At 58.1% G+C, this 115,343-nt stretch carries 105 protein-coding genes and 1 other RNA gene (2 of these 106 cut by a window edge); 29 read left to right on the forward strand and 77 right to left on the reverse strand.

The window, feature by feature from the left end; genetic code table 11:
- The 11 genes from RBB47_RS05805 to RBB47_RS05855 form a co-directional block, all read right to left on the reverse strand.
- Positions 1 to 372, reverse strand: the start of a protein-coding gene (locus RBB47_RS05805; RefSeq protein WP_305984807.1) for an SDR family oxidoreductase. Its footprint begins 387 nt before the window's first position; the window shows 372 of its 759 coding nt (coding positions 1–372); its start codon is at positions 370 to 372; the stop codon falls past the left edge of the window.
- 28 nt (positions 373 to 400) lie between these two features.
- The gene (locus RBB47_RS05810; protein ID WP_305984808.1) at positions 401 to 808 is read right to left on the reverse strand and encodes a hypothetical protein; all 408 of its coding nucleotides are present in this window, start codon (positions 806 to 808) and stop codon (positions 401 to 403) included.
- 15 nt (positions 809 to 823) lie between these two features.
- Positions 824 to 1,438, reverse strand: coding sequence for a LysE family translocator (locus RBB47_RS05815; protein ID WP_305984809.1), 615 nt, complete (start codon positions 1,436 to 1,438; stop codon positions 824 to 826).
- Between the two features lie 40 nt (positions 1,439 to 1,478).
- On the reverse strand, positions 1,479 to 2,996 hold the full coding sequence (odhB, locus tag RBB47_RS05820) for a 2-oxoglutarate dehydrogenase complex dihydrolipoyllysine-residue succinyltransferase (protein ID WP_305984810.1): 1,518 nt from the start codon (positions 2,994 to 2,996) through the stop codon (positions 1,479 to 1,481).
- A gap of 62 nt (positions 2,997 to 3,058) precedes the next feature.
- Complete coding sequence (locus RBB47_RS05825) at positions 3,059 to 6,046, reverse strand: 2-oxoglutarate dehydrogenase E1 component (protein WP_305984811.1); 2,988 nt, start codon at positions 6,044 to 6,046, stop codon at positions 3,059 to 3,061.
- A 200-nt stretch (positions 6,047 to 6,246) separates the two neighbouring features.
- Positions 6,247 to 7,152 carry a succinate--CoA ligase subunit alpha gene (sucD, locus tag RBB47_RS05830; protein ID WP_305984812.1) on the reverse strand — a complete coding sequence of 302 codons (906 nt, stop codon included), beginning with the start codon at positions 7,150 to 7,152 and terminating at the stop codon, positions 6,247 to 6,249.
- Positions 7,153 to 8,352 (reverse strand): ADP-forming succinate--CoA ligase subunit beta, encoded by a 1,200-nt coding sequence (gene sucC / locus RBB47_RS05835; RefSeq protein WP_305984813.1) that lies wholly within the window; start codon positions 8,350 to 8,352, stop codon positions 7,153 to 7,155. It lies immediately after the preceding gene.
- Positions 8,353 to 8,432: 80 nt separating this feature from the next.
- Positions 8,433 to 9,395: a malate dehydrogenase gene (mdh, locus tag RBB47_RS05840; RefSeq protein ID WP_305984814.1), complete on the reverse strand. Its 963-nt coding sequence runs from the start codon at positions 9,393 to 9,395 to the stop codon at positions 8,433 to 8,435.
- 173 nt (positions 9,396 to 9,568) lie between these two features.
- A complete protein-coding gene (gene zapE, locus RBB47_RS05845) occupies positions 9,569 to 10,726 on the reverse strand; it encodes a cell division protein ZapE (protein WP_305985006.1) in 1,158 nt (385 codons plus the stop codon).
- Between the two features lie 354 nt (positions 10,727 to 11,080).
- Entirely contained in the window at positions 11,081 to 11,866 is a 786-nt protein-coding gene (locus RBB47_RS05850; protein ID WP_305984815.1) for a hypothetical protein, read from the reverse strand.
- A gap of 74 nt (positions 11,867 to 11,940) precedes the next feature.
- Positions 11,941 to 12,465 carry a protease inhibitor Inh/omp19 family protein gene (locus tag RBB47_RS05855; RefSeq protein WP_305984816.1) on the reverse strand — a complete coding sequence of 175 codons (525 nt, stop codon included), beginning with the start codon at positions 12,463 to 12,465 and terminating at the stop codon, positions 11,941 to 11,943.
- 520 nt (positions 12,466 to 12,985) lie between these two features.
- Between RBB47_RS05855 and RBB47_RS05860 the strand changes: the two genes are divergently transcribed.
- The 4 genes from RBB47_RS05860 (at position 12,986) to RBB47_RS05875 (ending at position 17,096) form a co-directional block, all read left to right on the forward strand.
- Positions 12,986 to 13,363 (forward strand): MAPEG family protein, encoded by a 378-nt coding sequence (locus RBB47_RS05860; protein ID WP_305984817.1) that lies wholly within the window; start codon positions 12,986 to 12,988, stop codon positions 13,361 to 13,363.
- 107 nt (positions 13,364 to 13,470) lie between these two features.
- Entirely contained in the window at positions 13,471 to 14,364 is an 894-nt protein-coding gene (locus RBB47_RS05865) for a GNAT family N-acetyltransferase (protein ID WP_305984818.1), read from the forward strand.
- A gap of 117 nt (positions 14,365 to 14,481) precedes the next feature.
- Complete coding sequence (gene recQ, locus RBB47_RS05870) at positions 14,482 to 16,371, forward strand: DNA helicase RecQ (RefSeq protein ID WP_305984819.1); 1,890 nt, start codon at positions 14,482 to 14,484, stop codon at positions 16,369 to 16,371.
- An 80-nt stretch (positions 16,372 to 16,451) separates the two neighbouring features.
- On the forward strand, positions 16,452 to 17,096 hold the full coding sequence (locus tag RBB47_RS05875; RefSeq protein ID WP_305984820.1) for an outer membrane protein: 645 nt from the start codon (positions 16,452 to 16,454) through the stop codon (positions 17,094 to 17,096).
- A 95-nt stretch (positions 17,097 to 17,191) separates the two neighbouring features.
- On the opposite strand, the gene msrA is transcribed toward RBB47_RS05875, so the two are convergent.
- The 10 genes from msrA to sdhC form a co-directional block, all read right to left on the reverse strand.
- Positions 17,192 to 17,836: a peptide-methionine (S)-S-oxide reductase MsrA gene (gene msrA / locus RBB47_RS05880; protein ID WP_305984821.1), complete on the reverse strand. Its 645-nt coding sequence runs from the start codon at positions 17,834 to 17,836 to the stop codon at positions 17,192 to 17,194.
- 224 nt (positions 17,837 to 18,060) lie between these two features.
- A complete protein-coding gene (locus RBB47_RS05885) occupies positions 18,061 to 18,438 on the reverse strand; it encodes a VOC family protein (protein WP_305984822.1) in 378 nt (125 codons plus the stop codon).
- 284 nt (positions 18,439 to 18,722) lie between these two features.
- Complete coding sequence (creD, locus tag RBB47_RS05890; protein ID WP_305984823.1) at positions 18,723 to 20,165, reverse strand: cell envelope integrity protein CreD; 1,443 nt, start codon at positions 20,163 to 20,165, stop codon at positions 18,723 to 18,725.
- A 191-nt stretch (positions 20,166 to 20,356) separates the two neighbouring features.
- On the reverse strand, positions 20,357 to 21,379 hold the full coding sequence (locus tag RBB47_RS05895; protein WP_305984824.1) for a cytochrome-c peroxidase: 1,023 nt from the start codon (positions 21,377 to 21,379) through the stop codon (positions 20,357 to 20,359).
- 25 nt (positions 21,380 to 21,404) lie between these two features.
- Positions 21,405 to 22,445: a hypothetical protein gene (locus tag RBB47_RS05900; RefSeq protein ID WP_305984825.1), complete on the reverse strand. Its 1,041-nt coding sequence runs from the start codon at positions 22,443 to 22,445 to the stop codon at positions 21,405 to 21,407.
- A 280-nt stretch (positions 22,446 to 22,725) separates the two neighbouring features.
- The gene (locus RBB47_RS05905) at positions 22,726 to 23,508 is read right to left on the reverse strand and encodes a succinate dehydrogenase iron-sulfur subunit (RefSeq protein WP_305984826.1); all 783 of its coding nucleotides are present in this window, start codon (positions 23,506 to 23,508) and stop codon (positions 22,726 to 22,728) included.
- A 68-nt stretch (positions 23,509 to 23,576) separates the two neighbouring features.
- Positions 23,577 to 24,422 carry an FkbM family methyltransferase gene (locus RBB47_RS05910; protein ID WP_305984827.1) on the reverse strand — a complete coding sequence of 282 codons (846 nt, stop codon included), beginning with the start codon at positions 24,420 to 24,422 and terminating at the stop codon, positions 23,577 to 23,579.
- Positions 24,423 to 24,434: 12 nt separating this feature from the next.
- A complete protein-coding gene (sdhA, locus tag RBB47_RS05915; RefSeq protein WP_305984828.1) occupies positions 24,435 to 26,261 on the reverse strand; it encodes a succinate dehydrogenase flavoprotein subunit in 1,827 nt (608 codons plus the stop codon).
- 5 nt (positions 26,262 to 26,266) lie between these two features.
- Positions 26,267 to 26,650 (reverse strand): succinate dehydrogenase, hydrophobic membrane anchor protein, encoded by a 384-nt coding sequence (gene sdhD, locus RBB47_RS05920; protein ID WP_305984829.1) that lies wholly within the window; start codon positions 26,648 to 26,650, stop codon positions 26,267 to 26,269.
- A gap of 10 nt (positions 26,651 to 26,660) precedes the next feature.
- Positions 26,661 to 27,059, reverse strand: coding sequence for a succinate dehydrogenase, cytochrome b556 subunit (sdhC, locus tag RBB47_RS05925; RefSeq protein ID WP_305984830.1), 399 nt, complete (start codon positions 27,057 to 27,059; stop codon positions 26,661 to 26,663).
- 295 nt (positions 27,060 to 27,354) lie between these two features.
- On the opposite strand from sdhC, the gene RBB47_RS05930 reads away from it, so the two are divergent.
- The gene (locus RBB47_RS05930) at positions 27,355 to 28,065 is read left to right on the forward strand and encodes an MIP family channel protein (protein ID WP_305984831.1); all 711 of its coding nucleotides are present in this window, start codon (positions 27,355 to 27,357) and stop codon (positions 28,063 to 28,065) included.
- 53 nt (positions 28,066 to 28,118) lie between these two features.
- Here the strand turns inward: RBB47_RS05930 and RBB47_RS05935 are convergent, their stop codons facing one another.
- The 10 genes from RBB47_RS05935 to ffs form a co-directional block, all read right to left on the reverse strand.
- Positions 28,119 to 29,024: a glutaminase gene (locus tag RBB47_RS05935; protein ID WP_305984832.1), complete on the reverse strand. Its 906-nt coding sequence runs from the start codon at positions 29,022 to 29,024 to the stop codon at positions 28,119 to 28,121.
- 54 nt (positions 29,025 to 29,078) lie between these two features.
- On the reverse strand, positions 29,079 to 29,777 hold the full coding sequence (locus RBB47_RS05940; protein ID WP_305984833.1) for a sulfate transporter family protein: 699 nt from the start codon (positions 29,775 to 29,777) through the stop codon (positions 29,079 to 29,081).
- 79 nt (positions 29,778 to 29,856) lie between these two features.
- A complete protein-coding gene (locus RBB47_RS30990; RefSeq protein WP_371932746.1) occupies positions 29,857 to 30,366 on the reverse strand; it encodes an Imm8 family immunity protein in 510 nt (169 codons plus the stop codon).
- Entirely contained in the window at positions 30,266 to 30,874 is a 609-nt protein-coding gene (gene recR, locus RBB47_RS05945) for a recombination mediator RecR (RefSeq protein WP_305984834.1), read from the reverse strand. Before recR ends, RBB47_RS30990 begins: the two co-directional genes overlap by 101 nt.
- A 200-nt stretch (positions 30,875 to 31,074) precedes the next feature.
- A complete protein-coding gene (locus tag RBB47_RS05950; protein ID WP_305984835.1) occupies positions 31,075 to 31,395 on the reverse strand; it encodes a YbaB/EbfC family nucleoid-associated protein in 321 nt (106 codons plus the stop codon).
- Between the two features lie 134 nt (positions 31,396 to 31,529).
- Positions 31,530 to 31,778, reverse strand: a complete 249-nt coding sequence (locus RBB47_RS05955; RefSeq protein ID WP_305984836.1) for a hypothetical protein — start codon at positions 31,776 to 31,778, stop codon at positions 31,530 to 31,532.
- Positions 31,762 to 33,639: a DNA polymerase III subunit gamma/tau gene (locus RBB47_RS05960; protein ID WP_305985007.1), complete on the reverse strand. Its 1,878-nt coding sequence runs from the start codon at positions 33,637 to 33,639 to the stop codon at positions 31,762 to 31,764. Before RBB47_RS05960 ends, RBB47_RS05955 begins: the two co-directional genes overlap by 17 nt.
- Positions 33,640 to 33,757: 118 nt before the next feature.
- Positions 33,758 to 34,186 (reverse strand): hypothetical protein, encoded by a 429-nt coding sequence (locus tag RBB47_RS05965; protein WP_305984837.1) that lies wholly within the window; start codon positions 34,184 to 34,186, stop codon positions 33,758 to 33,760.
- Complete coding sequence (locus RBB47_RS05970; protein ID WP_305984838.1) at positions 34,176 to 34,433, reverse strand: hypothetical protein; 258 nt, start codon at positions 34,431 to 34,433, stop codon at positions 34,176 to 34,178. The genes RBB47_RS05965 and RBB47_RS05970 overlap by 11 nt, the downstream gene beginning before the upstream one ends.
- A 130-nt stretch (positions 34,434 to 34,563) precedes the next feature.
- Positions 34,564 to 34,661: signal recognition particle sRNA small type (gene ffs, locus RBB47_RS05975), an RNA gene on the reverse strand.
- Between the two features lie 132 nt (positions 34,662 to 34,793).
- Here ffs and RBB47_RS05980 point away from each other — a divergent pair.
- From RBB47_RS05980 to RBB47_RS05990, 3 genes are all read left to right on the forward strand, one after another.
- A complete protein-coding gene (locus RBB47_RS05980) occupies positions 34,794 to 35,213 on the forward strand; it encodes an HIT domain-containing protein (RefSeq protein ID WP_305984839.1) in 420 nt (139 codons plus the stop codon).
- Positions 35,214 to 35,559: 346 nt separating this feature from the next.
- Positions 35,560 to 36,504 (forward strand): NAD(+) diphosphatase, encoded by a 945-nt coding sequence (gene nudC / locus RBB47_RS05985; RefSeq protein ID WP_305984840.1) that lies wholly within the window; start codon positions 35,560 to 35,562, stop codon positions 36,502 to 36,504.
- Positions 36,504 to 37,082, forward strand: coding sequence for a histidine phosphatase family protein (locus tag RBB47_RS05990; protein ID WP_305984841.1), 579 nt, complete (start codon positions 36,504 to 36,506; stop codon positions 37,080 to 37,082). Before nudC ends, RBB47_RS05990 begins: the two co-directional genes overlap by 1 nt.
- 187 nt (positions 37,083 to 37,269) lie before the next feature.
- Here the strand turns inward: RBB47_RS05990 and RBB47_RS05995 are convergent, their stop codons facing one another.
- Positions 37,270 to 38,295: a hypothetical protein gene (locus tag RBB47_RS05995; protein ID WP_305984842.1), complete on the reverse strand. Its 1,026-nt coding sequence runs from the start codon at positions 38,293 to 38,295 to the stop codon at positions 37,270 to 37,272.
- 286 nt (positions 38,296 to 38,581) lie between these two features.
- Here RBB47_RS05995 and RBB47_RS06000 point away from each other — a divergent pair, with 286 nt between their 5' ends.
- Together RBB47_RS06000 and RBB47_RS06005 are read left to right on the forward strand one after the other, a co-directional pair.
- The gene (locus RBB47_RS06000; RefSeq protein ID WP_305985008.1) at positions 38,582 to 39,748 is read left to right on the forward strand and encodes a lytic murein transglycosylase; all 1,167 of its coding nucleotides are present in this window, start codon (positions 38,582 to 38,584) and stop codon (positions 39,746 to 39,748) included.
- Between the two features lie 124 nt (positions 39,749 to 39,872).
- On the forward strand, positions 39,873 to 41,900 hold the full coding sequence (locus tag RBB47_RS06005) for a bifunctional diguanylate cyclase/phosphodiesterase (RefSeq protein WP_305984843.1): 2,028 nt from the start codon (positions 39,873 to 39,875) through the stop codon (positions 41,898 to 41,900).
- A gap of 66 nt (positions 41,901 to 41,966) precedes the next feature.
- Here the strand turns inward: RBB47_RS06005 and RBB47_RS06010 are convergent, their stop codons facing one another.
- From RBB47_RS06010 to RBB47_RS06040, 7 genes are all read right to left on the reverse strand, one after another.
- Entirely contained in the window at positions 41,967 to 43,598 is a 1,632-nt protein-coding gene (locus RBB47_RS06010) for an ABC transporter ATP-binding protein (protein ID WP_305984844.1), read from the reverse strand.
- Positions 43,599 to 43,612: 14 nt separating this feature from the next.
- Positions 43,613 to 44,707: an ABC transporter permease gene (locus tag RBB47_RS06015; protein WP_371932750.1), complete on the reverse strand. Its 1,095-nt coding sequence runs from the start codon at positions 44,705 to 44,707 to the stop codon at positions 43,613 to 43,615.
- Between the two features lie 93 nt (positions 44,708 to 44,800).
- On the reverse strand, positions 44,801 to 45,922 hold the full coding sequence (locus tag RBB47_RS06020) for a microcin C ABC transporter permease YejB (protein ID WP_305984846.1): 1,122 nt from the start codon (positions 45,920 to 45,922) through the stop codon (positions 44,801 to 44,803).
- A 65-nt stretch (positions 45,923 to 45,987) separates the two neighbouring features.
- Positions 45,988 to 47,868: an extracellular solute-binding protein gene (locus tag RBB47_RS06025; protein WP_305984847.1), complete on the reverse strand. Its 1,881-nt coding sequence runs from the start codon at positions 47,866 to 47,868 to the stop codon at positions 45,988 to 45,990.
- Positions 47,865 to 49,745 (reverse strand): extracellular solute-binding protein, encoded by a 1,881-nt coding sequence (locus RBB47_RS06030; RefSeq protein WP_371932751.1) that lies wholly within the window; start codon positions 49,743 to 49,745, stop codon positions 47,865 to 47,867. Before RBB47_RS06030 ends, RBB47_RS06025 begins: the two co-directional genes overlap by 4 nt.
- Positions 49,746 to 49,857: 112 nt before the next feature.
- A complete protein-coding gene (locus tag RBB47_RS06035) occupies positions 49,858 to 51,243 on the reverse strand; it encodes a diguanylate cyclase domain-containing protein (RefSeq protein ID WP_305984849.1) in 1,386 nt (461 codons plus the stop codon).
- 224 nt (positions 51,244 to 51,467) lie between these two features.
- The gene (locus RBB47_RS06040) at positions 51,468 to 52,019 is read right to left on the reverse strand and encodes a cytochrome c family protein (protein WP_305984850.1); all 552 of its coding nucleotides are present in this window, start codon (positions 52,017 to 52,019) and stop codon (positions 51,468 to 51,470) included.
- Positions 52,020 to 52,216: 197 nt separating this feature from the next.
- Between RBB47_RS06040 and RBB47_RS06045 the strand changes: the two genes are divergently transcribed.
- Genes RBB47_RS06045 through RBB47_RS06055 form a run of 3 tightly spaced genes read left to right on the forward strand, consistent with a single transcriptional unit; the run spans position 52,217 to position 54,903 of the window.
- Positions 52,217 to 52,951, forward strand: a complete 735-nt coding sequence (locus RBB47_RS06045; protein WP_305984851.1) for a 3-deoxy-manno-octulosonate cytidylyltransferase — start codon at positions 52,217 to 52,219, stop codon at positions 52,949 to 52,951.
- 28 nt (positions 52,952 to 52,979) lie between these two features.
- Positions 52,980 to 53,870 (forward strand): prephenate dehydratase, encoded by an 891-nt coding sequence (locus tag RBB47_RS06050; RefSeq protein ID WP_305984852.1) that lies wholly within the window; start codon positions 52,980 to 52,982, stop codon positions 53,868 to 53,870.
- A 31-nt stretch (positions 53,871 to 53,901) separates the two neighbouring features.
- Complete coding sequence (locus RBB47_RS06055) at positions 53,902 to 54,903, forward strand: adenosine kinase (RefSeq protein ID WP_305984853.1); 1,002 nt, start codon at positions 53,902 to 53,904, stop codon at positions 54,901 to 54,903.
- A 73-nt stretch (positions 54,904 to 54,976) separates the two neighbouring features.
- Here the strand turns inward: RBB47_RS06055 and RBB47_RS06060 are convergent, their stop codons facing one another.
- Entirely contained in the window at positions 54,977 to 55,594 is a 618-nt protein-coding gene (locus RBB47_RS06060) for a 2,3-bisphosphoglycerate-dependent phosphoglycerate mutase (RefSeq protein ID WP_305984854.1), read from the reverse strand.
- Between the two features lie 26 nt (positions 55,595 to 55,620).
- Positions 55,621 to 56,433 carry a 4-hydroxy-tetrahydrodipicolinate reductase gene (gene dapB / locus RBB47_RS06065; protein WP_305984855.1) on the reverse strand — a complete coding sequence of 271 codons (813 nt, stop codon included), beginning with the start codon at positions 56,431 to 56,433 and terminating at the stop codon, positions 55,621 to 55,623.
- Positions 56,434 to 56,868: 435 nt separating this feature from the next.
- Here dapB and RBB47_RS06070 point away from each other — a divergent pair, with 435 nt between their 5' ends.
- Complete coding sequence (locus RBB47_RS06070) at positions 56,869 to 59,625, forward strand: EAL domain-containing protein (RefSeq protein WP_305984856.1); 2,757 nt, start codon at positions 56,869 to 56,871, stop codon at positions 59,623 to 59,625.
- A 76-nt stretch (positions 59,626 to 59,701) separates the two neighbouring features.
- On the opposite strand, the gene pnp is transcribed toward RBB47_RS06070, so the two are convergent.
- From pnp to RBB47_RS06085, 3 genes are all read right to left on the reverse strand, one after another.
- Complete coding sequence (pnp, locus tag RBB47_RS06075; protein WP_305984857.1) at positions 59,702 to 61,828, reverse strand: polyribonucleotide nucleotidyltransferase; 2,127 nt, start codon at positions 61,826 to 61,828, stop codon at positions 59,702 to 59,704.
- Positions 61,829 to 62,151: 323 nt separating this feature from the next.
- Positions 62,152 to 62,421: a 30S ribosomal protein S15 gene (rpsO, locus tag RBB47_RS06080; protein ID WP_207142647.1), complete on the reverse strand. Its 270-nt coding sequence runs from the start codon at positions 62,419 to 62,421 to the stop codon at positions 62,152 to 62,154.
- Positions 62,422 to 62,682: 261 nt separating this feature from the next.
- Positions 62,683 to 63,441, reverse strand: coding sequence for a sulfite exporter TauE/SafE family protein (locus RBB47_RS06085; protein WP_305984858.1), 759 nt, complete (start codon positions 63,439 to 63,441; stop codon positions 62,683 to 62,685).
- A gap of 98 nt (positions 63,442 to 63,539) precedes the next feature.
- Here RBB47_RS06085 and RBB47_RS06090 point away from each other — a divergent pair, with 98 nt between their 5' ends.
- On the forward strand, positions 63,540 to 64,427 hold the full coding sequence (locus RBB47_RS06090; RefSeq protein WP_305984859.1) for a LysR family transcriptional regulator: 888 nt from the start codon (positions 63,540 to 63,542) through the stop codon (positions 64,425 to 64,427).
- 4 nt (positions 64,428 to 64,431) lie between these two features.
- Here the strand turns inward: RBB47_RS06090 and truB are convergent, their stop codons facing one another.
- The 27 genes from truB to dnaK form a co-directional block, all read right to left on the reverse strand.
- Positions 64,432 to 65,376: a tRNA pseudouridine(55) synthase TruB gene (gene truB, locus RBB47_RS06095; RefSeq protein WP_305984860.1), complete on the reverse strand. Its 945-nt coding sequence runs from the start codon at positions 65,374 to 65,376 to the stop codon at positions 64,432 to 64,434.
- A gap of 197 nt (positions 65,377 to 65,573) precedes the next feature.
- Positions 65,574 to 65,987 (reverse strand): 30S ribosome-binding factor RbfA, encoded by a 414-nt coding sequence (gene rbfA / locus RBB47_RS06100; RefSeq protein ID WP_305984861.1) that lies wholly within the window; start codon positions 65,985 to 65,987, stop codon positions 65,574 to 65,576.
- Between the two features lie 104 nt (positions 65,988 to 66,091).
- Positions 66,092 to 68,827: a translation initiation factor IF-2 gene (infB, locus tag RBB47_RS06105; protein WP_305984862.1), complete on the reverse strand. Its 2,736-nt coding sequence runs from the start codon at positions 68,825 to 68,827 to the stop codon at positions 66,092 to 66,094.
- A gap of 29 nt (positions 68,828 to 68,856) precedes the next feature.
- The gene (locus RBB47_RS06110) at positions 68,857 to 69,492 is read right to left on the reverse strand and encodes an RNA-binding protein (protein WP_305984863.1); all 636 of its coding nucleotides are present in this window, start codon (positions 69,490 to 69,492) and stop codon (positions 68,857 to 68,859) included.
- Between the two features lie 90 nt (positions 69,493 to 69,582).
- The gene (nusA, locus tag RBB47_RS06115; RefSeq protein ID WP_305984864.1) at positions 69,583 to 71,238 is read right to left on the reverse strand and encodes a transcription termination factor NusA; all 1,656 of its coding nucleotides are present in this window, start codon (positions 71,236 to 71,238) and stop codon (positions 69,583 to 69,585) included.
- Between the two features lie 71 nt (positions 71,239 to 71,309).
- Positions 71,310 to 71,903 carry a ribosome maturation factor RimP gene (rimP, locus tag RBB47_RS06120; protein ID WP_305984865.1) on the reverse strand — a complete coding sequence of 198 codons (594 nt, stop codon included), beginning with the start codon at positions 71,901 to 71,903 and terminating at the stop codon, positions 71,310 to 71,312.
- 289 nt (positions 71,904 to 72,192) lie between these two features.
- Positions 72,193 to 72,879, reverse strand: coding sequence for a tRNA (guanosine(46)-N(7))-methyltransferase TrmB (locus tag RBB47_RS06125; protein ID WP_305984866.1), 687 nt, complete (start codon positions 72,877 to 72,879; stop codon positions 72,193 to 72,195).
- Positions 72,880 to 72,966: 87 nt separating this feature from the next.
- Positions 72,967 to 74,139, reverse strand: coding sequence for a methionine adenosyltransferase (gene metK, locus RBB47_RS06130; protein WP_305984867.1), 1,173 nt, complete (start codon positions 74,137 to 74,139; stop codon positions 72,967 to 72,969).
- 112 nt (positions 74,140 to 74,251) lie between these two features.
- Entirely contained in the window at positions 74,252 to 74,656 is a 405-nt protein-coding gene (locus tag RBB47_RS06135; RefSeq protein WP_155192299.1) for a helix-turn-helix domain-containing protein, read from the reverse strand.
- Positions 74,657 to 74,843: 187 nt separating this feature from the next.
- Complete coding sequence (lnt, locus tag RBB47_RS06140; protein ID WP_305984868.1) at positions 74,844 to 76,460, reverse strand: apolipoprotein N-acyltransferase; 1,617 nt, start codon at positions 76,458 to 76,460, stop codon at positions 74,844 to 74,846.
- Positions 76,461 to 76,562: 102 nt separating this feature from the next.
- Positions 76,563 to 77,768, reverse strand: a complete 1,206-nt coding sequence (locus RBB47_RS06145; protein ID WP_371932747.1) for a transporter associated domain-containing protein — start codon at positions 77,766 to 77,768, stop codon at positions 76,563 to 76,565.
- Positions 77,769 to 77,804: 36 nt separating this feature from the next.
- The gene (ybeY, locus tag RBB47_RS06150) at positions 77,805 to 78,320 is read right to left on the reverse strand and encodes an rRNA maturation RNase YbeY (protein ID WP_305984870.1); all 516 of its coding nucleotides are present in this window, start codon (positions 78,318 to 78,320) and stop codon (positions 77,805 to 77,807) included.
- Positions 78,321 to 78,334: 14 nt separating this feature from the next.
- The gene (locus RBB47_RS06155) at positions 78,335 to 79,462 is read right to left on the reverse strand and encodes a PhoH family protein (protein ID WP_305984871.1); all 1,128 of its coding nucleotides are present in this window, start codon (positions 79,460 to 79,462) and stop codon (positions 78,335 to 78,337) included.
- A gap of 12 nt (positions 79,463 to 79,474) precedes the next feature.
- Complete coding sequence (gene miaB / locus RBB47_RS06160; protein ID WP_305984872.1) at positions 79,475 to 80,944, reverse strand: tRNA (N6-isopentenyl adenosine(37)-C2)-methylthiotransferase MiaB; 1,470 nt, start codon at positions 80,942 to 80,944, stop codon at positions 79,475 to 79,477.
- Positions 80,945 to 81,078: 134 nt separating this feature from the next.
- Positions 81,079 to 81,951, reverse strand: coding sequence for a 1-acyl-sn-glycerol-3-phosphate acyltransferase (locus RBB47_RS06165; protein ID WP_305984873.1), 873 nt, complete (start codon positions 81,949 to 81,951; stop codon positions 81,079 to 81,081).
- Positions 81,944 to 82,393 (reverse strand): Fur family transcriptional regulator, encoded by a 450-nt coding sequence (locus RBB47_RS06170; protein WP_305984874.1) that lies wholly within the window; start codon positions 82,391 to 82,393, stop codon positions 81,944 to 81,946. Before RBB47_RS06170 ends, RBB47_RS06165 begins: the two co-directional genes overlap by 8 nt.
- 46 nt (positions 82,394 to 82,439) lie before the next feature.
- Positions 82,440 to 82,928, reverse strand: coding sequence for a ribosomal protein S18-alanine N-acetyltransferase (gene rimI, locus RBB47_RS06175; RefSeq protein WP_305984875.1), 489 nt, complete (start codon positions 82,926 to 82,928; stop codon positions 82,440 to 82,442).
- A complete protein-coding gene (gene tsaB, locus RBB47_RS06180) occupies positions 82,925 to 83,602 on the reverse strand; it encodes a tRNA (adenosine(37)-N6)-threonylcarbamoyltransferase complex dimerization subunit type 1 TsaB (protein WP_305984876.1) in 678 nt (225 codons plus the stop codon). Before tsaB ends, rimI begins: the two co-directional genes overlap by 4 nt.
- Positions 83,603 to 83,800: 198 nt before the next feature.
- Positions 83,801 to 84,358 (reverse strand): NifU family protein, encoded by a 558-nt coding sequence (locus tag RBB47_RS06185; protein ID WP_305984877.1) that lies wholly within the window; start codon positions 84,356 to 84,358, stop codon positions 83,801 to 83,803.
- 188 nt (positions 84,359 to 84,546) lie between these two features.
- Complete coding sequence (locus RBB47_RS06190) at positions 84,547 to 85,041, reverse strand: universal stress protein (protein ID WP_305984878.1); 495 nt, start codon at positions 85,039 to 85,041, stop codon at positions 84,547 to 84,549.
- Positions 85,042 to 85,123: 82 nt separating this feature from the next.
- Entirely contained in the window at positions 85,124 to 86,428 is a 1,305-nt protein-coding gene (gene hslU, locus RBB47_RS06195; RefSeq protein ID WP_305984879.1) for an ATP-dependent protease ATPase subunit HslU, read from the reverse strand.
- 3 nt (positions 86,429 to 86,431) lie between these two features.
- Positions 86,432 to 86,950, reverse strand: a complete 519-nt coding sequence (locus RBB47_RS06200; protein WP_305984880.1) for a GNAT family N-acetyltransferase — start codon at positions 86,948 to 86,950, stop codon at positions 86,432 to 86,434.
- Between the two features lie 6 nt (positions 86,951 to 86,956).
- On the reverse strand, positions 86,957 to 87,517 hold the full coding sequence (hslV, locus tag RBB47_RS06205; protein ID WP_305984881.1) for an ATP-dependent protease subunit HslV: 561 nt from the start codon (positions 87,515 to 87,517) through the stop codon (positions 86,957 to 86,959).
- 144 nt (positions 87,518 to 87,661) lie between these two features.
- A complete protein-coding gene (locus RBB47_RS06210; protein ID WP_305984882.1) occupies positions 87,662 to 88,237 on the reverse strand; it encodes an NADPH-dependent FMN reductase in 576 nt (191 codons plus the stop codon).
- A 114-nt stretch (positions 88,238 to 88,351) separates the two neighbouring features.
- Complete coding sequence (locus RBB47_RS06215) at positions 88,352 to 89,014, reverse strand: class I SAM-dependent methyltransferase (protein ID WP_305984883.1); 663 nt, start codon at positions 89,012 to 89,014, stop codon at positions 88,352 to 88,354.
- An 80-nt stretch (positions 89,015 to 89,094) separates the two neighbouring features.
- On the reverse strand, positions 89,095 to 90,222 hold the full coding sequence (gene dnaJ / locus RBB47_RS06220) for a molecular chaperone DnaJ (protein WP_305984884.1): 1,128 nt from the start codon (positions 90,220 to 90,222) through the stop codon (positions 89,095 to 89,097).
- A gap of 165 nt (positions 90,223 to 90,387) precedes the next feature.
- Positions 90,388 to 92,310, reverse strand: coding sequence for a molecular chaperone DnaK (gene dnaK, locus RBB47_RS06225; protein ID WP_305984885.1), 1,923 nt, complete (start codon positions 92,308 to 92,310; stop codon positions 90,388 to 90,390).
- A 343-nt stretch (positions 92,311 to 92,653) separates the two neighbouring features.
- On the opposite strand from dnaK, the gene RBB47_RS06230 reads away from it, so the two are divergent.
- Both RBB47_RS06230 and RBB47_RS06235 read left to right on the forward strand, forming a co-directional pair.
- A complete protein-coding gene (locus RBB47_RS06230) occupies positions 92,654 to 93,463 on the forward strand; it encodes a hypothetical protein (protein ID WP_305984886.1) in 810 nt (269 codons plus the stop codon).
- Positions 93,464 to 93,485: 22 nt separating this feature from the next.
- A complete protein-coding gene (locus RBB47_RS06235) occupies positions 93,486 to 94,106 on the forward strand; it encodes an alpha-ketoglutarate-dependent dioxygenase AlkB (protein WP_305985009.1) in 621 nt (206 codons plus the stop codon).
- 9 nt (positions 94,107 to 94,115) lie between these two features.
- Here RBB47_RS06235 and ubiB read toward each other — a convergent pair whose 3' ends face one another.
- Positions 94,116 to 95,699, reverse strand: a complete 1,584-nt coding sequence (gene ubiB, locus RBB47_RS06240; protein WP_305984887.1) for a 2-polyprenylphenol 6-hydroxylase — start codon at positions 95,697 to 95,699, stop codon at positions 94,116 to 94,118.
- A 3-nt stretch (positions 95,700 to 95,702) separates the two neighbouring features.
- Positions 95,703 to 96,506: a bifunctional demethylmenaquinone methyltransferase/2-methoxy-6-polyprenyl-1,4-benzoquinol methylase UbiE gene (gene ubiE, locus RBB47_RS06245; RefSeq protein ID WP_371932748.1), complete on the reverse strand. Its 804-nt coding sequence runs from the start codon at positions 96,504 to 96,506 to the stop codon at positions 95,703 to 95,705.
- Between the two features lie 163 nt (positions 96,507 to 96,669).
- On the opposite strand from ubiE, the gene mutM reads away from it, so the two are divergent.
- From mutM to gyrB, 8 genes are all read left to right on the forward strand, one after another.
- Complete coding sequence (gene mutM / locus RBB47_RS06250; protein ID WP_305984888.1) at positions 96,670 to 97,563, forward strand: bifunctional DNA-formamidopyrimidine glycosylase/DNA-(apurinic or apyrimidinic site) lyase; 894 nt, start codon at positions 96,670 to 96,672, stop codon at positions 97,561 to 97,563.
- Positions 97,564 to 97,677: 114 nt separating this feature from the next.
- Entirely contained in the window at positions 97,678 to 98,451 is a 774-nt protein-coding gene (locus RBB47_RS06255; RefSeq protein ID WP_305984889.1) for an enoyl-CoA hydratase, read from the forward strand.
- 176 nt (positions 98,452 to 98,627) lie between these two features.
- Positions 98,628 to 98,894 carry a 30S ribosomal protein S20 gene (rpsT, locus tag RBB47_RS06260; protein WP_305984890.1) on the forward strand — a complete coding sequence of 89 codons (267 nt, stop codon included), beginning with the start codon at positions 98,628 to 98,630 and terminating at the stop codon, positions 98,892 to 98,894.
- A gap of 647 nt (positions 98,895 to 99,541) precedes the next feature.
- Positions 99,542 to 99,982: a rhodanese-like domain-containing protein gene (locus RBB47_RS06265; protein WP_305984891.1), complete on the forward strand. Its 441-nt coding sequence runs from the start codon at positions 99,542 to 99,544 to the stop codon at positions 99,980 to 99,982.
- Positions 99,983 to 100,135: 153 nt separating this feature from the next.
- Positions 100,136 to 101,611: a chromosomal replication initiator protein DnaA gene (gene dnaA / locus RBB47_RS06270; RefSeq protein WP_305984892.1), complete on the forward strand. Its 1,476-nt coding sequence runs from the start codon at positions 100,136 to 100,138 to the stop codon at positions 101,609 to 101,611.
- Between the two features lie 224 nt (positions 101,612 to 101,835).
- Positions 101,836 to 102,954, forward strand: a complete 1,119-nt coding sequence (dnaN, locus tag RBB47_RS06275; RefSeq protein WP_305984893.1) for a DNA polymerase III subunit beta — start codon at positions 101,836 to 101,838, stop codon at positions 102,952 to 102,954.
- A gap of 34 nt (positions 102,955 to 102,988) precedes the next feature.
- Positions 102,989 to 104,137: a DNA replication/repair protein RecF gene (gene recF / locus RBB47_RS06280; protein ID WP_305984894.1), complete on the forward strand. Its 1,149-nt coding sequence runs from the start codon at positions 102,989 to 102,991 to the stop codon at positions 104,135 to 104,137.
- A 132-nt stretch (positions 104,138 to 104,269) separates the two neighbouring features.
- Entirely contained in the window at positions 104,270 to 106,723 is a 2,454-nt protein-coding gene (gene gyrB, locus RBB47_RS06285) for a DNA topoisomerase (ATP-hydrolyzing) subunit B (protein WP_305984895.1), read from the forward strand.
- 67 nt (positions 106,724 to 106,790) lie between these two features.
- Here gyrB and RBB47_RS06290 read toward each other — a convergent pair whose 3' ends face one another.
- From RBB47_RS06290 to RBB47_RS06305, 4 genes are all read right to left on the reverse strand, one after another.
- On the reverse strand, positions 106,791 to 108,275 hold the full coding sequence (locus RBB47_RS06290; protein ID WP_305984896.1) for a tripartite tricarboxylate transporter permease: 1,485 nt from the start codon (positions 108,273 to 108,275) through the stop codon (positions 106,791 to 106,793).
- Positions 108,275 to 108,748, reverse strand: coding sequence for a hypothetical protein (locus tag RBB47_RS06295; protein ID WP_305984897.1), 474 nt, complete (start codon positions 108,746 to 108,748; stop codon positions 108,275 to 108,277). The genes RBB47_RS06290 and RBB47_RS06295 overlap by 1 nt, the downstream gene beginning before the upstream one ends.
- Before the next feature lie 63 nt (positions 108,749 to 108,811).
- Entirely contained in the window at positions 108,812 to 109,774 is a 963-nt protein-coding gene (locus RBB47_RS06300; RefSeq protein WP_305984898.1) for a tripartite tricarboxylate transporter substrate binding protein, read from the reverse strand.
- Between the two features lie 140 nt (positions 109,775 to 109,914).
- Positions 109,915 to 110,865: a LysR family transcriptional regulator gene (locus tag RBB47_RS06305; protein WP_305984899.1), complete on the reverse strand. Its 951-nt coding sequence runs from the start codon at positions 110,863 to 110,865 to the stop codon at positions 109,915 to 109,917.
- 112 nt (positions 110,866 to 110,977) lie between these two features.
- Here RBB47_RS06305 and RBB47_RS06310 point away from each other — a divergent pair, with 112 nt between their 5' ends.
- The 4 genes from RBB47_RS06310 to RBB47_RS06325 all read left to right on the forward strand — a co-directional run.
- Positions 110,978 to 111,928 (forward strand): oxaloacetate decarboxylase, encoded by a 951-nt coding sequence (locus RBB47_RS06310; RefSeq protein ID WP_305984900.1) that lies wholly within the window; start codon positions 110,978 to 110,980, stop codon positions 111,926 to 111,928.
- 3 nt (positions 111,929 to 111,931) lie between these two features.
- A complete protein-coding gene (locus tag RBB47_RS06315) occupies positions 111,932 to 113,164 on the forward strand; it encodes an aconitase X catalytic domain-containing protein (RefSeq protein ID WP_305984901.1) in 1,233 nt (410 codons plus the stop codon).
- Entirely contained in the window at positions 113,164 to 113,577 is a 414-nt protein-coding gene (locus tag RBB47_RS06320) for an aconitase X swivel domain-containing protein (RefSeq protein ID WP_305984902.1), read from the forward strand. The genes RBB47_RS06315 and RBB47_RS06320 overlap by 1 nt, the downstream gene beginning before the upstream one ends.
- A 140-nt stretch (positions 113,578 to 113,717) precedes the next feature.
- A protein-coding gene (locus RBB47_RS06325) for a pitrilysin family protein (RefSeq protein ID WP_305984903.1) crosses the window boundary here: on the forward strand, positions 113,718 to 115,343 show its 5' portion. It continues 42 nt past the right edge of the window; 1,626 of the gene's 1,668 nt are visible here — the first part of the coding sequence; the start codon lies at positions 113,718 to 113,720; its stop codon lies off the right edge, out of view.

Raw genomic sequence — 115,343 nt, forward strand, 5'->3', positions numbered from 1 at the left:
CACGGCCTCGCGTGCGCACAAGAACGAGCCGATGACGTTGATCGTGAAGATCCGGTTGAGGCGCTCAACGCTCATTTCGTCAACACGTTGGGACATGTCGACAACACCCGCATTGTTCACCAGCCCGACTAACGTGCCGAGCTTGTCCGCTTCCTCGAACAGCTTGAGAATGTCGGCTTCCAGGGCCACATCCGCCTGAACGGCGACGGCCTTGCCGCCCTCAGCGGCAATCCGGGAAACGACATCGTCCGCTGCCTGGCTGTTGGAGGCGTAGTTCACGACAACCGTATACCCCAACTGACCCAGTTTCCGGCTTACGCTCGCCCCGATACCGCGGCTCCCGCCAGTCACTATGACAACTTTTTCGGACATGCATTCCCCAAATCAAGCAAGGTTTGAACTAACGGCGCGGCCGGAGCGTTTCAGCGGCCTTTCCGGCTGCCCAGGTTCCCTGGAGCGTCCCGTCCGGTTCGATCGTATAGATCACGGGATCTTGCTGACCCCAGTCGATCACCAGTGTGTTGCCGTTGCGCGAACCCTGTCCGCTGAACGTTTCTCCAGCGATGTTCCAGACCATGTAGACCGTGCCGTCGCGAACCTCGATCCTGGCCACCCCCTCGTAGCGCGAACCGTCCGGGTTTCGGCCGACTGAGTCGTAGGTTCCTTCAATCTGCTGCTGAAGAACCGCGTTCGGAGAGGCTTGAACCGCATCCTTGAACACAAGAGCGGTCGCAAATGCGAACACCACAAAAGCCAAGACAACACTTGTAGTGTGCGCAGCGTGACATCCCTTGGCTGGATTTTTCATGCGGCAGACCTCCGTCTATCGATCAGCAAGCGCCAGCCGAAGGCCGAACCCGGCAAAGGCGGCCGCGATCGTTCTGCGCATCCAGGTCATGACCCTGTCACTCTTGAGGACCCTTTCCCCGACAAGAGATGCAAACAGTCCATAGCCAAGAAACACAACGAACGTCATGGCCATGAAGACGCCTCCGAGCAACAGCATATCCAGTGTCGGATTTGCCGCGGACGGGCTCACGAATTGCGGCAGGAACGCCAGAAAGAAGACACTCAGCTTCGGATTGAGGATGTTGATCAAGAAGCCGGTGCGGGCCGTGGCCAGGAAGCTCCGGCGCGCACCCTTGTCCGCTTTCAGGTCCAGCGGGCCGCTGTCGTTGAGCGTTTTCCATGCCAGATAAAGCAGATAGGCGACACCGGCATACTTGACCGCCTGGAAAATGAGCGCGCTGGTGTGCAACAGCGCCGCGAGACCAACGACAGACGCCAGGATCGCCGGAACGATCCCGAGCGTGCAGCCGAGCGTGGCAGCAACCGATGCCTTGCGCCCCTTGCCGAGCCCGACCGCGACCGTGTAGACGACCCCGGTTCCCGGAACCAGGACCACGATCAGGGCGGTAATCAGAAACTCCAGGCTCATGGTCCGGTCTCCTCGTTAGTCGACGGAAGGCCGCCCGGGATCAAAGGTCCAGAACCAGGCGCTGCGGATCTTCCAGGCTTTCCTTGACCCGTACGAGGAAGGTCACGGCTTCCTTGCCGTCGACGATCCGGTGATCGTAGGAAAGTGCCAGATACATCATCGGACGAATGACAACCTGACCGTTCACGGCCATCGGGCGCTCCTGGATCTTGTGCATTCCCAGGATGCCGGATTGCGGCGCATTCAGGATTGGTGAGGACATCAGCGAGCCATAGACGCCGCCGTTGGAGATGGTGAAGGTGCCGCCTGTCATGTCGGCCATGCCCAGCTTGCCGTCGCGCGCCTTGCGGCCGAGATTGCCGATTTCCTTCTCGACTTCGGCGATGGACATCTGGTCTGCGTCACGCACCACTGGCACCACAAGACCCTTGTCCGTACCAACGGCAACGCCGATGTGACAGAAGTTCTTGTAGATGATGTCGGTGCCGTCGATTTCGGCGTTCACCGCAGGGATCTCTTTCAGCGCATGGGTCACGGCCTTGGTGAAGAAGCCCATGAAGCCGAGCTTGACGCCGTGCTTTTTCTCAAAGAGGTCCTTGTACTGCTTGCGCAGTTCCATGACCGGGCCCATGTCCACTTCGTTGTAAGTGGTGAGCATGGCCGCAGTGTTCTGGGCGTCCTTCAGGCGGCGCGCAATCGTCTGGCGCAGCTTGGTCATGCGCACGCGTTCTTCGCGCACTTCGTCCTCGGCGGCGACCGGACCGCGGGCAACCTGCGCCGCAGCTGGAGCTGATGGGGCAGCTGTCGCGCCGGACGCGATTGCACCGATGACGTCTTCTTTCAGCACCTGGCCGCGTTTTCCGGAACCGGCGACCTGATCAGCCGACAGATTGTTTTCGGCCATCATTTTCTGCGCAGACGGAGCCGGCGGCATGGACGAGCCGGCAGCCGGTGCCGGGGCTGGTGCCGGAGCGCTCGCAGCGGCGGGTGCAGCGCTTGCTGCCGTACCGGACGGGTCGATCTGGCAAAGCAGAACGCCCGGTTCGACCGTTGCACCGGTTTCGGCTGCGATCTTCACGATTGTGCCGCCAACGGGCGCCGGGACTTCCTGGGCTGCCTTGTCGGTTTCCAGTTCCACCAGCGTGTCGTCCGGCTTGACGACATCGCCGACCTTCACGCTCCATTCACCGACTTCGGCTTCGGTGACGGATTCGCCAGCGCTCGGCGTAACTACGTCGACCAACTCTGCCTTGCCTGCAGGAGCTGCTGCTTCCTTGGCAGGAGCCGCTGCTGCGGCTGCCGGTGCAGCAGCTGCCGAGCCCCCTTCCGCGATCTGCCCGAGCAGCGCGCCGACTTCGACCGTGTCCCCTTCCTTCACCACGATGCTTTCAAGCGTTCCGGCTGACGGCGCGGGGACCTCCACCGTGACCTTGTCGGTTTCAAGCTCGACCAGCGGCTCGTCCTGACTGACAGGATCACCCGGCTTCTTGAACCATTGTGCAATAGTAGCCTCGGAAACGGATTCACCCAGTGTGGGCACGCGGATTTCGGTTGCCATGGTCGCCTTCTCTTAAAATTACCCGGCCAATTTTTGAAAGGGGGGCCACGCCCCCCTCATGATTAGTTTCCAAGAGCCTCTTCCAGGAGTGCCTGAAGCGTTGCCAGATGCACCGACATCAGACCGGTCGCAGTCGATGCCATTGCCGAGCGTCCGGCATAGCGCGGACGGCGGTGCTTGGCGTCAATCTGTTCCAGGACCCATTCGATATAGGGCTCGACGAAGAACCAGCTGCCCATGTTCTTGGGCTCTTCCTGGCACCAGACCATTTCAGCCTGCGGGAAGCGCGCCAGCTCCAGCATCAACGCCTTTTTCGGGAACGGGTAGAGCTGTTCCACACGCATCAGGTAGATGTCGTCGATGCCGCGTTTCTCACGCTCCTCAAACAGGTCGAAATAGACCTTGCCCGAACACATCACCACCCGGCGGATCTTGTCATCGGAAACAAGTTTGCCTTCCCCGGTCAGGTTCGAGCCCCAATCGTCCCAAAGCAGACGGTGGAACGTCGTGTCGGGCCCGAGCTCTTCGATCTTCGACACTGCTTTCTTGTGGCGCAGAAGCGACTTCGGCGTCATCAGGATCAGCGGTTTGCGGATGTCACGGCGCAACTGGCGGCGCAGAATGTGGAAGTAGTTCGACGGGGTCGAACAGTTCGCCACCTGCATGTTGTCCTCCGCGCAGAGCTGGAGGTACCGCTCCAGGCGTGCGGAGGAGTGTTCCGGGCCCTGTCCTTCGTACCCATGCGGCAGCAGGCAGACGAGACCGGACATGCGCAGCCACTTGCGTTCACCGGAAGAGATGAACTGGTCGAACAGGACCTGTGCACCATTGGCAAAGTCGCCGAACTGGGCTTCCCACATGGTGAGCGCCCGCGGTTCCGCCAGTGAATATCCGTATTCAAAGCCGAGCACCGCTTCTTCGGAGAGCATCGAGTTGATGACCTCGTAGCGCTGCTGTCCCGAAGCGACGTGGTTGAGCGGAATATAGCGGCTTTCGTTTTCCTGGTCGTACAGCACCGAGTGCCGCTGGGAGAACGTTCCACGTTCGCAGTCCTGACCGGACAGGCGAACCGGGTGTCCCTCTTTGAGCAGCGAGCCGAAGGCGAGCGCTTCAGCGGTCGCCCAATCGATCCCCTCACCCGTTTCGATCATGCGTTCACGATGGTTCATGAAGCGCGCGATGGTGCGGTGAATGTTGAAACCGTCCGGCACATGGGTCAGTGCACGGCCGATTTCCTTGATTTCGGCAAGCGGAAGGCCGGTTTCACCACGGCGGGGATCTTCCTCGTCGGCGGCCCGCTTCATGCCGGCCCACTTGCCGTCCAGCCAGTCGGCCTTGTTCGGCTTGAAGGCCTGTCCGGCATCGAACTCGCCGTCGAGGTGCTTGCGCCAGTCGGCCTTCATCTGGTCGACTTCGTCCTGACTGACGACGCCCTCCTTGATGAGCCGTTCCGAATAGCGCTGCAGCGTCGTCGCGTGCTTGCGGATCTTGCGGTACATGATCGGCTGCGTGAACGCGGGCTCGTCGCCTTCGTTGTGGCCGAAACGGCGATAGCAGATCATGTCGATGACCACCGGACGCTGGAAGGTCTGGCGGAACTCAATCGCGATCTTGGCTGCAAAGACAACCGCCTCCGGGTCATCTGCATTGACATGGAAGATCGGCGCTTCGATCACCTTGGCCATGTCGGACGGATAAGGTGAGGAGCGCGAGAAACGCGGGTTGGTGGTGAAGCCGATCTGGTTGTTGATGATGACATGGAGCGAGCCGCCGGTGCGGTGTCCGCGCAGCGCGGACAGGCCGAAACACTCAGCCACGACGCCCTGGCCGGCAAAGGCGGCATCACCGTGGAGCAGCAGGGGCAACACGGTTCCACGGTCGATCTCCGTGGTTTCAATGAACGTCCCGTCCGCGTTGGCTGAAAGCTGATCCTGCTTGGCGCGTGCCTTGCCGAGAACAACCGGATTGACGATCTCCAGGTGCGATGGATTGGCGGTCAGCGACAGGTGGACGTTGTTGCCGTCAAAGCTCCGGTCCGAGGACGCGCCAAGGTGATATTTCACATCGCCCGAGCCTTCCACGTCGTCGGGGGCGTAGGACCCACCCTTGAATTCGTGGAAAATCGCGCGGTGCGGCTTGGCCATCACCTGGGACAGAACGTTCAGGCGCCCGCGGTGGGCCATGCCAAGAACGATGTCCTTGAGGCCAAGCTGGCCGCCGCGCTTGATGATCTGTTCAAGCGCCGGTATCAGGGCTTCGCCACCGTCCAGGCCGAAGCGCTTGGTGCCGGTGTATTTCACATCGAGGAACTTCTCGAAGCCTTCGGACTCGACGAGCTTGTTCAGGATCGCCTTCTTGCCCGCTGGTGTGAAAGCAACCTGCTTGTCCGGACCTTCAATGCGTTCCTGGATCCAGGCCTTGGCCGCCGGATCCGAGATATGCATGAATTCAACGCCGAGGGTCGAACAATAGGTCCGCTTCAGAATATCCATCATCTCGCGGATGGTGGCGTATTCCAGGCCGAGGACGTGATCGATGAAGATCCTGCGGTCCCAATCGGCTTCTGTGAAGCCGTATGAAGAGGGGTGCAGTTCCTCGTGATCGCCTTTTCCGGCGAGGCCGAGCGGGTCGAGATCGGCGTGCAGGTGGCCGCGCATTCGGTAAGCGCGGATCATCATCAGGGCCCGGACGGAGTCCCGGGTTTCCTGGTGAACCTCGGTGTCGGATACCGGTGCGCCCTTCGCCTCGGCTTTCTTCTTGATCTTTTCGCCAAGTTTTTGCTCGATGGGGCCCCAGTTGCCGTCAAACGCGTTGACGAGATCGCCGTTGGCTTCGATCGGCCAGTCCTTGCGCTTCCACGGAGCCCCGCGCGCTTCCTTCAGAACGGCTTCCTTTTCGTCCTGGAAGGCAGCAAAGAAGTCCCGCCATTCGGCATCGACCGAATTCGGATCCGTCTTGTACTGAGCGTAGAGGTCTTCGATATAGGCTGCGTTGGCGCCGTAAAGCAACGACGTCAGTGCGAATACGTTGTTCGCTTCCTGCCGTGCCATGTCCTTTAGCGGAGGTCTGCTCCGCCCTTTTTGTTATGGCGGGCCGAAAATGGACCCGCGGCCGGTTCCCTACTACGGCCGGTGAACCACCGACCCCTCGAAAAATGGTCACGGCACACTTGGTGCCGCAACCCATCCTTTCACCATGCAGCGGGAAACGTAAACAGTTTCCGTTGCTGTCAGCACATTTTCTTGCGTTTTTAGCCCTTCAACACTTCGAGAAGCGTTTCGCCAAGCTTGGCCGGAGACGGTGAAACCTTGATCCCGGCAGATTCCATGGCCGCAATCTTGTCTTCCGCACCGCCCTTGCCGCCGGAAATAACTGCGCCGGCGTGACCCATCGTGCGGCCCGGAGGCGCCGTGCGGCCTGCGATGAAGCCGGCCGTCGGTTTCGCGCGGCCCTTGGCGGCCTCGTCCTTCAGGAACTGGGCTGCGTCTTCTTCCGCTGATCCGCCGATTTCACCGATCATGATGATGGATTCGGTCTCGTCATCTGCAAGGAACATCTCCAGGACGTCGATGAACTCGGTGCCTTTGACCGGGTCGCCGCCGATGCCGACTGCCGTCGTCTGGCCGAGGCCAGCGTTGGTGGTCTGGAAAACGGCTTCGTAGGTGAGCGTTCCTGAACGCGACACGACACCGACGGAGCCTTTCTTGAAGATGGAGCCCGGCATGATGCCGATCTTGCATTCTTCAGGCGTCAGGATGCCGGGGCAGTTCGGGCCGAGCAGGCGTGAGTTGGACTTGTCCAGCCGCGCCTTGACCTTGACCATGTCAGCCACCGGAATGCCCTCGGTGATGCAGACGATGAACGGGATTTCCGCATCGATCGCCTCGATGATCGCAGCGCCTGCGCCCGCCGGCGGAACGTAGATTACGGATGCGTCCGCGCCGGTTGCTTCCTTGGCTTCGCCAACGGAGGCGAAGATCGGCAGCTGGGCCGCGCCTTCGACGCTGCCCCAGGTTTCGCCACCCTTTTTCGGATGAACCCCGGCAACCATCTTGGTGCCGTAATATTCAAGCGCCTGTTCGGTGTGGAACGTGCCGGTCTTGCCGGTCAGGCCCTGAACGATAATTTTCGTGTCTTTATTGACGAGGATGGACATTTACGCGCCCCCCTTAACGGCTTTCACGATTTTCTGGGCAGCGTCGTCGAGATCATCGGCGGCAATCACGTTGAGACCGCTTTCGTTGATGATCTTCTTGCCGAGTTCCACGTTGGTGCCTTCCAGCCGGACAACGAGCGGAACCTGAAGGCCGACTTCCTTGACAGCCGCAACCACACCTTCTGCGATCACGTCGCAGCGCATGATGCCGCCGAAGATGTTCACCAGGATGCCCTTCACGTTCGGGTCGGACGTGATGATCTTGAACGCAGCCGTGACTTTTTCCTTGGAGGCGCCGCCACCGACATCGAGAAAGTTTGCAGGCTCTGCACCATAGAGCTTGATGATGTCCATGGTTGCCATGGCCAGGCCGGCACCGTTGACCATGCAGCCGATATCACCGTCGAGCGCGACATAGGCAAGATCGTGCTTGGACGCCTCGATTTCCTTGGCATCTTCTTCGGTAACGTCACGCAGTTCCATGATGTCCGGATGACGGAACAGCGCGTTGCCGTCGAAGGAAACCTTGGCGTCCAGAACGCGCAGGTGTCCGTCCTTCATGACGATCAGCGGGTTCACTTCAAGAAGGCTCATGTCCTTTTCAACGAAAGCCTTGTGAAGGATCGGGAAAAGGGTCATGCCGTCGTCCCGCGCCGTGCCGTCCAGCGCCAGCGCATCGCACAGCTTCGCAGCATCGGCTTCGGTCACACCGGTATCCGGATCGATCGGCAAGGTGATGATCTTTTCCGGGGTTTCTTCGGCAACGGCTTCGATGTCCATGCCGCCTTCCGTCGAAACGACAAAAGCGGGGCGCCCGACAGTCCGGTCGACCAGGATGGACAGGTAAAGTTCGCGCTCAATGTCGGCACCGTCTTCGATGTAGAGCCGGTTGACGACCTTGCCCGCAGCGCCGGTCTGTTTTGTCACCAGCGTGTTGCCGAGCATTTCCTTGGCATGCGCTGTCACTTCGTCCAGAGAAAAGGCAAGGCGAACCCCACCCTTGGCGTCGGCAGGCAGTTCCTTGAACTTGCCCTTGCCGCGGCCGCCCGCATGGATCTGGGTCTTGACGACCCAAAGCGGTCCGGGAAGTTGTTTGGCTGCCGCTTCCGCCTCGTCGGCAGAAAAGATCGCCACGCCGTCTGCTACCGGAGCGCCAAAGCCCTTCAGCACCTGTTTGGCCTGGTATTCATGAATGTTCATGTGTTTCCCCCGTTGTCGGAGGACCGTTCCTTCAAGCCGCGAAGGAACGGCCGCTGCTTACCCGAGACAGTCGGCGCTCTTTAAGCGAGCGCCGGCTGGATTTTCTTGCAGGCTTCCACCAGACCGTCGACCGCGCCGACGGACTTTTCGAAATTGGCCTTCTCTTCGCCCTGAAGATCAATCTCGATGATGCGTTCGACGCCATCGGCACCGATCACGACCGGCACACCCACATAGGTGTCCTTCAGGCCGTACTGACCATCGAGAGCCGCCGCACACGGCAGAACGCGCTTCTTGTCTTTCAGGTAGCTTTCAGCCATCGAGATGGCCGAAGAGGCCGGTGCGTAGAAGGCGGAGCCGGTTTTCAGAAGGCTGACGATTTCCGCACCGCCGTCGCGGGTGCGCTGAACGATCTCTTCGAGACGCTCGGCCGTGCACCAGCCCATCTTGACCAGATCCGGCAGCGGAATGCCGGCAACGGTGGAATAACGGGTCAGCGGCACCATGGTGTCGCCATGTCCGCCCAGGACGAACGCAGTGACGTCTTCGACCGAAACGTTGAACTCATCCGCCAGGAAATACCGGAAGCGCGCACTGTCGAGGACGCCTGCCATGCCGACGACCTTGTTCTTCGGCAAGCCGGAGAATTTCTGCAGCGCCCAGACCATTGCGTCGAGCGGGTTGGTGATGCAGATGACGAATGCGTTGGGAGCATGTTTGGAAATGCCCGCGCCAACCTGTTCCATGACCTTCAAGTTGATTTCCAGAAGATCGTCGCGGCTCATGCCGGGCTTACGGGGAACGCCCGCGGTGACGATGACCACGTCGGCACCGTCGATCGCCTCGTAGCTGTTCGCGCCGGCCAGTTTGGCGTCGAAGCGGTCTACCGGGGAGGACTCAGCAAGGTCGAGCGCCTTGCCCTGCGGCACACCTTCCGCGATGTCGAAGAGCACGATGTCTCCCAGTTCCTTCAAACCTGCCAGATGAGCGAGCGTGCCACCGATCTGACCTGAGCCGATCAAGGCAATTTTGTTCCGCGCCATATCGAAAGTTTCCCTTTACGTAAGATGGAACTATGTGCCATCCGCTGATGACTGTGGATGGCACTACCCCCTTTGCCGCCCCTGCGCAAGTTCGCCAAAAGAATATTGCGCTAAAGGTGGCAAAATTTTTCATTTCTTCCCGCCTGCATACCTCCTCTATACGGAATGCAGACCTAAGCGTGTATCGCCAGCCTTTCACCCGCAAGATAGCTTTCCGAACGCATTTCGATCAGCCGGGACGCTGTTCGGTCGAATTCAAAGGCCTCCGTTCCGTCTTCGGAGGCATAAAGATCCTGCGGCTCGGCCTCGGCCGAAATGACCAGCTTGATGCCGTTGTCGTAAAACGTGTCGATCAGATTGATGAACCGCTTGGCCTCGTTCCGGCGGGCCTTCGACATGACCGGTACATGGTCGATAAACACGGTGCTGAAGGCATTGGCAATTCGCAAATAGTCGCTCGCCCCGAGCGGCTGCATGCACAGATCGTCAAAACTGAACCGGGCGGCGCCTGAGGCGACACGGGGCACCGGGATCTTCCGGCCCTTGTTCTCAAGTTCCTCAGAATGCGATTTCATGCCGTGAGTGAGTTTCGTCCAGATCCGGTCCATCTCCGCATCCGCCTGATCTCCAAGCGGTGTCACGTAGACAGGTGCCCCGGCGAGTTTTTCGAGCCGGTAATCTGTCGGCGAATCCAGGTGTAGGACTTCGACCTGCGACTTCAGCATGGTGATGAAGGGCAAGAAAAGTTGGCGGTTCAGACCGTCCTTGTAGAGATTTGACGGCACCACATTCGACGTTGCAACGACGATCACACCCTTTTCGAAGAGCTGCGTGAACAGGCGGCCCAGGATCATGGCATCGGCGATGTCGGTGACGGAGAATTCATCGAACAGCAGAAGCCTGGTTTCGACGGCAATCTGCTTGGCAACCGGAGGAATGGGGTCATCGCCCTTGACCTCGCCGCGCTTGTGCGCCTGGCGGTGCTCGTGGATCCGCTCATGCACGTCAGTCATGAACTCATGAAAATGGACCCTGCGTTTCCGCTTGATGACGGTGACCTCGTAGAAGAGATCCATGAGCATGGTCTTGCCGCGCCCGACACCGCCCCACATGTAGAGCCCTTTAACGGAGGCCCAGAGCTGGTTCTTCTTCTTTGCAAACAGCCAGCCGAGCGAACTCTTCTTGGATGCGAGCCGTGTTTCGGCGAGCCGGGTGTTGAGCAGGTCGAGGTGCCGGACGGCTTCCCGCTGAACAGGATCTTCGGTGATCTCACCGGATGCAATCAGCGCATCGTAGCGGGCGCTCAGTGCGCGGTTGACCGGCAGTTCCATCTTCAAGGGCGCAGCTCCCTCCATGAGGACTCATGGGGCATCACCCCAGGCTGTTAGCACGGCGGAATAAGGTCAATAGGTCGCAGATGCAAGTCAAGTTATGGTTTGAAAATATTACAGTTCATCACAAGCGTTCATTTCAAACGATTGAATGCTAACGATATCAAAACAAATGGTAAATCGAGTTTCCTGTTTAAATAAGTGCAATGCCTCCGGCAGGCTTCGCTAAGAAGCTTCAGGCAATGCCGTCCGATCATCTTCTAGGTTCGAGGCGCTCAAACAAAATCGCCCGCAACCGGCAAGCCGGGTGCGGGCGGAAAAGCACAGCGAGGGGACACTGTGCTGGAGGAAGACCTACCTCAAGAGCAGCGTTGACTTACGGCCGCTCTGAAGCTCCTGCAGGTAAAGCAGTTGGGCGACCAGATAGCATTCGGACTGATCGTCCAGATTGGCCTTGCGGCCCCGGCCGTCTGTCAAAAGCCAGGCATTTCCGGACTTGACGATATCGCACTCAATAGGAGCATTGGTGTCGAAACCCGCTCTTTCGATCAGCTCCGGGCCAAAACGGGAGTCATCCTCCGCATCCATGCCCTTCATCTCCAGCCGGAGGCCACGATAGATTCGGGGTACGGACAATGTCGCAACGATCGCCGTCACCACGCTGTCACCGTCCATCGCCGCAAAGCGCACGACACCACCTTGCGGGGGAATTGAGTTGTTCGAACAGGGCGTATTGTGAACATCACCGAGCGCTGTCCATTCGGAGCGCAGGGTCACGGTCGCCGGCTGGCGAATGGCAGCCATTTCCTTGGCGAGCCGCTTTTCCGCTGCCCGTTTCGGATTTTTGGCCAGCCGCTCTGCAGACAGGGATTTGCCGACTGCTACTGTCCCGCCAATCCGCAACCGCCTGAACACAATGACGTCGCGCATGAGATCGGTTCGCTCGACACGCCAACCAGCGTCCAGCCATGCGTTCTGATGCACCAGACTGCCACCTGAATTCGCCCACCATGTGCGGTGTTCACGTGCGCTTTTTGGGAGGTTCGTTCCGAGGATTTCCTCCACCTCATCCAGCTTGGCAGCCCAGACTACATCTTCAAGACGCGCCAAGTGTTCCCGTAAAGGTTCGTATTTTGACATTTGCACAGCCTTTCCGATTGCTATGCAAATATACACCTATAACGGGCAAAGTCCAGCATAAATAACAAGGGTCTTTAACGGAACAGCGAGATCGGCGAGCCTGTCGAGGTTTGGCCGTTAAACTTCCCGGGTTCGCTGGAATAAAGTTGTGCAACGATCAGGCCGGTGTTGTCCTTCAAAACCACCTGGTTGCCGTTCAGGTCCCACGCGGAGATGCCGGTCAGCGACGGCGTGTTGCAACCTCTGGTATTTGCCCGGTAGCCGCCTTCCCATGTGGTCAGCGTCATGAAAGCCATGCAGTTGTCACCGGCAGAGGCGAGTTTCCAACCGCCCAGAAGATCCGTGCGGCCAACCTGCTGCGCGTTGCTCGGTGCTGCAACGGGGTTGCTGGCAAGATCCGTCGGTCCGCCAGCTACATCCGTCGTCGTGCCGACGGGCGGCGCCGCATTGGGATCGAGCGGATCAAGCGTTCCCGCGCCCACGGGGGTCGTCGGTGTTGCCGGTAATGGTGCAACGTTATTGCCTCCGGATAGCCTCTGGCAACCGGCGACCAGAACCACCAATCCCATAACCAACACCAGTTTTCCCGCGCGCATCATGACGAATCATTCCCTCAACTTCGCCCCATTATTGAAGCATCTCTTAGCCTACAATTTGTCGAAAATCCAAAACGCAACAAAATTGACGGCGTTTTTCCATCAAGTCACATTCCACACAGGACCTTTTCCAGGTGTGATTTCCGGTTCAAGCTGCAGATCTAACGCCAACCGCACAGCCCCGCAGCCCTTCTTGCATGCGCCAACGATCACGTTCGGCGCGTTTACGAGACGCTCCACTCGTCGCGGTCGTCCTAGTTTTCCAAAGTGGCGGCAAAGTGACAGGTGCGGTCTCGTCCAGACAAAAACCTTGCCGGGCCGTTCCGTGGCGACATGAAGACCACACCGGCAGGTGTCGGCTGCGGCAAATTCAACAGAATACCGAACCTTCACCGGCAGGAATGCGTATGACGAATTCCTGATCAGAAACCATAGCCTGGTGCTTCAGACAGTGTCGGCGCCGAAAGCATCATTGAGGAAAATGACCTATATGGTGTGAAGCCAGAAACTGAAGGAACCCAAAATGCCGATTGCGATCTGGTGCATTCTTGTTGCAGCCATTCTTCCCGTCCTGTCCGTCTTTCCTGCAAAACTCAGCAAGGAATTTGACAACGCGAATCCGAGAAATCCCGACTATTGGCGTGACGGGTTTCGCGCACGCGCTCAAGCTGCACAGGCCAACGGGTTTGAAGCCTTTCCGTTTTTTGCCGTTTCCGTGTTCGTCGCCATGAGCCAGGGGGCATCGACATACTGGATCAACCAACTTGCCGTTCTCTTCATCATGCTCAGGCTGATATACATCTTTTGTTACTGGGCCGACCGTGCCACGCCACGCTCTCTCGCATGGACTGCGTCTTTCTTCACAATTGTGGCGCTTTTCACCAGTTCACTATGGAGCTGAACTATCCTTCGGATTGCAAAATTCTTCAGGGAGCATTTGCACCACGCGGCCGATTTCGCTAACGATGCAGGTGAGTAGTACAGGTTACCGATGGGCAGAGGTGCATTGTGCGGACGACAGACCAGACGACAAACACCTTGCCGACGCAGCGTCAGGCAACGTTGCAGCGACAGATTGCAGACCAACATATTGTTGACGCTCTGATCGCTGAACGCGGTAAACTTGTGATGGCGAGCCCCTGGTGGCCCTTCATCCGCCCCTTCGCGTATAAAATACTGCGCTACAGCTCCGCCGTGGAGATGGCGGACACAATTTCCCAGATGGAAGCGGTCGACGTTTTTGCGCATCTGAGCAACCTCTTGCAGCTCGATGTCACGACGGTTGGCCTTGATCGCGTGCCGACTGAGGGCCCGGTGGTGCTGGTCTCGAACCACCCGACGGGCATCGCGGACGGCATCGTGCTCTACGACGCGATCAAGCCCAGGCGCAACGACCTCGCCATTTTCGCCAACCGGGATGCGATCCGCATCAATCCGCGTCTTGCCGAGATGATCATTCCTGTCGAGTGGCGGGCGGACTTCAAGAGCCGTGCGAAGTCCAAGGAAACGATCAAGATCGCCTCTTCCGCCTTCGCAACGGAACGGGTTGTGGTCCTGTTCCCCTCCGGCCGCCTTGCCTATTGGCATCAGGGCAAGCTGACCGAACGGCCATGGATGACGTCCGCACTTGCACTTGCGAGGAAAAACAAGGCCCCGATCATTCCCATGCACATGGGTGGACGCAACTCAGGCCTGTTCTACTTCCTTGCCAGGGTGTCGACCGAGCTGCGCGACATGACCGTTTTCAACGAGCTTCTGAACAAGAAGAACGCCAAGTTCAATGTGCATTTCGGCAAGCCCATCAAGCCCGAAAAACTTCAGGGCGACCTGACCGAACTCACAGAACAGATGCGCGTTCACTGTGCGGAGACGCTGGCGGACGATCCCGACGCCGAATTCTGAGCAGCTTTTGGCTCTCCCGAAAAGTCATCCACAGGCCGGTTTGCTCTGAGGGAGCGAATAAGACATGGTGCGGAAGACGTCACCTAATGGTCCGCATCCCGGGGAAAAAGCCGTCTCATGCCAGTCTCGCCCGCCCTTTCAGCGGATGATTCCAAACTTCTACACCTCAATGATCCGCCTTCGGTGAGTCCGGAGCCAAAACCGCTCGCGGTTCTTCAGAGTGTTTTTGGCTACAGCAGCTTTCGCGGCAAGCAACAGGCCGTCATCGAGACGCTGATCGATGGCCGGGACGCTGTGGTCCTGTTTCCAACCGGGGCCGGCAAATCGCTCTGCTACCAGATACCCGCCTTGTGCCGCAGGGGAGTCGGCATTGTGGTGTCGCCGCTGATCGCTCTTATGAAGGATCAGGTCGGTGCGCTTTGTGCAGCGGGCGTCAAGGCAGCGGCTCTCAATTCAACGCTTCTGCCGGAAGAACAGTCGGCGCTGAAAGATGCGCTGCGCGACGGCGAAATCGATCTTCTTTATGTCACGCCGGAGCGTCTCAGCAACGAGAGTTTCCGCCGGTTTCTGGATACGCTCGATATCGCCCTGTTCGCGATTGACGAAGCGCATTGCGTCAGTCAGTGGGGACACGATTTCCGACCCGAATACATGTCGCTTTCCTGTCTCGCCGAACGCTACCCGGGGGTTCCGAGAGTTGCGCTGACGGCGACAGCGGACCCGCATACGCAAAAGGACATTCTGCACCGGCTTAAGCTGGACGACGCTGAAGTCTTTGCCACAAGTTTCGACCGGCCCAACATCCGCTACGAAATCGTTGAGCGGTCCAACCAGCGCCAGCAACTGCTCGACTTCCTGACCAAGCACAAGGGCGAGAGCGGCATTGTCTATTGCCTGTCGCGGGCGAAGGTGGAAGAGATCGCCGAGTGGCTGAACACCAAGGGCATCAGGGCATTGCCCTATCATGCCGGACTTCCCTCACATCAACGCGCCGCCAACCAGGATGCGTTTCTTCTGGAGGAGGGCCTGTGTCTGGTCGCGACGGTTGCCTTCGGCATGGGGATCGACAAGCCGGATGTGCGCTATGTCGCCCATCTGGACCTGCCCTCCTCCGTTGAAGCCTACTACCAGGAGACCGGCCGGGCCGGGCGGGACGGTGAACCGTCGGAAGCCTTCATGACCTATGGCATGGCGGATCTCGTGCAGCGACGGCGGATGATTGCCGAAGGTGACGCGCCGGACGAGGTCAAGCGCGCGGAAAATGCCAAGCTGAATGCGCTCTTGGGTATCTGCGAGACCTCCGGTTGCCGGAGGCAGGCCCTGCTTGCCCATTTCGGGGAGACCTATCCCAAACCCTGCGGCAACTGCGATACCTGCCTGTCACCGGTTGAAACGTGGGACGGAACAGAAGCTGCCCAGAAACTGATGTCGGCAATCTATCGGACCGGACAACGGTTCGGCACGGGACATGTCGTGGACGTTCTCCTGGGCAAATCAAGCGAGAAGACCGCCCGGTTCGGACATGAGAATCTCTCTGTTTTCGGGATCGGTCAGGACCTGTCCCAAAAGACCTGGCAGTCGATCGCCCGCCAGCTTGTCGCTGCCGGTTTCGTCGACGTGGATCACGCACAATTCGGTGCCCTTGTTTTAACGGACAAGGCACGCCCGGTTCTGCGCGGCGATGAAACGATTGCGTTGCGCCACGACCGGAGCGCCGCGGGATTGAAAAAGACACGCGCATCCCGATCCGCTTCCGTTGCAGATGAACTGGACGAAGAAGGCAAACTGCTGTTCCAGCGCTTGCGGCGGCTGCGAACACAGATTGCGCGGGACCAGAATGTGCCGCCCTATGTGGTTTTTCCCGACGCAACGCTCGCCGGGATTGCGTCTGCCCGTCCGATCAGCCCGGACGCGCTCCTGTCCGTTTCGGGCGTCGGGCAGTCCAAGCTCGAAAAATATGGCGATGCTTTCATCGAGCTGGTCGAAGCGTTCGAGGCCGGCGTATAGGTTTCGTTTACCTTAACCCAATGTTGATGTTTCAGCGTGTACAACCACGTTGTTGTTACCTCAAGTTGGGATTCGAAACCGTGAGAACAGTCCTTTGTTCAGTCGCTTTTTCCCTGGCCTTTCTGACCGCCGGCCAGGCTGCGGACCTTGTTGAGCCCGTTTACGTGGAGACCGGCGACCTCCGGCTGAACAGTTTCGACCGAACCGGGTTCAACGCGGTCCTGTTCGCCGGTGGCGGTTTCCTGACCGGATCGGACAGTCTCGGGTCCGACGCTTTTTTCCGGTCCGGGCAGTTTGGTGGTTCGATCGGATATGATCACCAGTTCAATCAGTTTGTTCTCGGGGCAAGCGTCGAAGGCTCCCTGACGAATTTCAGAGGGATCAGCAGTTCCGGAAACTACCGGCAGAGCTCGGACTGGCTCAGCGCTGCAACAGTCAGGGTTGGCTATGATGTCGGACGGTTCATGCCCTATCTGTCCGCCGGGGTCGGTTTCGGCAACTACGAGATCGAAAACGTGAGCAACGGCTCTTCGGACGAAAACACCCACGTCGGCTATGTCCTGGGTGCAGGTATTGAGGCAAATGTCACGGACCAGATCATCGCGCGGGTTGACTACAAGCACTATGAAATGGGCGAGGAAACCTACACCGTTTCCGGCCTTTCCCCCTTCACCGTCGACGGCAAGGCCGACATGTTCAATCTTGGTGTAGGTTATCGGTTCTAGAGCAGGGAACCGTCGGCACGAATGCTGTGCCCAATTCAAAAGCCCGCTGTGATTACAGCGGGCTTTGGCATTTCAGAGTAACGGAAGCCGGTCGTTCAAGAACCCGCCTTGGGCAATCCTTTGAAAGCTTCGTCGCCCCAAACGGCCTTGACCCTGGCATCACGTCCGCAGCCCTTGCGATAGCCCTTGTAAGCCTCGGCGCGGGTCACGTAGCCAAAGCGGGTCAGGACGCTTTCCTCGCTCTTGTAATATCCCTGGTGATAGTCCTCGGCCGGCCAGAACTCGGCCGCGCCTTCAACAGGGGTGACAACCTTGCCGTCAAGGATCTGGTTCGCCTCTTCAATCTCGGCCTTTGCCGCTTCCGCCTGTGCCTCGTTCAGCGGATAGATCGCGGTCGAGTAGCCAAACCCCCGGTCGCAGAACTGACCGCCCGGGTCGGTGACATCGATCGTGCGCAGGAATATGCCGACCAGATCCCGATAGCTGATCTGGGTTTCGTCAAAATCGACTTCGACCACTTCCCGGTGACCGCCGCGCTCATAGCTCTTGTAGGTCGGATTCTGTGTTGTTCCGCCGGCATAACCGGAAACGACTTCCCTGACGCCTGGTAGCTTTTCCAGATCGGCTTCAACACACCAGAAACAGCCACCGGCAAAAATGGCGGTCTCCGCCTGTGCAGAAACCAGCGGCGTTGCAACAGACATGGCGGCGGCGAGTGTGAGCGGAACCAGGCGCTTCATGGGTAATCCTTCAATCCGTGAATTGGTGATAGAGGTAACGCATTCTGGCAACAAGGCAACTCAACTCGAATTCCATGAGCCGCACAACAACGTGAGCCGACTGTGACCAATCCGTTCCGGGATGATGTTTGAGCGCGCGTTACCGGGCGGCGCGCTGCGGCTTCGCACCGGGAGCTTTGTTCGATGAACCCAATCCATTGCTGCCTGTTTTCTGAAGGAATGACTTAATCATACCAACTCGTCGCCTTGTCCTCAAATCCCGATGACTGCGGGTGAACCACACAAAACCGGTGACCGCTCGTCGCCAGCATGACCGTCCAGCGATCCAGCTTCTTCACGATCGTTGCTCCTAGTTTTTCTAGACGTGCAACTTCCTTGTCCGGGTCGTCGGATTCGATATCAAGATGCACGCGCGGTGCGTGATCGACTGTCTGAAGCAGAATACCGATGTCTCCGTCTCTCCCAAAGAGTCTTCGATACCGGTCGTTCTTCAGGTTTTCTTCTACCTTTCGTCCCAGGGCTGCGGCCCAGAACGCAGCGTGCGCATCAATATCCCCACCTTCGCAATCGATCACGAGATCTCCCAAGCGGCTCTTGTGCATGTCTGCCTCCACTGAAAACTAAGGAACAAACATCGAACAAAATGAGGCGAAGCGCAATCTTTTTTGATGGTGCACCGGATCCCGTTGCCGACCCGGATCAAGCGAATGCGCAGAACCGGAGCCCGCTCGCACGATCTGTTACTTCCGGTGGACTCTGTTTTGAGAGCTCGCTTTCCACACAAACAGAAAAGCGCTGGAAAATGCGCGGACCCCGGGTCGTCCTGCGTACGCCCGGGGTGACCGTTGAGACCAATATCGATTCCGTGCCCAAGAGGCGACACGGATCAGATTGGATCACTTGCCAGTCGCCTTTCCGTCCCGTTCTGTCCGCTCCAGTCGATCCGCTGGGTCACGAACATGGTGATTGCAAGAGCGACAAAGGCGATGACGGAACCGATCAGGAGCGCGTAGTCCTGCTCTCGCATGAGGGCAAAAAGAACCGCAAAGATACCTGCCAGCACGGCCAGCATGACCAGACCCGCCGCCCGGCTCTTGAGGGATGTGCCGACATAGATGGCATTGAGAAGGGTCGCTGAGCCTGCGGCAACCATATAGGCGGTGCCATAGCCAACATGTTCGGCAAAAGCGAGCAGCATGACATAGAAGATGATCAATGCCAGTCCGACCAGCCCGTACTGGATCCAGTGGAACCGCCAGCCGGACCGCATTTCAAGAACAAAGACGGCTAGGAAGGTCAGACTGATGAACCCAACGGCATATTTCAACGATCGGGAAATCGTCTGGTAGAAATTGACCGGTTCCACGAATTTCACACCCAGCAACTTGTCCTGAAGCGGCACGTGCCTTGTTTCCAGAACCTTTGGAATGCCGCGTGCGAGATAGGGGATGGTCCAGGTGGCCTCAAAGCCATTGTCTGAAATTGTCCGCGTTTCCGGCAGGAATGCGCCGGTGAAACCCGGATGAGCCCAGTCGGATTGCAAATCAACCTTGGTGGTTTGACCCGCTGGCGCGATATAGATTGCGGTCGAGCCGTTGAGCTGCAATGGAATGTCGAAGGAAAAGCCATTTCGCCACGAGGTGACCGGAACGCTCGCGTTAATGCCGGACGGACGTATCGCCCGATAGGGGTCGCGGTCGGAGCTCATTGCAAGCGGTCCCAGCCCCGGTTCGAACGGAATGGTCCGCGACCCGTTTAGCCTGAGCGAAATTTCGCTCTTCAGCGCGCGCACGTCCCCAATCCCGAGGACAAGCACCGCCTTGTCTGCGGCAACGTCGATCGTGCCACCGTGTTTCGGCTCGAACATTCCCTCCGGAGGCGTGGAAAACGCGCCGCTCAAGTCCAAACGGCCACGATAGACCGGGAGCGCATAGATAGACTTTTTGCGCTCTTCGACTGCAATGTCGCCAGTCACACCAAGCCGCTGGGGAAACAGCACCGCGGTCCGGCGCACGATTTCGGTTTTGCGCTTGTCGCCGAGGCCGGTGACGAAGGTTTCGGTAAAGGGAATGACCAGATAAGGCCCGTTGATCTCCTGTGTTCCACCCCAGGAGCTTGCGATATCGCGGGCGACTTCATTTGCCCTGTGGGCCCGTTCCTCGACCAGAACCCAGACAAAAATGCTCGGGATCAGCAGCAGCATGGTCAAAATCCCGATCAGGACGAATTTTACCGCCGGAGACCGCAGAAACGTCATCGCCCTGGTTGCCGGGGGCCGTTGCTGCGGGCCCGGTGCATCTGAAATTGATTGGTCCGTCTCATCAGTCATTCGCACAATCCTCTGCAAGGTGGGCGCCCGGAAAACTCGGGTAGCCGGTCAATGGACCGACCTTGTGCGGTTTTCGGGGAGATTGACGGGCGAAACCCGGCAGGGACTTCGGGATTTTTGTGCAGATCCCGTGCACGCAGCCGGAAACCACCGCCTGGCGATCAAGACAAGGTCTTGAGGCAATGGAAGTGTCAGGCTGCCGGGCGTTTTTTTGATGTCAGGGCCTTGAGGAATTCGACGAGCTGGTCGACTTCGGCGTCCGTCAGGTCAAGTTTGCCCGTTTCGTTGAAAAACAGAACGGTCTCTTTCAACGTCTTGAGACGTCCGTCATGCATGTAAGGTCCGGTCAGAGCCACGTTCCGGAGCGACGGCGTCCGGAAGGCGTAAAGGTCGTCTCGGTTCCCTGTGACGCGGTATCTGCCGGTATCGACTTCGGCGTAGGTGTCGGGCTTCGTTTTCCAGTAGCCGGTATCGTGGAATTTTTCATCCGTGAACGGTGCCGACCTTGCGCCGATAAGATGGCAGGCGTTGCATCCCGCCTTGCCGACAAACAATTCGTAGCCGGCGATCTCGTTTTCACTGAGCGACTTTTTCTTGTCCTCGTAAAACCACAGATCAAACCTGTTCGGCCCTGTCACGAGCGTTTTCTGATAGGCAGCAATCGCCTGCGCGATGTTTTGCGGCGACGCAGGTTCACCGAATGCATAGGAGAAGAAGCGGTCGTAGTCGCTCATCTCACGTATGCGTGCTGCCACGGCCTCAAACGAGTCGTTCGCCATCTCGTTCTTGTTGGTCAATGGCTCGACCATCTGCTTTTCGAGCGTATCCGCCCGCCCGTCCCAGAAGAAGGAACGCCTGCTTGCGACATCCAGAACCGTCGGCGCATTTCTTCCGGCGGTTCGCCAGTCCAGGCCGTCCGACACAGCCTTGTTGTTTTCCGTGTAGCCCTGTGCCGGGTCATGGCACGTTCCGCAGGACTTGTCCCCGGCAGCGGACAGTCTTTTGTCGTGAAAGAGTTTCTTGCCGAGATCAATCCGCCCGACCGTTACGGTAGACGCACCCTCATACGCGTCTGCACTGCTGCTCAGATATCCTTCAGCGCGTTTGAATGCCTGCACAGGGTCGTCGGCATATTCTCCAGAGAGCGAGGAGCACCCCACCAGCACTGCGAGACAGAGAAGGAAAGCAACTACCGGATGCCCGCGACACGCCATTTGGAAAAGGGCTCCAGGGTCCGAGCTAGAACTTGCCGACCAGCCGGACGCTGCCGCGTCCACTCAGATAGTTACCCATCCGATAGGTCCCACCGACCGTGCCGGTCAGGGCAATGTTGTCCGAGAGGTTGAGTGATCCGCCGACGTCGGCCGTCGCGTCGAGCCATCTGTCTGTGGCCAGGATGACTTCGGCCGTGCTGCCCAGTCTCGCAAACACTTCCGCCCTGTCCAGCTCATGCACCAGAAGAAGCGAACCGGTGAAATCGCCACGTCCATTGTTGATGCCCGTGTCCTGAACAGCACCGGAGGAATCGGTCACGGTGCCCGGACCGAACAGGCCGAGGAAGGTGTAATCGAGACCATAAGACAGGTAGGTGGACTGGGAGAAATACCAGTTCTGGAAAATGACACCCGAAATCATCACGCCGGTCATATCGACCGAAGAGGTTATCGAGCCGTTCCGTGTCAGGTCGTCTGTGCTGCGCGTTAGCGAGATGTTCCAGGCAACACCGATCTCGCGGGGAAACCTGTAGCCGCCGACAAAGTGCGCTCCGAACTCGGATACTTCGCTGTCCAGCGTCGACCCGTTCAGGCTGCTGTCAATGTCCGAGACCGCATAGGTCGCGCCGAGACCGAGAAAGGCATCGTTTGAAAACAGGTACTCATACCCGAGGTAAGCGAGTGCACCGGTTTCGTCGATGGATGCCGTGTCGCTGTCTGAAGCCGCAATACCGGTGACGTTGAGACGGAAGATGTGGTTGCTGCCGCAATTGATGCGGGTGTTCACGCTGAGTTTCTGACCGTCGGCGCTGCTGCAGCGAGGCATGTCGCGCTGGTCTTCGCCGGCCCATTTGCCGACACGCACGCCGGAATAGCCTTCCTTGAACCACTGCCGCCTATAGTCGTCGAACAGGGCTTCAGCGCCTTCGATATCATTGTGGCGGCGGACGGTGATGTTCCGGTAATTGCCGTAATTCTCCACGATGGGGTCGCCCGCAAGCGCATAATCGGGAGCACCTGCAAAGGTCAAAAACGGTATTACTAAAACAGCACGACAAAGACGCATCCGTGCCCTCCGGCGCTCTCAAGTCAAAAATACGAAGGAATTGTCAACCCCACCGTCTGAATGCCGCTCGCATTACCCTAAGTCAACACCCTTATGGAATGCATACATTCCAAGATTCGCGTGGTGGTTTACCTGCGCAGCAGGATAATTTCAGCTGAACGATCCTGAATATGAAATTGGCGTTCATAATCAGAGTTTTATCGTCTTAAGCATGAATTAACCAAAAAAAACCGCCCAATTGGGCGGTCTTTGACTTTGTTCCGGAAACGTGGCGCGGAAGTCACACCCTGCGTTCGACCATCATCTTCTTGATTTCCGCAATCGCCTTGGCCGGGTTGAGGCCCTTCGGGCAAGCCTGCGAACAGTTCATGATCGTATGACACCGGTAGAGACGGAACGGATCTTCAAGATTGTCCAGACGTTCGCCGGTTGCTTCGTCCCGGCTGTCGATCAGCCAGCGATAGGCCTGCAGCAGGATCGCAGGACCGAGATACCGGTCACCGTTCCACCAGTAGCTCGGGCAGGACGTGGAGCAGCAGGCGCAGAGAATGCACTCGTAAAGACCGTCGAGTTTTACCCTGTCTTCGTGTGACTGGAGCCATTCTTTTTCCGGAGCAGGCGACACGGTTTTCAGCCAGGGCTCAATGGAGCGGTGCTGGGCATAAAAACGCGTCAGGTCCGGGACCAGATCCTTGACAACGGCCATGTGCGGCAGCGGGTAGATCTTGACCACGTCACCGGCGATCTCGTCCATCCCCTTGGTGCAGGCGAGCGTGTTGGTTCCATCGATGTTCATGGCGCAGGAACCACAAATGCCTTCGCGACAGGAGCGGCGGAAGGTCAGCGTCGCATCGATCTTGTTCTTGATGTAGATGAGACCGTCGAGGACCATCGGACCGCAATCGTCGGCATCGATGAAATAGGTATCCACCCGCGGATTGCGGCCATCATCCGGGTTCCAGCGATAGATACGGTATTCACGCAGGTTGGTGGCGCCTTCCGGCTTGTCCCAAACCTTGCCTTCCGTCACCGTGGAGTTCCGGGGAAGCGTCAGCTGAACCATCTCGTTACTGCTCCGCGTTGGGCCCCATATCGCGCCAGATACGCTTTTGGGCCAAAGGTTCCTTTCGCTCAACCCGTGAGCTCAAAGACCATGTTGTCATTCGTGCGCCCAGTCACCTCGTAGCCGCGGCTTGCCAGTTCAGGCAGGCAATCCTCGGACCAGTAGGGCCGGCAATTGGTTTCAAGAAGGATCACACGGGGCCACAAGTGCCTGTCCGCGTGCCGAAGAAAGGGCAGCACCACCCGATCCTCAAACCCTTCCACGTCCACTTTCAGAACATCTATCTGTGAAAGACCCTGCTGGTCGGCAATTGCGGTCAGAGGCCGCACCGCGACATAGGTCGGCGACCAGTCACCGGCCCACTCGCCCGTCGTCAGATCCTTGACGAAGGTCGCGAAACCGCAGTTGCTCGGCTCGTGCCAGAGCGGCAGGGTGTCGTCCTGCGGACCGACCGCCGAGTTCACGACGGTGACATTGTCCAGATCATTGGCCAGGACGTTAAAGCTGAGCTTGTGCGCCGTCTGCGGATTGGCCTCGATTGCAACTACCCGCGCCCCGCGCCGGGCCGCAAAGATCGAATAAGAGCCGATATTGGCACCGACGTCGACAAAGACCGTACCGGTATCAAGGTGGCCTTCCAGGAGTTCGTGCTCCGCACGCTCCGGCAGGCGGCCCTTGGCGAGGATCTTTCGATCGTCGTAATTTTCGCCGGGATAGATCCGGAATTTCAGCCCCTCGGCCTCAAGGTCATAGGGACCCTTGAACACCCTGGCGACAAGAGACCGGATGCGCTTGCGCAGGCTCTTCGACAGATCGTGGCGGTCGGCAAGACGCCAGGCAGCCCGCACCAACCGTTCGGCCGGATAGGTGCCGAACGGGCTTCGTGTGTCCAGGTGTGTGACCGCCTCGCTCAAGAACCGGTCTCCCTAGTAGACCCGCGCTTTCGGCGCGATCTTTTTCGGGTCGATGCCGCCTTCCTCGAAGGTGGTCAGCGGGTCGAGCACGACGGGGCGATAGTCGAGCTTCACATTGCCGTCGTCATCGACCCAGGCGAGCGTGTGCTTGCGCCAGTTCTCGTCGTCACGGCCGGAGAACGGACCGTCCTTGAAGTCCTCACGTGCATGAGCGCCCCGGCTTTCCTTACGGGCTTCGGCGCCATAGACGGTGGTAATCGCGTTCGCCATAAGGTTCTCAAGCTCAAGCGTTTCGACCAGATCGGAGTTCCAGATCAGCGACCGGTCGGACACCTTCAGGTCTTTCATCTCACCCCAGATTTCGGAGAGGCGTTTGCAGCCCGCTTCGAGGCTTTCCTGGGTCCGGAAAACGGCGGCATCTTCCTGCATGGCACGCTGCATCCTGTCGCGCAGGTCTGCGGTCGGGATCGAGCCATTGGCATTCCGCAGCGTGTCGAAGTGATCCATGATCTTGTCGCAGGAGGCTTCGCTCGGAGCCGGAGTCGCCTCTTTCGGGTCCACCACTTCGCCGGCCTTGATCGCCGCAGCACGGCCAAAGACAACCAGGTCGATCAGCGAATTGGATCCGAGACGGTTGGCGCCGTGTACCGAAGCGCAGCCGGCTTCGCCGACCGCCATCAGACCTTGCTGAATGCGGTTCGGGTGTTCGCTGCTTGCGTTCAGGACCTCGCCCCAATAGTTCGTCGGAATACCGCCCATGTTGTAGTGAACGGTCGGCAGGACCGGGATCGGATCCTTGGTCACGTCCACACCGGCAAAGATGCGCGCGCTCTCCGAAATGCCCGGCAAACGCTCTGCCAAAAGGGCGGGATCGAGGTGATCGAGATGAAGGAAGATATGGTCGCCGGACTTGCCGACGCCGCGACCCTCCCGGATCTCCATGGTCATGCAGCGCGAAACAACGTCCCGGGACGCCAGGTCCTTTGCAGACGGCGCATAGCGCTCCATGAAGCGCTCGCCCTCGGAGTTGACGAGGTAGCCGCCTTCGCCGCGTGCACCTTCCGTGATCAGGCAGCCCGAACCGTAGATCCCGGTAGGGTGGAACTGCACGAACTCCATGTCCTGAAGCGGCAAGCCTGCGCGTGCAACCATGCCGCCGCCATCACCGGTGCAGGTATGTGCGGAGGTCGCCGAGAAATAGGCGCGGCCGTAGCCGCCGGTTGCAAGGACAACCATCTTCGCCGCAAAGCGGTGCATGGTGCCGTCGTCGAGGTTCCAGGCGATCACACCCTGGCAAACACCGTCCTCCGACATGATCAGGTCGAGTGCGAAATACTCGATGTAGAATTCCGCGTTATGGCGCAGCGACTGGCCGTAAAGCGTGTGCAGGATGGCGTGGCCGGTCCGGTCGGCCGCCGCGCAGGTGCGCTGGACGGGGGGACCTTCGCCGTAGTTCTGCATGTGGCCACCGAAGGGGCGCTGGTAAATCTTGCCTTCCTCGGTGCGAGAGAACGGAACGCCGTAATGTTCGAGCTCGTAAACCGCCTTGGGGGCCTCACGGGCGAGGTATTCCATGGCATCGGTATCGCCCAGCCAGTCGGACCCTTTGACCGTGTCATACATGTGCCATTCCCAGCAGTCCGGCGTCATGTTGGTCAGTGAGGCAGCAATGCCGCCTTGGGCCGCAACTGTGTGCGAACGGGTCGGGAAGACCTTCGAGATACAGGCAGTTCTGAGACCCTGTTCGGCCATGCCGAGCGTCGCGCGCAGTCCCGCGCCGCCCGCGCCGACAACGACCACGTCATAGGTGTGGTCGACGAATTCATAAGTCTTGGCCATTCAGGTCAGCCTCCAAAGCCAATCTTGAGGACTGCAAAGATGCAGCCGAAACCGATAAAGGCACAGAAAAACGTATTTGCCATCAGCGTCAGAAACTTGAGACCTTCGCCGTGGATGTAATCCTCGATGATCACCTGCATACCGAGCTTCATGTGATAGACGCCGGAAAGTATCACCAGCAAAAAGAGGATCGAAACGAGCGGATTCTTCAGGGTTTCGATCACTTCGCTATGGCTTGAGCCCTGAACCGAAATCACCAGAATGACAAAGAAGCTGATCAGCAGAACATTGGCCACCGCCGTGACCCGCTGTTTCCAGAAGTGGTCGGTGCCTTCCTTGGCCGACCCCAGTCCGCGAACCTTGTTAAGAGGGGTGCGCATATCCGTCATGACACTCTCCTTAGCGAACCATGTAGCCGATGATCCAGAGGATCAGCGTGAGGGAAACGGAACCGATGATCGTGGCCTTGGCGAGCCATTCGCGTGCTTCCTTGCCGAAGCCCGCACCCATGTCCCAGATGAAATGGCGCAGCCCGCCGAGCATGTGATGCACAAGTGCCCAGGTGAACCCGAACAGGATCAGACGCCCGATGATGGAGCCGTAGATGTCATTGACGAATTCGAAGTAGGACGGCCCTGCGGCGGCAGCGATCAGCCACCATGCCAACAGGATGGTCCCGAAATAAAGCGCAGCACCGGTAATGCGATGCAGGATCGACATGACCATCGTCAGAATCGGTTTATAGATCTGAAGATGGGGTGACAGCGGGCGGTTGCCCCGCATATCGGCGTTCGACATGGAATTCCTCTCCCGTACGACGCTGCCTTACGTTTACGCAAACGTAAGCAAATCAAGGCTTTGTCTCGAAAGGTTCTAGCGCCAAGAAGCCCTCCCGTCAAAACATCAAAAAGGTGAATCTGCAAAGCCACTTTGGTGCCTGAAGTTCTAAATCGATAAAATTGACGGAAACTCTTGCGGCAACGCACAACATCAATGAACTTCCCAACCGTTCAAATCTGAGCAACTCTCCATTACGTCACCACATTTCCGGTGACCTCAGCCGGTCATCCGGTGCTTTTTGGAGGCAATTCATATGAAAAAAGCGATCGCTGAATTTGTCGGAACGTTTACGCTCGTCCTGTTTGGCTGCGGTGCGGCAGTCATCGCCGGAATGGGCACCGGGGCGACCTCTATTGATGTTCTTGGAATTGCATTTGCGTTTGGTCTGTCGATTGTTGCGATGGCCTATGGCATCGGCATGATTTCCGGCTGCCACATCAACCCTGCCGTCAGTCTCGGGGTCTATCTGGCCGGGCGGATGCCGGCCGGAGAGCTCATCACCTACTGGATCGCGCAGGTTCTGGGTGCACTGGCGGGCGCGCTGATTCTGGCCATTATCCTGAGTGGCAAGGCAAGCGGCTGGGACGGCGGCCTTGGCCAGAACGGTTGGGGTCCAGGGTATCTGGGCGAATACAACATGTTGTCGGCACTCATCTTCGAGATCGTTGCGACATTCCTGTTCCTCGTTTGCATTTTAGGGGTGACGCAGAAGGGGGCCCCCTCGCATCTCGCCGGATTGGCCATCGGACTTACGTTGGTTGTCATTCATATCGTCGGCATCAATGTCACCGGCGTATCGGTGAACCCGGCCCGCTCGCTCGGCCCCGCGATCATAGGCGTTGGAAGCAACCCGGCTGCGCTGGCGCAAGTATGGCTGTTCATCGTCGCACCACTCATCGGAGCCGCCGCCGCCGGTATCCTGTTCAAGTCCGGCCTGCTTTCCGCAGAAGACGAGAGTGCATGAGCGATCACAAAGTCCAGGCAGCCTGACCGGGTTCCGGCTGCCAATTCTTGGAATCAGCCAAAAACGGACCAACCCGTTCGCTTGGCAAAGGTTTCCATGGCTTCCGTTCCGAGCTTGGAATTGCCGTAGCGGTTGAGACCCGGCGACCACACCGCAATTGATGCCCGACCGGGAGCGATCACCAGAATGCCACCGCCGACGCCGCTCTTTCCGGGAAGTCCCACTCGAAAGGCGAAATCGCCGGACCCGTCATAGTGACCGCAGGTCATCATCAATGCATTGATGCGCCGGCGGCGCAGCGGCGCAACCAGGGGCGGCATATTCTCGGTTTCAACAAGAAACCGGCCCGCCATGGCCAGCTGCCGGCAGGACATTTCAATTGCGCACTGGTGGCAGTAGGTGCCGAGCACCTTGTCGACCGACGACCGCATGTTGCCGCAAGACGCGAGGTAATGCGCGAGCGAAAAGTTTCTGTGTCCGGTTCTCAGCTCAGACTGAGCCACGCGTTCGTTGATATGGACGCTGTCATCATCAGCGGCGGCACGGATGAACCGCAAAAGCTCGCCAAGCGCTTCACGCGGCGTCGATCCAGCAAGATAGGTGTCCGTGGTCACCAAAGCCCCGGCATTGATGAAAGGATTGCGCGGGATCCCGTCTTCACGCTCAAGGAGCAGGATGGAATCAAACGAAAGGCCTGAAGGTTCGCGCCCGACACGGTACCAGAGCTGGTCGCCGACACGGCCAAGAGCAAGCGCCAGCGCAAACACTTTCGAGACTGACTGGATCGAGAACGGCATATCCGCATCCCCCGCCGTCAGCAGCCGCCCGTCCTCCAACGCAACGGCCATGCCGAACTGATCCGGATTTACGCCCGCCAATTCGGGAATGTAGGTCGCCACCGCGCCTTTGTCGGGGGTGGCGTCAGCCGCTTCGGCAATGTCGTTTAAAAGATCCTGCATCGGCCTCCTCCGGTCGTCTTCCCTTGAAGACGATGCGCAAGGCATCGCAGTTCGTCAGATTGCAGCGCCGGACGCAAGTCTCTTATAGAGATGCAGCATGAAGATGGTCGCGAAAATCGGTGTGACCAGATTGAGGATCGGGACCGCAAGCAGACAGGCGATGATCAGGCCTGCGAGAAAAACGGTTCCGCCGCGCGCTTTTCGGAACGCTCTTGCTTGCTCAGGCGGTATGAAACGCATTGCCGCGAACTCGAAAAACTCCCGCCCGAGCAGGTAACCGTTGACCACGAAAAAAGCGATCAGGTTGATGCCGGGGATCAAAAGCAGCAGCAGTGCAAAAATGTTTCCGGCGATGACGACACCGGTGAATTTTATTGTCTGAACCGCTGATTGAGACAGCGGCAAAGCTTTCCCCGGCGGGTCGTGCGGGTAGTCCCTTGCCTCGACAATGTCGGCGATATCGTCCTGAAACAAACCGGCAAGCAGCGCTGATATCGGCGCGATCATAAAGCCCAGCACGAAGACGGCGCCGATCCCTGTCAGGATGGAGATTGTCCACTCTGTCCAGTTGATCCAGGAACTGCCGTCGCCCCATGTGTCTGCCGCAACGCCCAGAAAGTGACCGACAATCCATTGCAGGGAAATCCAGATCACCACGAGAATCGCGAGCGTAAACCCCAGCATTTTCCAGAAAATCGCCCGAAACGGTTTTTCGAACACCTGAGACATGGCGCGGGAAGCGGCTTGGAACATGAAACCTTCAAGGATTTGTGAGCGACCGCATCGACATAAGTGCGGAGGAAAGGTGGTGCAAGGGGAGTGGCGAATACGCTTAGCCATCTCCAAATTGCAGTGGGTCTGGTTTTATTCCTTCATATTCCCAATCGAAATTTCTGCACAAACACGGAAGGCTCTCCGTGTATGAGCCAGCGTCGCATTTCCTGACCCAGTCCCTGATCCAGCGCTCGACCAAACTTAAATTCAGGCTTTCAAATCGTTTTTCTTTACGGCGGAAACCTCTTTCCTTCCGACGATGTGTGGACATTGGTGGTCTTCCACAAACGACGCCGATCGTAAACTTCTCCGCGCCATCGCACCCGACTTCCCCGATATCAATTTCGACATTGATGCCCAACCATTCTAGGCCTTCAGTCGGTATTTCCAGAAGCTCATCATAAATTTCGCGCTCATGAAAAATGAGAAACGATTTTATCTCGAGGCACTTATTGGACATTTTAGGTCTAGAACCGCGTACGGGCCTTAAGCGCCTGGGCGAGGGTGCCTTCGTCGAGATAGTCAAGTTCACCACCGACCGGCACACCGTGGGCCAGTTTGGTGACATTGACGCCCATCGGCGAGAGTAGGTCCATGATGTAGTGGGCCGTTGTCTGGCCTTCGACCGTTGCGCTGATCGCCAGGATGACTTCCGAGAAATCGGCCGATCCGCACCGGTCTGCCAGGGACGCAAGGTTCAGGTCGTCAGGCCCGATACCGTCCAAGGGTGACAACGTACCGCCAAGAACGTGATAGCGGCCTTTCACCGCCCCTGCGCGCTCAAGCGCCCAAAGGTCGGCAACGTCCTCGACAACGACAAGAACCGTGTCGTCTCGCTTTGGATCGGCGCAGATGGTGCAGGGATCGGACGTGTCGACCGTACCGCATATGGAGCAGATGCCGATCTCCTTCACCGCGACGTCCAATGCGTCCGCAAGAGGAACCAGCAATTGCTCCTTCTTCTTGATGAGATGAAGCGCGGCGCGCCGGGCGGAGCGCGGCCCCAGACCGGGCAGCTTTGCCAGCAGCTGGATCAGCCGTTCGATTTCCGGTCCTGCGACGCTTTTCTGGGCCATGGTCAAACAACATCCAGCATTTTGGGAAAGAAGGAACCTTTCTCCGAAGTCATTGCCGGGCTCGACCCGGCAATCCATTCCGCCAAAGTGTCAAATCCGCCAATTTCCAAGACGATATGAAACGGCATGGATGCCCGGATCAAGTCATGGCATGACGGAGGCAGACGCGTTCGATGTACAGGTCTGTCACCCTTTGACAATCAAAACGGCAGTTTCATGCCAGCCGGAAGGCCGAGGCCGCCCATCAGTTCCTGGGTCTTTTCCTGTATGGCCAGTTCGATCTTCGCGCGCGCATCGGTATGAGCGGCCATGATCAGATCTTCCAGGATTTCGCCCTCGCCTTCCTTCAGAAGGGACGGATCAATCTGCAGGCCTTTCAGGTCGCTCTTGCCGTTGAGCGTCACCTTGACCAGTCCGGCACCGGCAACACCTTCGGCTTCGATCTCGACGATCTTTTCCTGCAGCGAGCCCATCTGCTCCTGCATCTCCTTGGCCTGCTTCATCATCTTGAGGAAGTCCATGGGATTTCTCCTTGAAACCTTTTCCGGCGGCGGTGGCCGCGTGGTTACTATTTGGGATCTGCGTTTAGAGGAACAATAGGGCAATTACCAGCCCAATACGGCCCGGCACACCGTTTGTCAGCGTTGCGGCGGCGCTACGACTTCTTGAAACAGAGGTAGAAAATCCTCGCGATGAAATAGAGCCCGACAAAGAAAAAGACGCAAACGATCACAAGGACAATCAAGAGCTTCGTGAAGTCTTCAATCCCGGTTTTGGAAATGACAAACATTGAGAGGAAGCAGACAACGCTAATTGCAAAAAACAAAAAGACGTTCCGCTTGATCTTCGCTTCTCTTGATTTGTCTATGCCGTCCGTCTCGCCGGTCTCAATCGTCTTCATCATCTCCCAACGCTTCCCCCAACAAAGGATCGGCCAGCATCGGATCGGCAAGGGCTGCCTCGTCTTCCGCGCTCACCTGCAGCTTGACGTCGACGACCTTCGCACCGGGAAACTGGGTCAACAGCGCTGCAACGGTCGGGTGCGACTTGGCATCCGACAAGAGCTGCTGCTGATTGGCTTCCTGCTCTTCGTGAATGGTCGGACGGCCATGCTCGCGGGACACAACGACAAACCAGCGCTGCCCCGTCCATTCCATAAGCTTGCGGCCAAATTCGCCGGCAATATCGGACGGCGCGTCTTCGGTCGGCTGTATCTCGATTTTGCCCGGCTCGAACTTGACCAGCCGCATCTGACGCTGGATTGCGACCTTCATCGGAATGTCGCGTTTTTCCGAGGCAAGCGCAGCGCAATCATAAAGGCTCTTGAGAGCATATTCAGGTTGTTGCGGTGCCTGTGGTGCCGGCGCGACGTCCGGTGCCGGCTGCATTTTAGGAGCGCCGCCTTGAATCGCAGCCAGTTGCGGGCGAGGCCCACCCTGCATCGCCGTTCCGTTGCCGCTTCCGCCGGAAGGTCTGGCATCCGGGGATGCAGGCATACCGACAGCCATCGCCTGAGCACCGCCGGAAGGTCCACTGCCACCGGCGCCCGGTCGTGGCGCAGATCCGGTGTCTGGCATCTGACCACCTTTCACCTGCGCCATCAGTTCGCCAGGATCCGGCAGGTCAACCGCATAGGCCAAGCGGACGAGGACCATGTCCGCGGCCGCCAGCGGTTTGGAGGCTGCTTGAACCTCCTGCACACCCTTCAAAAGGATTTGCCAGGCCCGCGACAGCAAACGCACGGAGACGTTCTCGGCAAAGTCGCGTCCGCGGGCGCGCTCGGTTTCGGTGACAGAAGCCTCGTCGGCTGATTTCGGTGCCACCTTCATGCGAGTTACAAGATGCGTGAAATCGGCAAGATCCGTCAGGACGATTGCCGGATCGGCGCCGACCTCGTACTGGGCCTGCAACTCGGCAAGGGCTTCTTCAATCCGTCCGGCCATGAGGTGCGCGAATAGATCGATCACGCGCGCCCTGTCGGCCAATCCGAGCATCTGGCGCAGGTCGCCAGCTTCGATCGATCCGCTGCCATGGGCCATGGCCTGGTCCAGTAGAGACAAAGAATCGCGTGCCGACCCCTCGCCTGCTCTTGCGATCAACAGCAAGGCTTCGTCGGAAATCTGGATGTTCTCTGCATCGGATATCCGGCGCAGCAACCCGATCAGCTTGGACTGCTCAATCCTTCTGAGATCAAACCGCTGGCAGCGCGACAGTACAGTGATCGGAACCTTGCGGATTTCGGTCGTTGCAAAGATGAACTTCACATGTTCAGGCGGCTCTTCCAGTGTCTTCAGCAGACCGTTGAATGCTGCGTTGGACAACATGTGCACTTCGTCGATGATATAGACCTTGTAACGCGCCGTTGCCGGGCGGTAGCGCGCGGCATCGATGATCTCGCGGATGTCGTTGATGCCGGTATGAGAGGCCGCATCCATCTCGATAACGTCGACATGGCGGCCTTCCATGATCGCCTTGCAATGCGTTCCTTCGCGCTCGAGCCTCACGGTCGGCTTGTCGACTTCGCCGGGGACCTCGTAGTTCAGGCCGCGCGCCAGGATACGTGCCGTCGTTGTCTTTCCGACACCGCGTACACCGGTGAGCATCCAAGCCTGTGCGATCCGGCCCGTCTCAAACGCGTTTTCGAGCGTCTGCACCATCGGCTCCTGACCGACCAGATCCTCAAAGGTTTTGGGTCGGTATTTGCGTGCCAAAACCCGGTATGCACCGTCCTGACCCTGACCGCCCGCGGAGGCGCTGTTGGTCATGTCCGGTGCTGAAGTGCCGTTGCTGGAAAAACCTGACTCGTCCATGAGCCGCACCATAGCGATTTTTTCGAAAATGGGGACGGACTTTTGAAAGTTTTTCTGTGAACTCTAGGAGAGACTAATCCGCTACCCGTGCGGTAGATCCAGCGCTTTTGAACCTGTCGGGCAACAGGAAAATCTGCCTCGCTGCCGCGCTCGAGACACGTTCTTTGGAATACCAGGCATCCATAAGCGATCGTGAAAACAGATCAGGGTTGCGTTCCAGAAACTCATCAAAATTTGAGTGGGGGGTAACTTCCATGCGTTCAGCCAACAAACCGAGAAAGGCGATTGTCAGTGTCGTGTTGAATTTGCTGGCAGCGCCTGCCTTCGTGGCAATTTCTTTCAAAGCACCACCGTATCGCGCAGCCGCCTCAAGGAACTCGTATCTCTGCAGCATCTTGCAAGCGACACCGATGTGATCCCGATGCGTGAAGGATCTCGCATCCAGATCATGCGCCTCGAAAAGGTCGGTCAGCTCCTCATAATTCCGCGCCTCAGGACTCATCGCTCTCATCCTTAAGTTTGTGACTGTCTGAAGCGTACAAATCGAGGTCATAAACGCTTTTCAGCTGTTCAATCTTGCGAAGCGTCTCTTCGGAAAACGGTGGTTTGTTTTCGAAGCAGTGTAGCGCCATACCTTCCAGAAGATCGCCCAGCGAAAGGTCCAGGTGTTCAGCAAGACCCTTCAAAACTTTCAGGAGCCGTTTTTCCAGGCGTACGCCGGTCTGGATACGTTCAACAGATTTGTTCATGAACGCTACACTGGTACCAATGTACCATTTTGTCAACCCTCTGCACATTTGCCGAATTCAATGCGAGAGGCGAAAACAAAAAACACCGCGCGGGACCGGGCGGTGTTCGAAACAAAACGTAAGTTTGAGGGTGGGAGGCTGGCACGGCGACCCGTGCCGAGGCTCGTTAGGGCTGCTTCCTTCCGGACCTGACCCGGTTGGCGAGTGGCTCGTCCACCACCAACCTCCCGAGCGCCTTATATCAGATCACCCATGGGGTTTGGCAAGTGGAAAGACCAAGTTTTTGTTTGCCGGGAAAACGCGCTCGCCAAAACCCGACAGATGCGTGTACCTTGCCTCTGACAAACGCGGAACAATTTCATGTCTTCCTTTGCGCTCAATCCCCGACTGGAAGGCGACAGTCACTTCGTCGCCGACATGCCGCTTTCAATGCTGCGGCTGATGAAGGATGCCAACTATCCATGGTTGATGCTTATCCCGCGAAAGGCCGATCTCGTTGAAATCATCGATCTTGAGGACGGCGACCAGGTCCAGTTGATGCGCGAGATTGCCATGGTCAGCAAGGTCCTGCGATCCGTCACCGACTGCGAAAAGCTCAACGTCGCCGCACTCGGGAACCAGGTGTCCCAGCTGCATGTCCACGTGATTGCCAGGTTTCGCGACGACCCGGCCTGGCCAGGCCCTGTTTGGGGCGCCGTCCCTGCACAAGATTACGAAACCGAGCGTTCCGACAACCTGGTCGACAGCCTTCGTGAGGCGCTTGAAGACGCTATCCGGTAAACCCGGCTGGACAGGTTCTTTCTGCGACCCTAGGGTACGGACCCATAAATGAAGCCGATTTGGCGTCAGAAATGGCGAAATCTCGCAAGGAAGCGTGTGAAGAGCGGGCTGTATGCTCGGTCAAGCACGGTGACGCTGCGAGGTGAAGCCATTCTGCCGTCCTTCGGATTTGGCCGTTTTGGCCATCTGCTACGTCGCGAAAGGCTTGAAAATGAACCACATTTACTGCGCTTTCGCTCCTTTCATATGGCCAAAACGATCCAAACCAAACCGACTTCAATTATGAGTCCGTACCCTAAGGTACGGCGCAAGCAAAGACCTGCCAGCACTTTCCAGGGATCCCAACATGCGTCCAGCTGCCGCTAGTCTCCAGGCTATGGAGATGAGCTTTATCGCCAATTCGCTCGACCGGCAGTCGGAACGGCGTGGAAACACTGCCTATCTGAAGGAATTGCTTGATCGCCCCGACACGCGCGTCGTGCTGTCGACGGACAAGACACTTGTCTTCAGGGCGGATGCTGATCACGAGATCGGACACCCCCTTTCCGCGGCCCTGGCGCTTGGAGCGGTTACCGAAGAGATGGTGTTTCTTGGTCTGCGACCAGAAAGCGGTCAGGCGATTTTTGCAACAACGCTGCCCAGCAGCGACGAAGAGCTGGCTGAACGGGCAGACCTTGTCGTGCAGGACCTTAGGAACCTCGCGCTGACAAATGCCTTCCCTGATGAAGACCTCAGCGCTCTTGCGCAAGCGCGCGCGCTGATCCATTGGCACCGGACACATCAACGTTGCTCGCGCTGCGGCGGGAAAACCGTCATGGCCGAGGCCGGTTACCGGCGCGACTGCCCTGACTGCGGCGCGGCCCACTTTCCCCGGACCGACCCTTGCGTGATCATGCTGATCACCGACAGGGACCGGGCCTTGCTCGGACGCCCGGCACGCCTTCCGGAAGGCGTCTATACGACACTCGCAGGCTTCATGGAGCCCGGAGAAACGATTGAACAGGCCGTGCGCCGCGAGGTACTTGAGGAAAGCCGGATCAGGGTCGGCGAAGTCAGGATGGTTTCAAACCAGCCGTGGCCGTTCCCGGCCAACCTGATGCTGGGATGCATCGGTACCGCAACGTCGTTCGACATCGAAATCGCGGACGACGAATTGGAAGCCTGCAAGTGGTGCGACAGAGCGGAAATCCGGCAGATGATCGATGGAACCCATCCCGAGGGCCACAGGATACCCCCGTCTATCTCGATCGCCTACGAGCTGATCACAGGCTGGCTGGAAAACCGGGTCTGATGAGCTGGTGCATTTACCTGACCCACCCGGAGGTCACCATAGATCCATCGGTGCCTGTGCCGGATTGGGGACTTTCAGCGGTTGGTCACGAGAGGGCCAAAGCGGCGACGGAACTCCCTTTTTCCCATGAGCTGGGTGCTGTTGTTTCCAGCGCTGAAACCAAGGCTCTCGAAACAGCACAGGCATTTGTCGAGCGTTTCGGGATGTCTCACGAAATTTACGAAGACCTGCACGAAAACGACCGCTCTGCGACCGGGTTTCTGCCCCAGGAGGAATTCGAGCAGACCGCGAATATGTTCTTTGCAAATCCCGACGTCTCTGTTCGAGGCTGGGAGCGGGCCCGGGACGCTCAGGAACGCATCGTGCGCACGACACGGCAAGCGCTGACCGGGTACAAGGCTGACCTGCCCGTCCTGTTCGCCGGTCACGGCGCCGCCGGGACCCTGCTCATGTGCCATCTCATGGGTGTCGCCATTTCCAGGGAACTTGATCAAGAGCGCGGAGGCTGCTGGTACAGGTTCCAGAAGGACTGGCTCACGACTAAGGCCGGGAGGGGATTGCGATGGACCGAGGTTTGACGGTGTTAAAGCCTCGAGCCCTTCTTGGGTCGGAACGTCCTGCCCAAAGCGTCTGATGCCAAAAAGACTCGGCTCTTTGAAACGCTTCGAAACAGGATTTGCATTCCGGCAGCTGGCGTCGCAACGCTGCCCACCAGGCCGTGCCCATAAGTCCAACACGCAGCGGGAAGCAGCTTAAAGGGTGTGTCTAATTCAGCGGACCGAGCTTTGCGAGACTGTATCTTTCAGAGATCCGGCTAAGTGTGCGCTCGGCGCGCTGTATCTCGTCATGACCCATAGACCCGTAAAAGAATGCCCGCGAGTATCGGCGCTCTCGAACCAAGGTGTCGACGTGATCTTCCACCACGCCGCCGACCCGGTCATAGACCCGACGGTGGATCGAGCCGTTTCGTGCGAAAACCGCGCCCGGATATTTTTTTGAAGTGGTTGTGTGCGTGATCGGTTTGCGCCCGATAATCGATGGGCGCGTCATACCACCGATCGCGTCGCCGGTGTGGACCTCCTCCTGGAGGTGATCTTTCGTCAGCACCAAAGCCATGAACATTCCGATTTCCATGTCCTTTTGCAGACGCCCGTTGGGCTCTGTATTGGCTGGCGAACTCAGGGGTGCGTTTGCCAGAGGCTGTTTCGCCAGCTGCTGTGCGAGCGCGTCCTTTTCGTCCTGGGTCTTGTTTGATGCATCGCGGATTTCTGTTGCCGCCTTGTGGGCAGCGGCCACCATGTCAAGCAGATGACGGCGAAGGCCGAGATAGTTCACCAAGGGATTTTCGGTGTAGGTCGAGGGGGAGGCGTTGCTCGCACCGGCGTTGTTGAACATCTGCTTCGCTTCATTCGATATGATCCCCGCGACCGCGTCCCAGGCCTCGCCCGCAAACATCGACCGCGTGGGGTGCTCTGCAACCCAGTTGGCTGCCCGCATCAAGCGAATGCTGTTCGTGCGCCCAATGGACTGGAGCGCTGTGTCAGCCACAGCGGACCGAAGCGTCACCTTTCCCACAGCCGTGCCCAAACCGGCAGCAAGGCCAAGAGACAACAGCGACACGGCAATGCTGACGCGTAACTCGTCAGCCTTTTTCTGGTTGTCGAGCACGGTTTTGAAGTTATCGAAGGCGCGAGAGTAGGCTTCAGCATACGGGATGATCCAATTGCGTTCCCAGTTACGCTGGATTTGCGGCAACTCCGCAATGTAGTGGTCGATAGTCTGAATCGACATGGGTTTCTCCAATACATTTTGTCAAAAAAAAACGGCTTGAAATATCGCGCCGTACATCTCTCAAAAAAGACTATGGGCCTGATGTCCCTGACGCGCTGTTTGGCAATTGCTCCGACCACATTTCGATGCAATTCTCGCCCGCAATCGACCTCATCTGTGAGATCGCATAACGAGGTGGTCGGACCCGCTCAAACTTCGTGATAGTCTTCCGGCCGCGGAGATAGTTAGGGAACCAGCCGTGATCAAGAGCTTGAGGTTGATTTTTGTTGCGGCGCTGATCGCCTTGATGGCGACGCCCGAACCGGCAACAGCCGGAAAATACGATGCCCAGTTCCAGAAGTTTCTGAAATCAGACGTGATTCCGGCAGCCCGCCAGGCAGGTGTCTCGCAGGCAACGCTTGATCGCGAGTTGGCCGGTCTGACACCTGACACATCCTTGCCAGGGCTCGTCGGCCCCGGTGGCAAAGGCGCTCCGCCCAAAGTCAACTTCCAGGCGGAGTTCCGCGCACCGCAACGGTATTTTCGCGACAGCCAGTTCAATTCTCTCGTACCGGGCGGCCGGCGCCTGATGCAAAAACATGCCGCGACGCTCAAGAAAATCGAAGCCAGGTACGGAGTTCCAAAACGCATCATTCTGGCGATCTGGGCACGGGAGTCCGGCTATGGCGCCGCCAAGATCCCTCACGATGCGCTGCGCGTTCTGGCAACGCAGGCGTTCATGGGACAGCGTGCGGACTTCTTCAAAGGTGAACTGATCGCTGCACTCAAAATCCTGCAAAACGGCGATGTAACGCGCCGCGCGATGAGAAGTTCCTGGGGCGGCGCCATGGGACAGCCGCAGTTCCTGCCGTCATCCTATCTGAAATATGCCGTTGATTTTGATGGTGACGGCAAGCGCAACATCTGGACGTCCGAAATTGACACGATGGCGTCGATTGCCAACTACCTCGCTGCCCACGGCTGGGCAAAAGAACGGGACTGGGGCTACGAAGTCCATCTTCCGGAAAGCGTATCGTGTACGCGTGAGGGTCCGGACAACAGGCAGAAAATCTCAACCTTCGTGAATGAGGGCGTGAAAAGGGTCAGCGGGAAACCATTCCCGAATTACGAACTCAATCGCCCCGGGAACATTTTGCTGCCGGCAGGACGATACGGGCCCGCTTTCATTGCCACGGAAAACTTCTATGTCCTGAAGGAATACAACGAGAGCGATACATACGCCCTCTTTGTCGGACATCTCGCGGACCGTTACGGCAACAACAAGGCGTTCATCGGCGACTGGAAACCCATGAAGGAAACAACACGGGGGGCAGTGCGCAACCTGCAGCTTCGGCTTGAGGGGCTTGGTCACGATGTTGGCGGGGCGGACGGGCTGATCGGTTTCAAAACCCGCCGTTCCATCGGTAAAGATCAGGAAAAGAACGGTTTTTTCGCAACTTGCTGGGTCGGGTAGCAAAACAGTCTTAAGTAGCCATTGTACCGTCCAAGAAATACGGCATGCGCTACTCAACAGTTTAGTAATTTAGCTCGCGTAACCTAAGAGAACGTGTTCCGAACATCTGCCACGCGAGATGTGAATGAAACTATTACGGCATCAATCTCTTGGGTCGGCTGCGCTTGTTTTTGCCGGAGCACTTGTCCTTGCGCTTTCGTTTTTTGCCATATCCTTGTGGGAATTTAGCCGAACGGAGGCGGACGACCGCGCACGGATCGTTCAGCTCGCCGAAGCCTTTGTGAAGGAATATGCGGACCAGCATTCGGAGGGAATGCCGCTGCCCGCCTCGTTTCGCCGGATCGGATTGGAGAGTTTTCTGCAGACGCGGGTCGGCGACAAAACCCATGCGCCGGTGCGCGTGCGTGTTCCAGGTCCTCCTGGCCTCGAACTAGGCTCTGAGGAACCTCTTGCACATGTCGCGCAAAAAATAACCGTCATCGCGGAAAGCAGAGACCCTGCAATTTACGAAGAATTGCGCGTTGAAGGATCACGCGTCATCGGCCGCTCGATTTTCCCGACCTTTGCCACGTCAGAAGTCTGCGTTTCCTGTCACAACAAGGAACTAGGGGGAACGCCCTACAAGGCCGGAGACGTGATGGGCGCCTTTGTCGTCGAATCCGATCTGACCGCGTTTGTCATGCGCAGCCTTGCCTATTCCGGCGTTGCCTTCGGCGTCCTGCTCCTCGGTTACCAGTTGCTGGCAAACCGCGAAAATCGCAGAACCCGCGAAATTGTGGAACTTGAGGGGCAGGTCGAGCTTGAACGCCAAAGACGGGAGGCTGAAGCACATTCCAACTTTGTGCTTTCGCACGATTCCCTAACAGGACTGGCGAGACGTTCCGTTTTCATGGAGCGGTTGCGAGAACTCTGTTCGCAACAGGACAAGCCGAATTTCTTCGTAGCGCTGATCGACCTTGATGACTTCAAGACCATTAATGACACGATGGGTCACGATGCCGGCGATGCGTTGCTGACCACGGTTGGACACAGGCTCAAGCGCATTGCCGTTGAAGGCGGTGGCCTGGCCGCGCGATTTGGCGGGGACGAGTTCGCGCTGATTGTGCCGCAGTCCGAGCAGTTTCCGACCATGCACGCGACCGGCTCCAGAGTTGTCGAACTCGTGCGCTGTGAAGTGATCCATAACAGCTTCTCGATCCAACCGAGTTGCTCGGTTGGCCTTTCGGCTTGCGGACCTGATCATGTCCACGACGACGCATATCTTCTGAAATATGCAGATGCGGCACTTTATGCAGCCAAGGATGCCGGGAAAAACCAGTTCCGCCAGTTCAACGACGAGATTCTGAAGACTCTCAACCGGCGCACTCTCATCACGTCCGCGCTGCCGCGCGCGCTCAAGTACAACGAGCTGGATGTTGCTCTCCAACCCAAGGTCTGCCTCGCGGACGGCAAAGCGGTCGAGTTCGAGACGCTGGCACGCTGGAACCTGGGCGCTAATTCGGTTGATCCGGACGAGTTTGTCAGGGTCGCGGAAGAAACCGGTACGATCTTCGATCTTGATCTGGCGATCCTTGCAAAAGGCGCGGAGTTCGCTGTCTCTGCTTCAAACCTGATCGGCGCGCCCGTGAGGATAAGCTCAAACGTGTCTGCGCTCGGGTTCCGCAGACCGCGAATTGCCGACGGGATCATGCAGTGCCTGCACAAGGCCGGGCTGGCGCCGCAACATCTCACGATTGAGGTTACAGAAAGTGTGCTGGTCGAAAATATCGCGACTGCAAACGAGAGCCTGAACAGCCTGCGTGCCTGCGGTATTCGCATCGCGCTTGACGATTTCGGAACCGGGTATTCGTCACTGCGCTACCTGCAACAATTGATTTTTGACGAGATCAAGATCGATCGGTCTTTCCTGCAGGACATTACCAGCGACAGCAAGAAACACTTCCTTGTCATGAAGATCGTCGAGATGGCGATGGGCCTCGACAAGGAGGTCGTCATTGAAGGCATTGAAACCCAGGCACAGTTCGATCTGGCCCTGCGGACCGGTGCCCGCCTCGGCCAGGGATACTTTTTCTCCGACCCAATGGGTCACGATGCCTGCCTTGAGTACGCGCAAAAAGCCGGCCTCAATTTGCCCGACAGGATGCACGGGTAAGCAGATCCCTTTGCCGAAAGGTATTTTGTGCAATGGTCGAGCCTCAAGGCGCTGTAGTGAGAGCTGTCAGGCGCTCACCACGCCTTCCGGTGCGGTTTCCAGCCGGAAGGCTGCCGCCATCAGCGCTCTTGTGTAATCTGTCTTTGGTGCATCGAAGATCTGCTCTGCCGAGCCGGATTCCACGACCTTGCCCTGACGCATGACAACCACTTCATTGGCCAGTGCCCTGACGACCTTCAGGTCGTGAGAGATGAACAGATAGGCAAGACCATGCGCTTTCTGGAGATCCCTGAGCAGATCGACCACCTGTGCCTGAACGCTCATGTCGAGGGCGGATGTCGGCTCGTCCAGCATCACGAACTTCGGTTCCAGAACCATCGCCCGCGCGATCGAGATACGCTGACGCTGGCCACCTGAAAACTCGTGCGGATACCGATGCCGGGTCGTCGCATCCAGGCCAACCTCCTCCAACGCCTTGGCGACCTTGCGGTCCCGCTCCTCGGCAGAGATGTTCGGGAAGTGGACCTTGAGACCTTCGCCGACGATTTCGGAAACCGACATGCGCGGCGACAGCGCGCCGAACGGATCCTGAAACACGATCTGCATGTCGCGGCGCAGCGGACGCATTTCCTTCCAGGAATTGGCCTGAATCTCCTGACCGTAAAAGCTGATACGGCCGGTCGACGAGATCATGCGCAAGATAGCGAGTCCGAGCGTCGTCTTGCCAGACCCGCTTTCGCCGACGATGCCGAGCGTCTGGCCTTTCCTGACAGTCACATCGATGCCGTCGACAGCCTTGATGTGGTCTACGGTCCGGCGCAACAGGCCTCTCTTGATCGGAAACCAGACCTTCAGGTCATCCGCCTGGACAACGATCGGTTTGCTGTCGTCGGTGACCGGCGGCTCGCCCTTGGGTTCGGCACCGAGAAGGTGCTTTGTGTAGTCGTGTTGCGGCCGCTCGAAGATGTCGGCGACCGGCCCTTGCTCGACGATCTTGCCGTCGGTCATCACGCAAACACGATCAGAAAACTTGCGAACGATCCCAAGGTCATGCGTGATGAACAGCATGGCCATGCCCTGCTGTCGCTGCAGCTTTTTCAGCAACTCCAGGATCTGTGCCTGAACGGTAACGTCGAGAGCGGTTGTCGGCTCGTCGGCAATGAGAAGATCCGGTTCATTGGCAAGTGCCATGGCGATCATCACGCGTTGACGCTGCCCGCCGGAAAGCTGGTGGGGATAGGATTTCAGCCGCGTTTCCGCTTCGCGAATGCCAACCTGGTTGAGCAACTCGAGAACCCTTGCGCGCGCCTGCGATTCTCCCATGCCGCGGTGGATCTTCAGGATTTCGGAGATCTGCCGTTCCACCGTGTGCAGCGGATTGAGCGATGTCATCGGTTCCTGAAATATCATCGAGATGACATTACCACGAACTTTGCGCATCTGGCTGTCATTGGCCTTCAGCAGATCCTCCCCGTTCATCAGGATCTCACCCGACGGATGAGAGGCGGCCGGGTAGGGCAGCAGCTTGAGGATCGAAAGCGCGGACACGGATTTGCCCGAGCCGCTTTCGCCGACAAGTGCGATGGTTTCGCCCTTGTTTATGTCGAAGGAAATCCTGTCGACAGCCAGCGTCTGTTTGCCGCCCTGGGTAAAGGCAACGGAGAGATCTTTTACGGAAACGAGCGTGTTGTTGGCCATCTGTCCGGTCCTCCTCACGCCAGGCTCTTGCGCGGATCAAATGCATCGCGCACGGCTTCGCCGATGAAAATGAGGAGGCTGAGCATCAGCGAAATCACGAAGAATCCGGTGATGCCGAGCCACGGTGCCTGCAGATTGTTCTTGCCCTGGGCCAGAAGTTCACCAAGGGATGCGGAGCCGGGCGGAAGCCCGAAGCCCAGGAAGTCGAGTGCCGTCAACGTTGAAATCGAACCGTTCAGAATGAAGGGCATGAAGGTCAGCGTTGCCACCATCGCATTGGGCAGCAGGTGCCGCCACATGATCACCGGGTTGGAAACGCCCAGCGCGCGAGCGGCGGAGATGTATTCGAAATTGCGCCCTCGAAGAAACTCCGCACGCACCACGCCCACCAATGCCACCCAGGAAAATGCCAGCAGGATTCCGAACAGGGTCCAGAAGCCCGGAACCAGGAACGAAGACACGATCAGGATCAGGTAGAGCGTTGGCACAGCCGTCCAGATCTCGATGAAGCGCTGGAACAGAAGATCGACCCAACCGCCGTAATAGCCCTGCACCGCACCGGCTGCAATGCCAATGACAGAAGACGCAAGCGTCAGTGCCAGTCCGAACAGCACCGAAATCCGGAAGCCGTAAATGGTCCTGGCCAACACATCGCGGCCCTGGTCGTCAGTGCCGAGCCAGTTCCAGTTGCCAGCGATGCAGTTCGGATCGTCCGCACCGAGCGGATAGCGCACGCAGCGCTCTTCCTTGGTCATCGACCAGGAGGGAGGCGCGGGCGCAGGCACTGGAATGTCATGGTTCACGGTCCGGTAGGAATAGCGGACCGGTGGCCACAGCATCCAGCCGTTTGCCTTGATCTCGTCCTGAATGAAAGGATCACGGTAGTCGGTCACGGCAAGAAAGCCGCCGAATTTCTCTTCCGGATAGTCGACGAAGACCGGAACGAGCAGCTCGCCCTGATAGGACACCAGGATCGGCCGGTCATTTGTGATGAATTCGGCGAGCATTGCCAGGACGAACAGGACAAGAAAGATCCAGAGCGACCAGTATCCGCGCCGGTTCGCCTTGAAATTTGCCAGGCGCCGTTGATTGATCGGCGTCAGCCGCATTTTCTTCGGCGGGGGCGCGGTTTCTTCGGGAAGCGGATTGTAGACGTCGTAGCCTTCCCGCTCGAGGTCGTTGTCCAGACGGGTATCCATGCCTCAGACCTCCCTGCTTTCGAAGTCGATCCGCGGATCGATCCACGTGTAGGTCAGGTCCGAAATCAGATTTACCAGCAATCCCATCAGCGAGAAAATGTAGAGGGTCGCAAAGACCACCGCATAGTCCCGGTTGATGACCGACTCAAAGCCGAGCAGACCGAGGCCATCGAGAGAGAAGATTGTTTCGATCAGGAGGGAACCTGCGAAAAAGGATGAAATGAACGCCCCCGGGAAACCGGCGACCACAATCAGCATGGCGTTGCGGAACACGTGGCCGTAGAGCACTTGGCTTTCGGTGAGGCCCTTCGATCGCGCGGTGATCACATATTGCTTTCGAATTTCGTCCAGGAACGAATTCTTTGTCAGCAGCGTCGTTGTCGCAAACGCGGAAAGGACCATCGCGGTCAATGGCAGTGCCAGGTGCCAGAAATAGTCGGCGATCCGCGCCGGCCAGGACAGCTCTTCCCAATTGTCCGACACCAGTCCCCGTAACGGAAAGATGTCCCAGAAGGAACCACCGGCAAACAGAACGATCAACAACACCGCAAACAGGAAGCCGGGAATAGCATAGGCAACGACAATAACGCCCGAGGTCCACACATCAAAGCTGGAGCCGTCGGCCACCGCCTTTCGAATTCCAAGCGGAATGGACACCAGATAGGAAATGAGCGTCATCCATAGGCCGAGGGAGATCGAAACCGGCAGTTTTTCGACAATCAGGTCCATGATCTTGATGTCCCTGAAATAACTCTCGCCGAAATCGAACCGGGCGTAGTTCCACAGCATGGTCAAGAAGCGTTCGAACGGCGGTTTGTCGAACCCGAACTGGGCTTCCAGCTCCTTGATAAACTCCGGATCGAGGCCCTGGGCGCCGCGATATTTCGACGTAACGCTGTCTGCCGCCGATCCGCTGCCGCCGGATGCTTCATTGCCCCCACCGGCAAAGTCGCCTCCACCGCCACTGATACGGGACGTGGCGGACACGTCAGTTCCCTGGAGCTGCGCGATGACCCGCTCTACCGGGCCGCCCGGTGCAAACTGGATAATGACGAAGTTGATCGCCATGATGCCGACAAGGGTCGGTATCATCAGCAGCAAACGGCGAAGGATATAGGCGCCCATGGGGTTCGTGCATTCCCTTTTTCTTTGGCCTTCTGACGCGGGCCCTCAGGTGTCACTTTGAAAGATTAACCCGCTTTGCCGAGTTTTTCCGCCTTTTCCTGGTCTATCCACCAAAGATCTTCCACAGGGAAGAAGTAGCGCGGCGTTTCCTCCGGGTGACCGAACATGTCCCATACGGCAACATTGTGGACAGGTTTAAACCATTGCGGCACCCAGTAGTGTCCGGACCTCAAGACCCGGTCGAGGGCGCGGGCGGCAATGTTCATCTCTTCGCGCGTGTCGGCCGCAAGAATCTTGTCCATCAACGCATCGACAACCGGATCGGAGATCCCGGCGATATTGTAGGTGCCGGGCGTCCTGGCCGCCTCGGAGCCCCAGGAGGTGCGAATGGCTTCGGACAGCGTGGCACCCAACGAATAGCGGCGTGAGCAGATGTCGAAGTCGTAGTCATTCAGACGGGACTGATACTGGGCGGGATCGACAAGCCTGAAGCTCGCATCAATCCCAAGCCGTTGAAGGTTCTTGATATAGGGATTGATGATGCGTTCAAAGGCAGGCGAATTGTTCAGGAACTCGATTGTGAGCTGTTTGCCATCCGGACCGATCAGCTCGGAGCCTTGCCGTTCGTATCCTGCCTCTTTCAAGAGATCGCTGGCTTCGCGAAGCAAGGTTCGGTCGAAGCCCGAACCATTGCTCACCGGTTGCTGGTAGGCCGTCTCGAACACGCTGTCCGGAAGCTGGTCGCGATAGGGATCGAGCAACGCCAGCTCCGCTTCGGTTGGCATGCCCTCCGCCTTCATTTCGGAATTTTCGAAGAACGATTGTGTCCGTTCGTAAAGCCCGTAGAAGAGGTTCTTGTTCGACCACTCAAAATCAAACGCGTAACTGAGTGCCCGGCGCATGACAGGGTTCTTGAACTTTTCTAGCCGGGTGTTGATGAACCATCCCTGGGCGCCTGACGGCCGGCCGTCCGGGAAGTTCTTCTTGACGACCCGTTTGTCCTCGACCGCCGGGAAATTGTATTCCGTCGCCCAGAATTTCGACCGGAATTCCTCGCGATAGGTCATGTCGCCTTTTTTGAAAGCTTCGAAGGACACCTGAAGATCGCGGTAGAAATCAACGCGAATGACGTCGAAATTCTTCTGCCCTTTCAGGACCGGCAGATCGTTGCCCCAGTAGTCCTGGATCCGGTGATACTCGATATAGCGTCCGACGGCATGCTTGCCGACCTTGTAGGCACCTGAGGACAGCGGCGCCGTCAACGTGCTCTGGCTGAAATCGTAGGCGGTGTAGTACCGCTTGGAAAAAATCGGCAAACCCGCAATCAGCAACGGGAGCTGTCGTGACTGCTCGCCGGTGAATTGCAGCGCGACCCGGTATTCGTCAAGAACTTCCGCATCCCGGAGTTCCTGGATGTTCTGGCTGATCTGGGGGTGACCGTCGCCCTTGAGCAGCAACAACGAGAAGGCCACGTCCTCTGCGGTCAGCTTGGAGCCGTCGTGGAACCTTGCCTCGGGGCGCAGGTTGAACGTGTAGGTGTTGCCGTCCTCCGACACTTCGACGGTTTCGGCCAGCAGCCCGTACATTGCGTCCGGTTCGTCATAGGCACGCACCATCAGCGTGTCGAAGCAGAGCTCCATGCGCGGTGGCGCATCCCCCTTCAGGATGAACGAATTGAACGTGTTAAAGGTGAGGGAATTCTGGTTGTAGTACCAGTAAGGCGCCTGGAAGATGAAGGTCCCGCCCTTTGGCGCGTCCGGATTTGTGTAGTCGAAATGGGTGAAATCCGGCCCGTATTTCAGATCGCCGAAAACTGACAGCCCGTGCTGCGGGCGTCCTGTCGATGCGAAGGCGTTCCCGGGGACCAGAGGCACAGAGGCCGTCAATGCCGCAGCTCCGGTCAGCTTGAGCAACTGCCGCCGCGATGGGGTGGTGATGACGCTCATTGCAGTGCCTTCGTTTCTTCAGCAAGTTGTTCGTCGTACCACCAGATGGTCGGAAAGCCGGTGCTGAATTCCGGCATCTCCTCCGGATGGGCAAAGCGGTTCCACCGTGCCGTGCGCGTTTCATCAGTGTAGAATTGCGGGACGACGAAATGGTTCCACAAAAGAACCCTGTCGAGAGCGTGGGTGGCAGCCACGAGTGTTTCGCGGTCTTCTGCGAAAATGACCTTGTCGATCAGATGGTCGATCGCCGGATCCTTGATGCCCATATAGTTGGCGGAACTTGCATTGTCCGCAGATTCGGATCCCCAGTATTCACGCTGTTCGTTGCCAGGCGACAGCGATTGTCCGATCGCCAGTGTCACCGCATCAAAGTCGCGGCTGCGGACGCGATTGATGAATTGCGACACATCGACCAGGCGCAGAACCGGCTTGATGCCGATGCTTTCAAGGTTCTTGGCGTAAGGCAAAAGCGTGCGTTCGCTTGCCTTGTCCCGGTAGATAAACTCGACTTCAAGCTGCTCGCCGGTCGCGGAATTTATCATCTTCCGGTCCTTTAGCTCGTAGCCGGCCTTGCGCAGCAGTTTGACCGCCTCGCGCAGGTTTGCACGGACATTTTGCTGATTGCCGCCGACCGGGTTCTTGAACTCTTCCGTAAAGACTTCGGCAGGGACCTGATCCCTGACTTCCTCCAGGATTTCGAGTTCCTTGCCTTCGGGCAGCCCTGACGACGCAAGTTCGGTTCCGGCGAAATAGGAACTGATCCGTTTCAAGAGATTGGCAGAGACAATCTCGTTTGTTGTCTCGAAATCGTAAGCATAGTTCAGAGCCTGGCGAAGGTCGGGGTTCTGAAACTTGTCCCGGCGCAGGTTCAAGAAAAACCCTTGCATGACACCGGATGATTTGTCGGGGAACACTTCCCTGACGACGCGGCCGTCTTCGATCGCCGGAAAATTGTAGCGCTTGGCCCATTGGCTCGAGCTGCGCTCCACATGGTAGTCGTACTGATCGCCCTTGAAGGCTTCAAATTGGACGGAATCGTCCAGAAAAGAGATATACCGTATCTCGTCGAAGTTGCCCGTTCCGACACGTATCGGCAGATCGTTGCCCCAATAGTCTTCGACGCGCTCATACGTCACATTTCTGTTCGCGGAGAAATTTTTGATGCGGTATTGCCCGGAGCCAAGAGGCGGTTCCAGGGTGCCTCGGGAGATGTCGCGTTTTTCGCCCTTCTCGTTTGTGCCTTCCCACCAGTGCTTCGGCATTATGTACAATTGGCCCATGATCTTGGGCAATTCGCGATTGCCGGCAGAATCGAATGTGAACCTGACGACGTTATCTCCCACGGCTTCGATTTCCGTGACGTTCTGATAGTAGAATTTGCGTTGCGGGTTGAGCTCGATCGATTTTTCGAAGGACCAAATGACATCTTCGGCCGTGACTGGTTTGCCATCGTGCCATTTCGCGTTCGGATTGAGACGGTACTCGACCCAGGAATAGTCGTCGGGATACCGGACAGCGTCTGCAAGTGCACCATACTGGGCGCTGATGTCATCCTCATCCAACGAAGGTTCCATCAGGGCTTCGTAGATGTTCAGAATGCCCGGAGCGACATTGCCCCTGGGCAGGATGAAGTTAAACGTATCGAAGCCGCCGCGACTTGCGAGCCGAACCGTCCCTCCCTTCGGAGCGTTCGGGTTCACGTAGTCGAAATGTGGAACGTCGGCGGCGTATCTGGGAGTTCCGTTCAAGGCCGATGCGTGCTGCCACGCGGGCTCTTCAGCGGCTGCTGGACTAAGTGCTGTTCCTGTGAATGACAAAACACCCACAAGCGCCGCTGCCGCGGCTGTTCTATTCCACGCAGGCCATACAAACACTATCGGCTTCTCCGTCCCGTTCCGGTCTCCAAACCCAATTTATAGGGTTGATTTGGCGCCAGTGTAGGGATGAGCCGGCCAAACGTCACGCGCTGGTTGCCATTATGACAGAAATTTAACCCGTCTGCGGGAGCTCGCCGTCGGGAATTCCCTTCTCGGTCTGTTTGGTCTTTGCCTTGTGCGCATACATGCGTCCGTCAGCGACCCTCAGAAGATCATCAATTGTCGTTGCGTCCATCGGATAGCTTGCACTGCCAAGGCTGGCGCTGACGTCAATGGATGCGCCTGAGAACTCGAAGGCCTGCGTGACACGTTCAAGCAGACGCCCGACGAAAGCTTCGCGTTCTCCGTGCCGCATGTTGCCCGGCGTCAGGACAATGAACTCGTCGCCGCCAACCCGCGCCACAGTGTCCGTCTGCCGTATCTGTTTCTGCAGGCGCCGCCCAACCTCGACAAGAAGTTCATCGCCGACCGAATGGCCGTAATTGTCGTTCACGGGCTTGAAGGCATCGAGATCAACGTAAAATATTTCAAATCCGACACCTGTCCGGTCGCACATGGAGGCAAGCTGGGACATGCGGTCCTCCAGAAGTCTCCTGTTTGCGAGGCCGGTCAGCGGGTCATGCAGCGCCATCGACCGGACCTTGAAGATTTCGCTGATCAACAGAAAGGCCATCACCGCGAAGACCAGCGAAATCACGCTGCCGACGAATTGCGTGATCCAGACCTGCCTGCCGTTGCCCGACCAGCCTGCTTCTGGATATCCCAGCAATTCCCAGTTCAAACCGCCCGGCAAGAGCAGTGGCAAGGAAACATGGTCCAGATCCGCCAGTGCCCGGTCGCCAAAAAGGATCCTGGAACTGGTTCCGCTTGGCCCCTTGTCGACAAGCGAGATATTGGTGCTGCCCGTCGCGACGCTGATACCTGCCGAGGCCATCAGGCTTTCTTCATCCAGCAGGAGCGTGGCAACACCCCAATAAGCGCGATCTTCCAGCGGTTGCCCGGCAAAGAGAGCGGGGAAAACCGGGATACGGATCAAGAGTGCGCGACCGCCCTGAACCAGTTCAAGCGGTCCGGCAATCACGACTTGTCTGGACTGCATGGCCTGTTCGACCGCAGGCCATTGCGAGGCGTTCAAACGGTAGTCCAGTCCCAGGGCAGCCTGATTGGGTTCCAGCGGATAAACAGCTTGCAGGATGTTTTCCGGTGCCAGGCCAATCGAGCGGATAGAGGGGTTCTTCTCAATCAAATCGGCCGCTATGTCCCGATAGTCTTCCGGCCGGAAGGGCTGTCCCTCCAACTGCGCAATATAGGCTCTGAACCCCAGACCGTGTGCCACTGTCCGGCTGATCTCACCTTCAAGCCGTGCCCTTGCTTCGGACAGCTCCATGCTGATGTCTTGCTTGTGCTGCGAAACCAGTTCGTTGCGCACGAGCAACCCGACGTGCGCAGTGACAGCGATCCCGGAAAGAAAACAAACGATCGCGACAACGGAAGCCACCCAGGCTCCATTGGACCCAAAACCAAGTTTACGCGTCAGCTGCCTGCCCATACGGCCCCTGCCCGACGTCGGGTCATGGCAGCGAGATCGACGCCATAACCTAGCCCATACGTCACGTTACTACGTTACGTAAACTCTGTTAATTTTCCATATATTTCAAACAAAAAGCCGGGTTGAACACCCGGCTTTCGTCTCAACCAGCAAAGGCTTTGCGCCTGCCAGCCTTACTCTGTCGGCAACGGCTTCGGTGAACCGGAATGCTCTCTGAGATAGGCGATCATGTCGGCGCGTTCCTCGGGTCTGCGCAAACCGGCAAAACCCATTGATGTGCCACTGATGTAACCCTTCGGCGACGCCAGGAAGTTGTCCAGCGACTCGTAGGTCCATTCCGGATTCTCTTCGCCGTAGGTGGTCATCGCGGAGGAATACCGGAAGCCGTCAAATCCGCCAGGCTTGCGTCCGACGATATCCCAAAGCGCCGGACCAACCTTGTTTGCGCCACCTTCTTCAAATGTGTGACAGGCGGTACACTTTTTGGCGACATTTTCTCCAGCCGAGGCAGAGGCTGCCAGCAGGCGTTCGGAAATCGGAACAACGTCCGGCTCCGCTTCCACAGTCGACGTTGCGTCCGGAGCCGACTCCAGAACGATTTCATAGCCCGGCTTATCGGGAATCGTCGGGTGAAAGATGAGGTCGGAAACAATGCCCACACCCATCGTCAGAATAAGAACCATCAGAACCGCACCAGCGGCCTTGTTCAGCGTGAAGGAATCCATTCTCTCCGGCTCCAAGCTCATACGCGCCCGGGCCCGCGACCGACGCCGCGAACCCTATCAGCTTTTATAAAGTCGCCGGAACGTACAAATTTTTTGACCTTGCTGTCCATAGCTTTAAAAGGGCAACTGATACGACAAACGGACGCGGCTGGATTTTTTCGCTTGAAAAACCCCTCGCCGGCCAGATGGAGACCTGATTGACTGCCGCCCTTGTGATCATTCCCGCCCGGCTCGCCGCGACGCGCCTGCCGCGCAAGATTCTCGTCGACATCTGCGGAAAGCCAATGATCGTGCGGGTTCTGGAGCAGGCTCGACAAGCGGACATCGGTCCGGTCGCGGTTGCTTGTGACGACGAAGAGATCGCGCAAACCGTGAGGAATTACGGTGGCGAGGCTGTCATGACGCGCACGGATCACGTTTCCGGCTCTGACCGCATCCATGAAGCGGCGGAGCTGCTTGATCCGGACGGCAAGTTCGATGTCATCCTGAATGTGCAGGGCGATGTGCCGTTGATTGAACCGAAAGCGATTCGCGCCGCCTTCGCCCCGCTTGCTGTTCCCGAGGTCTCCATCGGTACAATCATGACCGAAATCACGGAGGACGCCTTCCGGCAGGACCCGAGTTTCGTTAAAGCCATCACCACGCCAAACGGGCAGGGCCATCACCGCGCGCTTTACTTCACACGGGCAACGGCGCCGACGGGCGACGGCCCGCTCTATCAGCATATCGGCATCTATGCCTATCGCCGGAAGGCATTGACCCGCTTCGTGTCGCTTGACCCGTCTCCGCTGGAGCGCCGGGAGAAGCTTGAACAGCTTCGCGCCATCGAAGCTGGGATGAGAATCGACGTATCGATCATTGACAGCGCGCCCATGGACGTGAATACGCCAGACGATCTGGAGCGCGCGCGCCAAGCCTACCAGACCCTTTGAACCAGACTGCCAGAACGCGAAAAGATCCATGACCGACAGAAAAAGAATAGTTTTCCAGGGCGAGACCGGTGCGAATTCCCACATGGCCTGCCGGAGCGTCTACCCCGACTACGAAGCCATTCCCTGCGCGACGTTCGAGGATTGCTTTTCGGCGATGGCGGATGGGTCGGCTGACCTTGCCATGATCCCGATCGAAAATTCGGTCGCAGGTCGTGTCGCCGACATTCACCACCTCTTGCCGAAATCCGACCTGCACATCATCGGCGAATATTTCATGCCGATCAGGTTTCAGCTTATGGCGCCCAAGGGCGCGACGGTCGAAACGCTCGAGAAGGTGCAGAGCCACATTCATGCCCTCGGCCAATGCCGCAACGTGATCCGGGAACTCGGACTGACCGCTGTCGTCGGCGGCGATACGGCAGGGTCCGCACGGCAGGTTGCAGAACTCAATGACCCGGCGGTTGCTGCCCTCGCCCCCGAAATGGCGGCTGAAATCTATGGTCTCGACATTTTGCGGCGCGACGTTGAAGACGCAGCTCACAACACGACCCGTTTCGTGATCCTGTCGCGCGACAAGATGGAGGCCGCCCACAACGGCCAGACCGTCATCACCACATTCATCTTCAGGGTACGGAACGTTCCTGCCGCGCTCTACAAGGCCCTCGGAGGTTTCGCCACCAATGGCGTGAACATGACGAAGCTCGAGTCATACCAGCTCGAAGGCCAGTTTTTTGCATCGATGTTCTATGCCGACGTTGAGGGTCACCCGGAAGACCCCGCCGTCGGGCTGGCGCTTGAAGAACTCGCCTTCTTCTGTGCGGAGCTGAACATTCTCGGCGTTTACCGGGCAAGTCCGTTCCGCGACAAGATCAAGGAACCGGAAGCCAACCGCGCCCTGCGGCCCAATCCCCATTCCTGATGCTGCCCTGCAGTCGTAGACAGAGGTATTCATGACCGAAACGAGATTTGATGCGCTGTGCATCGGCAATGCCATTTGCGATGTGTTTGCCCATGTCGAAGAGGATTTCCTCGTCCGGGAAAGCCTCGTCAAAGGGTCCATGCGCCTTATCGATACCGATGAAGCGGTTCGGCTGTTCGACAAGATGGGCCAGACCGTGCGCATCTCCGGCGGCAGCGCTGGCAACACGGCCGCAGGCATCGCTTCGCTCGGCGGCAGGCCGGCGTATTTCGGCAAGGTTGCCGAAGATGAGCTCGGCGATGCCTACGCCCACGACATGAACGGTACCGGGGTCTATTTCAACACACCACGTCTTCTGGACAGCAAGCCGACGGCCCGCTCGATGATCCTGATCACGCCGGACGGCGAGCGCACCATGAACACCTATCTTGGCGCCTGTGTTGAATTCGGCCCGTCCGACGTTGACGAGGACGTCGTGGCCGCGTCAGCCGTCACCTACATGGAAGGGTATCTTTGGGATCCGGAAGAAGCCAAGAAAGCCTTCCTGAAGGCAGCGGAGGTTGCGCACGCAAACGGCCGCAAGGTTGCCATCACCTTGTCCGATTCCTTCTGCGTCGACCGGTACCGCAGCGAATTCCAGTCGCTTCTCACCGACAAGGTCGTGGACTTGATGTTTGCGAACGAACATGAACTGAAAGCGCTGTACGAGACATCGGACCTTGAAACCGCGATCTCTGCAGCACGCGAATCCGGTGCCCTGACGGCGCTCACACTGGGTGCGGACGGCGCGATGGCGTTTGACCGGAACGAGACTGTGAAAGTCTCAGCACAGACCGTCGACAACGTTGTCGATCTGACCGGAGCAGGAGATCTCTTTGCCTCCGGTTTCCTGTTCGGCCTGGCGCGAGACTACAAGCTTGGCGATGCCGCTGAACTCGGTTGCCTGTGCGCAGCGAATGTCATCAGCCATGTCGGTGCGCGACCGGAGAAGCCGCTGCAAAACGTTGCCGCGCAAAGCGGTTTCGAAATCTGACCAGGAGCAAAAAAGGCGATCTCAACGATCGCCTTCAAGCTTTCGATACTCCAGGGTACCGAGCTGCCTATGATCAGGCGAGATCCTGCATGCTGACGATGCCGCCGTTCTCGTCCAGGCGATAAATGATCGGTGTTCCGGTCCCAAGCTCACGCTTCAGGATCTCCTCAGGGCTGAGACCTTCCAGTTCCATGATGAGAGAGCGAAGCGAATTGCCGTGGGCCGAAACGAGCGTGCGTTTGCCTTCCAGGACCTTCGGCAAGATTTCAGACTTGTAGTAGGGCAGAACGCGTTCGGCCGTCATCTTGAGGCTTTCGCCGCCCGGGGGCGGCACATCGTAGGATCTGCGCCAGATGTGAACCTGTTCTTCGCCGAATTCCTGGCGTGCCTCGTCCTTGTTCATGCCCGTCAGATCGCCATAGTCGCGCTCGTTCAAGGCCTGGTCCATATGGGTTTCCAAACCGGTCTGACCGAGTTCCTCCAGCATGATGTCGAGCGTTTTTTGCGCACGTGACAGATCGGACGTGAAGGCCAGGTCGAAGGTCAGTTGCAGATCCCGCAGCTGCTGGCCGGCCCTGTGGGCTTCCGCAACGCCTTGCTCGGTCAAGCCCGGATCCTTCCAGCCGGTGAACAGGTTCTTCAAATTCCACTCACTCTGCCCGTGACGGACAAGCACAAGAAGGCGTTCCATGCTTTCTCCTTAAGCTCTTCGCTTGGTCATGCATCCAGGCCGAGAACATCGGCCATCGAATAAAATCCAGGTTTTTGGTCGAACCCCCAAAGGGCGGCCTTAACTGCACCGCGCGCAAACAACTGGCGATCTTCCGCGCGATGGGTGAGTTCGATCCGCTCTCCTTCACCGGAGAAAAAAACCGAATGCTCTCCAATCACGGAGCCGCCGCGCAAAGTCGCAAATCCGATGTCGCCCGTCTTGCGCGGATCCATGATACCGTCGCGGGAGCGCACAGAGTGTGTCGCGAGATCAATTCCGCGCCCCTCTGCTGCTGCTTGTCCCAGGAGGAGCGCCGTACCGGACGGAGCATCCACCTTGTGCTTGTGGTGCATTTCCAGAACCTCGATATCGAAGTCTCCATCCAGCGCGGCGGCGGCCTTGCGAACGAGGCTTGCAAGAAGGTTCACGCCAAGGCTCATGTTGCCTGACTTGATGATGCGTGCGTGACGGGCAGCTGCTTTCAACGGTTCGTCTTCGCCTTCGGCCCATCCGGTTGTCCCAATGACGTGCACGATCCTTGCCTGAGCTGCAAGTTCCGCAAACCAGAGGCTTGCCGCCGGAGCTGTGAAATCAAGAACACCGTCGGATTTCGCAAAAGCAGTCAGCGGGTCGTCCGTTATCGGAACATCGAGCGTGCCGACCCCGGCAAGTTCGCCCACGTCCTGACCCATAAATTCCGAGCCTTCCCGTTCAACGGCAGCGACAACTTCGGCTCCCGGCAGATCGGTCACGGCACGTGTCAGCGCGCGGCCCATTCTGCCGCCGGCGCCAACCACAACCAAGCGCATTTGCCCCATGGCATTCCTCTTTTCGACTTTCGCTGGGGGTATAGCAGTTTCGTCTCTTCAGGCAAACGCCCGTTCTTCAGGTCGTCCCGTCCTGGGCCGGTCGGGTACATGCTGTTCCGCTTGCGAAGCATTTCGACAATTTGAAAAAAGTACAGGAGCTCCAAAACGAAGGGTATTCGTGGGGTTTGACTGAAAAGCTTAGGTATTTTTTACAAATCATTTTTCGTCACGCAGATTCAGCAGAAATAAACAAATTGCCTCTAAATTATGCGTAAGTTTTGACGGTGCCAAAGCCGCCATTATACTCAACGGTCAAATAAGAAAATTGCGACAGATACCCATCATGACGACCCGACTTTTTCTCTTCAAAAAAACGCTCCTTCCGGTTGTGGGAGGCATTTGAAAACAAAAGTCGCAATTGGGTCGAGGGCAGTTCGATACAAAATGAAAAGAACCGCGGGCGTCAAATACAGTTGGATCGTGTTGGGTCTGTTCTTCGTTGGCCTGCTGACGACGGCTCTCGCCCTCTTTGGGATAACTTATCTCGGCAGCCTCTCGGTCGCAGAACTCGAAATTGAAAGACAGGTTCAAAAAGAGGACGCGCTCGCCAGGCTGGCTTTCGAGACGCATCTCAGGCAGCTCGAAAACCAACTCCGCACGGCGTCAACCAATCAGAACCTGATCGAAGCGGTCGACGCCTATGACAGCGCGGCTGCGACCCGGATCCTCGAGTCCCTAAGTCAGAACGTATCCGGACCCTTGCCGGACATCCTCATTCTGGATCAAGAAGAGCAACTGGCCTGGTTGAATGCAAGCCTCGGTCTGGTCGACGTGGGTGCGGTCCTGCCCGGAAAGACGCTGAAAAATCTGCCTGACAGCACGTGGGAGATCTACAGCAATCACGCCACAGATCCGGATACGGTCGTCGCTGTGATCGCGCTGCCTGTGATCGACCCCAAAGACGAGCGTGTGATCGCAAGGCTCGTCGGCGGAACGACACTGAACGATTCCTTCATGCTGCTCGATTCCCTTGCCCGTCTGCTTGGCGTCGAAAGCATTGCGATCGTACATGAGGGTGAGAACACCGCTGCCATCGGCAATTTTGTGAGCGCCAGCCATTTCGCAAGGATCCAGGAATTGCTGTCGGAGACATCGCACGCGGTTCAGGATGGTAATCTATTCTCGAAGTCGGAAATCTATCGCGACCAGCACAACCATCCGATTTATGTGTACACCGATGAAACAAGCGACATTCACGGGAAAATCCGAAATTCTTACCTGGAAATGTTCGTTCCTTTCCTTTTGTACGTTTCCGTCGCCGCGCTGATTGCCGCGTTCCTGCTCAACAGGTTCACCGAGCCCGCGCTCGCGGCGCTCGTCAAATACGCAACGGCACGGCGCAACAAGGGCAACCTTGACGATTACCGGCCGGGCCGGATTGCCGAATACAATCAGCTGGGATCGCTCTTCGAGGAGGCGTTTGAGTCCGTTCACCGGACCAATGCACAGTTCCGGGATCTCATTGACGGCTCGCTTCAGGGTGTGGTGGTGCATGCCGAGCAGAAAATTCTTTATGTGAACCGGGTCATGTTCGAGATGCTCGGCTACGACGCGGACAGGCCAGAACTTCTGATCGGCCAACCCATCTGGTCAATCTATTCGCCCACCGAACAGGATCGGCTGCGCAACTATCACAGGCTCAGAACACAGGGGGAAGTCGTCCCCACGGTCTACGAGGTGCAGGGCCAAACTGAAGGCGGCGATCAGATCTGGCTGGAACAACACGTTCGCATGACGACCTGGGACGGACGGGCGGCCTTTTATGTGACAATACTGGACGTTACCGAACGCAAGGAGCAGGAAAAGCTGATCGAGCATCGCTCCAACTATGACTTGCTGACCAAGCTCCCAAACCGAAACCTGTTCCTCGACCGGCTGAAACAGGCAATCACGCAAACTGAAAAGACAGAGGGCATGGCTGCTCTGATGGTCGTGGACATGGATCGCTTCAAGACCATCAACGACACCTTCGGCCACGGCTTCGGAGACAGGATCATTAAGACCGTCGGTGATCGGATCGAAGCCATCGTCAAGTGGAATGAAACCGTCGCAAGACTGGGCGGCGACGAGTTTGCCATCATCCTGCCCGACGCAGAAGACGAATGGGAGATCGAGCACAGGGCACAGACGGTTCTGGAAGAAATATCGCAGAAGATCGAAAGTGATCACGGCAAGGACCTGTTCCTGACGGCAAGCATCGGGATCACCGTCTATCCCTTTGACGGCAAGGATCAGGATGCTCTGCTGCGCCAGGCGGATGCGGCCATGTACCAGGCCAAGTCCGACGGTGGGAACAAGTTCCGGTTCTTCTCCCGGCACATGAACGAGCGCGCCGTTCGCATTCTTCAACTTGAAACTGCCCTGCGCGACGCGATCGAAAACGAAACCCTGGAAATCTTCATCCAGCCTGTCATCGACTACGTGTCCGGGACGATCTACGGCTGCGAAGCGCTCGCCCGCTGGCACGATGCCGAACTCGGCGACGTTCCGCCTGCCGAGTTTATCCCGATTGCCGAAGAGTCCGGACTGATCATTCCCCTCGGCAAGCTCGTGTTGCGCAAGGCTTGTGAGTTTCACGCGGACTGCCTTGCCCGCGGGCTGGACGTCAAGAGCATCAGTGTCAACATTTCTCCGCGTCAGTGCCGCGAGGACGGCTTCATCAACTCCATCCAGGCTATCCTGGAAGAGACCGGGATGGACCCGAAGAACCTTCGTCTGGAAATGACTGAAAGCGTCATGTTCGAAGACGAACGGATCAATCCGGTCGCACTGCTGAATGCGATCAAGAGCCTCGGCGTCAAGATATCCCTGGACGATTTCGGAACCGGGTATTCCTCACTCAGTTACCTAAAAAGACTGCCGATCGACATCCTGAAAATCGACCGCTCATTCATCATGGATCTTGAGAAGGATCCTGATGACCAGGCGCTCGTCGAGGCTATCATTTCAATGGCCGGAAAACTCGGTGTCAGGGTGATCTGCGAGGGTGCGGAGACACGGCAGCAATGCGATATTCTGGCGAAGCTTGGCTGCAGGCTGATCCAGGGCTTCTATCTCGCAAGACCAATGCCCGAGCACGAGTTTCTGGAATTTGTTGCCGACAAACCCTACGAAGAAAATCTTGCTCGGCAGGCCGGCTAAGGCGCCAACTGACAAACGAAAAAACGCGCGGGAGCAGCAGGCTCCCGCGCGTTTCGTTCTCAAACCACCGGTGCGATTACTCGGCAGTTTCCCTTTCGATTTCCTTGCCGGTCTCCTGGTCAACAACCTTCATGGACAGGCGCACCTTGCCGCGCTCGTCAAAGCCCATGAGCTTGACCCAGACCTTGTCGCCTTCCTTGACGACGTCAGTCACCTTGCCGACCTTGCGCGGAGCCAGTTGCGAGATGTGCACCAGGCCATCCTTCGCACCAAAGAAGTTGACGAATGCACCGAAGTCGACGCATTTGACGACCGTTCCTTCGTAGATGACGCCGACTTCCGGCTCGGCCGCAATGGAGTTGATCCAGTTGACGGCCGCCTTGATGGCCTTGCCGTCGGACGAGGCGATCTTCACGGTGCCGTCGTCCTCGATGTTGACCTTTGCGCCAGTCTTTTCGACGATCTCGCGGATGACCTTGCCGCCAGAGCCGATGACTTCACGGATCTTGTCGACCGGGATCTTCATCATTTCGATACGCGGCGCGTGCTCGCCGAGCTCGGAGCGGGCCTCGGTGATTGCCTTGGCCATTTCGCCCAGAATGTGAATCCGGCCATCCTTGGCCTGACCCAGAGCGACCTTCATGATCTCTTCGGTGATACCGTCGATCTTGATGTCCATCTGCAGCGAGGTGATGCCGTTCTCGGAACCGGCCACTTTGAAGTCCATGTCGCCGAGATGGTCTTCGTCACCAAGGATGTCGGAGAGAACCGCAAAGCGCTCGCCTTCCTTGATCAGACCCATCGCGATACCGGCAACCGGTGCCTTGAGCGGAACACCGGCATCCATCAGCGCCAGAGACGTACCGCAGACGGTCGCCATGGAGGATGAACCGTTGGACTCGGTGATTTCGGAAACAACGCGCAGCGTGTACGGGAAATCGTGGTGCTGCGGCAGCATCGGGTGGATTGCGCGCCACGCCAGCTTGCCGTGTCCGATTTCACGCCGTCCGGGCGATCCCATACGGCCGGTTTCACCGACGGAGTAGGGCGGGAAGTTGTAGTGCAGCATGAAGTGGGACTTCACGGTGCCTTCAAGCAAATCGACGAATTGTTCGTCTTCGCCTGTGCCGAGCGTGGCAACAACGAGACCTTGCGTTTCACCGCGGGTGAACAGCGAAGAACCGTGGGCACGCGGCAGGATGCCGACTTCGGAAGAAATCGCGCGCACGGTGGACAGATCACGGCCGTCGATGCGGTGGCCGGTGTCGAGGATGGCACCGCGGACAATTTCAGCTTCAAGCTTCTTGAACTGTTCACCGAGAACCGTTGCTTCGGGAGCTTCACCTTCGGCCGCATTGGTGATCAGGGCCTCGACGACTTTGGCCTTGGCCGCGTCGACAGCGTTCTTGCGGTCCGTCTTGGAGGTGATCTTGTAGGCAGCCGTCAGGTCGTCGGCAGCCATGGATTTGACCTTGCCGAACAGCTCGGAATGGTCCGGAATGGACAGTTCGCGCGGCTCTTTTGCGGCGGTTTCCGCCAGCTTGATGATCGCGTCGATCACCGTCTGGAAACCCGTGTGACCGAACATCACCGCGCCGAGCATGGTGTCTTCGTCAAGTTCCTTGGCTTCCGATTCCACCATCAGAACCGCATCGTTCGTGCCGGCGACCACCAGGTCGAGGGCGCTTTCGGGCATGTCGTCAACAGCCGGGTTCAAAACATATTCGCCGTTGATATAGCCAACGCGCGCACCGCCGATCGGGCCCATGAACGGCACGCCTGACAGGGTCAGTGCAGCGGAGGCTGCGACCATTGCCAGAATGTCCGGGGCGTTTTCCATGTCGTGAGACAGGACGGTGATCACCACCTGGGTGTCGTTCTTGTATCCGTCGGCAAACAGCGGGCGGATCGGACGGTCGATCAGGCGCGAGGTGAGAGTTTCGTGCTCGGACGGGCGGCCTTCACGCTTGAAGAAGCCACCCGGGATCTTACCGGCGGCAAATGCCTTTTCCTGGTAGTTCACGGTGAGCGGGAAAAAGTCCTGTCCCGGCTTCGGTTCCTTTGCGGAGACAACGGTGGCCAGAACCTTGGTTTCGCCGTAGGTCGCCATGACGGCGCCATCGGCTTGACGGGCAACCTTGCCCGTTTCGAGGACGAGCGGACGTCCGCCCCACTCGACTTCTACACGATGAATATCAAACATCATCTGTCCTTACGTATTTGCCTGTTTGCCGCTGCATTCGGTACAGCGCCAGCTAACAGACACATTCCCGGTCGGCCCCGGATGGGCCGGTTACCGGCGGACAGGTCACGGGCAAGACAACGGGCTGCTTTCCATCGAAACAAAAGAAGCCGGCAATCCTGCCCCATGACATGTCACGAGGCTTCTATAGAGTGTTCCTCTGGATATTGAAACACTCAAGAACGGCACCGCACGAGCGACCAGAGCAGGTCCGAAAGTCCGGCGAATGTCGTTCCAGAAAAAAACGCGGCAGGTTGTTGCCCACCGCGCCTTGAATTGCGTTCTTAGCGGCGAATGCCAAGACGCTCGATGAGCGACTTGTAGCGCTCTTCGCTCTTGCCGCGCGTATAGTCCAGAAGGGACCGGCGCTGCGCAACCATCTTCAGAAGACCGCGGCGGGAGTGATTGTCCTTGCCATGGCCCTTGAAGTGTTCGGTCAGGTTGTTGATGCGCTCGGTGAGGATCGCTACCTGGACTTCCGGAGATCCGGTGTCGCCTTCCTTGGTGGCATATTCCTTGATGAGCTCAGCTTTGCGCTCTGCAGTAATCGACATCGCTCTTTCCTTTCGAAGAGTGGCGGTCCGTTTACCGGACACGTTGCAACGCCGGGAGACCGGCCTGATCCGAATGTCTCCAGAGCCGAGATGTCGTTCAGCAAAGGATCGTTCGGACGAATTGGACCTTAGTGCCCAATGGCGGCGGTATATGGCAGAAAACGCACGGTAAATCCAGTGTTTTCTTTGATTATTGGCGCTTCTGGCTCGTTGCGATTCAATCTGCCGTCCGGATCGGGACCGGCCTCGCTATCAGCGCGCCTAAACCAGTAAAGACGTTATGCTGTCGGACAGCAGCTTGGCACCTGCCAGCGCCAGGAAACCATACACGAGCGCTATGAAGAGGCGTTGATCAATGCGCTTGTGCAGGAAATTTCCCACTGCAATTCCGCCGAGCAGAACCGGTGCAATCCAGAGGCTCACGGCCAGGCTGTCGAAAGAGAGCTGCCCCATCAGCGTGTAGGAGACGGTCTTGAGTGCGTTCATTGAAAAAAAGTACATCGTGTTCGTGCCAACAAACACGGATTTGTCGAGCCGCTGTGCCAGCAGATAGCCCTTGACCGGCGGTCCGCCTGCATGTGCGACATAGCTGGCAAATCCGGAAAGCGCGGCAAGCGCAAAGGCTGCGCCATGGCGCGGCGCCCTTTCAATCGCCGGCGACGTGCGGGACAAAAGGTACTGGGCAACAAACGCAAGGGCCAACAGACCCACAACGAACCGTATCAACTCAGCGTTCATCCACTGAAACGTTGCGAGCCCTATAGCCAATCCAACCAGCGCGCCCGGTAGCATCGCCTTCACGACGTCTTTCCGCCAGTGATGGCGGTACTGCCAAACAACAATCACATCCATGGTGATCAGAAGAGGCATCAACACCGCGACAGCGAATTGCGGTTCCACGAACAAGCTCAGCATAGGCACTGAAACGACGCCCAGTCCGCCGCCAAAGCCGCTTTTCGACAGGCCGGTGACAAAGACTGCTGCAGCCGTGACAAGGTAGAACGAGAGAGGAAGTGTCATGAAGCGCTCCTTTCGATCGCGGAGCAGATCTTTAGAACCTCTTTTAAAATCTGAAAAATGATTTATCTTGCTTTTTTAAATCGCAAAAAGAGATTTTAATGTTTGATCTCAACTCTCTGGAAAGCCTTGTCATTGCCTCCGAAACCCTGAGTTTCACCGAAACGGCGGAGCGCAGGAACACGGTTCAGTCAGCAATCAGTAGCCATATCAGAAAGCTCGAGAACGACGTTGGCAGGCCCTTGTTTGAACGCGGGCGCGGACAACAGATGCGCCTGACACCTGAAGGACAGGCCCTTGTGGCTTATGCCCGACGCATTTTGTCTTTGACGGACGAGGCGCTTGCGACCGTCAAGAACGCGCGCTTTCAGGAGACAATCAGACTGGGAACCACTGTTTCGCTCGCACAATCGGTCCTACCGCCAGTTCTGAGCGATTTTGCACGTCAGGAACCGAATGTGCAGATTCAAGTCGATTGCGATCGCAGCAATGCACTGTTGGAGCGGCTTGCTGCCGGCGAGATCGATTTCGCGTTCATGCTGGACCAGGGAAAAAGGACAGGCCGGGTGTTTGCCGAAAGCACGCCTCTCGTCTGGGCAGGTTCAAGCGACTTCAGCCCCGAGGCCTGGCTCGACGTGCCCCTCGTCTTTCTGACGGACGGGCGGGATCTCAGACGCCACGCCTTTGATGCGCTCGACCGCGCCGGGCGACGAGGTCACATAGCCTACCAATGCCCGCATCCCGTTGGTCTGAGGGCTTTTGTTCTTTCGGGTCTTGCGCTCACAGTCATGGCAGCGCCGTCGGTAACGCTGCCCTTGGTGTCATTTGGTCCCCAAGAAGGGCTGCCACAACTTGGTTCCACTGTCCTATCGCTTTACCGGCCGTCGGGACACCAGTCCGAGGCGGCCGAAACGCTTGGCGCTCTCTTGAACGCCGCGGTTCGGACCAGGCAAAAGCCGCAAAAAGCTGCGGGACTGTCTTCGGTCTGAAAAATCAGAGATTGAACACCCGCGTCGGCTGGAAGCGGCCCTTGTCAATCGAACCGATGGCAACGGGCACGCTTGCGTGGCTGGCGAAGGCAACTTCGCAGTTCAAAGGCGCGTCCCGGCCACGCAGCAGCACCGCCATGCCTTTGCGGATCTTGCCGGCGTCGTCTTCGGAGACCTGGACTTCGACAAGCGCGTCCATGGCCTCGCGTACCGGCAGAACAAATTCCTCGACAAGGGAATCTACGCCCACACCCTCTTCCAACTCATCAAAGGCTTCGCCGATCTCGTCGAGATCGATCAGGTCCTCCTCGCCAAACGGTCCGACAAGGAGGCGGCGCAGGCTCGTCACATGGCCGCGCGTGCCGAGGCGGCGGCCAAGGTCGCGTGCCAGGGCGCGCACATAGGTGCCCTTGCCGCATTCGGCTTCGAAAACCGCACGGTCGTCATCAGGACAATCAACCAGATCAAGGCGATGAACGTCGATTGGACGTGCTTCCAGTTCGATCTCTTCACCGTCTCGTGCAAGATCATAGGCACGCGCGCCCGCAACCTTGATTGCGGAGAACTTCGGCGGCACCTGCATGATCGTGCCGGTGAAGTCAGCAAGGACGTCGGCAATTGCGTCTGCGCCGGGCCTCACGTCCGACGTCGCGATCACGTCACCTTCGGTATCGTCCGTATCGGTCTCCAGGCCCCAGGTCACCTCGAACCGATAGACTTTACGGCCGTCCATGACAAAGGGAACGGTTTTGGTTGCCTCACCGAAGGCGACCGGCAGCAGGCCGGACGCTCTCGGATCAAGCGTCCCGGCATGGCCGACCTTTTGCGGTGAAAAAATCCGCTTGATCCTGCCAAGCGCCTCGTTCGACGTGATGCCGTATGGCTTGTCGAGCACAAGCCAGCCATTGATCACGTTCTTTTTTCTTTTGACCTGTTTCTGGCGTGCCATTTCGAATTCGTTTGTTGAACAGTCAAGTGAGCGGACTTGCAGCCACCAGCTTGTCATCCCGGTTCGAGCATCGCGAGAGACCGGGATCCAGTACGTCCGGTCTTGGCGCGCTATCTAATAACTCAAGTCAATGAATACTGGATCCCTGCCTGCGCAGGGATGACAAATTGATAGGTTCAGTTTCACAGCCGCCAAAATCAGTCGTCGCGGTTTTCGTCATTGCCAAGATCGCGGGAGACTTCCGGTGAATGCAGCAGTGTTCCAATTCGGTCGTCATCATCAAAGCGCGTGTCGAGCACGAAGCGCAGGTCGGGCATGTATTTCATGGTCAGCCTGCGTGAGACCTGCCCGCGCAAGTATTTTGCGCTGCGGTTCAGCGCCTTTTCGACCTTGTCGGCATTCTTTCCGCCCAGCGGCATGACCAGGCATGTCGCAAGACGCAGGTCCGGCGTCATGCGCACTTCGGGGACGGTGACGATCGCCCCGTCCAGATCCGGATCGGAGAACTCGCCTCGGGTGAGAATGTCGGACAGTTCCTTGCGCACCGTCTCGCCAACCTTCAACTGACGTTGGGATGGGCCACGGTTGTCCTGACCGTGATGTCTAGCCATGTGTGTTCCCTACAAGGGGCACCAATCGCCCCTGAAATACAGTGCGCCGGCGCGGATCCGATTGAATCCCGCCGGCGCGTTTGTCTGAAGTTATCGTCCGGCGTTCAGAGCGTTCTTGCGATCTGCTCGACGCGGAAACATTCGATGATGTCGCCCGGGCGCATGTCCTGGTACTTGGTGAAGTTCATGCCGCACTCCTGACCGGATTCGACGGTCTTCACCTCGTCCTTGAAACGCTTGAGCGTGCCAAGTTCGCCTTCGTGGATCACGACATCGTCGCGGATAAGGCGGACGTTCGCGCCCCGTTCCACGATGCCTTCCGTGACCAGGCAGCCCGCAACCTTGCCGACTTTGGAAATGTGGAAGATCTCCTTGATCTCCGCATTTCCGAGGAAGGTTTCGCGGCGTTCCGGCGACAACAGGCCGGACATGGCCGCCTTGATGTCATCCACCAGATCGTAGATCACGTTGTAGTAACGGATCTCGATGCCGTCGCGGGCAGCCGCTTCGCGGGCCTGCTTGTTGGCGCGCACGTTGAAGCCAAGGATCGGCGCATTGGAGGCTGCAGCCAGCGTGATGTCGCTTTCCGTGATCCCGCCGACGCCGGACAGGAGAATGCGCGCGCCGACTTCCTCGTTGCCGAGTTCGTTCAGCGCGTGAGCAATGGCTTCCGCCGATCCCTGCACGTCCGCCTTCAGAACCAGCGGGAACTCCTTGCGTCCGGTCTCCTGCAAACGGTTCATCATCTGCTCGAGCGAACCACGGGCGCCGGAGGCGACCACGGAGGCCTTTTCGCGGATCTGACGCTGGCGGTAGTCGGTGATCTCACGGGCGCGTGCCTCGTTCTCGACCACGGCAACGAGATCGCCGGCTGCCGGCGTACCCTGGAAACCGAGAACCTCAACCGGTTTGGCCGGTCCGGCTTCCTTCACCTGCTTGCCGTTTTCGTCCAGCATCGCGCGGACACGACCCCACTCGGAGCCGGCCACAAGAATGTCGCCCGGCTTGAGCGTGCCTTTTTGCACCAGAACAGTCGCAACCGGTCCACGGCCGCGATCGAGCTGGGCTTCGATGACAATGCCCTCTGCCGTGCGGTCCGGGTTGGCCTGGAGTTCCAGAACCTCGGCCTGCAGCAGGATCATTTCCAGGAGCTTGTCGAGATTGGTGCCGTTAAGAGCGGACACCTCGACGTCGATGACATCGCCGCCCATGGATTCCGTAACGAGTTCCTCGCTCAACAGCTCCGTGCGGACCCGGTTCGGATCTGCACCCGGCTTGTCGATCTTGTTGATCGCCACGATGATCGGAGCGTCGGCCGCCTTGGCATGAGCGATCGCTTCCTTGGTCTGCGGCATGACACCATCGTCAGCAGCCACAACAAGGATGACGATGTCGGTCGATTTGGCACCGCGGGCACGCATCTGCGAGAAGGCTGCGTGGCCCGGCGTGTCGATGAAGGTGATCTTCTGACCGTCCTGGTCAACCTGATAGGCACCGATATGCTGGGTGATGCCACCGGCCTCGCCCGAGACGACCTTGGATTTGCGGATCGCATCCAGAAGCGACGTCTTGCCGTGGTCAACGTGACCCATGATGGTCACCACCGGCGGACGCGGCTGCATGGTCGCATCGTCGTCTTCCTTGGTGAAGAGACCTTCCTCGACATCCGCTTCGGAGACGCGCTTGACGGTGTGCCCCATTTCCTCGGCGATCAGTTCCGCCGTGTCGGCATCGATCACGTCGTTGATCTTGAGCATCTGGCCCTGCTTCATCAGCAGCTTGATCACATCGACGGCGCGTTCCGCCATACGGTTGGCGAGCTCCTGGATCGTGATTGCCTCAGGCAGCGTCACCTCACGCGAAATTTTCTCGCGCACGACCTGTTGCTGACCGCGCTTGGCCTTTTCCTGGCGGCGGCGCATCGACGCAAGCGAGCGTGCCCGCTGGCCGTCGTCACCACCGGTTGCCGCGGAAATGGTCAGCTTCGACCGGCGGCGATCTTCTCCGCCACGCGGACGTGCAGTGGGTGTCGGAGCCTGTTTCGGCCGCTTGACCGCGCGCAGACCCTTGTTGCTGCGATCCTCTTCCTCGGACGCAGGCTGAGCCTCGGGCTTCGGGCGTGGCGCAGCGGGAGCTGCGCGCTTGCCCATGTCGTCAAGACTGCGAGGCTTGCCACCATTGGAAGGTGCCGGTCTGCGGACAGCAGCCTTGCCGGTGTCCGGCGCGGCATCCGTTGCAGCTGCTGCCGGCTGAGGTGCTTCCGCAGCGACGGCTTCCACTGCTTCATCGGCCTTGGCCTGCTCGGCGGCAAGCCGGGCTTCTTCAGCTTCGCGTTTGGCGCGTTCCTCGGCTTCCACCTTCGCACGCGCTTCTTCTTCCACCTTGCGCTGCTCGGCCTCAACCGCGCGGCGCTTTTCCTCTTCCTCGCGGCGCTTGCGATCTTCCTCGTCGCGCACCTTGGCCATCTGGAGCGCTGCGGCACGTGCTGCGGCTTCTTCCTTGGTCAATGTGCGCAGCACATTGCCATTGCCCTTCTGGCGCTGGCCGGATGCGGACCGGCGGGCCTGCTTCGATGCCTGGGCGTCAGGCTGCTGCGGCTTGTGCGGTGCTTCGGCGGGTTTGTCGAGACGTTGTGTCGTCGGCGCGGGTGCTTCCGGCTTCGGTTCCTGACCCGGAATTACAACACGACGCTTTTTCTTCTCCACGACGACAGCCTTCGACCGGCCATGCGAAAACGACTGGCGAACAGTTCCCTGATCGCCACCGCCCCGCTTGAGGCCGAGCGTTTTGCCACGCTCAACGCTGATTGTTTTGTCGCCCGGATTTTTCGTATCGCTCATATTGCCTTCAGTCCTGCGCAACCGCCCTGCTATGCGTTGCTCTGTTCGTCGCTTGCTGCGGAATAACCGCGAAAACGCTCCATGTCACGCACTCGTGCCAGAAAGTTTTCACTCGCCTGTCCCGCAAGCAGTGCAGCATGTATCACATTTGACCGGCCCAATGCCAAATCCAATTGGGTCGAATCGAACAAACGGACGATTTGGCACCCGTTTGCCAGTTCCTCTCGAGCGGCGACCACAGCCGCCAGCTTGCGGACACCATCCCCGGCAGCGTCCGAGGCATGGATCAGCCCGATGACGGCGTCCCGCCGCAGGGCTGCGTTAACTTTCGCGTAGCCGGTGACCAGTTCGCCGGCTTTGCGGGTCATGGACAGCGCCTGAAGCGCCGACCTTTCCAGAAGCGCGTCCACGCGATCTGCCAGTCCGGGTTCGACCCGGGCCTCACATTTGAACCCACGGCCGAATATCTTCTTCCGGTCTTTTTCGGCAGACGCGACGATTTTTCCCGTCGCCGTCACCCAGACGCCACGTCCCGGAAGCACCCGCTTCAGATCCGGAATCACTTGTCCCTCGGGATCAAGCACGAACCGGATCAGCGAGCTGATGGGATGAACCTCCCTGGTGACGGCACATTGCCGCTCGGTTGGCTCATTCTTCCTGGGCACGCTGCCACTCCTTCAGATCAACCGACCGTTCCAGGTCCGCTCAAAGACCGGCCGATCGATCCACTTTCCAATCAGAGGTCTTCGCCTCTTTTATCCGTTCAGAATAACGCCGGTCGGCGCTTCTTCCTCGGCCGCCGCAACGACCTCTTCGATTTCCTCTTCGATCTCTTCCGCTTCGGCGGCCATCGCCGCGAGCTCTTCCTCGGTGATCCAGCCGGCTGCAAGACGCGCCGCCATCACCATGTTCTCCGCATCCGCCCGGGATACGTCATAGCCGGACAATGCGCCTTCAAAACGTTTGGTTTCGCCGTCCTTGCGCTCGGTCCAGCCAACCAGGTCGTCCGCGGCGCAGCCAGCAAGGTCTTCCATGGTCTTGATGTCGTCCTTGCCAAGGGCGACCAGCATTGCAGTCGTCAGACCGTCAATCGCACGCAAGTCGTCAGAGACACCAAGTGCAATCCGCTCTTCATCGAGCTTGGCTTCCAGCTCACCGAGATAGTCGCGGGCACGCGCCTGGATCTCGACAGCCGTTTCGTCATCGAAGCCTTCGATCATGGAGATTTCCTCGATCTCCACATAGGCGACTTCCTCAACGGAGGTGAAGCCTTCCGTTGCCAGAAGCTGCCCGACCATCTCGTCAACATTGAGGGCTTCCATGAACAGTACCGACCGTTCCTGGAATTCCTTCTGACGGCGGTCCGATTCTTCCTGCTCGGTCATGATGTCGATTGCCCAGCCGGTCAGCTGGGAGGCAAGACGCACGTTCTGGCCGCGGCGGCCGATCGCAAGAGACAATTGGTCATCGGGAACGACAACTTCAATACGTTCGGCATCCTCGTCGAGAACAACCTTGGCAACTTCGGCGGGTTGCAAGGCATTGACGATGAATGTCGCCGCTTCCTCGTTCCACGGAATGATGTCGATCTTTTCACCCTGCAGCTCGCCGACGACAGCCTGAACGCGGCTGCCGCGCATACCCACACAGGCCCCAACCGGATCAATGGAGGAGTCCTTGGAAATCACTGCGATCTTCGCACGCGAACCCGGGTCGCGGGCAACGGATTTGATCTCGATAACACCGTCGTAGATCTCCGGCACTTCCTGCGCAAACAGCTTTGCCATGAACTGCGGGTGCGTGCGGGACAGGAAAATCTGCGGCCCACGCTGTTCGCGGCGCACGTCATAGATGAAGGCACGAATGCGGTCGCCGGTGCGGAAGATTTCGCGCGGGATGAGTTCATCCCGGCGCACGATGCCTTCGCCACGACCGAGATCGACAATGACGTTGCCGTATTCCGCCCGTTTGACAACGCCGTTGATAACCTCGCCAACGCGGTCCTTGAACTCCTCGTACTGGCGGTCGCGTTCCGCCTCGCGCACTTTCTGCACGATCACCTGTTTCGCCGACTGGGCCGCGATGCGGCCGAAATCGAGCGGCGGAAGCGGTTCGGCAATGAAGTCACCGAGGCTGGCTTCCGGGTTGCGGGCCTGCGCATCGGCAAGCGAAATTTCAGTGGAAACGTTCTCGACGGCTTCGACAACCTGCAACAAGCGCTGCAGGCGGATCTCGCCGGTCTTGGGATTGATCTCGGCGCGCACTTCGGTTTCCGTGCCATAGCGGGAGCGGGCCGCCTTCTGGATCGCATCTTCCATCGCGTTGATGACGATCATCCGGTCGATCGATTTCTCCCGGGCAACTGCATCAGCAATTTGCAGCAGTTCCAGCCGGTTCGCGCTGATTGCCATATTCCACTCCTCTTGCGCCGCGCTCGTGCCTTGGTCTGTTGGCGCGTTCTTGTTGCCACCGAGCCGGACGCTCAGTTGGGCGTGTTGTCCTGTGTCAGCTCATCGTCGGCGCCGCGGGCAGCAAGAGCTGCCTTTTCCGCCTGAAGAGCAGCTGTGATCAAATCGTCGGTCAGAACGAGCTTGGCCTCGCCGATGTTTTCAAGCGGCAGGTCGACCGTGTCGTCTTCGCCTTCGCGCACATCGGGCAGGCGCACTTTGGCCGCACCACTTTCTGCACCGAGAAGCGTTCCCCTGAACCGCTTTCGTCCCTCCAGCATGACAGCCATTTCGACTTTCAGCTCGTGGCCGGCCCAGCGATCAAAGTCGCCGGCACGCACCAGTGGCCGGTCTATGCCCGGGGAAGAAACTTCCAGATGATAGGCCCGGTTGATCGGGTCTTCGACATCAAGCGCAGGAGAGACAGCACGGCTTACGGTTTCGCAATCCTCAACCGTCATGGTGCCGTCCGGGCGCTCTGCCATGATCTGCAGGGTGCAGCCATTGGCAGCGCTGATCTTCGTGCGAACAAGACGATAGCCGAGATCTTCGATCACCGGCTCAACAATTGCGGCAACGCGGGCGTCGAGGCCCTGTTCCGTAACTATCCTTGGTTCGTGTGCGCTCACACTTGGCTCCTGTTAAAACCGTTTCCGGTCATAAGCATCAGATGCGCCTGATTGTCGGTCTACATGAGGCTATCCTGCTTGGTTCAACTGTTTCCGGGCCTGATCTAAGCAAAAAAGAGCGGGTCCCCGTCGGGCCCACTCTCAAAATGCTCTGATAAAGCCGTTTGAGGTGAAACACCGGCTGTATAACGCCAAAGGCAGGCCGAAAGCAAGTGTCCCGCGCCGAATCCGCAAAAGAACTTGTTTGGCCGGCGGGCAATTGAGAGCCGGCGGCATTTCGCCCCTGCTGTCAGATGCGACGGAAAGTCAGATATCGCCCCGTGCGGCCTTCGCGGATCGCCTTGGCCTCGTATCTGGTGCCCGGCCAGCCGTCCCACGGCGTCCTCCAGTCAGCGGCTGTTTCAGCCAGCCACTCGAATGCCTCGTGGTCACGGCAGTGGCGCAGCGTCCAGTCGATATAGGTGTCGATGTCGCTTGCGAAACGGAATTCGCTTCCCGGTTTCAGGGCGCGCGCGTAACGGTCAAGGTTCTGCCGGTTTATAAACCTGCGTTTCCAATGCCGCTTCTTCGGCCAGGGATCAGGATAGAACTGATAGGCCATATCCAAGGAGGCTTCGGGAAGCCAGTCGAGCACGTTGACCGCATCGTCCTCATAAAGGCGGACATTTGCCAGCCCCTCCTCGACGACCGCCGTGACCGCCTTGGCCATGCTGCCGACAAAGGGTTCCACACCTATGAACCCGGTCATTGGGTTCGTCCGGGCCCGGTGCAGCAGATGTTCGCCGCCGCCGAAACCAACTTCAAGGCAGACGTTCTCGACCTTTGCCTCGAACAAGCCGGCAAGTTCCATCGGTGCAGGAGCATTCAGATCAAGCGCCAAACGTGGCAGTTCGCGTTCCATCAACGCCTCGCGGCGCGGGCTCAGCGGCTTGCCTTTTCGGCGACCAAAGAAAGAACCTTCGTAACGATCAGTCATCTTGAAAGCGTGGCGTTTCAAACACGGAGACCGCCGGTGGAGGACCGGCGATCTGCCTTCTTTCAGGTCATGTCACTCTGCCGGGACTTACCCAGCGAGCGGACGCAACGCGTCAACGAGATCGGTCTTTTCCCATGTAAAGCCGCCGTCGGCGTCAGGCTGGCGGCCAAAGTGACCGTAAGCTGCCGTGCGCTCGTAAATGGGATTGTTCAGTTTCAAATGTTCGCGAATACCGCGCGGGCTCAGGCCCATGACGTCGCGCAGCGTCGCTTCAAGCCGTGCCTCATCACACCGTCCGGTCTGGTGCAGGTCAACATAAACCGACAGCGGCTCGGACACACCGATCGCGTAGGACAGCTGAATGGTGCAGCGGTCCGCGAGCTCCGCGGCCACCACGTTCTTGGCAAGATAGCGCGCGGCGTAGGCAGCGGACCGATCCACCTTGGTCGGGTCCTTGCCGGAGAACGCGCCGCCGCCATGCGGAGCAGCGCCGCCATAGGTGTCGACGATAATCTTGCGTCCGGTCAATCCGGCGTCGCCATCCGGTCCGCCGATGACAAATGCACCAGTGGGATTAACGTGCCACTCCGTTTCACCGGTGATCCAGCTGTCAGGAAGCGCAGTGCGGATATAAGGCTCGACAATCCGGCGTACGTCTTCGGACGTCAGTGACGGGTCCAGATGCTGGGTCGACAGAACGATCGAGGTCGCAGCGACGGGCACGCCGTTTTCGTAGCGAACAGTCACCTGGCTTTTTGCGTCCGGTCCCAACACCGGTTCCTTTCCCGACTTGCGGGCGTCCGCCAGGAGGCTGAGAATCTTGTGAGAATAAAGGATCGGAGCCGGCATCAGCTCTTCGGTTTCGCGGCAGGCGTATCCGAACATGATGCCCTGGTCGCCTGCACCTTCGTCCTTGTTGCCGCCAGCATCGACACCCTGGGCGATATGCGCTGACTGCGCGTGGAGATGGACGGCAACATCACAGTTTTCCCAATGAAAACCGTCCTGCTCGTAGCCGATGTCCTTCACAGCCATGCGTGCGAGATGGGCAATATACTCATTTGTGATGCTTGCCGGGCCGCGTGTCTCGCCGGCAATAACGATGCGGTTGGTGGTCGCCAGCGTTTCGCAGGCAACGCGCGCTTCGGGCATTTCTCTGAGGTACGCGTCAACGACAGCATCGGAGACGCGGTCGCAAACCTTGTCCGGATGCCCTTCGGACACGGATTCGGACGTGAAAAGATAATTCTGACGTGCCATTGGCGATCGTCCTTCTGGGAATGAATATGATTGAAGCGGCGAATGACATCGCCGCTTCGAGTGCATCAATCTTAGAAGTTTTTCGCCACGTCAAGCGTGATATGAAAAATTATCAGTCGTCGCCGGCAAGAGAGCGGACAAGATCCACGATCCGGCGACGGACTTTGGGATCTTCAATGCGGACAAAAGCCTTGTTCAGCGAAAGACCTTCGGAAGAAGACAGGAAGTCGACAACGTAAGACGTCGGTTGGGTCTCGCCGAAACCTTCAGCTTCTTCCGGCGTGCCCGGTGCGTCCTCGAAGAAGAAGGAAACCGGTACTTTCAAAATCGTCGCGATGTGCTGCAACCGGCTCGCGCCAATCCGGTTCGTACCTTTTTCGTATTTCTGAATCTGCTGGAAGGTGATGCCGAGGCTTTCACCCAGTTTTTCCTGGCTCATGCCGAGCATCATCCGCCTTAGGCGGACACGGCTGCCAACGTGTATGTCAATCGGATTTGGAGACTTCTTACTGGGCATGTACGTCGCTCTTTCTTTTTCTCGCGGCGAATGTCCGCCATTTTCGATTGCACAAGTCCCCTAAGTCCTCCCACAAGACCCAGGGATTGAAGCAAGCCCGCAACCCCTCACTTGTACATGAATCAACCCTCAATCGGCTATTTCACGGTTGTATCACACTTTAATCACTCAACTCAAACAAAAATAATCAATTTTTACGCGAGTCGCGGTTGTATCGCGAGAATGCCGCAAACAGTACAAGTGTTAAGGAAATAATCAGCACAGGAAGATCGCCAAAACTACCATAGAAAGTTTTACTTAATCTGTGCGGAAGCTTGGCATCGATGACGCCACGCTCGAATATCGACAGTTGCTCAAGCACGACTCCCCTACCGTCAACAATCGCAGAAATGCCCGTATTTGCGGCCCGAACAAGCGGAAGGCCCGTTTCCACGGCTCTCATGCGAGCCTGTGCGAAATGCTGGTAGGGGCCAGGTGTATGACCGAACCAGGCATCGTTGGTCACGTTCAAAAGAAACGACGGATCGCCCGACGCCTGTGCATAGACACCCGGAAAAATGGCCTCATAGCAAATCAAGGGTAGAAAACTAAAACTATCGGAGGTGGACAATACACGCCGTTGATAGCCGGCGTGAAACCCTTCCAGCGGTCCGGCAAGGTTCGAAATTCCGATTTTCTCAAGCAGAGATTTCAAAGGGACAAACTCGCCAAAGGGGACAAGGCGGACCTTGTCGTAAAACCCCTTCACGGTGCCGTCGTGGTCAATGACGTAAACGCTGTTGTAATACTCGTCTCCGGCTGCGCCTGCCTCGGCCCTGATGGCGCCGGTCACGAGTTCACTGTTCTCGCCAAGGACCTGTCCGATCCTGAACAGCGCTCCCGGTTCCTGGGTCAGGAGAAACGGAAGCGATGATTCGGGCCAGACGACCAGTCTCGACTGCCCAACCCGCGCCTCGCCTCCAAGCGGGGCTTCGGTCATGTCCAGATAGGTTTGAAATATCTCGTTTCGCAGTTCCGGGCGCCACTTGTCCTTCTGATCGATCGACGGCTGGACGACACGAATATCGAGGTCTGTATCTCTCGTCTCGATCGACCAGACGCGCACAAATCCAAACGCCAGGACCAGACAAAAAACTGCCGCAGCGCATCCGACGACAGTAAGGCGTCGGCGGAGCGGACCTGAATCTGCCAGGACCGCAGGAGCCGCAGCAACAGCCACCACAAGGAAGGTTACCCCGTAGAGACCGACAAGGCTCGCGACCTGGGTCAACGGCAAGTAATCCGCAATTCCATACCCGAACGCGTTCCAGGGAAACCCGGTCAGGACGTGACCACGAACCCAATCAGCAAGCGTGAGGCAGGCCGCCAGCAGCAGAATTCTGCGGAGCCGGTCGCTCCAGAACAAGCTGGCAAGTGCGACACCAAGGCCTGTGAAAAGGGCAAGACCAACCGGCATCGCCAAGACCGCAAAGGGCATAAGCCAGGCAAAACGCTCCGCCTCGACAAGAAATGCTGCACCAATCCACCACAGACCGGAGAGGAAATAGCCGAAGCCGAACAGCCAACCCAACGCGAAGCCGGTTCGCATTCTTGCAAATTTCCGCCCCGGCACGGCTTCGAGCGCGCCATCCAGCAACCAGACGAGACAGGGAAACGTGACCAGTAGAATCGGGGACAGGCCAAATGGCGGCAGGGCAAAGGCGCTCAGCGCACCAATGATCACGCACAGAAACCGGCGCTGCCACCCCCAGGCCAGCAAGAACGTGTTCGGCAGGACTGTCAGTCGTTGTGTAAGCCAGTGCATTATTAGCCATCCCCAATCAAGGATTGGAGATTTGTCGGCTCACACGAGAACGGTCAAGGTTTAATGTGCAGCAATTGGCGCAATCCGGCCCGGCCCGGCTGATCAGCTACTGCTGTCCGGCGCGCCGGAACGCTCGATCTCCGTATCCGACTGCTGCACTGGACCGTCTTCGGTTTCAGAACTCGCCGGTTTCTTCGGACGGCGTCTCAGGTCCTGGGTCCGCACTTCGGCACGTTTGCGTCGGATCTTGAGACGTTTGATGCGTCTTGGGTCCGCGTCCATCACTTCAAACTCAAAGCCTGGCACTTCTTCGGGTACGAACAAAAGCTCGCCGCGCACCGGAACGCGCCCGATCGACACGTAAAGCAGACCACCCAGAGTATCGACGTCGTCGGAAATCTCGCCGCGCTCCAAGTTGGTACCGAGCACCTTGTCCAAATCTTCCAACGGCAGCCGCGGATCGGCAATCCACACGCCCTCGCCCGCAGAGGCCAGCATTGCCTCTTCGTCCTCGTCATGCTCGTCCTCGATGTCACCGACGACTTCTTCGACAAGGTCTTCCAGGGAAACGAGACCGTCCGTACCGCCGTATTCATCGATGACGAGCGCCATCTGGATGCGGCCTGCCTGCATTTTCGCCATCAGGTCGGTTGCAGGCATCGATGGCGGGACGAACAGCAAGTTTCTGAGCAGGTTCGTTTCCTTCAACGTCACCGACAGGTCGACGCAGGACAAGTCCAGGTCCGGCGTATTGTGTCCCTTGCGCGCCGAACCGTTTTCCAACGGTTTTCCGTCAGCCTCGTTCGCAGCACCATTTTCCACAGAAGTTGCAAGACTGCCGCGCGTTCCACGTTCTGCAATGAACGCCATCAGATCCTTGATGTGGACCATGCCCCTCGGATCGTCCAGCGTGTCATCATAGACAGGCATGCGTGAATGACCGCTCTTCTCGAAGAGTTCCATGAGACGGCTCAAGCTGGTGTCCAGATCGACAGCGTCGATGTCGGCGCGCGGGATCATGACGTCATCGACGCGCAATTCCCGCAGCCGCAAGATGTTGCCGAGCAACATGCGTTCTTCAGGCGAAAAGGCAGCGTCGCCGCTTTCTTCGCGCGCCAGTTCGTCCTGGAGATTCTCACGCAGGCTCGATGACTGGCGCCCCAAGCGCAGCATGCGTTTGAGATTGTCTAGAAAGGCCGCAGTCCTCTGCGGCTTTATCTGTTGCGGTTCTTCTCCCTCGGGAGACTGTCCGTCACCTGCAGCCTTTGGCTCGCCTGCCGGACTTTGCGGTTCAACTGCGCTCATCATCTATCAATACAAGAACTTTATGCCCCATGATGCCACCTAATCGCCGTCAGCCACAAGAGGGCTGCCAGCATAGGGGTCATCTATGTCTATGCTTGCCAAAATGGCTTTCTCAAGACCTTCCATCAGCTCAGCTTCGTCACTTTCCTGATGATCATAGTCGAAAAGATGAAGCAAACCATGAACGGTCAAATGGGAAAGATGATCGAAGAAATCAACTCCCATGTCTTTCGCTTCCGCCGAAATGGTTTCGAAAGCAAAAACAATATCTCCAAGAAGCGGACCGTAGACATCGCCTTGCGGGTCGCTGCCCGGAAATGACAGGACATTTGTCGGCTTGTCCTTGTAACGCCACTTCGCGTTCAGCTTGCGGATCGCCGCATCGTCGATGAAGAGCAGCGAGACTTCTGCCTCGTTCGAAACATGAAGGTCGGCCTGCGCGAAGGCGGCACTCACCGCGCGCGCCGCAACGGCGGCAAGCTTTTCTTCGGGCGGCCAGTCTCCTGCTTCGATCGCCAGATCGATCACAAATCCGTCGGGCAAGATGTCAGTCATGTCGTCCGGCGATCTCAGGAGGCCGCCGCCTTGCGAGAACGCGGCGGTGTCTCGTCCCTGTCCGTATTCCGCTGGCGCTCCACATAGCGGCGCTCGCGCGCTTCGGATTCCTCGCGCGACGCGTTGTCATATGCGGTCACAATCCGTCCGACGAGCTCGTGCCGCACCACATCCGTCTCATTGAAGCGGATGTGGGACACCGCCGGGATGTCGGTTAGCAAGCCGAGCGCCTCACGCAGGCCGGATTTCTGACCAGCCGGCAGATCGATCTGGCTGGGGTCACCTGTAACGATCATCTTGGACCCTTCGCCAAGGCGGGTCAGGAACATCTTCATCTGCATCGAAGTCGTGTTCTGCGCCTCGTCGAGCAACACCACAGCGTTTGACAGGGTGCGGCCGCGCATGAATGCGAGCGGTGCGACTTCGATCATGCCGGACTGGAGCCCCCGGTCCACCTTTTCGGCGGGCATCATCTCATAAAGAGCATCGTAAATCGGACGCAGATACGGATCGACCTTGTCCTTCATTTCGCCGGGCAGGAAGCCGAGACGCTCACCGGCCTCGACAGCCGGCCGGGACAGGATCAGACGAGCGACATCGCCGCGTTCCAGAAGCGCGGCGGCGTAGGCGACCGCTAGAAACGTCTTGCCGGTGCCGGCCGGGCCCGTGCCGAAAATCAGATCGGCCCGGTCCATGGAGCGAATATAGGCGTCCTGTGTCGGTGTGCGGGCGACGATGGTCTTGCGGCGCGTGGCGATTTGGGCGAAGGCCAGCCGTGATTTCGGCTCCAGGGTCGGCAGTGGAAGCTGCGCTTCCGCCGCCGCGGCCATCCTGAGGGCCCCATCTACGTCACCGGGATGAATTTCCTGTCCTTGCAGCAGACGCTGATAAAGCGCTTCCAGCGCGGTCCGCGCCTGCGCACAGCCAGCCTGGGAGCCTTTCAGCGTCACCTGGTTGCCGCGCGCAATCGCATCCACACCGAGCCGCTGTTCAATCAGCGCCAGATTTTGGTCGAACTGGCCGAAGAGATCGCCAATCAGCCGGTTGTCTTCAAATGCAAGGACGATGTGGGTCGTGTCAGAGGCCGAACCGGCCGATGCTTGATCCGATTGCTTGCGGGATGAAGAACTGTCGCGCGTCAAATGACGTCTCCTTTAGACCGATGCCTGGGCAGGCCGGAACTTTTCGTAAGCATTTTGCCCTTCAATCAATTGCCCGAACAGCGAATTAGATCCGATCTCGACGATTTCCACCGCTTGTATGCTGCCGATCAGATCTTCAGATGCATCCAGTTGCACCGGCTGTAGCCAGGGCGACTTGCCGACGATCTGGCCTGCATTTCGACCCTTCTTTTCCAGAAGCACGTCGCAGACCATTCCGAGCCGCGACGCGTTGAAGGCCTTCTGCTGGCTGCTAACCAGCGCCTGAAGTTCGGCAAGGCGTGCAGATTTCACGTCTTCCGGAACCTGGTGGTCCATGGTCGCGCCGGGGGTTCCCGGACGCTGACTGTATTTGAACGAGAACGCAGAGCCATAGCCGACACGGCGGATCAAATCCATCGTGTCCTCAAAATCCTGATCCGTTTCATCGGGAAAACCGACAATGAAATCACCCGACAGGGCGATATCGGGCGCGGCTTCGCGAATCCGGTCGATCAGGCGAAAATAGTCGTCCCTGGTGTGGCGGCGGTTCATGGACTTCAGGATCTTGTCGGAGCCTGACTGCACCGGCAGATGCAGGTACGGCATCAGGCTCTTCAAATCCCGATGTGCCTCGATCAGGTCGTCATCCATATCCCGCGGATGACTGGTGGTGTAGCGAAGCCGGTCCAACCCGTCGATCTCAGAAAGGTGCCGCAAAAGGCGACCGAGGCCCCAGGTCGATCCGTCCGCCACCTGGCCATGGTAGGCATTCACATTCTGCCCGAGCAGCGTGACCTCACGCACACCGGAGGCCGCCATGCGCTCTGCCTCAGCAACGATCTGCTCCACAGACCGCGAAACTTCCGCACCACGGGTATACGGCACAACGCAGAAGGTACAGAACTTGTCGCAGCCTTCCTGAACCGTCAGGAACGCTGCCGGCGGCCGCTTCATGACGGTGTTTTCCGCGCGCTCCGACAGGTGGCCGAACTTCGCGTCGATGTCGAATTCCGTTTCGACAACCTTTTCACCCTGGCGCGCCTTGTCCAAAAGACCGGGGAGCTGGTGATAGCTTTGCGGGCCGACCACAAGGTCGACGATCGGGGCGCGTCTGGAGATTTCCTCGCCTTCCGCCTGGGCGACACAGCCGGCAACACCAACCATCATGTCCTTGCCGGACTTTGCCCGCGCTTCCTTCACCTTCCGGATCCGGCCGAGTTCGGAATAGACCTTTTCAGCCGCCTTTTCGCGGATGTGGCAAGTGTTCAGAATGACAAGGTCTGCTTCTTCCAGGTTTTCCGTGGATTCGAACCCTTCGGGCGCCAGGACATCCGTCATCCGTTCACTGTCATAGACATTCATCTGGCAGCCATATGTGCGCACGAACACCTTGCGTGCGTTGCTGCCTGTGTCTGCCTTTCGACGCTGCTCTGAAACAGGGCCTTGGGTCTTTTCTAATTCTGCTTCCGGGCGGCTTGTCATTCGCTCCTCGTGGCCTTCATCTTTTGGCCGGCATGTCTTGGGTGTTGGGTCGCCGCAGCGCCTGTCAAGAAAGCAAGTGATCGGGTTCCTTACCCTTACCCGATCCCGCAAACAGGTTCACTGTTCGGCAGCACTCAAATTCTGGCGCCAGCTTTAGCGGGTTTTTCGTCGTTTGAGAAGAACTCGCTAGGCTCGATTTCGCTAGAATCTACGCTCTCGATCGGCTTTTGCATCAAAGCGGCGACCGTCATGGCCCGAACATCGTTTTCCAGCTGTCGCGTGAGCGCCTTGCGGTCCGTCGATCTGTCGACAAGAACGGGGTCACCCCAGGTCACGATCACATCCAGCGCACCGCGCGTAAATATTCCCCAAAGATGGCCGGCAAGCTCCATGTCACCGTACCAGGCGACGTGCGGGCGATGCGCGCGGCCCATCGGCAAGCCGTAAAATCCCTGGTAGGCGACGGAGAGCGGCTGGACCCAGACTTTCGCACCGTCTTCTTCACCAAGCGCCCGCGTGGCCGCGCCCAGAAGGGCGGACCGGAAGGGCAGCACGCCGTTGCCGTCATTGGACGTGCCTTCGGCAAACAGGACCATGGCATCACCCGCCGCCATGCGCTCGGCAATCTCGTCCGCCACCTGACCGGTTTCGGTCCGGCGTGTCCGGTTCACGAACACGGTCCTCTGGAGCTTTGCGAACAGGCCAAAAATCGGCCAGCCGGAAACCTCCGACTTGGCAATGAACGACAGCGGGATCAGCGAGCCCAAAACCGTGATATCGACCCAGGAGGCGTGGTTGGCTGCGATCAGTAGCGGGCGATCCACGGTCGGCTTGCCGACTTGTCTGATCTTGATACCGACAAGGCGTGTTGCGATCCGGTGCCAGATTTGCGGCAGATGCCTTTGGAGCCGCAGCTGCAGCTTGACCGCGATCCACTGCAAAGGGATAAGGACGAGCGAAACAAGCGTCAGGACAAAGATCAACCAGACGGCCTTGATTTCAGCCATCGCCTTTCTCACCCTTGGATGCTTCAAGCGGCACCCCGTAAAGCTCGAGGCGGTGGTCGACCAGCTTGTAGCCCAGCTTTTTGGCGATAAACTCCTGCAAGGCTTCGATTTCCTCGCTCCGGAATTCGATCACTCGGCCACTGCGCAGGTCGATCAGGTGATCGTGGTGCTCGTCGGGGACCGTTTCGTAACGCGAACGGCCATCCCTGAAGTCGTGCCGCTCGATCATGCCGGCATCTTCAAAGAGCTTGACGGTACGGTAGACGGTCGAGATCGAAATTCCCGCATCGATGGCGACGGCACGGCGATAGAGTTCTTCGACATCCGGGTGGTCATCGGACGCTTCTTCGATCACCGTTGCAATGATGCGGCGCTGCTCGGTCATGCGCATGCCCTTAGCAACGCACATTTCCGCCAGCGTTAATTGCCGCTCATCCGTCATTAAATTGCCGCCTGCTGCCTGACTGGAGTTTTCTTGACTACAGCGCTTAGCGAAGATCGATCCGCATGACAAGCGCCGTGCCGTCTCCCTCGCCGGCGCTGTAATAGCCTTTTCTTTGCCCCACCTCTCTGAAACCAAGACCTCGATAGAGCAGCAAGGCGGCCTCATTCGCTGCATCAACTTCCAGAAACAGATGGCTGCAGCGTTCACCGTAGAGCCGAAACAGGCCGGCTTCCATCAGCTTCTTGCCAATACCGCGGCCACGCTGCCTCGGATGGACTGCAATGGTGATGACTTCAGCTTCGTCGGCGACCTTGCGCAGGATCAGGAAGCCGAGCGGCGCACGGGTCCCGTACGGACTGGCGCGACGGGCGACAAGGATCGTCGTCCCTTCCTGAGCCTTCATCCGTGCAAGGTCTTCGGCATTCCATTTGTTCTTGAAGGATCCGGCGTGGATGTCGGCAATCTTCGGCAGATCCTCGTCCAGCGCCTCTTCCACAACCGGCGGCTGGGTCCAGAACCACCAGAAACTCATTGCCGCTCAATCCTTCCCCTTGTCTGCGGCGTTGCATCGGGCGGCCGCAGGTATAGTGGCGACGGCGAGGAAACGACCGGATCGGCGATGAGACCCAGCTCGGCAACATCCCGAATACCCGGAAATCCGCTCCGGGAGATGATCTGTTCCTGCGGCAGGTTCAAAGCCGACGCAACCTTTTCCGCTGCCGATCCTGCCAACCTTATGCTCTGTGGCATCGTTGCCGCAAGATCGGAAAGCGTGCGCACTTCCGCGACACCCATCGGATCGCCGGACGCGGTAAACTCCTGGCAATAGACCTCTTCACCCTTGCCCGTCAAAGACACGAGGATGGGCGCACCGTCATCACGCGGCGCGCAGGACCGGGCGATCGCGGCCAGCGTCGTGATGCCGACAACGGGCTTGCCGAGCACAAGACCGAAGCCCCTTGCAACGGCCAGACCCACGCGCAATCCGGTGAAGCTGCCGGGACCGACAGTGACTGCCACACGATCGAGTTCGGAAAAAGCTGTTGATGTCTCTGCCATGACCTCGCCGATCATGTCCATCAGCCTTTCCGCGTGACCCCGGCCGATTTCCTCGCCGCATGCCTCAAAGCAGGCGGTTTCCACACCGTTGTCGAGGACCGCGGCGGCGCAATTGGCAAGGGCAGTGTCTATCGCAAGTACACGCATTCCGGACAAGCTCAAGGGTTTTTCTCTTCTTTCGCACTAACCCGGCAAGACGAAGAAGTCGAGCCGAGCTTTGGGCCTAAGTCCAATTGCGGGCTTGCGTTTCAAAAAGTTTATTGTGTGGGAATACAAAAAGCCCGACGTGACCGCCGGGCCTTTGAATTTACAGCGAAAAAATCCTGATCCTTTAACAGACCCCCGTCAAATCGGGCGAACTTCCTCGACTTCCGGAACGAAATGCTTGAGGAGGTTCTGAATGCCGTGCTGCAATGTCGCAGTCGATGACGGGCATCCTGCGCAGGCTCCACGCATGGACAGATAGACAATCCCTTCCTTGAAACCCTTGAAGGTGATGTCGCCGCCGTCTTGAGCAACTGCAGGCCGGACACGTGTTTCGAGGAGTTCCTTGATCGTGCTCACGGTCTCTTCCGTGCCTTCGTCAAAGAACTCGCCTTCCTCGATGTCCTCGACCTGACCGGCCGCCATGACCGGCTGACCGGACATGAACTGTTCCATGATCACACCGAGAATGGCCGGCTTCATATGCTGCCAATCCGTGTCGTCTTTGGTCACGGTTACAAAGTCGTGACCGAAAAACACGGCAGCGACGCCCGGGACCTCAAACAACTTTTCCGCAAGTGGCGATGCACCCGCATCCGTCCTGGAGCGAAAGTCGTATGTGCCCTCCGGTAGCACGACGCGCCCCGGCAAGAATTTCAAAGTGGCCGGATTCGGAGTTGCTTCGGTTTGAATGAACATGTGCTTCGTCCTTGCGTTTTATCAACGCGCCCTTGTCGCTGATGCCTTGCGCCTCTCCATCATCGCAAAACACCGATGAGTCCTTCTAACCCATCTGCTGAAAGTTTGGAATAGTTAAAAACTAGATAGGCTCAGATTGCATGAGATCAAGTCTGCGGCGCAGATTCTCCTGAAGCTTCCGACTTGCCTCAGGCGAGCGCAGCTATGGAGTCGTCATCCAGGTTCCCGGGAACAATCGTCACCGGGATCGGAAACGTCCCAGCCGCCTTGCCTGCGACGGACGAGACCAGCGGTCCCGGCCCTTCCGTCCCGGTGCTGGCTGCCAGAACCAGAATCGCGATATCGGCATCCGCTTCGATCAGCTCGAGGATTTCCTCCGACTTGGCGCCTTCCCTGACCACCGTCTCAGGCTCGGTTCTTGCCACCGACCTGACACGCTCGGCAGCTTTTGCCAGTGTGGTCTCGGCTTCTTCCAGCGCTTCTGCGCGCATGATGTCTTCAACGCCAAGCCAGTGCTGGAAGTCTCCGGGGGCGATTACAAAAACCAGCGTGACGACCCCACCGGTCCGAGCTGCCCTTTTTGCCGCATATACAATTGCCCTGTCGCACTCGGGCGTTTCGTCGACCACGACCAGAAATTTCCGGCGGTGGCCTTCTTCGTTGCTTTTCCGAATAGCTACCATAAGCGCATGCTGCCACCGGTGCGCGCGCATCGCAAGCGGCGATGTCGCCGCTCGCGCCAGGGTACGGACCCTAACCGCCCGGTTACAGGATGAACTTCGACAGATCGACGTTCTTGGCGAGGTCGCCGATGTTCTCTTTCACGAATTCGGCTGTGATTTCAATCGTATCCCCGGAGCGATCCGGTGCCGTGAAGGAAATCTCGTCAAGGATGCGCTCCATGACGGTTTGAAGACGTCGCGCACCTATGTTTTCAACAGACGCGTTGAGGTCAACTGCAACGGAGGCAATTTCCTCGATGGCGTCCTGGGTGAAGCTTAGCGTCACCTCTTCCGTTTCCATCAGGGCAACATACTGCTTGATCAGGCTGGCTTCCGGCTCCGTCAGGATAGCCTGGAAGTCGTCCTTGTTGAGCGCACGCAGTTCGACCCGGATGGGCAACCTTCCCTGAAGCTCCGGCAGGAGATCCGACGGCTTGGCCACGTGAAACGCACCGGAGGCGATGAACAGGATATGGTCGGTCTTGACCGGTCCGTGTTTGGTGGACACGACCGTGCCTTCGATCAGCGGAAGGAGGTCCCGCTGGACGCCTTCACGGGAAACGTCCGCACCGGCACGTCCCTCGCGCGCGCAGATCTTGTCGATCTCGTCCAAAAAGACGATGCCGGAGTTTTCGACAAGAGCGATCGCTTCCTCAACGACCTTGTCTTCATCGAGCAACTTGTCGGATTCCTCGTTGATCAGCAGCTCGTAACTGTCGCGTACGGACGTCCTCTTGGTCTTGGTCTGTCCACCAAAGGCCTTGCCAAGGAGGTCCGACATGTTCATCACGCCGACGCTTGCACCGGGCATGCCCGGAAGATCGAAGCTGGGCATCTGGGCCTGCGCCCGGACTTCGACCTCGATCTCCTTTTCATCCATTTCACCATCGCGCAGTTTCGTGCGGAAGCTTTCCCGTGTCGCCGGGCTGGCATTTGAACCAACAAGGGCGTCAAGCACACGCTCTTCAGCCAGCACATGCGCCTTGGCTTTCACCTCTTCGCGCTTCTTGTCGCGCACCAGCGTAATGCCCGCTTCCACGAGATCGCGGACGATCTGTTCCACGTCGCGGCCAACATAACCAACCTCGGTGAACTTGGTGGCTTCCACCTTCGTGAACGGTGCGTTGGCCAGCTTGGCAAGGCGGCGCGAAATCTCGGTCTTGCCGACACCGGTCGGTCCGATCATGAGAATGTTCTTGGGCAGAACCTCCTCGCGCATCTGGCCTTGTAGCTGCTGACGGCGCCAACGGTTGCGCAGGGCAATCGCCACCGCACGTTTGGCGTCTTTCTGGCCAACAATATAGCGGTCGAGCTCGGATACGATCTCGCGCGGAGAAAAATCGGTCATTGTTTAAGACACGCCTTCCGTATTCATGTGTTCCATAAGCAGACTGTCATCCGTCTTGCCGAGGAGGTCCGGCATTTCCCGGAAACCGGCTTTGCGGTAGGCCTTGACCGCCCTTTGATTGGTCGGGTCGGGATCAATAATGATCCGTTCGTAGCCATCCTGCCGCAACTTGTCGACAAACGCCTGCAATACTCTTGTTCCAATTCCCCTGGACAGGTCCTTTTCGTCGGCGATCGACAGGTCGACCCCGACGGCTTCGCGTGGCAGCAATTCGAGCCACGGATACTCCTGAACCCAGTCGGTGCCCAGCTGATCCTTTACGAACCAAACCTGGATGTAGCCCATGTCCGTTCCGTCGAGCTGGAAGATGAAAGGCAACGTGGTGTCTCGCCCTTCAATCATATCCCTGACGTAGCTAAGCTCTTCTTCAGGGTCGCCCCACCACTCGCGCCAATGCGGCCTCGCCATCCAGTCGGCGAGCAGCGGCAGATTTTCTGAGGTCAGCGGCTGGAACGTTATCATGGCCTGTCAATCGGCCGTTTCCAGCACTTCAACGGTCACACTCGCATTGGTGTAAACACAGATCTCCGCCGCGACGGCCATCGCCTTGCGGGCAATGGTCTCGGCGTCGTAATCGGTGTCGGCCAATGCTCTGCCGGCGGCAAGTGCATAGTTGCCGCCAGACCCGATGCCCATGACGCCGCCTTCCGGTTCAAGGACATCTCCTGTGCCGGTCAGCACGAGTGAGACATTCTTGTCGGCAACCAGCATCATCGCTTCAAGGCGGCGCAGATATCGGTCCGTACGCCAGTCCTTCGCCAGTTCGACACATGCCCGCATCAGCTGACCCGGATACTGCTCCAGTTTTGCCTCAAGGCGCTCGAACAAGGTGAATGCATCGGCGGTCGCACCGGCAAAGCCTGCGATCACCTCACCCTTGGCCAACGGCCTCACCTTGCGTGCGGAATGCTTGATCACGGTCTGGCCGAGGGACACCTGGCCATCACCTGCAATGACAACCTTACCGCCCTTGCGCACCATCATGATCGTCGTCCCGTGCCACTGGGCCGGTTCGCGCGTTTCGCTCATTCATTCCTCTTGGGTTTTCTCGTTAGTATGTTTTTCAATGCTGCCGCCCTATGTAGGCGGGGTTTCCGGCTTTTCCAAGCCGTGTGTCAAGTAAGCCGGATACGACATTCGATTAAAAGGATGGAAACCTTCAGGGTATGGAGCCTAGTGAGACAGCTCGATCCTGGTGGCCCTCAAGAGTGCATCCACAAGCTTGTCGAGTTGACCGCTGACCCGTTCATCGGTCAGTTCGTCTCTCTCGTCAAAGGCTCCTGAAGCGCGCGGGACTGAGACCATTTGCGGCAGCACCAGAGCACCCAGGCCAACCTCCAGAACCGTGCGCATGCCGATCAGGCCGCGCATTCCACCAAAGCCGCCCGGTGACGCCGCACCGAGCGTAAACACCTTGTTTCGGAAGGGTTCGCCCGGCTCCTTGACACGGCTGATCCAATCCAGGGTGTTCTTCAAAAGCGGTGTTACACCGGCATTGTATTCCGGGCATGAAATGAACAGGCCGTCGTGGCCAGCAAAAAGCCGATGCAGTTTACCGGCGTTTTCCGGAACGCCGTGCGTGTCTTCCAGATCGCCGTCATAGACCGGCAGCGGATAGTCCTTTAGCGAAAAATGCGTCACGTCCGCATCGAGGATCGAAAGCCGCTTGGCTGCAAGCGCCGCCAGCTTCGCGTTATGCGATCCGCTGCGCACTGATCCGGAGAAAACGAGTATCTTTGGATTGCGCATAGACGGCCACCTGCTTCTTCAACCAAACTCCAAACCAACGGCTCGGGACGTCACCGTCGCAGAACCGCAAGGTTGAAGATAGGGGTCCTTCAGAAACAAAAAAGAGGCGCGGGTTCAGTGTCCCTTGCGGTAAACCCAGACCCTTGCCGGGGGCAGGTTTTTCCAAACCCAGTCTGAGCTGTAGATCGAGACACCCCGGCTGGCTGGCTTGACCGGCGCCGTCAGGCCGTAGGAAAACTGAATGAAAGGTGCGCCAGGCTTGAGCAGACGCAATGCTTCTTCAAGAAGAGCCCGCCGGACCGGTTCAGGCCGCGTCAAAAGCGGAAGCGAGGAAACGACACCGTCGAGCGCATGATTTTCCTGTTTTTCTTCTGACAGAAAAGCACCCGTGTTGCGGAGCGTTTCTTCCAATGCATAGGCATCGCCCTGAAGGACCGGAAGCCCGGGATATCGAAGGCTCAGAAGCTCGCAGAATTCGGCGCTATACTCGATTACGTTGAGGTGGCGATGCGCAAAACCGCGATCGATCAGGGCCTTGGTGACAACGCCGGTTCCAGGCCCGAGTTCAACAACGCGGGAATGGGGCCGCGGTGTCAGGTAAGATGCCATTCTGGCCGCCAGATCCGGGCCTGATGGTGAAACCGCTCCTGTACGCAGGGGATTTTGCGCCCAGGACCGGATAAATTTCATTTCATCCAGGACCTTGGTTCGCACAGCATTCGCCTTGTCGAGCTTCTCCCGAATGCGCTCGACACGAATGGCGTTTCGTTTCAGCATGTTACCTCACTCGTCCCCAGACGATCGAATATAGGGGCACTTGCGAGGATTTGCTACACGGGCGTGCTCACATTACGTAATCATGCACCCAGATTGTCGATAAAATCCTTGACCTTTGTGAAAAATCCCGCCGATTGCGGATGATTTTCACCAGAGGACTCTTTCTCGAATTCGGCAAGCAGTTCCCGCTGTTTTCGGGTCAGGTTCGTCGGTGTTTCAACGGTCACCTGAATGTACATGTCGCCATGCTGACTGGACCGCATGACCGGCATGCCCTTGCTGCGAAGCCTGAACTGTTTTCCGGTCTGAGTCCCTTCCGGCACTTTCACGCGGCTTGTAGACCCGTCGACGGTCGGCACGTCGAACTGGCCGCCAAGCGTTGCCGTCGTCATGGAGATCGGCACACGGCAGTAGAGATCTGCGCCATCACGCTGGAAGAGATCGTGCGGCTTGATGGTCAAAAAGATGTAGAGATCGCCCGCCGGTCCGCCTCTGACCCCTGCTTCGCCTTCGCCTGCAAGTCGGATACGGGTTCCGTCTTCAATGCCGGCCGGAATGTTGACGGACAATGTCCGGTCTTGCGTGATGCGGCCGGAACCGCCGCAGCTGTCGCATGGGTCGGTGATAACCTGTCCACGTCCCTGGCAGGTCGGGCACGTACGCTCGAGCGTGAAAAACCCTTGTGCCGCACGCACGCGTCCCGAGCCGCCGCAGGTGCGGCAGGTTGTGGGGCTGGTACCCGGCTTGGCGCCGGAACCATTACAAGTGTCGCACGTGATGCTGGTCGGCACCTCGATTTCGACAGTCTTGCCGGTAAAAGCATCTTCCAGGGAGATGTCCAGATTGTAGCGAAGATCCGCACCTCGCTCGCGTCCGCCGGAGCGGCGTCCCCCGCCCATGCCGAAAAACTCTTCGAAAATATCGGACATGGTTGAGGAGAAATCATGGGCGCCGGCACCGCCAGCGCCTCCAAAGCCGCCATTTTCAAAGGCGGCATGACCGAAACGGTCATAGGCGGCCCGTTTCTGACCGTCCTTTAGAGTGTCATAAGCCTCGTTGACTTCCTTGAAGCGGGCTTCGGCTTCCGTGTCCCCCGGGTTGCGGTCGGGGTGATATTGCATGGCCATCTTGCGGTAAGCGCTTTTCAGCGCCTTGTCATCCGCATCGCGTGAAACGCCCAGCACCTCGTAGAAATCACGTTTGGACATCAAGATCTCTCGGTCTTGTTGTTGCGCCGCCGGCAGCCTGGATTTCTCCGGCGCCTTGGACGGCGAAAGCGCCGGACACAAGCACCCTTTTATATCGGGTAATCAAGCGACCGGCGCCGGAAGTGAACAGCCAGCCGGAGGACCGGCTGGCTGCAGTTTCGTGGGTTAAGCGGACTTCTTGTCGTCTTCGTCTTTAACTTCTTCGAAGTCAGCGTCGACGACGTCATCCTCGGCTTCCGAAGACGCGGCCTCTTCGCCGCCTTCTTCGGCCTCGGCTTCTGCCTGGGCAGCCTGGTACATCGCTTCACCGAGCTTCATCGACGCTTCGGCGAGGGCCTGTGTCTTGGCCTTGATGTCTTCCAGATCTTCGCCTTCAAGCGACGTCTTCAGGTCCGCAAGAGCGGTTTCGATCGCGGACTTGTCGTCGGCGGAAACCTTGTCGCCGTAATCCTTGAGCGACTTCTCCGTGGAGTGCACGAGAGACTCGCCCTGGTTCTTGGCTTCAACCAGTTCCTTGCGTTTCTTGTCTTCGTCCGCATGCGATTCAGCGTCCTTGATCATCTGGTCGATGTCGCTGTCGCTGAGACCACCGGAGGCCTGGATCCGGATCTGCTGTTCCTTGCCGGTGCCCTTGTCCTTTGCGGACACGTTGACGATACCGTTGGCGTCGATGTCAAAGGTGACCTCGATCTGCGGTACGCCGCGTGGCGCCGGGGGAAGACCGACCAGGTCGAACTGACCGAGGACCTTGTTGTCCGCAGCCATTTCTCGCTCGCCCTGGAAGACGCGGATGGTCACGGCCGTCTGATTGTCTTCAGCGGTCGAGAAAACCTGGCTCTTCTTGGTCGGGATCGTCGTGTTGCGGTCGATCAGGCGGGTGAAGACACCACCGAGCGTCTCGATGCCGAGCGACAGCGGGGTCACGTCGAGCAGAAGAACGTCCTTGACGTCGCCCTGCAGGACACCGGCCTGAATCGCAGCACCCATGGCGACGACTTCATCCGGGTTCACACCCTTGTGCGGCTCCTTGCCGAAGAAGGTTTTCACGGTTTCCTGGATCTTCGGCATGCGGGTCATGCCGCCGACCAGAACCACTTCGTCGATCTCACCGGGCGCAAGGCCTGCGTCCTTAAGTGCCGCCTTCATCGGGTTGATGGTCCGTTTGACCAGATCTTCCACGAGCGACTCGAACTTGGCGCGGGTCAGCTTGAGCGTCAGGTGTTTCGGACCGGACGCATCAGCCGTGATGAACGGCAGGTTGATTTCGGTCTGAGACGAGGACGACAGCTCGATCTTCGCTTTTTCAGCAGCTTCCTTCAGGCGCTGCAGAGCCAGCTTGTCGTTTTTCAGATCGATGCCCTGGTCCTTCTTGAATTCAGCCGCCAGGTAGTCGACCAGAACCATGTCGAAGTCTTCACCGCCGAGGAACGTATCACCGTTGGTGGACTTCACTTCGAAGACGCCGTCGCCGATCTCGAGGACGGAAACGTCGAACGTACCACCGCCAAGGTCATAAACCGCGATGGTCTTGCCGTCGTTCTTTTCCAGGCCGTAGGCAAGCGCTGCAGCCGTCGGCTCGTTGATGATGCGAAGCACTTCGAGGCCCGCAATCTTGCCGGCATCCTTGGTTGCCTGGCGCTGCGCGTCGTTGAAGTAGGCCGGAACGGTGATGACCGCCTGGGTTATGGTTTCACCGAGATAGCTCTCGGCGGTTTCCTTCATCTTCTGCAGAATGAAGGCCGAAACCTGGGACGGGGAATATTTGTCGCCGTTCGCTTCCACCCACGCATCGCCGTTGTCAGCCTTGACGATTTCGAAGGGGACGAGTTTCTGGTCCTTGGCGACTGTCGGGTCGTCGAACCGACGTCCGATCAGGCGCTTGACCGCGAAAAGCGTGTTGGTCGGGTTCGTGACCGCCTGGCGTTTTGCCGGCTGGCCAACGAGCCGCTCACCATCGTCCGAAAACGCGACCATCGACGGTGTGGTGCGAGCGCCTTCGGCGTTTTCAATAACTTTGGAATCCTTGCCGTCCATGACGGCGACGCACGAGTTGGTCGTGCCGAGGTCGATACCAATGACCTTTGCCATATGTGCCTCTCTTTCTAGCAAACCGGATAGACCCATGAAGGCGTCAGTCCGGCTCCTCTCACTTGGGTTCCGGGAAACCCCGGACATCGCGCCAGAGCAATAACTCAGGATTTAGCGCGAAGCTTGATCGCTATATAGGTGGATGAAACTTTGCCTGCAAGACATCTGTCCACTGACAATTGCCTGTTTCGGCGGTTATTTCACCGCTGTTGGTTACTGTGCAGGCGCTGTTATCAAATCCGGAAGCATATGCAAGCGATTCTGTCCGTTTTCGCATTTGGTTTAGGCTTTTGACCTAGGGTCAGGCGCGAACGTCAATTTGCCGTCATTGAGGATGCCATCCGTGAGAGACCCTGACCTGTGGAAACGCGTCAAAAGCTGTCACCCGGACGAGGTGGAAGCCGATTTCCCATTTTCTCATCGCCTTGCCCGTGACAACGGCTGGACGCAGGATTTTGCCCTGCGCGTGATCACCGAATACCAGCGCTTCGCCTATCTGAGCCGCATGAAAGAAGGCATGGTCACGCCAAGTGATGAAGTTGACCAGGCCTGGCACCTGCATCTGACCTATACGCGCCACTATTGGGGTCCATTCAAGGATGCTCTTGGCGGTGCCCTTCACCATATGCCGACGAAGGGCGGGGCCGGTCAGGACGCCCTCTTCCGTGAGGCGTACCAGAAGACGCTTGACCTCTACCGCACCGAATTCGGAACAGAGCCGCCTGAAGACATCTGGCCTCCAGCGCGGATCCGCTTCGGCAAGGCGCCTCACTTTCAACGGATCAATACACAGGATATCTGGCTGCTGCCGAAACCGCGGTTGCCCGGGCCTGTTGCCAGTGCCCTGCGTACGCTCGGCTCGGTTCCAAAACATGCATATGCCGCGAGCCTCGGGCTGTTCGCGCTCTTTTTCGGAACCGGTCTTGCCTTTGCACATGGCCATCCGGCCGGCGACACCATTTTGGAAAAGCTGCGCAGCATGGTCTGGCACTGGGCGACGGAGCACACTATGTGGTTCCTGTTCGGCATAATTGTCATCGTTTTTGTCCTTACGGCGATCCTGCAGAAATCGACAGGCAACTCGTCCGGTTGCGGCTCGGGCTGCAGCGGCGGTGGTGGCGGAGGCTCCGGTTGCGGCGGCTGCGGCGGCTGATCTGCTGCGCTATATAGAAAGAATGAACGACCTGGAGATCAACGGCCTGTCGGGCCTTTCCTATCTGCCCGGCCATTTCGATCGATCGGCTCAGGTGTCGCTTCTTGAAGACATCCGGGCCATCGTGGCAAAGGCACCGCTTTACCAGCCGGTGATGCCGAAGACCGGCAAACCCTTTACCGTCAAAATGAGCAACTGCGGACCGCTCGGCTGGGTGTCCGACATTGACGGGTACCGGTATCAGGCGATGCATCCGGCAACGGACCAGCCGTGGCCTGACATTCCCGGCAGCCTTCTTTCACTTTGGCATCATGTGGCACCCGATGCTCCGCCGCCTCAGGCCTGCCTGATCAATTTCTATGAAACAGGTGCCCGGATGGGACTGCACCAGGACAGAGACGAGGAAACGTTCGACGCCCCGGTCGTTTCAGTGTCGCTCGGCGATACCGCGACCTTCCGGGTCGGTGGCCTCAAGCGCAATGATCCCACAAAGTCCTTTCGCCTGCAGTCCGGTGACGTTGTCGTGCTCGGCGGCGAGACACGGCTTGCGTTTCACGGCATCGACCGGATCCTGAAGGGAACGTCAACGCTATTGAAAAACGGCGGGCGGATCAATCTGACGCTGCGCCGCGTCACTCAGTAGGGCTGGTCTTCACAGGATCAGATTGAGCGCAATCGCACCCAGCGACACCGCGATCACCCAAAGCGCGATCCGGCCGGAACGCGTGTGCCGCGCTTCGGCCTTGCCGATGGCTTCAGCGGTTTCGGCATCGAACCGCAGCCCGTCGCGCGTCATTTTCTCCATTGCCTCGGACATGTGCCCGATCCGGTCCGCGAAGATCGGCAGGTCGTTGGCGGCTTTGCTGAGGGCCGACAGCACGTCACCTGCATCGCGGATCTTGCCGACAGGCCCGAGATGTTCCTTGATCCAGCTGCCGACAACCGGTTCGGCCGTCTTCCACATGTCCAGATTCGGATTGAGCGAGCGGGCAACACCCTCCACCACGACCATTGTCTTCTGCAACATGATGAGCTGGGTCTGGGTTCGCATTTCGAAGATTTCGGTCACTTCAAAAAGCTGCGTCAGCAAGCGCGCCATGGAGATTTCGCTGGCGTCATGTCCGTGGATGGGTTCCCCGATCGCACGGATTGCCTGGGCAAACATGTCGACATCCTGGTTGGCCGGAACATAGCCCGCCTCAAAGTGAACCTCGGCGACACGCCGGTAATCACGGGTTATGAAACCGAACAGGATCTCGGCCAGGAAACGGCGTTCGCGCTTGTTCAAACGGCCGGTGATGCCGAAATCAACCGCAACCAGAGTGCCATCCGGCTGAACGAACAGATTGCCCTGGTGCATGTCCGCATGGAAAAACCCGTCGCGCAACGTGTGGCGCAGAAAGCTCTGGATGACAGCCGCGCCGAGCGCTTCCAGATCCTGGCCGTCCTCGATCAGTCCCTCGACGTCCGACATCTTGCGTCCGTCGATCCATTCCATCGTGAGAACACCCTTGGCCGTATGCAGCCATTCAACTTCCGGAATACGAAAGCCGGGATCCTCCGCCGTGTTTTCCGCCATCTCCGAAAGCGCGGCTGCCTCCAGGCGGAAGTCCATCTCGATCGCCACAGACTGCGCCAGCGTGTCCACGACGGCGACGGGGCGCAGGCGGCGTGAGGGCGCATGAAACCGTTCCGCGAGGCGGGCAACAAGATAATAGCTTTCCAGGTCACGCTGAAAGCGCCGGGCAACGCCGGGCCGCAGGACCTTCACCGCAACCTTTTTCTCCGTACCGTCCTTTTGCCTGAGGACAGCCGGATGCACCTGGGCAATCGATGCAGCGGCAACGGCATCGCCGAACTCGACGAATATCTCGTCCACCGGACGGTCGAGCTGTTCGGAGACGGCGGTTTTGGCCGCCTCGTATTCAAAGGGCGGTAGTCGGTCCTGGAGCGCGGAGAGTTCGCGCGCGGCTTCCTTGCCGACCACGTCGGCCCTTGTTGCAAGGAACTGGCCGAGCTTCACATAAGAGGGACCGAGCCTGTTCAGGGCATCGGACAGGCGCAGTTCCGCACTCTTATCCTTCACCGCACGGCGTTCCAGAAGGCGGGCCAGCGCGATACCGAAACGCGGTCCGGCCGGCAGGTCCGGCAGATTGGCCAAACCGAAGACGCCCTCGCGCGCCATCACAAACCCGGCCCGCACCAGGCGGAAGAAAGGCATCACCGGCACGCTCATTAATCAGAACTTCCAGCCATGGTGGAGGGCGGCGATGCCGCCGGAATAGTTGCGGTAGCCGACTCGTTCGAAACCGGCATCACGGATCATCTCGGCAAAGCGTTCCTGGCTCGGGAACTTGCGGATGGACTCAACCAGATACGTGTATGGATCGGCGTCGCCGGTGACCCATTTGCCAACCGGCGGGATCGCGTTGAAGGAAAAGGCGTCATAGACCTTGTCCAGAACCGGGATATCCACCTCGGAGAATTCAAGACAAAGGAACCGTCCGCCGCGCTTGAGCACCCTTTTCGCCTCGCTAAGGGCCCTGGGAATGTCGGGGACGTTTCGAATGCCGAACGCAATGGTATAGGCGTCGAAGCTTTTGTCAGGAAACGGCAAGTCTTCCGCATTGCCCTGCGAGAAGGTGATCAGGTCCGAGAGCCCGGCCTTGGCCGCACGATCCCGGCCAACGGCCAACATGGAATCGTTGATATCACAAACGACCGCCTCCACGGTTTCGCCGGAACGCCGGACCACTCTTGTGGCAATGTCGCCCGTGCCGCCGGCAACATCCAGAAGACGCCAGCCGGACGATGCCGACCGGGGAGGTGCCAGAAATGACACCATCGCGTCCTTCCACACCCGGTGAAAGCCGCCGGACATCAGATCGTTCATCAGGTCGTAGCGGTTCGCGACCTTGTGAAAGACATCATCCACCAGAGACTGCTTCTGGCCTTCCGCAACGCGGGTAAAGCCAAAGCTGGTCGGCATGTCCTCAGGGGCGCGGCTCGATGTCCCCGTCTTCCCTTTGGCCTGTTGCGTCATGAATGCGCCTCCTGGCGGAATAGATGTCCTAAATTCGCTTCAAATCGCGCCGGACAATAGTACAAGCATTTAAGGAGCGCTATCTTTGCCGGCCGACAAACGCCATATGCCGCAGGCCTATAGCGCGCTACAGGCGCAGACACCAGTGGGGAGACAATCGGAAATGCCTGAATTGCCGGAAGTCGAAACGGTCAAAAGAGGTTTGGCGCCCGCATTCGAAGGCGCGCAGATCCTGTCGGTCGACCAACACCGTCCGGATCTCAGGTTCGCGTTTCCCGAGGGCTTCGTATCCCGACTTAACGGCCGGACGGTTTCCGCCCTGTCCCGGCGCTCGAAATACCTGCTCGCAGATATCGACAGCGGCGATGTCCTGGTCATGCACCTTGGAATGTCAGGATCGTTCCGGATCGAGAATGACGTGTCGCACGAAACACCGGGCCACTTCGAGCACCCCAGGAACCGGGATACAAAGCACGATCATGTGGTTTTTCATCTGAAAACGAGAGACAGCGCGCGGGCACGCATTATCTACAACGATCCGCGCCGGTTCGGCTTTATGGATCTCATTCCGCGCATGGAGCTGGTCGACCACCCCCTGTTCAGGGACCTGGGACTTGAACCTCTCGGAAATGATTTGAGCGGCGAGGCTCTAGCGCGGTTGTTCAGGGACCGGAAAACGCCCCTGAAAGCGGCCTTGCTCAATCAGAAGCTTATCGCAGGGCTCGGCAATATATATGTATGTGAAGCGCTGTGGCGCAGTGGCCTCAGCCCGCTCCGCCCGGCCGGGACGCTTGTGACCAAAAAGGGCAGGGCAACCCAAAAGGCCAATCTTCTGGCGGAAAACATCCGGGAAACGCTTCAGGACGCCATCAAGGCAGGCGGATCATCGTTGCGCGACCATGCCCAGACCGACGGAACACTCGGCTATTTCCAGCATTCCTTTGCCGTTTACGGTCGCGAGGGAGACGCCTGCCGGACAAGTGGCTGCAAGGGTACGGTCTGCCGCATCGTCCAATCCAACCGTTCAACCTTCTATTGCCCGACCTGCCAGCGCTGAGGCGGTAAAACGCACCTTGAGTTCCACCTTTTGCCAGCCTTGCCAGACCTGCCCCGGGTCGGCTAGGTCATACGCTTATATCAATGGCAGGTCGTGGTACTGGGAGCAGGCGAAATGGGATACAAGAACATCCGTGTCGAGAAACGTGGCCAAGTCGGCCTGATCACGCTCGACAGGCCGAAGGCGCTGAATGCGTTGAACTCGGAACTGATTGCCGAACTCGGAACCGCTCTTGACGGCTTCGACGAGGACGAACGTATCGGTTGCGTGGTCATTACTGGCTCGGAAAAAGCGTTCGCCGCAGGCGCTGACATCAAGGAAATGCTGCCGCACGACTTTTCGTCCGCTTATCAGACCGACCTGATCACGCCGTTCGATCGCGTCTCGCAGAACCGCAAACCGATCATCGCCGCCGTTGCCGGATATGCGCTTGGCGGCGGATGCGAACTGGCGATGCTCTGCGATTTTATCATCGCGGCCGACACGGCCAAATTCGGCCAGCCTGAAATCACCCTGGGCGTGATACCTGGTGCCGGTGGCACACAAAGGCTCACCCGGTTCGTCGGAAAGTCGAAGGCGATGGACATGGTGCTGACCGGTCGCATGATGGATGCAGAAGAAGCAGAGCGCAGTGGCCTCGTCAGCCGGATTGTGCCTGCCGATGATCTGTTGGAAGAAACCCTGAAAGCGGCAGAGAAAATCGCCGAGTTCTCGCTGCCTGTCGTCATGATGGCGAAAGAGAGCGTCGACCGGGCTTATGAAACGACGCTTTCTGAGGGTGTGCGTTTCGAGCGCCGCGTTTTCCAGGCCATGTTCGCGCTGGAGGATCAGAAAGAGGGAATGACGGCCTTTTCCGAGAAGCGTGCGCCGCAGTTCCGCAACAAATAATCTTGCCTGCGTCAACGATAAAGCCGTTGACGCCCGCCCCAAGCACGATTATAAGCAGCGCCCAATCGGTGGCGGTTTTCCGCCGCCGTTGTTTTTTGATCGGGTCTTGCCGCGTTTGCGCACTTGTCCCGATCGCCACCGGACACTAGTCCCCATTACCGATCAGGATAGAGCCCATGGCCAACACACCATCGGCCAAGAAGGCGGCCCGCAAGATTGCCCGCCGGACGGCCACGAACAAAGCGCGCCGGAGCCGCGTACGCACCTATCTGCGCCAGGTTGAAGAAGCAATCGCTTCTGGCGACCAGAGCGCTGCAGCGGAAGCTTTCAAGGTCGCACAACCGGAAATCATGCGTGCCGCTTCAAAGGGCGTCATGCACGCCAACACGGCATCCCGGAAAGTTTCGCGTCTTAACGCCCGCATCAAGGCTCTCGGCGCGTAAATTCAGCCGTCACACGACCGTTAAAAAGGCCCGGCAGCAGTGCCGGGTTTTTTTTTAGCCATGCAATTTTGTGGATGACAAATTTTCGCTGATGCGGCGCACAATATCGTCAAATTTACCACTTACCATGCTGTCAAAGAAAACTTATTTGTTTCAATACTTTACACACATGTATGAGTCGGCAATCGCAATCAAACCGGATTCGATACGAGTCAAGTCATGCCTTCTGAAATTTTTTTTGAAAGTGTCGTTTTCGATTTGTGACAACGAGGCAAATTGCAAAAAGTCATTGCCGCAAAAAGCATTTGTTCAATATGCCACAATGCGCGGAATATCGCTCACACCGTGGCAAAAACGCAGCATATGCGGAAATCGTTAAAAGACGCTGTTGCTCCCTTCGTCTTCGTCTGTATATTAAGACCACGGCTGGCGGCGAAGACCAGCGAACAACCTAAAAATGGTGCTTGGGACAACAATGAAAAAGTCTAATCGAAGTACAGCTGAGCACGTGGTAACGAGACTGTGGAGTGAATACATTATCGTATTCGACCTGCAGGGTGCTTAGCCTAGATTTGGTCTAATTCTCTTTCCCAAAATTCTTGTTAATACTTTGAATCAACAGCTCACAGCTGTTGAAGGGGGCGACTGTGCAATCTGAGGGTAGCTACGCCGGCAATGTGACATCACAAGAAGCTTTTGACGAGCTGTCCAGCCAGGCCAACGCGATACTGATCGACGTGCGCACACAGGCGGAATGGGCCTTTGTCGGCGTGCCTGATCTTCGACCGGTCGGGAAGGAACCCGTTCTGGTCGAATGGCAGAGCTTTCCCTCTTCCGGACCGAATCCCGACTTTGCTGCTGTTGTTTCCGACCATTTGGTCAAAAAGGGGGTTGACCAGAATGCGCCGATCTATTTTCTGTGCCGCTCCGGCGCACGAAGCCAGGCGGCGGCGATAACCCTGACCCGGTCAGGATACACACGCTGTTTCAATATCTCTGACGGTTTTGAGGGGCCGCTCGACGCAGACGGCCACCGCGGAACACAATCTGGATGGAAAGCCGTCGGGTTACCTTGGATTCAGAATTAGCTTCCCTGCACTTTGACAGGGAGTGGTGGCGGGACCAGTCCGGCTGCCAATACCAGAACCGTCCCAAAAGGGACAAAATAAAGCTGCAAAAGCAGCAAGGCGTCGAAGAACGGCTGTGGCGGACCGGTCTTCATAACACAGGAGGCAGATGACATGCAGGTTCAGGAGGCAGGCGGCTCCGAACATTGGAAGCGGGTGAAGAAGCAACTTCGCGCCGAATTGGGCGATGATGTCTTTACCAGCTGGTTTGCGCGGGTAGATCTGGAGGAACATCAGGATGGCACTGTGCGTCTGTCCGTTCCGACCCGCTTTCTAAAGCAGTGGATCCAAAACAACTACAATGATCAGTTGATGGGCCTTTGGCAGCGCGAATGCGACAATGTTCATCGTATCGAACTGACTGTGCGCGGCGCAATTCGCCCGCGCCAAACCCCGGCCACGCAGCCGAATCTGGCAGCACCAGCCGGTGTTAAACCGGTCTCTGCCGATGCCCGGACCGACACGCTGGCCGACGCGGCCCAGGTGACCCGGGCTCAGGCGGCAACCGCGGCACTCGGCCGAGGCGACACCGGTTCGGACAGCGCACGCGACATTCTCCAAGGCGCGGCTCTTGATCCGAAATACACGTTCGACACGTTCGTAGAAGGCGAATCCAACAATCTTGCTCTCGCCGCTGCCCGGCAAGTGGCAGCCGGTGGCGCGGTGACCTTCAACCCGCTCTATCTGCATGCATCCGTCGGTCTCGGCAAAACGCATCTGATGCAGGCGGTCGCCGCCAAGGCGCGGGCCAATGGACGCAAGGTGCTCTATCTCACTGCCGAGCACTTCATGTACAAGTTTGTGGCGGCGCTGAAATCCCAGTCTGCGCTTGCGTTCAAGGACACCTTGCGCACGATCGATCTGCTTCTGATCGACGACATGCAGTTCCTGCACGGCAAACAGGTCCAGCAGGAATTCTGTCACACGCTCAACGCGCTCATTGACGGTGCGCGCCAGGTGATTGTTGCAGCAGACAGGGCACCGTCCGAGCTCGACACGCTCGACGACCGCGTCCGGTCGCGACTGTCAGGCGGGCTTGTGGTCGGTATACAGGAACCCGATTTCGTCCTTCGCAGGAACATCCTGCTCTCCCGCGTGGAGACTGCACAAAAGTCCTATCCGCAATTTGCCGTCCCGGATGGCGTTCTGGATTACGTCGCACGCCATGTCGCTTCTTCCGGGCGTGACCTTGAAGGCGCCCTCAACCGCCTGATTGCCCACAATCAGCTGACAAATCAGCCGATCACGCAGGAAATGGCGGAAATGACCCTTCGGGATCTGGTCCGCTCCAGCGAGCCGCGCCGCGTCAAGATCGAAGACATCCAGCGTGTCGTGTCCAAGCACTACAACGTGACCAAGGCCGATCTCTTGTCTGCGCGCCGGACACGGACCATCGTCCGTCCGCGTCAGATTGCCATGTACCTCGCCAAGGTCATGACACCGCGTTCGCTGCCGGAAATCGGCCGCCGGTTCGGCAACCGGGACCACACAACGGTGCTTCACGCCGTTCGGAAAATCGAGGAAATGGCGCGCGCAGACTATGCGCTTGCCCAGGAGCTCGAGCTGCTCAAACGCATGCTTGACGCCTAAAAACGATTGACTTTTGGACGCTCAATCGAAGCCGAGAGAGCGTCCGTCGATCCGGTAGTTAAATTGCCCGATTTTCAATCAATTTTGGGGGCGTTCCAACCGAACGCCCCCTTGCTTTTGGTGCCGGTTAAGGGCAGTGTCTTCCCCCCGCTCCTCTAAGGAGCCCAACTGTCCAGTTTGGTCAGGCGACCCTGCCTGACTCTTCACGAGTACGGAAGAAGCGTATGAAAGCGACCCTCGAGCGGACCGACCTTCTCAAATCCTTGACCCACGTTCATCGTGTGGTCGAGCGCCGGAATACAATTCCCATCCTGTCGAATGTTCTGCTGCGCGCCGACGGCGGCGCCATCAATCTCAAGGCAACCGACCTCGACCTGGAAATCGTCGAGACCGTGCCGGCGATGATCGAAATGCCGGGCGCAACGACGGTTCCGGCTCACATGTTCTACGATATCGTGCGCAAGCTGCCCGAAGGCTCGCAAGTCGTGCTGGAAACCACCGGCGACAATGCCACGCTGGAAATCCGCGCAGGGCGCTCGAAATTTACTTTGCAGATGCTGCCGGAAACCGATTTCCCGGATCTGACCGCCGGCGATTTCAGCCACGGCTTCAATCTCAGCGGCGCCGACATTCGCAAGTTGATCGACACCACTCAATTCGCGATTTCGACCGAAGAAACACGCTACTATCTGAACGGGATCTATCTGCACACGGTGGATGCGGCCAATGGCCAGCAATTCCGTGCCGTTGCGACGGATGGGCACCGCCTGGCGCAAGCCGAAGTTCCTGCACCGCAAGGGGCATCCGGCATGCCGGGCATCATCGTGCCGCGCAAGACGGTCGGCGAAATTCAGAAGCTTCTGGAAGACCCGGAAGCTGACGTGCAGATCGAATTGTCGGACACGAAGATCCGGATCACCACCGGCTCCGTGGTGCTGACCTCAAAGTTGATCGACGGCACGTTCCCCGATTACGGCCGGGTTATTCCGCAAGGCAATGACAAGGAAATGCGGGTTGACCGCGACGAGTTCAAGGAAGCGGTCGATCGCGTGTCGACAATTTCTTCTGAACGCGGCCGCGCCGTGAAACTGTCCCTCAACGAGGGCCGGATGGTGCTGACGGTCAACAATCCTGATTCGGGCAGCGCGACGGAAGAGCTGGCCGTGGAATTCGACGCCGACCCGCTCGAAATCGGGTTCAATTCACGCTACCTGCTCGATATCGCCAACCAGCTGAGCAGCGACACGGCTTTGTTCCGCCTGGCCGATTCAGGGTCTCCGACGCTCATTCAGGACAACACGGTCGACGATTGCCTGTTCGTCCTTATGCCGATGCGCGTCTGACGCCCGGTCCGGCGACTGTGGCGGACGTGGGTCGATGAGCGAATTCCGGACGGCGACACTGACCCGCCTGTCGCTGACCGACTTCCGCAACTACGAGACACTCGCGCTTGATGTTTCAGCGAAGATGGTCGCGCTTGTCGGCGCCAACGGCGCCGGCAAGACCAATATTCTCGAAGCAATCTCGTTTCTCACCGCAGGCCGCGGGCTAAGGCGCGCCGCCCTCGCCGACATTTGCCGTTCGGAGGGAAGTGGCGGCTGGAGCGTTGCGGCAACGGTTCTTCTCGACGGGCTGGAAACGAAAATCGGCACCGGTCTTGTGGCGGGAACAACCGGCAGGCGTGTGCGGATCGACGGTGAAGACGTTCGCGGATCGGAATCCCTTCTCGACTATGTCCGGGTCCTCTGGCTGGTGCCGGCGATGGACGGTCTCTTCACCGGGTCCGGGTCTGACCGGCGCAGGTTCCTCGATCGTCTTACCCTTGCCATTGACCCGACGCACGGCAGGCGTGTCAGCGACTTTGAAACCGCACTGAGACAACGGAACCGCCTTCTGGATCAGGGCGGCACGGATGCCTTTTTGAGCGCGGTGGAACAGCAGGTCGCCGAGCTCGGCACGGCCGTATCCATCGCACGGCAGGAAACCGTCGGTCTGCTGACGCAAATGATCCGCGACGGTCTTGAGACCGACCTGCCCTTCCCGCACGCCACGCTGGCACTGGAAGGCGCATTCGAAGCCGAAACGGTGGGCCTGAGCGCGGCAGATCGTGAGGAGCATTACCGCAGCCTTCTAACGGCGGGCCGCGCGCGCGACCGTGCTGCCGGCCGAACCCTGAACGGGCCCCATCTGAGCGACCTGAAAGTCTTCCATGCCGCCAAGGACATGCCGGCTGCCCAGTCCTCAACCGGGGAACAAAAAGCCCTTTTGATCGGGCTTATCCTTGCCCACGCGGAACTGACCGCAAAGGTGAGCGGCATGACACCGTTTCTGTTGCTCGACGAGGTGGCTGCGCATCTCGATCCGGACCGCCGGGCGGCGTTGTTTGCCAAGCTGAATTCGTTAGGCGGGCAAGTGTTCATGACCGGGACGGACGAAGCCCTCTTCGAGGCCCTTCCCCACGCTTCGGAAGTGTTTGAGATCAAAGACCAGTCCGCACACCTTGCAAGAGGCACCCGGACCCCTTAAATCCGCCTGAATCTTGTGGTTTTCCACGAGAATCCCTTCGCTGGCTTCACGACCGTCCACGCGCGGTTGAACGGCCCGGAGAACCCCGTATAACGGGGTAAGAAAAGACAAATCGATTGGTAATTGATTCGCATGAGCGACACGTCCACGTCAGAGCCTATTCCGACACCTGAAACCGAAAACGGCGGCGAATACGGAGCGGACTCCATCAAGGTCCTCAAAGGGCTTGATGCCGTTCGCAAACGGCCCGGCATGTATATCGGTGATACCGATGACGGCTCCGGTCTTCATCACATGGTTTACGAGGTGGTGGACAATGCTATCGACGAAGCGCTGGCAGGCCATGCCGACCACGTGACGGTGACGCTCAACCCGGACGGGTCGGTCACGGTGTCCGACAACGGCCGCGGCATCCCGACCGATCTTCATCCGGAAGAAGGGGTCTCGGCAGCAGAAGTCATCATGACCCAGCTCCATGCGGGCGGTAAGTTCGACCAGAATTCCTACAAGGTTTCGGGCGGCCTGCACGGCGTGGGCGTTTCCGTGGTGAACGCGCTGTCCACAAAGCTGGAGTTGCGCATCTGGCGGAACGACCAGGAACACACCATGACCTTCGCCCATGGCGAAGCGCAGAGCCCGCTTGAAGTCGTCGGTCCGGCGAACGGCAAGAAGGGAACGGAAGTCACATTCCTGCCGTCTCCCGAAACCTTCAGCAAGACGGAATTCGATTTCAACACGCTGGAACACCGCCTGCGGGAACTCGCCTTTCTGAATTCCGGTGTCCGCATCATCCTGACAGACAAGCGCGGTGTTGAGGATCGGGTTGAGGAACTTTTCTACGATGGTGGCCTGGAAGCTTTCGTGCGGTATCTCGACCGGGCAAAACATCCCCTGATCGAAAATCCGATCACCATGAAAGCGGAGCGCGACGGCATCACCGTCGAGGCAGCCATGTGGTGGAACGACAGCTACCACGAGCAGGTGCTGTGTTTTACCAACAACATCCCCCAGCGCGACGGCGGCACACACCTGGCTGGGTTCCGTGCTGCATTGACCCGCCAGGTAACCGGATACGCGGAAGCGACCGGCCTGATGAAAAAGGAAAAGGTATCGCTTTCCGGCGACGATTGCCGCGAGGGCTTGACCTGCGTTCTGTCGGTCAAGGTTCCCGATCCGAAATTCTCCTCGCAGACCAAGGACAAGCTTGTGTCCTCCGAGGTCCGACCCGTTGTCGAAAGCCTGGTTTCGCAGAACCTCAACGACTGGCTGGAGGAAAACCCGGCGCCGGCAAAATCGATCGTCTCCAAGGTGGTTGAAGCCGCGTCGGCCCGCGAGGCGGCCCGCAAGGCACGCGAACTGACACGGCGAAAAGGCGCCCTCGATGTCGCCTCCCTTCCGGGGAAACTCGCAGACTGCCAGGAGCGGGATGCGTCGAAGGCCGAGCTCTTCCTGGTGGAGGGCGATTCGGCGGGCGGCTCCGCCAAACAGGGCCGCCACCGGGAGAACCAGGCTGTTCTGCCTCTGCGCGGCAAGATCCTCAACGTGGAACGCGCCCGTTTCGACAAGATGCTGTCATCTAACGAAATCGGCACGCTGATCACAGCACTCGGCACCGGGATCGGCAAGGAAGAGTTCAACATCGAGAAACTGCGCTACCACAAGATCATCATCATGACCGATGCTGATGTCGACGGCGCGCATATCAGAACGCTTCTTTTGACATTCTTTTTCCGGCAGATGCCGGAGCTGATTGAAAACGGCTACGTCTATATCGCGCAGCCGCCGCTCTACAAGGTCAAGCGCGGCCAGTCCGAGCAATACCTGAAGGACCAGCTTGCGCTTGAGGATTATCTCATCTCGCAAGGGTTGGATGAAACCTCGCTCACGCTTGCCAACGGCGAAGTGCGCACGGGGCAGGACCTTCAGGGCGTTGTCGAGACGGCCCGCAAGATTGCCGAAATCTTCGACGGCCTCCACTCGCGCTACAACCGCGATGTCGTCGAACAGGCTGCGATTGCCGGTGCACTCAATGCGGAGATTCTCGAAGACCGGAGCAAGGCGGAAGATGCGGCCGCCTACATCGCACGGCGCATGGATATTCTGGCGGATGAATTCGAACGCGGCTGGACCGGCGAAGCGCGCGACGACGGCAGCCTCGTGTTCCGGCGCACCGTTCGCGGCGTCGAGGAAGCCGCGGTGATCGACCCGGCCCTGCTCGACTCCGCCGATGCCCGGCGCCTCGCTGCCCATGCTGCGCACCTGCACGAAGTCTACGGCAAGGCTGCCGTGTTGCGGCGGAAGGACGTGCCGACCGAGATCCGCGGTCCCCGGGCCTTGCTCAACCAGGTCTATTCGTTCGGCCAGAAGGGCATCTCGCTTCAGCGATACAAGGGCCTGGGTGAGATGAACCCCGAACAGCTCTGGGAAACGACACTTGATCCCAATGTTCGCTCGCTTCTGCAGGTCAAGGTGAAGGAGGCGGACGACGCCGACGACATCTTTACCAAGCTGATGGGCGACGAGGTCGATCCAAGGCGTGAATTCATTCAGGACAACGCACTTGCCGTCGCCAACCTGGACATCTGATCAGACCTGACCGTTTTCACAATAGTCTGGCGACGGCATATAAAACCCTGCATTCCAGGTGTTATTGTTACCTCGAGCGTGATCCCCAAAGACTTGCGCATGTGATCAGAAATGCGATCGCCAGCAACGAGGCTGCAATGGGCCTCATGATGGCGCCCATGAGGTTGTCACCGTAAAGGACCGCGAAACGCACGATCTCTGCGTCAAGCCGCGCGCCTAGAAACAGTCCGATCATCAGGCTTGTGGCGGCGAATTTGTAACTGCGGTAGAAATACCCAATCAAGCCAAAGATATAGATGATGGCAACGTCTGCGAGTTGTCCTCGCAAGGAGAACGCACCGCACCCGATGGAGATCAGCAGACAGGGGATCAGGACGCTCGAGGGTGCGCGCACAACATGGGCGACGATACTGGCAAATCCTACCGCCATGACACCGACGATCACCATCTGGACCATGTTGCCAAAGATCAATCCATAAATCGCGGGACCATTGTCGACGAAAAGGCGCGGCCCCGGTACGAGCCCATGCAAGATGAAGCCACCGAGGATCACTGCCGTCGCAGCGCCGCCAGGAATACCGATGGCGAGCAGAATTGCCATCGATCCTGCTTCCGTGGCGTTGTTGGCGCTCTCGGCGGCGACCACGCCACGCGGTGCCCCCTCGCCGAATTTTTCGTTGGATTTTGCCCTCCGTCGCGCACTCGCGTAGCTCAAGAGTGAAGCCATCGTTGCGCCCGCCGCAGGCAGCACGCCAATCAAGACGCCGATGAAGCTGCCCTGCGCAAGGGTCCCACGGAAGGCGAGCCCCTGTCGCGCACCGTTCAGGACATCCCTGACGCTGGTCTTCTGCCGATCGTCCGAGGCGACAATCCTTGAGCGGCCGCCGAGTGAGATCAGCTCCGGAATGGCAAACAGACCGATAACGGAGAGCACTGCCGGAACACCGTCTTCGAGCGCTCGTATACCCATGCTGCCGCGTGGGATACCTGTGGTCACACTGGTGCCGATCGTTGCTATCAGCATTCCCAGGACGCCCGAGTAGACAACTCTCAGAAAATGAGCGTCATCAAGAGAGCCGATGGTCACGATAACAAGGATCGTCAACGCCAGCATCTCCGCCGGACCGAATCTCAAGGCAAAGTCCGAGAGTGGCTGGACAAGGAAGAAAAGCGCGATATAGCCAACGAAACCGCCGATGACGGATGCACAAATCTGCAAACCCAGCGCTTGATTGTAGCGCCCGGACTTGGTCATTGCATAACCGTCGATAGCAGTCACGACAGCCCCCGGTGTCCCAGGCGCGTTCATAAGGATCGCCGTGATGCCACCTCCCGTCAGGCTGCCGGTGTAGATCGCCGTAAGCAGCATGAGTGCCGGCAGTTGATCCATCGTCAACGTAAAAGGCAGCGCAATGGCCAAACCAAGTGCAGCCGTTAGGCCCGGAACGGATCCAACCAGGAGTCCAAAAGCGAGCCCCATGAGGATAACTGCTGGAATTCGCCAGTCCCACAGCAGTCCGAACCCTTCGGTAACGACCGTGACCTCAGGCATCAGTCCGACCAGGGCCACAGGGGAAGACCGACGTCCAGCAGACCACCAAAAAGCCCGACGACAATCACTAAGGAGATTGCGGATGCAAGCAAGGCGTGGCGAATCTTGCGGCCGGAGAGGAAGTATCCGAGAAAGAACCCGCCGATAGCGCCTGTGGATGCAAACCCGGTTATCAAAATGCCGGCAAGCACCGCTGGAACTGCAACTATGACAATGCCATTGCCAAAAGTGAGACGGGGCCTGTCACTTATCGCTACTGCGTCCCGATGCACACAGGTCCACATAACAAAAGGGGCAAGGATCGTAAGAAGATAGCAGAGCGGTCGAATGAGCGCGGTATCGGCTTCCGTCGCGTATTTGTGGGCCTCTACACTGAACAGATACGCCCACGCCAACCCAAGCGTGACGAGCACAAAGAGAATTGGAATCCAATCGATCAATAGTCTTCGCGCGCTGTTCTCATCGCGAGTCATGCCGCCCTCCCGCTTTAAGCGCGCTCCCACAGGAAGGAGCGCGCTGTCATCAGCGATACCAGATCACTTCCTAAGGATCGGCTCAAACTCCAAGGCCTGCGCGTTGACAAGTTCTGCGGCAGCTTCGGGGCCGAGCCAGTCGGCTCCGACTTTTGTTTCCTTCGCGTTGGCAATGTAATCCGGATTTTGGCTGACCTGCTCAAGAGCTGCGGCCAGTTTTGCAAAACCATCCGGATTGTTCTCGGCAAATGCCTTGTGGGTCGCCAGGAAGCGCACTGCGGCACCTGCGACCGGTTTGGCATCCAGACCTTCCAGGGCGTCGGCAATCAGTGGGGCATCGTCCCAACCAGCGACGGGCTCGTTCCAGAACAGAGCAAGCGGCGTCGACTGATCCTTGATCCGAAGCGCTCCACCGGCGCCCGCGGCGGTCAGGTCTACCAGACCGCCGAGAAAGGCTGAACGAGTCTCACCACCGCCATCATAGGGCACGACCTTGATATCAAGGCCAAGCTGATCAAAGAGATTGAAGGCGAGCATTGACCCGAGTGCTTGAGGGCTTGATGAGCCAAAGGTGATCGTGCCGGGCTTTTCACGAGCTTCAGCAACAAAATCCGCAAGTGTCTCCCAACGGCCGGGCTGACCTACCAGAATGCCGGGATCAGACCAGGGCGCGTTGATAACTGCCATTTCACCCAGGCCGGCGAGATCCGGGTCGTCGAGCTTCACCTGCACGATCCCGGGTGAAAAGTGAACAAGGAGCGTGTGGCCGTCAGGCGCGGCTTCAGTGAATTTCGAAACACCTATCTTAGACCCGGCACCTGGTACATTTTCCACATTTACAGCTGTCCCAAGCGCATCGCCGAGATATTTCTGCACAGAGCGCGCAACGCGATCAATTGATCCGCCAGGCCGGCTTGGCACGATGATTGTGATGGTATCGGACGGGTAATCGTCAGCCAGGACGGGCGCCGCCGTAAAAGCGACCGCAGACATCACTGCGGCGATCAGACCATTTTTCAAGAACATTTTCGCTCCTCCCTCAATTCGGCCACGAGTGAGTTGCGGGCCTTGCTCTAAAGACTATGATGCCGCCAATTCGTAGCGTAATGAAAAGTTTTTGGTGCAATCGCTAATTTCCGAAACAGTCGAGAAAAATACGAGATAATTTAATAGTTTAACCTGTCAGCTAAGCTTGAAATGCTCGGGTCGAGTGCTTCCGCGAGTTTCTCCTGCACCAGGTCCGAACAAACGCTACGGACCGTATCAACAAGTGCCTCAATTCCGGCACTGCGCCTTGCGTCTGCGGGAAAGAAAGCGCCAAACTGGATCCATCGGCGTGTCCAAAGCGGGCGGCAGACCAGGTGGACACCAAACGGCAAGGCAGAGATTGGATCCACAAGGAAGAGCGAGCCGGAATCGATGCATTGCTTGCACGCGAGAGCATAATCCGACGTCTCCATTACATAGTTTGGCTCTATCCCCGTGGACTGCATCATCTCGTCCGATTGCCGCCGCGGGATCGATCCCCGCGGAAAGGCGATCTGGCCTCGCCTGGCGAGATCCTCGGCTGAGATCACGTCGTGCCGCGCTAACTTGTCATCGTGCCGCATTGCCACCATCACCTGCGCGCGGATGAGCGGCAGGCTTTCAAGACTTCGCTGATTTAGGGGAAATGTCCCGAAGCCCACATCGAAGTTCCGGCCCTCGATCCAATCGTTGAATTTTGATCGGCGGAATACATCAACCGTTAAGCCGGTCTCCGGATTTGCCTCCCGGAAGCGCGCGACGGCGGGTGATACGATTCCATAGATATGGCGGGGCATGGCAATTACGCGCAAGGACCCAGAAACGGTTTTTTGGATATCGCGCGCAATTTGCGGCAAGTCGCTGAGGTTGCGGAGTATTCTCTCCGTCTCAGTAAAGAAGCGCGCGCCTTCTTCGGTCAAGATCAGACGCCGCCTCGTGCGGTGAAACAATTTCAGCTTGAGTTGGTGTTCAAGCGTCTGGATATGCCGGCTGACTGCAGGGTTGCTCATCGCCAGTTTGGTTGCCGCGGCGGACGCCGACCCTTCCTGGACCACCGCTCGAAATGCCATTAAAGATTTAATATTAATCATCTATTTCACGTTAATTCAGTTTTTCGGAACTTCTTGCGACAGGATTTCAATATCCTCAAGTCTCACACTTGACTAGCCTTTCATTGAAAGCCCCGCTTATGGAGTAGCCTCAATGTTGCATGTCACGACGACCCCGGAGGCGCGCCGCGCCACCCAAGTGGAGCGGCTGCGCAATGGAGTAACGCTGAGACTTGCAGGTGCCTACAGCCCGATCGTCGCCAAGATGTGCGAAGAGATTGGCTACGACATGATCGGCATAACAGGTGCATCGGTCGCCGCAGACCTGTGCCTGCCGGACATCGGCCTGTTTTCCATGACAGAAATCATCGACCGGGGAAGACAGATCGCCAACGCGACCAACCTTCCGACGAATATTGACATCGACACCGGGTTCGGCGAGCCGCAAAGCGCTTACCGGACCGCTCGCGAAGCCGAACTGGCCGGTATCTCGAGTCTCTTCATTGAAGATCAGGTCATGGCCAAGCGCTGCGGGCAGCTCGACAACAAGACACTCGTTGATGCGAAGACGATGATGCGGCGAGTGCGCGCCTGTACGGAGGCCCGAACGGATCCGAATTTCTTTCTCAGTGCGCGAACCGACGCCCGGGCGGTGGAGGGACTCGACAAGGCCATCGACCGGCTAAAAATGTACATCGACGCGGGTGCTGACATGGTTTTTCCAGAAGCGCTGCACGATGAACGGGAATTCGAACGCGTACGCCGTGCGATCTCCGCCCCGATTATGGCCAACATGACGGCTTTCGGCCAGACCAAGCTCTTGACGTTCGAAACGCTACGCGACCTCGGGATCAATGTTGTCGCCTACCCAAACACGACACTTCGACTCGCGCTGAAGGCCGTAGAAGACGGCATGCGTCAGCTGCTCAAAGACGGCATCCAGGACAACATCCTCGACAGGCTTCAACGCCGCGACCGGCTTTATGAAATTCTGGAGTATGGCGCTTACAACCGCTTCGATCCGTCCATCTTCAATTTCGATGTCCCGGACGGAAGTGCGCCGACGGCCAATCAGCACGACGATCCAGTCAAAGCCGCTGAGTAGATCATGCAACTCTCTGACGAAGAACGGACGATGCTGGCCGGTGAGCTCGGCGAGGCGCGCAAGTGGGCGATTGAGCATCAGCTCCGGGTCGGTGCGATGTTCGACGCAAAAGACATGGTAAAAGTCAGCCAGGCACACATGATGGCTGATCCGGAGAGCCTCGGCGAGGCAGGTGTGTGTTTCGTCGAGGGGCTTGCAACCGGAGGCGCTAAAGTCACGATTCCCATGATCACGGATCCGCGTGGTGTCGATCTCAGCTACTACGAGCCACTCGGCCAGACCGAGGCGATGGCCGGTCTTGAGCGACGATTCATTTCAGCCTGCCAGGCAATGGGTATCATGATGACCGACACCTGCATCAACTATCAGACCATCATGCCTCCTGTCTTCGGAGATCACGTGGCTTATGGCGACACAGGCGTCGTGATCTATTCAAATTCCGTCTGCGGCGCCCGGTCGAATTTTGAAGGCGGGCCGTCAGCGCTCGCCGCTGGACTGACCGGCCGGACGCCCCGATATGGCCTCCATCTCAACGAACAACGTCAAGCAACGAAGCGCTTCACGGTCGAAAGGACGCCGAAAGATCTCATGGACTGGGGCATCCTTGGCGCCACCGTCGGACGCATGGCTGGCGGCTATTGGCAGGTACCCGTGATCGAGGGGATTGAGACCGCGCCGACATCCGATCAGCTCAAGCACTTTGGCGCGGCGATGGCAAGTTATGGCTCAACGCCGCTTTTTCACATGGTTGGCGTTACGCCAGAATGTCATACAATCGAAGATGTTGGCGGCGACCGACTGGAAACGCGTCCCATCACGACAAACGATCTTGCCGATTTGGCCAGGCCGTTTGGCGCACGCGGAGAGACGGTGGATGTCGTTGTGTTTGCGGCGCCCCAGCTCAGCCTTGTGGAGATGGGTCAGGTCGCAGCCCTATGCGACGGGCGCAGACGCTCGGAAAACACAGACCTGATTGTCTGCACACCTACCCAGGTCTATAGCGACGCAAAACGGCTGGGTTACGTTGCATCAATTGAGGCGTTCGGCGGCAAGGTCCTTGTGGGGACCTGTTTCTATCAGCAATATGCCCGTGAGATCGGTGAAGCGAACGGCTGGAAACGGCTGCTTTCCAACTCCGCCAAGATCGTCAACATTCTTGGTGGTTACGGGTTTTTGCCTGCGCTGGCAAACATGGAGGCGTGCGTCGCGTCCGCCGAAAAGGGTAAGGTCGTGTGATGCCGATTGTTCTTAAGTGTCACGTCGGCGTGGGACCCAAAATACGCGGCCGGGCGCTTGTCGCTGATGACAACTTTTCCGCCCGCTACGATCTGGACCGGATCAGGGGCGTCTTCTCCAGACCGCAACACAAGCTTGCCGGGCAGAGTTATCGCGATGTCGTTCTCGTGCTCAACACGGCCAAGGGTGGCGTTGCATCAGCGTGGATGTTGCACGAGATGAAATCGCGCGGAGTGTGTCCCGCAGCAATCCTTTTGAATTCCGCCAACACGATCCTTGCCCAAGGCGCTGCCCTGGCTGATCTCAGCCTGTGTGACAGGTTTGAGGCGGGCGATGTCACGGAGCTGATCCGCAAGGGAGACGATGTCGAGGTCGAACCGTTGGCAGGCAAGGTGACAATCTTGAACCGTTAGTGAAAAGCCTCGGCAATCCTCTATGCGCGGTCGGGAACAGCCGAGGTTGTAGACTTCACTTTGGACATCTGATTTCCGGCCTGCCTACGAATGCGCCTCTTTTCCTGTTTCGTTGTTGGTCTTCTTCCGCCGACTATTCCATGTGGGCTTCGAAGACCGAGGAGTTGTTTGACCGAAACGAATTTGGCGGTGCGCAAACGAAGTATGGCTCCCCAAAGAAGGGCGCAACGAAAGTCCATTTCCGACTCGCCGTCGAACTCCCCCGCTTAAGCTCCAAACGAGTGCGTTTCGGTCTTGATTCTCGCTCCGGCTACGACTTTTGGTTGTTCTGCCAACACAAAAGAGATATTCAACTTTGGCATCCAAAATTTTACGCAGGCTGCGATTCGGCATGTTTTCAATGGACTAACAACAAGAAACCACCGACTTCATGCAAACGACTTGCAACCCAAGGGCTCACCAGGAAACTTAAAGACCAATTTTCCTTTTGCACAGCTAACCACAACACAAGGCTCATGATGCGCGAAGTCGGTTTTGTTCTTTTTTTCGTTTTTTTGGTCTTTGGTGAAGCAGCGCAAGCTCAAAATGTCATACCGCTTTCTGAAAAAGGCGGATTGCACGCAGCCTACGTGGTCCCCACTGACGACTTCCATCGGGTAGACGTGCAGTTGATTGTTCTTTCAGGGACCTATGACGATCCGGACCCATCTGGCACGGCTCATCTGACAGAGCATCTGGCCGCTTTTTCGGCGGATGCAACCATACTTAGGCGCCCTAGGGAACGTGATATCCACGCAATAATCGACAACGTGTCGACCGTATACACCAACTCTGGCGCGCCCTCAGATGTTGAAACACTGCTGCGGTTGTCTCGAGCCGTTCTTGACACGCCAAGTTTGCCGGCAGGTTTTGCGGAAAGTGAAATTGATATCATTCAGCGCGAAACCTTGCTTCAGGAACGGCAATCGCCGCACCGTTGGCTGAGACGAATTGCGCTTCAAAATCTGTATGGAAGTCTGCGCGGCCGTGCGAACAACGCTATTGAAGATCTTCCAAAACTGAGCCTTGAAAAGGCTTATCAGTTTCACAAGGAACACTATGCGCCTTCCAATGTTTCCCTGATCATCTCGGGCAAAATTCAACCGGACGAGGCCGAGATCCTCGTTGCTCGTGTTTTCGGTGACACAAAGCCCTCTGCCGTTCCGGAAAAAGCCTGGCTGGAACAGAAACCTGATCCGTCGCTCAGATCTGTAGAATACCTAGAATCAGACAGGTTGGCCCTTGATACCGTGCAATTTGTTAAATTCGTCGATTTCAAGGATCGAACGACCAGCATAGATATGCAGGGGGCATTTTTCATTACAACCGAAATTCTGAGCAGCAGATTAGCGAACGCCCTTTACTTTGAAGATTTGAGATTTCTTCAAGGCGACATAGGTTGGCACTTTGCGAAAAACGCTGGTCTTGAACTTAACCTTGACGCGCAACTAATGCCCGGTTTCAGCCTGGACGCGGCGAACAATCGCCTGAACGAGATAATTGATAATTTGTTGAACGAGCCGATCAGCAGCCAAGAGATCAATCAGGCGCGACAGAAAGAACTGACATTTGCCCAAAGCGTCAAACGCCACCCTGCGGCGTTTCGTCAATTTCTGCAAAATGTGGCTGCTGATGGTTTCCCTCCCGTTAGTCCTTCAGTGTTCGCAGAAACATTAAAAAATACGACGGATCAAGAGATCATTGATTTTGCGAATACAGTCGTGAAA

It is taken from the genome of Roseibium sp. MMSF_3544, assembly GCF_030732845.1.
In the GTDB taxonomy this organism is placed as follows: Bacteria; Pseudomonadota; Alphaproteobacteria; order Rhizobiales; family Stappiaceae; genus Roseibium.

Coding starts and splice junctions, on each gene's coding strand:
- RBB47_RS05990 (WP_305984841.1), top strand. CDS start 36,504: ATGAGCTGGTGCATTTACCTGACCCACCCGGAGGTCACCATAGATCCA.
- pnp (WP_305984857.1), bottom strand. CDS start 61,828: ATGTTTGATATTCATCGTGTAGAAGTCGAGTGGGGCGGACGTCCGCTC.
- RBB47_RS06315 (WP_305984901.1), top strand. CDS start 111,932: ATGCAACTCTCTGACGAAGAACGGACGATGCTGGCCGGTGAGCTCGGC.
- dnaJ (WP_305984884.1), bottom strand. CDS start 90,222: ATGTCCAAACGTGATTTCTACGAGGTGCTGGGCGTTTCACGCGATGCG.
- RBB47_RS06320 (WP_305984902.1), top strand. CDS start 113,164: ATGCCGATTGTTCTTAAGTGTCACGTCGGCGTGGGACCCAAAATACGC.
- mdh (WP_305984814.1), bottom strand. CDS start 9,395: ATGGCGCGGAACAAAATTGCCTTGATCGGCTCAGGTCAGATCGGTGGC.
- gyrB (WP_305984895.1), top strand. CDS start 104,270: ATGAGCGACACGTCCACGTCAGAGCCTATTCCGACACCTGAAACCGAA.
- RBB47_RS06185 (WP_305984877.1), bottom strand. CDS start 84,358: ATGTTCATTCAAACCGAAGCAACTCCGAATCCGGCCACTTTGAAATTC.
- rpsT (WP_305984890.1), top strand. CDS start 98,628: ATGGCCAACACACCATCGGCCAAGAAGGCGGCCCGCAAGATTGCCCGC.
- metK (WP_305984867.1), bottom strand. CDS start 74,139: ATGGCACGTCAGAATTATCTTTTCACGTCCGAATCCGTGTCCGAAGGG.
- ybeY (WP_305984870.1), bottom strand. CDS start 78,320: ATGACTGACATCTTGCCCGACGGATTTGTGATCGATCTGGCGATCGAA.
- RBB47_RS06165 (WP_305984873.1), bottom strand. CDS start 81,951: ATGGCTGAAATCAAGGCCGTCTGGTTGATCTTTGTCCTGACGCTTGTT.
- recQ (WP_305984819.1), top strand. CDS start 14,482: ATGCCAGTCTCGCCCGCCCTTTCAGCGGATGATTCCAAACTTCTACAC.
- dnaN (WP_305984893.1), top strand. CDS start 101,836: ATGAAAGCGACCCTCGAGCGGACCGACCTTCTCAAATCCTTGACCCAC.
- RBB47_RS06200 (WP_305984880.1), bottom strand. CDS start 86,950: ATGATAACGTTCCAGCCGCTGACCTCAGAAAATCTGCCGCTGCTCGCC.
- RBB47_RS06055 (WP_305984853.1), top strand. CDS start 53,902: ATGACCGAAACGAGATTTGATGCGCTGTGCATCGGCAATGCCATTTGC.
- zapE (WP_305985006.1), bottom strand. CDS start 10,726: ATGGAACTGCCGGTCAACCGCGCACTGAGCGCCCGCTACGATGCGCTG.
- RBB47_RS05995 (WP_305984842.1), bottom strand. CDS start 38,295: ATGTCGATTCAGACTATCGACCACTACATTGCGGAGTTGCCGCAAATC.
- nudC (WP_305984840.1), top strand. CDS start 35,560: ATGCGTCCAGCTGCCGCTAGTCTCCAGGCTATGGAGATGAGCTTTATC.
- RBB47_RS05930 (WP_305984831.1), top strand. CDS start 27,355: ATGAAAAAAGCGATCGCTGAATTTGTCGGAACGTTTACGCTCGTCCTG.
- dnaA (WP_305984892.1), top strand. CDS start 100,136: ATGCAGGTTCAGGAGGCAGGCGGCTCCGAACATTGGAAGCGGGTGAAG.
- RBB47_RS05900 (WP_305984825.1), bottom strand. CDS start 22,445: ATGCGTCTTTGTCGTGCTGTTTTAGTAATACCGTTTTTGACCTTTGCA.
- RBB47_RS06000 (WP_305985008.1), top strand. CDS start 38,582: ATGGCGACGCCCGAACCGGCAACAGCCGGAAAATACGATGCCCAGTTC.
- dapB (WP_305984855.1), bottom strand. CDS start 56,433: ATGGGGCAAATGCGCTTGGTTGTGGTTGGCGCCGGCGGCAGAATGGGC.
- RBB47_RS06050 (WP_305984852.1), top strand. CDS start 52,980: ATGACCGACAGAAAAAGAATAGTTTTCCAGGGCGAGACCGGTGCGAAT.
- RBB47_RS05955 (WP_305984836.1), bottom strand. CDS start 31,778: ATGATGAAGACGATTGAGACCGGCGAGACGGACGGCATAGACAAATCA.
- RBB47_RS06255 (WP_305984889.1), top strand. CDS start 97,678: ATGGGATACAAGAACATCCGTGTCGAGAAACGTGGCCAAGTCGGCCTG.
- rimI (WP_305984875.1), bottom strand. CDS start 82,928: ATGAGTTTCTGGTGGTTCTGGACCCAGCCGCCGGTTGTGGAAGAGGCG.
- sdhC (WP_305984830.1), bottom strand. CDS start 27,059: ATGTCGAACGCCGATATGCGGGGCAACCGCCCGCTGTCACCCCATCTT.
- RBB47_RS06010 (WP_305984844.1), bottom strand. CDS start 43,598: ATGGCCAACAACACGCTCGTTTCCGTAAAAGATCTCTCCGTTGCCTTT.
- lnt (WP_305984868.1), bottom strand. CDS start 76,460: ATGCACTGGCTTACACAACGACTGACAGTCCTGCCGAACACGTTCTTG.
- RBB47_RS06025 (WP_305984847.1), bottom strand. CDS start 47,868: ATGAGCGTCATCACCACCCCATCGCGGCGGCAGTTGCTCAAGCTGACC.
- RBB47_RS06190 (WP_305984878.1), bottom strand. CDS start 85,041: ATGGTAGCTATTCGGAAAAGCAACGAAGAAGGCCACCGCCGGAAATTT.
- hslU (WP_305984879.1), bottom strand. CDS start 86,428: ATGACCGATTTTTCTCCGCGCGAGATCGTATCCGAGCTCGACCGCTAT.
- RBB47_RS06305 (WP_305984899.1), bottom strand. CDS start 110,865: ATGATTAATATTAAATCTTTAATGGCATTTCGAGCGGTGGTCCAGGAA.
- RBB47_RS06125 (WP_305984866.1), bottom strand. CDS start 72,879: ATGACTGATCGTTACGAAGGTTCTTTCTTTGGTCGCCGAAAAGGCAAG.
- RBB47_RS06300 (WP_305984898.1), bottom strand. CDS start 109,774: ATGTTCTTGAAAAATGGTCTGATCGCCGCAGTGATGTCTGCGGTCGCT.
- RBB47_RS05855 (WP_305984816.1), bottom strand. CDS start 12,465: ATGATGCGCGCGGGAAAACTGGTGTTGGTTATGGGATTGGTGGTTCTG.
- recR (WP_305984834.1), bottom strand. CDS start 30,874: ATGGCCCAGAAAAGCGTCGCAGGACCGGAAATCGAACGGCTGATCCAG.
- RBB47_RS06060 (WP_305984854.1), bottom strand. CDS start 55,594: ATGGAACGCCTTCTTGTGCTTGTCCGTCACGGGCAGAGTGAGTGGAAT.
- RBB47_RS06135 (WP_155192299.1), bottom strand. CDS start 74,656: ATGCCCAGTAAGAAGTCTCCAAATCCGATTGACATACACGTTGGCAGC.
- rbfA (WP_305984861.1), bottom strand. CDS start 65,987: ATGGCTAGACATCACGGTCAGGACAACCGTGGCCCATCCCAACGTCAG.
- RBB47_RS06040 (WP_305984850.1), bottom strand. CDS start 52,019: ATGGATTCCTTCACGCTGAACAAGGCCGCTGGTGCGGTTCTGATGGTT.
- creD (WP_305984823.1), bottom strand. CDS start 20,165: ATGACTGATGAGACGGACCAATCAATTTCAGATGCACCGGGCCCGCAG.
- RBB47_RS06070 (WP_305984856.1), top strand. CDS start 56,869: ATGAAAAGAACCGCGGGCGTCAAATACAGTTGGATCGTGTTGGGTCTG.
- RBB47_RS05815 (WP_305984809.1), bottom strand. CDS start 1,438: ATGAGCCTGGAGTTTCTGATTACCGCCCTGATCGTGGTCCTGGTTCCG.
- RBB47_RS05850 (WP_305984815.1), bottom strand. CDS start 11,866: ATGTCAAAATACGAACCTTTACGGGAACACTTGGCGCGTCTTGAAGAT.
- nusA (WP_305984864.1), bottom strand. CDS start 71,238: ATGGCAATCAGCGCGAACCGGCTGGAACTGCTGCAAATTGCTGATGCA.
- RBB47_RS05980 (WP_305984839.1), top strand. CDS start 34,794: ATGTCTTCCTTTGCGCTCAATCCCCGACTGGAAGGCGACAGTCACTTC.
- RBB47_RS05960 (WP_305985007.1), bottom strand. CDS start 33,639: ATGACCAACAGCGCCTCCGCGGGCGGTCAGGGTCAGGACGGTGCATAC.
- RBB47_RS06290 (WP_305984896.1), bottom strand. CDS start 108,275: ATGCCTGAGGTCACGGTCGTTACCGAAGGGTTCGGACTGCTGTGGGAC.
- RBB47_RS05905 (WP_305984826.1), bottom strand. CDS start 23,508: ATGGTTCAGCTGACGCTTCCCCGGAACTCCACGGTGACGGAAGGCAAG.
- RBB47_RS06235 (WP_305985009.1), top strand. CDS start 93,486: ATGAACGACCTGGAGATCAACGGCCTGTCGGGCCTTTCCTATCTGCCC.
- infB (WP_305984862.1), bottom strand. CDS start 68,827: ATGAGCGATACGAAAAATCCGGGCGACAAAACAATCAGCGTTGAGCGT.
- mutM (WP_305984888.1), top strand. CDS start 96,670: ATGCCTGAATTGCCGGAAGTCGAAACGGTCAAAAGAGGTTTGGCGCCC.
- RBB47_RS05895 (WP_305984824.1), bottom strand. CDS start 21,379: ATGGCGTGTCGCGGGCATCCGGTAGTTGCTTTCCTTCTCTGTCTCGCA.
- RBB47_RS06145 (WP_371932747.1), bottom strand. CDS start 77,768: ATGATGAGCGCAGTTGAACCGCAAAGTCCGGCAGGCGAGCCAAAGGCT.
- RBB47_RS06020 (WP_305984846.1), bottom strand. CDS start 45,922: ATGGGCGCCTATATCCTTCGCCGTTTGCTGCTGATGATACCGACCCTT.
- RBB47_RS06090 (WP_305984859.1), top strand. CDS start 63,540: ATGTTTGATCTCAACTCTCTGGAAAGCCTTGTCATTGCCTCCGAAACC.
- sdhA (WP_305984828.1), bottom strand. CDS start 26,261: ATGGCCAAGACTTATGAATTCGTCGACCACACCTATGACGTGGTCGTT.
- RBB47_RS06215 (WP_305984883.1), bottom strand. CDS start 89,014: ATGCTGAAACGAAACGCCATTCGTGTCGAGCGCATTCGGGAGAAGCTC.
- rpsO (WP_207142647.1), bottom strand. CDS start 62,421: ATGTCGATTACTGCAGAGCGCAAAGCTGAGCTCATCAAGGAATATGCC.
- msrA (WP_305984821.1), bottom strand. CDS start 17,836: ATGAAGCGCCTGGTTCCGCTCACACTCGCCGCCGCCATGTCTGTTGCA.
- RBB47_RS05810 (WP_305984808.1), bottom strand. CDS start 808: ATGAAAAATCCAGCCAAGGGATGTCACGCTGCGCACACTACAAGTGTT.
- RBB47_RS05825 (WP_305984811.1), bottom strand. CDS start 6,046: ATGGCACGGCAGGAAGCGAACAACGTATTCGCACTGACGTCGTTGCTT.
- RBB47_RS30990 (WP_371932746.1), bottom strand. CDS start 30,366: ATGTCACCAAACTGGCCCACGGTGTGCCGGTCGGTGGTGAACTTGACT.
- RBB47_RS05940 (WP_305984833.1), bottom strand. CDS start 29,777: ATGTTCCAAGCCGCTTCCCGCGCCATGTCTCAGGTGTTCGAAAAACCG.
- dnaK (WP_305984885.1), bottom strand. CDS start 92,310: ATGGCAAAGGTCATTGGTATCGACCTCGGCACGACCAACTCGTGCGTC.
- ubiB (WP_305984887.1), bottom strand. CDS start 95,699: ATGAGCGTGCCGGTGATGCCTTTCTTCCGCCTGGTGCGGGCCGGGTTT.
- ubiE (WP_371932748.1), bottom strand. CDS start 96,506: ATGACGCAACAGGCCAAAGGGAAGACGGGGACATCGAGCCGCGCCCCT.
- recF (WP_305984894.1), top strand. CDS start 102,989: ATGAGCGAATTCCGGACGGCGACACTGACCCGCCTGTCGCTGACCGAC.
- RBB47_RS05935 (WP_305984832.1), bottom strand. CDS start 29,024: ATGCAGGATCTTTTAAACGACATTGCCGAAGCGGCTGACGCCACCCCC.
- RBB47_RS05860 (WP_305984817.1), top strand. CDS start 12,986: ATGCCGATTGCGATCTGGTGCATTCTTGTTGCAGCCATTCTTCCCGTC.
- RBB47_RS06005 (WP_305984843.1), top strand. CDS start 39,873: ATGAAACTATTACGGCATCAATCTCTTGGGTCGGCTGCGCTTGTTTTT.
- miaB (WP_305984872.1), bottom strand. CDS start 80,944: ATGACAAGCCGCCCGGAAGCAGAATTAGAAAAGACCCAAGGCCCTGTT.
- RBB47_RS06085 (WP_305984858.1), bottom strand. CDS start 63,441: ATGACACTTCCTCTCTCGTTCTACCTTGTCACGGCTGCAGCAGTCTTT.
- odhB (WP_305984810.1), bottom strand. CDS start 2,996: ATGGCAACCGAAATCCGCGTGCCCACACTGGGTGAATCCGTTTCCGAG.
- sucD (WP_305984812.1), bottom strand. CDS start 7,152: ATGTCCATCCTCGTCAATAAAGACACGAAAATTATCGTTCAGGGCCTG.
- sucC (WP_305984813.1), bottom strand. CDS start 8,352: ATGAACATTCATGAATACCAGGCCAAACAGGTGCTGAAGGGCTTTGGC.
- RBB47_RS05965 (WP_305984837.1), bottom strand. CDS start 34,186: ATGAGTCCTGAGGCGCGGAATTATGAGGAGCTGACCGACCTTTTCGAG.
- truB (WP_305984860.1), bottom strand. CDS start 65,376: ATGGCACGCCAGAAACAGGTCAAAAGAAAAAAGAACGTGATCAATGGC.
- RBB47_RS05970 (WP_305984838.1), bottom strand. CDS start 34,433: ATGAACAAATCTGTTGAACGTATCCAGACCGGCGTACGCCTGGAAAAA.
- tsaB (WP_305984876.1), bottom strand. CDS start 83,602: ATGCGTGTACTTGCGATAGACACTGCCCTTGCCAATTGCGCCGCCGCG.
- RBB47_RS05950 (WP_305984835.1), bottom strand. CDS start 31,395: ATGGACTTCCTCAAGATGATGAAGCAGGCCAAGGAGATGCAGGAGCAG.
- RBB47_RS05885 (WP_305984822.1), bottom strand. CDS start 18,438: ATGCACAAGAGCCGCTTGGGAGATCTCGTGATCGATTGCGAAGGTGGG.
- sdhD (WP_305984829.1), bottom strand. CDS start 26,650: ATGACGGATATGCGCACCCCTCTTAACAAGGTTCGCGGACTGGGGTCG.
- RBB47_RS06210 (WP_305984882.1), bottom strand. CDS start 88,237: ATGCGCAATCCAAAGATACTCGTTTTCTCCGGATCAGTGCGCAGCGGA.
- RBB47_RS06295 (WP_305984897.1), bottom strand. CDS start 108,748: ATGACTCGCGATGAGAACAGCGCGCGAAGACTATTGATCGATTGGATT.
- RBB47_RS06310 (WP_305984900.1), top strand. CDS start 110,978: ATGTTGCATGTCACGACGACCCCGGAGGCGCGCCGCGCCACCCAAGTG.
- hslV (WP_305984881.1), bottom strand. CDS start 87,517: ATGAGCGAAACGCGCGAACCGGCCCAGTGGCACGGGACGACGATCATG.
- RBB47_RS06170 (WP_305984874.1), bottom strand. CDS start 82,393: ATGACGGATGAGCGGCAATTAACGCTGGCGGAAATGTGCGTTGCTAAG.
- RBB47_RS06015 (WP_371932750.1), bottom strand. CDS start 44,707: ATGCGGCTGACGCCGATCAATCAACGGCGCCTGGCAAATTTCAAGGCG.